This is a genomic window from Acinetobacter sp. NEB149, assembly GCF_012516415.1.
In the GTDB taxonomy this organism is placed as follows: domain Bacteria; phylum Pseudomonadota; class Gammaproteobacteria; order Pseudomonadales; family Moraxellaceae; genus Acinetobacter; species Acinetobacter lwoffii_V.
On record NZ_CP051209.1, the window covers coordinates 57672 to 173014 of the forward strand.

General features: G+C 40.3%; 93 protein-coding genes and 26 pseudogenes (1 of these 119 only partly in view). 51 read left to right on the forward strand and 68 right to left on the reverse strand.

Annotated elements, in window-relative coordinates:
* Positions 1-104: 104 nt before the first annotated feature.
* The 6 genes from HGD77_RS15780 to cadR (HGD77_RS15805) all read right to left on the reverse strand — a co-directional run bounded on the left by HGD77_RS15780 (position 105) and on the right by cadR (HGD77_RS15805) (position 7852).
* Positions 105-1004, reverse strand: a complete 900-nt coding sequence (locus HGD77_RS15780; RefSeq protein WP_138001015.1) for a cation diffusion facilitator family transporter — start codon at positions 1002-1004, stop codon at positions 105-107.
* A gap of 86 nt (positions 1005-1090) precedes the next feature.
* Positions 1091-4249 carry an efflux RND transporter permease subunit gene (locus HGD77_RS15785; protein WP_168731012.1) on the reverse strand — a complete coding sequence of 1053 codons (3159 nt, stop codon included), beginning with the start codon at positions 4247-4249 and terminating at the stop codon, positions 1091-1093.
* Positions 4239-5489 carry an efflux RND transporter periplasmic adaptor subunit gene (locus HGD77_RS15790; RefSeq protein WP_004733187.1) on the reverse strand — a complete coding sequence of 417 codons (1251 nt, stop codon included), beginning with the start codon at positions 5487-5489 and terminating at the stop codon, positions 4239-4241. Before HGD77_RS15790 ends, HGD77_RS15785 begins: the two co-directional genes overlap by 11 nt.
* A gap of 1 nt (position 5490) precedes the next feature.
* Positions 5491-6858 (reverse strand): TolC family protein, encoded by a 1368-nt coding sequence (locus HGD77_RS15795; protein WP_004281854.1) that lies wholly within the window; start codon positions 6856-6858, stop codon positions 5491-5493.
* A 49-nt stretch (positions 6859-6907) separates the two neighbouring features.
* Positions 6908-7318 (reverse strand): hypothetical protein, encoded by a 411-nt coding sequence (locus tag HGD77_RS15800; protein ID WP_004733191.1) that lies wholly within the window; start codon positions 7316-7318, stop codon positions 6908-6910.
* A 141-nt stretch (positions 7319-7459) separates the two neighbouring features.
* A complete protein-coding gene (gene cadR / locus HGD77_RS15805) occupies positions 7460-7852 on the reverse strand; it encodes a Cd(II)/Pb(II)-responsive transcriptional regulator (RefSeq protein WP_004281856.1) in 393 nt (130 codons plus the stop codon).
* Between the two features lie 90 nt (positions 7853-7942).
* Between cadR (HGD77_RS15805) and HGD77_RS15810 the strand changes: the two genes are divergently transcribed.
* The 3 genes and pseudogenes from HGD77_RS15810 to HGD77_RS15820 all read left to right on the forward strand — a co-directional run.
* Complete coding sequence (locus HGD77_RS15810) at positions 7943-9223, forward strand: cation transporter (RefSeq protein WP_005253114.1); 1281 nt, start codon at positions 7943-7945, stop codon at positions 9221-9223.
* 11 nt (positions 9224-9234) lie between these two features.
* On the forward strand, positions 9235-9495 hold the full coding sequence (locus HGD77_RS15815) for a FeoA family protein (protein ID WP_004281857.1): 261 nt from the start codon (positions 9235-9237) through the stop codon (positions 9493-9495).
* Positions 9485-9763: pseudogene (locus tag HGD77_RS15820) on the forward strand (FeoB small GTPase domain-containing protein); the annotation flags it as partial. The gene HGD77_RS15815 and the pseudogene HGD77_RS15820, both read left to right, overlap by 11 nt.
* A 16-nt stretch (positions 9764-9779) precedes the next feature.
* On the opposite strand, the gene HGD77_RS15825 reads toward HGD77_RS15820, so the two are convergent.
* Entirely contained in the window at positions 9780-10808 is a 1029-nt protein-coding gene (locus HGD77_RS15825) for a transposase (RefSeq protein ID WP_079255106.1), read from the reverse strand.
* A 55-nt stretch (positions 10809-10863) separates the two neighbouring features.
* Between HGD77_RS15825 and feoB the strand changes: the two are divergent.
* Positions 10864-12420 (forward strand): annotated as a pseudogene (gene feoB / locus HGD77_RS15830) (ferrous iron transporter B); the annotation flags it as partial.
* A gap of 119 nt (positions 12421-12539) precedes the next feature.
* Here the strand turns inward: feoB and HGD77_RS15835 are convergent.
* Complete coding sequence (locus tag HGD77_RS15835; RefSeq protein WP_004897257.1) at positions 12540-12965, reverse strand: hypothetical protein; 426 nt, start codon at positions 12963-12965, stop codon at positions 12540-12542.
* A 61-nt stretch (positions 12966-13026) separates the two neighbouring features.
* Positions 13027-13731, reverse strand: a complete 705-nt coding sequence (locus HGD77_RS15840; protein ID WP_005264342.1) for an IS6-like element IS1008 family transposase — start codon at positions 13729-13731, stop codon at positions 13027-13029.
* 216 nt (positions 13732-13947) lie between these two features.
* On the opposite strand from HGD77_RS15840, the gene HGD77_RS15845 reads away from it, so the two are divergent.
* On the forward strand, positions 13948-14277 hold the full coding sequence (locus tag HGD77_RS15845; protein ID WP_026055492.1) for a four-helix bundle copper-binding protein: 330 nt from the start codon (positions 13948-13950) through the stop codon (positions 14275-14277).
* Positions 14278-14411: 134 nt separating this feature from the next.
* Here the strand turns inward: HGD77_RS15845 and HGD77_RS15850 are convergent, their stop codons facing one another.
* On the reverse strand, positions 14412-15116 hold the full coding sequence (locus HGD77_RS15850; RefSeq protein ID WP_001067793.1) for an IS6-like element IS1007 family transposase: 705 nt from the start codon (positions 15114-15116) through the stop codon (positions 14412-14414).
* 243 nt (positions 15117-15359) lie between these two features.
* A complete protein-coding gene (arsH, locus tag HGD77_RS15855) occupies positions 15360-15854 on the reverse strand; it encodes an arsenical resistance protein ArsH (protein ID WP_010117055.1) in 495 nt (164 codons plus the stop codon).
* 9 nt (positions 15855-15863) lie between these two features.
* Here arsH and HGD77_RS15860 point away from each other — a divergent pair.
* A pseudogene (locus HGD77_RS15860) lies at positions 15864-16053 on the forward strand (DDE-type integrase/transposase/recombinase); the annotation flags it as partial.
* A gap of 16 nt (positions 16054-16069) precedes the next feature.
* On the opposite strand, the pseudogene HGD77_RS16885 reads toward HGD77_RS15860, so the two are convergent.
* The 4 genes and pseudogenes from HGD77_RS16885 to HGD77_RS15875 form a co-directional block, all read right to left on the reverse strand.
* Positions 16070-16267, reverse strand: a pseudogene (locus HGD77_RS16885) (hypothetical protein); the annotation flags it as partial.
* A gap of 23 nt (positions 16268-16290) precedes the next feature.
* Entirely contained in the window at positions 16291-17211 is a 921-nt protein-coding gene (locus tag HGD77_RS15865) for a copper resistance protein B (RefSeq protein WP_004281863.1), read from the reverse strand.
* Positions 17198-19111, reverse strand: coding sequence for a copper resistance system multicopper oxidase (locus HGD77_RS15870; RefSeq protein ID WP_005265661.1), 1914 nt, complete (start codon positions 19109-19111; stop codon positions 17198-17200). The genes HGD77_RS15865 and HGD77_RS15870 overlap by 14 nt, the downstream gene beginning before the upstream one ends.
* Positions 19112-19200: 89 nt before the next feature.
* On the reverse strand, positions 19201-19497 hold the full coding sequence (locus tag HGD77_RS15875) for a hypothetical protein (protein ID WP_004281865.1): 297 nt from the start codon (positions 19495-19497) through the stop codon (positions 19201-19203).
* A 148-nt stretch (positions 19498-19645) separates the two neighbouring features.
* Between HGD77_RS15875 and HGD77_RS15880 the strand changes: the two genes are divergently transcribed.
* The gene (locus HGD77_RS15880) at positions 19646-20326 is read left to right on the forward strand and encodes a heavy metal response regulator transcription factor (RefSeq protein ID WP_004281866.1); all 681 of its coding nucleotides are present in this window, start codon (positions 19646-19648) and stop codon (positions 20324-20326) included.
* Positions 20319-21719, forward strand: a complete 1401-nt coding sequence (locus tag HGD77_RS15885) for a heavy metal sensor histidine kinase (protein ID WP_004281867.1) — start codon at positions 20319-20321, stop codon at positions 21717-21719. The genes HGD77_RS15880 and HGD77_RS15885 overlap by 8 nt, the downstream gene beginning before the upstream one ends.
* A gap of 38 nt (positions 21720-21757) precedes the next feature.
* On the opposite strand, the gene HGD77_RS15890 is transcribed toward HGD77_RS15885, so the two are convergent.
* Genes HGD77_RS15890 through HGD77_RS15910 form a run of 5 tightly spaced genes read right to left on the reverse strand, consistent with a single transcriptional unit; the run spans position 21758 to position 26802 of the window.
* Positions 21758-23041 carry an MgtC/SapB family protein gene (locus HGD77_RS15890; protein ID WP_005264340.1) on the reverse strand — a complete coding sequence of 428 codons (1284 nt, stop codon included), beginning with the start codon at positions 23039-23041 and terminating at the stop codon, positions 21758-21760.
* The gene (locus HGD77_RS15895) at positions 23038-25413 is read right to left on the reverse strand and encodes a heavy metal translocating P-type ATPase (protein ID WP_005265660.1); all 2376 of its coding nucleotides are present in this window, start codon (positions 25411-25413) and stop codon (positions 23038-23040) included. The genes HGD77_RS15890 and HGD77_RS15895 overlap by 4 nt, the downstream gene beginning before the upstream one ends.
* A gap of 11 nt (positions 25414-25424) precedes the next feature.
* The gene (locus HGD77_RS15900; RefSeq protein WP_004281871.1) at positions 25425-26075 is read right to left on the reverse strand and encodes a methyltransferase family protein; all 651 of its coding nucleotides are present in this window, start codon (positions 26073-26075) and stop codon (positions 25425-25427) included.
* Positions 26076-26095: 20 nt separating this feature from the next.
* Positions 26096-26344 (reverse strand): DUF2933 domain-containing protein, encoded by a 249-nt coding sequence (locus HGD77_RS15905; RefSeq protein WP_004695740.1) that lies wholly within the window; start codon positions 26342-26344, stop codon positions 26096-26098.
* A gap of 26 nt (positions 26345-26370) precedes the next feature.
* Positions 26371-26802, reverse strand: a complete 432-nt coding sequence (locus HGD77_RS15910) for a hypothetical protein (RefSeq protein ID WP_004695737.1) — start codon at positions 26800-26802, stop codon at positions 26371-26373.
* Positions 26803-27103: 301 nt separating this feature from the next.
* On the opposite strand from HGD77_RS15910, the gene HGD77_RS15915 reads away from it, so the two are divergent.
* Complete coding sequence (locus HGD77_RS15915; protein WP_004645258.1) at positions 27104-27868, forward strand: IS5 family transposase; 765 nt, start codon at positions 27104-27106, stop codon at positions 27866-27868.
* Positions 27869-28107: 239 nt separating this feature from the next.
* On the opposite strand, the pseudogene HGD77_RS15920 reads toward HGD77_RS15915, so the two are convergent.
* Positions 28108-28377 (reverse strand): annotated as a pseudogene (locus tag HGD77_RS15920) (transposase); the annotation flags it as partial.
* Positions 28378-28476: 99 nt separating this feature from the next.
* On the opposite strand from HGD77_RS15920, the pseudogene HGD77_RS15925 reads away from it, so the two are divergent.
* The 3 genes and pseudogenes from HGD77_RS15925 to HGD77_RS15935 form a co-directional block, all read left to right on the forward strand.
* Positions 28477-28608 (forward strand): annotated as a pseudogene (locus HGD77_RS15925) (DUF4372 domain-containing protein); the annotation flags it as partial.
* A 112-nt stretch (positions 28609-28720) separates the two neighbouring features.
* Positions 28721-29689 (forward strand): IS30 family transposase, encoded by a 969-nt coding sequence (locus HGD77_RS15930; RefSeq protein WP_081398964.1) that lies wholly within the window; start codon positions 28721-28723, stop codon positions 29687-29689.
* Between the two features lie 15 nt (positions 29690-29704).
* Positions 29705-30718 (forward strand): annotated as a pseudogene (locus tag HGD77_RS15935) (IS4 family transposase); the annotation flags it as partial.
* Between the two features lie 313 nt (positions 30719-31031).
* Here the strand turns inward: HGD77_RS15935 and HGD77_RS15945 are convergent.
* Both HGD77_RS15945 and HGD77_RS15950 read right to left on the reverse strand, forming a co-directional pair.
* Entirely contained in the window at positions 31032-31487 is a 456-nt protein-coding gene (locus tag HGD77_RS15945) for a helix-turn-helix domain-containing protein (RefSeq protein ID WP_004647755.1), read from the reverse strand.
* Between the two features lie 225 nt (positions 31488-31712).
* Positions 31713-31955, reverse strand: a complete 243-nt coding sequence (locus HGD77_RS15950) for a DUF2789 family protein (protein ID WP_004281876.1) — start codon at positions 31953-31955, stop codon at positions 31713-31715.
* A gap of 351 nt (positions 31956-32306) precedes the next feature.
* Between HGD77_RS15950 and HGD77_RS15955 the strand changes: the two genes are divergently transcribed.
* From HGD77_RS15955 to HGD77_RS15970, 4 genes and pseudogenes are all read left to right on the forward strand, one after another.
* Complete coding sequence (locus HGD77_RS15955; RefSeq protein ID WP_004281877.1) at positions 32307-32687, forward strand: copper resistance protein CopC; 381 nt, start codon at positions 32307-32309, stop codon at positions 32685-32687.
* Between the two features lie 64 nt (positions 32688-32751).
* Positions 32752-33632, forward strand: a pseudogene (locus HGD77_RS15960) (copper resistance D family protein).
* A 469-nt stretch (positions 33633-34101) separates the two neighbouring features.
* Positions 34102-34296 carry a heavy-metal-associated domain-containing protein gene (locus HGD77_RS15965; protein ID WP_004281879.1) on the forward strand — a complete coding sequence of 65 codons (195 nt, stop codon included), beginning with the start codon at positions 34102-34104 and terminating at the stop codon, positions 34294-34296.
* Positions 34297-34474: 178 nt separating this feature from the next.
* Complete coding sequence (locus tag HGD77_RS15970) at positions 34475-36952, forward strand: heavy metal translocating P-type ATPase (RefSeq protein ID WP_004281880.1); 2478 nt, start codon at positions 34475-34477, stop codon at positions 36950-36952.
* A 70-nt stretch (positions 36953-37022) separates the two neighbouring features.
* On the opposite strand, the gene HGD77_RS15975 is transcribed toward HGD77_RS15970, so the two are convergent.
* From HGD77_RS15975 to HGD77_RS15995, 6 genes and pseudogenes are all read right to left on the reverse strand, one after another.
* Positions 37023-37955, reverse strand: coding sequence for an IS5 family transposase (locus HGD77_RS15975; protein ID WP_168731013.1), 933 nt, complete (start codon positions 37953-37955; stop codon positions 37023-37025).
* A 260-nt stretch (positions 37956-38215) separates the two neighbouring features.
* Positions 38216-38830, reverse strand: coding sequence for a thiol:disulfide interchange protein DsbA/DsbL (locus HGD77_RS15985; protein ID WP_004281881.1), 615 nt, complete (start codon positions 38828-38830; stop codon positions 38216-38218).
* Positions 38831-39007: 177 nt separating this feature from the next.
* Positions 39008-39147 (reverse strand): annotated as a pseudogene (locus HGD77_RS17200) (cation transporter); the annotation flags it as partial.
* Between the two features lie 87 nt (positions 39148-39234).
* Positions 39235-39351: pseudogene (locus tag HGD77_RS17285) on the reverse strand (hypothetical protein); the annotation flags it as partial.
* Positions 39352-40049: 698 nt separating this feature from the next.
* Positions 40050-40754, reverse strand: coding sequence for an IS6-like element IS1006 family transposase (locus HGD77_RS15990; protein ID WP_005028599.1), 705 nt, complete (start codon positions 40752-40754; stop codon positions 40050-40052).
* A gap of 63 nt (positions 40755-40817) precedes the next feature.
* Positions 40818-42098, reverse strand: coding sequence for a cation transporter (locus HGD77_RS15995; RefSeq protein ID WP_005093338.1), 1281 nt, complete (start codon positions 42096-42098; stop codon positions 40818-40820).
* Between the two features lie 89 nt (positions 42099-42187).
* Here HGD77_RS15995 and cadR (HGD77_RS16000) point away from each other — a divergent pair, with 89 nt between their 5' ends.
* Together cadR (HGD77_RS16000) and HGD77_RS16005 are read left to right on the forward strand one after the other, a co-directional pair.
* Positions 42188-42580 (forward strand): Cd(II)/Pb(II)-responsive transcriptional regulator, encoded by a 393-nt coding sequence (cadR, locus tag HGD77_RS16000; RefSeq protein ID WP_000550240.1) that lies wholly within the window; start codon positions 42188-42190, stop codon positions 42578-42580.
* 93 nt (positions 42581-42673) lie between these two features.
* Positions 42674-42835 (forward strand): annotated as a pseudogene (locus tag HGD77_RS16005) (IS6 family transposase); the annotation flags it as partial.
* A 68-nt stretch (positions 42836-42903) separates the two neighbouring features.
* Here the strand turns inward: HGD77_RS16005 and HGD77_RS16010 are convergent.
* The 3 genes and pseudogenes from HGD77_RS16010 to HGD77_RS16020 all read right to left on the reverse strand — a co-directional run bounded on the left by HGD77_RS16010 (position 42904) and on the right by HGD77_RS16020 (position 44509).
* Entirely contained in the window at positions 42904-43785 is an 882-nt protein-coding gene (locus HGD77_RS16010; RefSeq protein ID WP_004282326.1) for an IS982-like element ISAba9 family transposase, read from the reverse strand.
* Between the two features lie 54 nt (positions 43786-43839).
* Entirely contained in the window at positions 43840-44160 is a 321-nt protein-coding gene (locus HGD77_RS16015; protein ID WP_168731014.1) for a helix-turn-helix domain-containing protein, read from the reverse strand.
* Positions 44153-44509: pseudogene (locus HGD77_RS16020) on the reverse strand (type II toxin-antitoxin system RelE/ParE family toxin). Before HGD77_RS16020 ends, HGD77_RS16015 begins: the two are co-directional and overlap by 8 nt.
* 605 nt (positions 44510-45114) lie before the next feature.
* On the opposite strand from HGD77_RS16020, the gene HGD77_RS16025 reads away from it, so the two are divergent.
* Positions 45115-45543, forward strand: a complete 429-nt coding sequence (locus HGD77_RS16025) for an organic hydroperoxide resistance protein (RefSeq protein ID WP_004786455.1) — start codon at positions 45115-45117, stop codon at positions 45541-45543.
* Between the two features lie 6 nt (positions 45544-45549).
* Positions 45550-45981: a MarR family winged helix-turn-helix transcriptional regulator gene (locus HGD77_RS16030; protein ID WP_000042163.1), complete on the forward strand. Its 432-nt coding sequence runs from the start codon at positions 45550-45552 to the stop codon at positions 45979-45981.
* 131 nt (positions 45982-46112) lie between these two features.
* Here HGD77_RS16030 and HGD77_RS16035 read toward each other — a convergent pair whose 3' ends face one another.
* The 11 genes from HGD77_RS16035 to HGD77_RS16085 form a co-directional block, all read right to left on the reverse strand.
* Positions 46113-46877, reverse strand: a complete 765-nt coding sequence (locus HGD77_RS16035) for an IS5 family transposase (protein ID WP_004693281.1) — start codon at positions 46875-46877, stop codon at positions 46113-46115.
* Between the two features lie 80 nt (positions 46878-46957).
* Positions 46958-48658, reverse strand: coding sequence for an urease subunit alpha (gene ureC / locus HGD77_RS16040; protein WP_026056539.1), 1701 nt, complete (start codon positions 48656-48658; stop codon positions 46958-46960).
* A gap of 42 nt (positions 48659-48700) precedes the next feature.
* Positions 48701-49009: an urease subunit beta gene (locus HGD77_RS16045; RefSeq protein ID WP_005100595.1), complete on the reverse strand. Its 309-nt coding sequence runs from the start codon at positions 49007-49009 to the stop codon at positions 48701-48703.
* Between the two features lie 19 nt (positions 49010-49028).
* Positions 49029-49331, reverse strand: coding sequence for an urease subunit gamma (gene ureA, locus HGD77_RS16050; RefSeq protein WP_000422459.1), 303 nt, complete (start codon positions 49329-49331; stop codon positions 49029-49031).
* A 100-nt stretch (positions 49332-49431) separates the two neighbouring features.
* Complete coding sequence (locus tag HGD77_RS16055; RefSeq protein ID WP_005100596.1) at positions 49432-50310, reverse strand: urease accessory protein UreD; 879 nt, start codon at positions 50308-50310, stop codon at positions 49432-49434.
* A gap of 71 nt (positions 50311-50381) precedes the next feature.
* Positions 50382-50948, reverse strand: coding sequence for a HupE/UreJ family protein (locus HGD77_RS16060; protein WP_005100597.1), 567 nt, complete (start codon positions 50946-50948; stop codon positions 50382-50384).
* Between the two features lie 14 nt (positions 50949-50962).
* Positions 50963-51577 (reverse strand): urease accessory protein UreG, encoded by a 615-nt coding sequence (gene ureG / locus HGD77_RS16065; protein WP_005100598.1) that lies wholly within the window; start codon positions 51575-51577, stop codon positions 50963-50965.
* Positions 51578-51594: 17 nt separating this feature from the next.
* Positions 51595-52260 carry an urease accessory protein UreF gene (locus HGD77_RS16070; protein WP_005100599.1) on the reverse strand — a complete coding sequence of 222 codons (666 nt, stop codon included), beginning with the start codon at positions 52258-52260 and terminating at the stop codon, positions 51595-51597.
* On the reverse strand, positions 52247-52729 hold the full coding sequence (gene ureE, locus HGD77_RS16075) for an urease accessory protein UreE (RefSeq protein ID WP_005100601.1): 483 nt from the start codon (positions 52727-52729) through the stop codon (positions 52247-52249). The genes HGD77_RS16070 and ureE overlap by 14 nt, the downstream gene beginning before the upstream one ends.
* Positions 52730-53135: 406 nt before the next feature.
* Positions 53136-54743, reverse strand: a complete 1608-nt coding sequence (locus tag HGD77_RS16080) for a purine-cytosine permease family protein (RefSeq protein WP_005100602.1) — start codon at positions 54741-54743, stop codon at positions 53136-53138.
* Positions 54744-54858: 115 nt separating this feature from the next.
* Complete coding sequence (locus HGD77_RS16085) at positions 54859-55251, reverse strand: GNAT family N-acetyltransferase (RefSeq protein WP_005100604.1); 393 nt, start codon at positions 55249-55251, stop codon at positions 54859-54861.
* A gap of 206 nt (positions 55252-55457) precedes the next feature.
* Here HGD77_RS16085 and HGD77_RS16090 point away from each other — a divergent pair.
* A pseudogene (locus HGD77_RS16090) lies at positions 55458-56400 on the forward strand (IS5 family transposase).
* Positions 56401-56487: 87 nt separating this feature from the next.
* Positions 56488-57234 carry an IS5-like element ISAba31 family transposase gene (locus HGD77_RS16095; protein WP_168731015.1) on the forward strand — a complete coding sequence of 249 codons (747 nt, stop codon included), beginning with the start codon at positions 56488-56490 and terminating at the stop codon, positions 57232-57234.
* 320 nt (positions 57235-57554) lie between these two features.
* On the opposite strand, the gene HGD77_RS16100 is transcribed toward HGD77_RS16095, so the two are convergent.
* Positions 57555-58727: a replication initiation protein gene (locus tag HGD77_RS16100; RefSeq protein WP_004281973.1), complete on the reverse strand. Its 1173-nt coding sequence runs from the start codon at positions 58725-58727 to the stop codon at positions 57555-57557.
* A gap of 857 nt (positions 58728-59584) precedes the next feature.
* Here HGD77_RS16100 and HGD77_RS16105 point away from each other — a divergent pair.
* The gene (locus tag HGD77_RS16105; RefSeq protein ID WP_004281972.1) at positions 59585-60358 is read left to right on the forward strand and encodes a ParA family protein; all 774 of its coding nucleotides are present in this window, start codon (positions 59585-59587) and stop codon (positions 60356-60358) included.
* Positions 60359-60371: 13 nt separating this feature from the next.
* Positions 60372-61283: a ParB/RepB/Spo0J family partition protein gene (locus tag HGD77_RS16110; protein ID WP_004281971.1), complete on the forward strand. Its 912-nt coding sequence runs from the start codon at positions 60372-60374 to the stop codon at positions 61281-61283.
* 49 nt (positions 61284-61332) lie between these two features.
* Here HGD77_RS16110 and HGD77_RS16115 read toward each other — a convergent pair.
* A pseudogene (locus HGD77_RS16115) lies at positions 61333-62047 on the reverse strand (IS5 family transposase).
* A gap of 789 nt (positions 62048-62836) precedes the next feature.
* Here HGD77_RS16115 and HGD77_RS16120 point away from each other — a divergent pair.
* The 6 genes and pseudogenes from HGD77_RS16120 to HGD77_RS17205 form a co-directional block, all read left to right on the forward strand.
* Positions 62837-63700: an IS982 family transposase gene (locus HGD77_RS16120; RefSeq protein ID WP_004729973.1), complete on the forward strand. Its 864-nt coding sequence runs from the start codon at positions 62837-62839 to the stop codon at positions 63698-63700.
* Positions 63701-63925: 225 nt separating this feature from the next.
* Entirely contained in the window at positions 63926-64615 is a 690-nt protein-coding gene (locus HGD77_RS16125) for a GntR family transcriptional regulator (RefSeq protein ID WP_168731016.1), read from the forward strand.
* 508 nt (positions 64616-65123) lie between these two features.
* Positions 65124-65507: a transposase gene (locus HGD77_RS16135; RefSeq protein ID WP_005100287.1), complete on the forward strand. Its 384-nt coding sequence runs from the start codon at positions 65124-65126 to the stop codon at positions 65505-65507.
* Positions 65504-65839, forward strand: a complete 336-nt coding sequence (gene tnpB / locus HGD77_RS16140) for an IS66 family insertion sequence element accessory protein TnpB (RefSeq protein WP_004282310.1) — start codon at positions 65504-65506, stop codon at positions 65837-65839. Before HGD77_RS16135 ends, tnpB begins: the two co-directional genes overlap by 4 nt.
* Before the next feature lie 74 nt (positions 65840-65913).
* Positions 65914-67518 (forward strand): IS66 family transposase, encoded by a 1605-nt coding sequence (gene tnpC / locus HGD77_RS16145; protein ID WP_005100285.1) that lies wholly within the window; start codon positions 65914-65916, stop codon positions 67516-67518.
* Positions 67519-67548: 30 nt separating this feature from the next.
* Positions 67549-68128 (forward strand): annotated as a pseudogene (locus HGD77_RS17205) (DDE transposase); the annotation flags it as partial.
* 19 nt (positions 68129-68147) lie between these two features.
* On the opposite strand, the gene HGD77_RS16155 reads toward HGD77_RS17205, so the two are convergent.
* The gene (locus tag HGD77_RS16155) at positions 68148-68321 is read right to left on the reverse strand and encodes a hypothetical protein (RefSeq protein ID WP_004281965.1); all 174 of its coding nucleotides are present in this window, start codon (positions 68319-68321) and stop codon (positions 68148-68150) included.
* A gap of 1448 nt (positions 68322-69769) precedes the next feature.
* Between HGD77_RS16155 and HGD77_RS16160 the strand changes: the two genes are divergently transcribed.
* The 3 genes from HGD77_RS16160 to pnuC are packed head-to-tail and all read left to right on the forward strand — an operon-like array spanning position 69770 to position 73794.
* On the forward strand, positions 69770-70975 hold the full coding sequence (locus HGD77_RS16160; protein WP_004281964.1) for a phosphotransferase enzyme family protein: 1206 nt from the start codon (positions 69770-69772) through the stop codon (positions 70973-70975).
* A gap of 40 nt (positions 70976-71015) precedes the next feature.
* On the forward strand, positions 71016-73196 hold the full coding sequence (locus HGD77_RS16165; RefSeq protein WP_004281963.1) for a TonB-dependent siderophore receptor: 2181 nt from the start codon (positions 71016-71018) through the stop codon (positions 73194-73196).
* A 28-nt stretch (positions 73197-73224) separates the two neighbouring features.
* On the forward strand, positions 73225-73794 hold the full coding sequence (pnuC, locus tag HGD77_RS16170; protein WP_004281962.1) for a nicotinamide riboside transporter PnuC: 570 nt from the start codon (positions 73225-73227) through the stop codon (positions 73792-73794).
* A 177-nt stretch (positions 73795-73971) separates the two neighbouring features.
* Here pnuC and HGD77_RS16175 read toward each other — a convergent pair whose 3' ends face one another.
* Positions 73972-75483, reverse strand: a complete 1512-nt coding sequence (locus HGD77_RS16175; protein ID WP_004281961.1) for an aldehyde dehydrogenase family protein — start codon at positions 75481-75483, stop codon at positions 73972-73974.
* Positions 75484-75684: 201 nt separating this feature from the next.
* On the opposite strand from HGD77_RS16175, the gene HGD77_RS16180 reads away from it, so the two are divergent.
* Positions 75685-76866: a transcriptional regulator gene (locus HGD77_RS16180; protein WP_004281960.1), complete on the forward strand. Its 1182-nt coding sequence runs from the start codon at positions 75685-75687 to the stop codon at positions 76864-76866.
* Between the two features lie 514 nt (positions 76867-77380).
* Here HGD77_RS16180 and mdh read toward each other — a convergent pair.
* From mdh to HGD77_RS16235, 11 genes and pseudogenes are all read right to left on the reverse strand, one after another.
* Complete coding sequence (gene mdh / locus HGD77_RS16185) at positions 77381-78553, reverse strand: iron-dependent methanol dehydrogenase (protein WP_004281959.1); 1173 nt, start codon at positions 78551-78553, stop codon at positions 77381-77383.
* 255 nt (positions 78554-78808) lie between these two features.
* Positions 78809-79081, reverse strand: coding sequence for a hypothetical protein (locus HGD77_RS17210; protein ID WP_005100766.1), 273 nt, complete (start codon positions 79079-79081; stop codon positions 78809-78811).
* Entirely contained in the window at positions 79078-80637 is a 1560-nt protein-coding gene (locus tag HGD77_RS16195; RefSeq protein ID WP_005100761.1) for a PepSY-associated TM helix domain-containing protein, read from the reverse strand. The genes HGD77_RS17210 and HGD77_RS16195 overlap by 4 nt, the downstream gene beginning before the upstream one ends.
* A gap of 3 nt (positions 80638-80640) precedes the next feature.
* Complete coding sequence (locus HGD77_RS16200) at positions 80641-80922, reverse strand: hypothetical protein (protein ID WP_004281957.1); 282 nt, start codon at positions 80920-80922, stop codon at positions 80641-80643.
* A 42-nt stretch (positions 80923-80964) separates the two neighbouring features.
* Positions 80965-81576, reverse strand: coding sequence for a DUF4198 domain-containing protein (locus HGD77_RS16205; RefSeq protein WP_005093768.1), 612 nt, complete (start codon positions 81574-81576; stop codon positions 80965-80967).
* 71 nt (positions 81577-81647) lie between these two features.
* Entirely contained in the window at positions 81648-83804 is a 2157-nt protein-coding gene (locus HGD77_RS16210; protein WP_004281955.1) for a TonB-dependent siderophore receptor, read from the reverse strand.
* Positions 83805-84109: 305 nt separating this feature from the next.
* A pseudogene (locus tag HGD77_RS16215) lies at positions 84110-84520 on the reverse strand (IS481 family transposase); the annotation flags it as partial.
* A 103-nt stretch (positions 84521-84623) separates the two neighbouring features.
* Positions 84624-85724: an ABC transporter permease gene (locus tag HGD77_RS16220; protein WP_085064641.1), complete on the reverse strand. Its 1101-nt coding sequence runs from the start codon at positions 85722-85724 to the stop codon at positions 84624-84626.
* Entirely contained in the window at positions 85721-86851 is a 1131-nt protein-coding gene (locus tag HGD77_RS16225) for an ABC transporter permease (RefSeq protein WP_005100756.1), read from the reverse strand. The genes HGD77_RS16220 and HGD77_RS16225 overlap by 4 nt, the downstream gene beginning before the upstream one ends.
* Positions 86851-87981 (reverse strand): HlyD family secretion protein, encoded by a 1131-nt coding sequence (locus HGD77_RS16230; RefSeq protein WP_005100753.1) that lies wholly within the window; start codon positions 87979-87981, stop codon positions 86851-86853. Before HGD77_RS16230 ends, HGD77_RS16225 begins: the two co-directional genes overlap by 1 nt.
* Before the next feature lie 11 nt (positions 87982-87992).
* The gene (locus HGD77_RS16235; RefSeq protein ID WP_005100750.1) at positions 87993-89453 is read right to left on the reverse strand and encodes a TolC family protein; all 1461 of its coding nucleotides are present in this window, start codon (positions 89451-89453) and stop codon (positions 87993-87995) included.
* Positions 89454-89685: 232 nt separating this feature from the next.
* Between HGD77_RS16235 and HGD77_RS16240 the strand changes: the two genes are divergently transcribed.
* Positions 89686-90555: an IS982 family transposase gene (locus HGD77_RS16240; protein WP_005264376.1), complete on the forward strand. Its 870-nt coding sequence runs from the start codon at positions 89686-89688 to the stop codon at positions 90553-90555.
* A 107-nt stretch (positions 90556-90662) separates the two neighbouring features.
* Here HGD77_RS16240 and HGD77_RS16245 read toward each other — a convergent pair whose 3' ends face one another.
* Positions 90663-91526, reverse strand: a complete 864-nt coding sequence (locus HGD77_RS16245; RefSeq protein ID WP_004729973.1) for an IS982 family transposase — start codon at positions 91524-91526, stop codon at positions 90663-90665.
* Positions 91527-91688: 162 nt separating this feature from the next.
* On the opposite strand from HGD77_RS16245, the gene bioB reads away from it, so the two are divergent.
* The 6 genes from bioB to bioD all read left to right on the forward strand — a co-directional run bounded on the left by bioB (position 91689) and on the right by bioD (position 97403).
* The gene (bioB, locus tag HGD77_RS16250) at positions 91689-92678 is read left to right on the forward strand and encodes a biotin synthase BioB (protein ID WP_004733127.1); all 990 of its coding nucleotides are present in this window, start codon (positions 91689-91691) and stop codon (positions 92676-92678) included.
* 65 nt (positions 92679-92743) lie between these two features.
* Positions 92744-93454, forward strand: a complete 711-nt coding sequence (locus HGD77_RS16255) for an alpha/beta hydrolase (RefSeq protein ID WP_004282161.1) — start codon at positions 92744-92746, stop codon at positions 93452-93454.
* Between the two features lie 88 nt (positions 93455-93542).
* Positions 93543-94823 carry an adenosylmethionine--8-amino-7-oxononanoate transaminase gene (bioA, locus tag HGD77_RS16260; protein WP_004282160.1) on the forward strand — a complete coding sequence of 427 codons (1281 nt, stop codon included), beginning with the start codon at positions 93543-93545 and terminating at the stop codon, positions 94821-94823.
* Positions 94820-95989, forward strand: coding sequence for an 8-amino-7-oxononanoate synthase (locus HGD77_RS16265; RefSeq protein WP_004282158.1), 1170 nt, complete (start codon positions 94820-94822; stop codon positions 95987-95989). The genes bioA and HGD77_RS16265 overlap by 4 nt, the downstream gene beginning before the upstream one ends.
* The gene (bioC, locus tag HGD77_RS16270) at positions 95956-96741 is read left to right on the forward strand and encodes a malonyl-ACP O-methyltransferase BioC (RefSeq protein WP_004282156.1); all 786 of its coding nucleotides are present in this window, start codon (positions 95956-95958) and stop codon (positions 96739-96741) included. The genes HGD77_RS16265 and bioC overlap by 34 nt, the downstream gene beginning before the upstream one ends.
* Positions 96738-97403, forward strand: coding sequence for a dethiobiotin synthase (bioD, locus tag HGD77_RS16275; protein ID WP_005265646.1), 666 nt, complete (start codon positions 96738-96740; stop codon positions 97401-97403). The genes bioC and bioD overlap by 4 nt, the downstream gene beginning before the upstream one ends.
* Before the next feature lie 421 nt (positions 97404-97824).
* Here bioD and HGD77_RS16280 read toward each other — a convergent pair whose 3' ends face one another.
* A complete protein-coding gene (locus HGD77_RS16280) occupies positions 97825-98166 on the reverse strand; it encodes a histidine kinase dimerization/phospho-acceptor domain-containing protein (RefSeq protein WP_004282152.1) in 342 nt (113 codons plus the stop codon).
* A 189-nt stretch (positions 98167-98355) separates the two neighbouring features.
* On the reverse strand, positions 98356-98589 hold the full coding sequence (locus tag HGD77_RS16285) for a hypothetical protein (protein WP_225554309.1): 234 nt from the start codon (positions 98587-98589) through the stop codon (positions 98356-98358).
* Positions 98590-98877: 288 nt separating this feature from the next.
* Between HGD77_RS16285 and HGD77_RS17105 the strand changes: the two genes are divergently transcribed.
* The 4 genes from HGD77_RS17105 (at position 98878) to lldD (ending at position 102829) form a co-directional block, all read left to right on the forward strand.
* Positions 98878-99030, forward strand: a complete 153-nt coding sequence (locus HGD77_RS17105) for a hypothetical protein (RefSeq protein WP_370940781.1) — start codon at positions 98878-98880, stop codon at positions 99028-99030.
* Between the two features lie 224 nt (positions 99031-99254).
* The gene (gene lldP, locus HGD77_RS16290) at positions 99255-100919 is read left to right on the forward strand and encodes an L-lactate permease (RefSeq protein WP_004282148.1); all 1665 of its coding nucleotides are present in this window, start codon (positions 99255-99257) and stop codon (positions 100917-100919) included.
* A 17-nt stretch (positions 100920-100936) separates the two neighbouring features.
* The gene (lldR, locus tag HGD77_RS16295; protein WP_004282146.1) at positions 100937-101680 is read left to right on the forward strand and encodes a transcriptional regulator LldR; all 744 of its coding nucleotides are present in this window, start codon (positions 100937-100939) and stop codon (positions 101678-101680) included.
* Positions 101681-101683: 3 nt separating this feature from the next.
* A complete protein-coding gene (gene lldD, locus HGD77_RS16300) occupies positions 101684-102829 on the forward strand; it encodes an FMN-dependent L-lactate dehydrogenase LldD (protein ID WP_004282143.1) in 1146 nt (381 codons plus the stop codon).
* A gap of 353 nt (positions 102830-103182) precedes the next feature.
* Here lldD and HGD77_RS16305 read toward each other — a convergent pair.
* Positions 103183-103281: pseudogene (locus HGD77_RS16305) on the reverse strand (VF530 family DNA-binding protein); the annotation flags it as partial.
* A 120-nt stretch (positions 103282-103401) separates the two neighbouring features.
* On the opposite strand from HGD77_RS16305, the pseudogene fruB reads away from it, so the two are divergent.
* The 4 genes and pseudogenes from fruB to HGD77_RS16320 form a co-directional block, all read left to right on the forward strand.
* Positions 103402-104530, forward strand: a pseudogene (gene fruB / locus HGD77_RS17290) (fused PTS fructose transporter subunit IIA/HPr protein); the annotation flags it as partial.
* Positions 104531-104616: 86 nt separating this feature from the next.
* Positions 104617-106266 (forward strand): annotated as a pseudogene (gene ptsP / locus HGD77_RS17295) (phosphoenolpyruvate--protein phosphotransferase); the annotation flags it as partial.
* 6 nt (positions 106267-106272) lie between these two features.
* Positions 106273-107205 (forward strand): 1-phosphofructokinase, encoded by a 933-nt coding sequence (pfkB, locus tag HGD77_RS16315; RefSeq protein WP_004282140.1) that lies wholly within the window; start codon positions 106273-106275, stop codon positions 107203-107205.
* 4 nt (positions 107206-107209) lie between these two features.
* Positions 107210-108890: pseudogene (locus tag HGD77_RS16320) on the forward strand (fructose-specific PTS transporter subunit EIIC).
* A 29-nt stretch (positions 108891-108919) separates the two neighbouring features.
* On the opposite strand, the pseudogene HGD77_RS16325 reads toward HGD77_RS16320, so the two are convergent.
* Both HGD77_RS16325 and HGD77_RS17300 read right to left on the reverse strand, forming a co-directional pair.
* A pseudogene (locus HGD77_RS16325) lies at positions 108920-109156 on the reverse strand (hypothetical protein); the annotation flags it as partial.
* A gap of 4 nt (positions 109157-109160) precedes the next feature.
* Positions 109161-109247 (reverse strand): annotated as a pseudogene (locus HGD77_RS17300) (serine/threonine protein kinase); the annotation flags it as partial.
* 156 nt (positions 109248-109403) lie between these two features.
* Between HGD77_RS17300 and HGD77_RS16330 the strand changes: the two are divergent.
* On the forward strand, positions 109404-112751 hold the full coding sequence (locus tag HGD77_RS16330; protein WP_004282134.1) for a DEAD/DEAH box helicase: 3348 nt from the start codon (positions 109404-109406) through the stop codon (positions 112749-112751).
* 18 nt (positions 112752-112769) lie between these two features.
* Here HGD77_RS16330 and HGD77_RS16335 read toward each other — a convergent pair.
* The 4 genes and pseudogenes from HGD77_RS16335 to HGD77_RS16350 all read right to left on the reverse strand — a co-directional run.
* Positions 112770-114058, reverse strand: a pseudogene (locus HGD77_RS16335) (type II toxin-antitoxin system HipA family toxin).
* Positions 114055-114363 (reverse strand): helix-turn-helix transcriptional regulator, encoded by a 309-nt coding sequence (locus tag HGD77_RS16340; protein ID WP_004282130.1) that lies wholly within the window; start codon positions 114361-114363, stop codon positions 114055-114057. Before HGD77_RS16340 ends, HGD77_RS16335 begins: the two are co-directional and overlap by 4 nt.
* A 141-nt stretch (positions 114364-114504) precedes the next feature.
* Positions 114505-114819 (reverse strand): annotated as a pseudogene (locus HGD77_RS16345) (transposase); the annotation flags it as partial.
* A gap of 132 nt (positions 114820-114951) precedes the next feature.
* Positions 114952-115147, reverse strand: a pseudogene (locus HGD77_RS16350) (IS3 family transposase); the annotation flags it as partial.
* Positions 115148-115209: 62 nt separating this feature from the next.
* Between HGD77_RS16350 and HGD77_RS16355 the strand changes: the two are divergent.
* Positions 115210-115343, forward strand: a pseudogene (locus HGD77_RS16355) (transposase) (its annotated part continues 169 nt past the right edge of the window); the annotation flags it as partial.

Consider the following 115343-nt stretch of genomic DNA (forward strand, 5'->3'; position numbering starts at 1 on the left):
CAGGATGGTGTTTAAAGTGCGTGTGATAAATAGAAGTGTAATACAGGAAAATGGTAAGGTTTATCAGCCTAGTCATCTGTCCATTATGTAGAAAGAGCAGCACTTTAATGTTTATGCTGTTCCAATGTATTACATTCCTTACTTTCTATTTGTAACGTAATTTCAGTAATACTATGATTATGTTTTAGAACGTCTAAGGCCTTTTGATAGAGCTGATCTGGATCGCTATTAGGAGCAACCAAATGAGCAGTTAAATGAATATTTTTTGAGGATATAGCCCAGACTTTCAACTGATGAATCCCTTCAACGCCCTCTAGCTTCAATAAATCATTTCTTAACGACTCAATATCAATCTCATCAGGAACTCCTTCAAGCAGAATATTAATACTTTGTTTTAATAAAATCCAAGTTCGAGGTAAGACCCAGAAGCCAATTAACACAGCGATTACGGTATCAACCCACATCCACTGGGTAAAATAAATAACTATTCCTCCGATAATCACGCCTATCGATCCTAGAGCATCACTAAGAACTTCTAAATATGCACCTTTTATATTTAGACTTCCTTCAGCACTAGCAGAAAGGATTTTCATTGAAATCAAATTTACGACCAAACCAATGACCGCGACAATCATCATTTCAACACTTTGAATTTCAGCAGGGTTCGTAAAACGTTGATAAGCTTCATATACAATATATATTGCTACCACAAAAAGCATCACCGCATTAAACAGAGCCGCTAAAATTTCAAATCGCTGATAGCCAAAAGTTCTTTTATCATCTGCGGCTTTTTTACCAATTTTGATAGCGGCAAGAGCAATAGCTAAAGCGGCTACATCAGTAAACATATGAGCTGCATCAGATAACAAAGCCAAACTTTGGGTAATAAAAGCAGCGACAACTTCTACTATTAAAAAAGTAGTCGTTAAACCTAAGGCAACCATTAACTTCTTACTATTTTCTTCAGTAACAACCGCATGGCTATGATCATGATGTTCTGACATAAAATATTTTCCTTATTCTATTTATGATGAGCAGAGATATTGGATAACAGCCAATATCTCTGCTGTAAATCGACTAATCTATTGGATTAAGAAACTTTCTTTTCATTCATCCAGCGGTACAGTACGGGCAATAAAACCAATGTAAGCAGGGTAGAGGAGATAATTCCTCCAATAACCACTGTTGCTAAAGGTCTCTGTACTTCTGCCCCAGTTCCGGTTGCCAAAGCCATCGGGACAAACCCAAGGGACGCCACACAAGCGGTCATCAGCACAGGTCTAAGACGCAAAATTGCACCCTGCCACGTTGCATAATAAAGGTCATATTGTTGTCGCAACTCTTTGATAAAGGTGAGCATGACTAAGCCATTCAGTACAGCCACCCCCGATAGTGCAATGAAGCCAACCCCTGCTGACATGGATAATGGAATGTCACGCAACCACAACGCGATTAAGCCTCCACATAAGGCAAACGGTACACCACTAAAGACCAGTAAGCTTTCTTTGATATTATGGAATACAGCCATCAATAAAATAAAGATCGTCAACAATGCGAGCGGAACCACCAATTGCATACGCGCTTTTGCAGACATCAGATTTTGAAATTGACCGCCATAATCTATCCAATAACCGCTTGGTAATTCCTGTTTGGATAACGTGCTCTGAAGCTCTGTTACGAATGAGCCTAAATCACGTCCTTCTACATTTGCAGTAATAACCACTCGACGTTTACCATTTTCACGGCTGACCTGATTAATACCCAGGATATTTTCAACGCGTGCCACATCTTGCAGTTGGACTAAACCACCATTCGGCAATTGAATAGGAAGTACCGCTAACTGTTCAGGACTACGCTGGGATTCATCTAGACGGATGACAAAATCAAAACGCTTGTCTCCCTGTAAAATTGTTCCAACATTCTGGCCACCGACACTTGTAGCTACCAGATCCTGAATTGCTCTTACCGACAAGCCATATTGTGCAGCTCTGGACTTATCCACCTCTACATTCAACAAGGGTAAGCCACTGGTCTGTTCTACATTAACGGCTGTCGCGCCTGAAATTGAGTTAATTTTTTGAGAAATTTTATTCGCTTCGCGATTTAGAATCTCCATGTCATCACCAAATAATTTGACACCCACATCACTTCGCACCCCTGAAATTAACTCGTTAAAGCGCAGTTCAATGGGTTGCGAGAACTCACTGTTATTTCCCGGCAATGTCGCTAAGAAAGTAATCATTCTTTGGCGAAGCTCATCAATCGTTTGTTTTGGATCAGGCCATTCATCATGAGGTTTTAACAGTACCACGCCATCTGAAATGTTGGGTGGCATAACATCTGTGGCCACTTCTGCTGTACCGGTACGAGCAAAGATCGCTTTAATTTCAGGAAATTCTTTCAACAGTAACTTTTCAGTATTTTCCTGCATTCTCAGTGACTGTTCTAACCCTGTACTTGGGGAACGCATTTGCTGAACAGCAAAATCACCTTCACCCAGTTGAGGTGCAAACTCGCTACCTGTTTGAGTGGCTAGCACGCCCGTAAGCACTAAAATACAGGCAGCCACAATAGTCACAAATAAACGAAGCTCATAGGCTTTATCTAAAAGCAGTTCATATTTGGTTTTAAGCCAATGCATCCAGCGACTTTCGGTTTCCTTGACTTCTCCAGTGACAAATAGGGCAACTGCGGCTGGCACAAAAGTGACAGATAAAATCATGGCCCCAATTAAAGCCAGTACAACAGTCATTGCCATAGGATGGAAAAGTTTGGCTTCTACACCCGTCAGGGTAAAGATAGGTAGATAAACCACCAAAATAATTAACTGTCCAAAAATCAGAGGACGACGCGCCTGTTTTGCAGCCAAGAAGACTTCTTTAAATCTTTCAGAACGGCTAAGTAAACCACCTTTCAGCTTCTGAGCTTCTGCTAGCCGACGGATACAGTTTTCTACAATAACCACTGCACCATCAATAATAATACCGAAGTCCAGTGCCCCTAAACTCATCAGATTTGCACTAATCTTCTGCTCTGCCATTCCCGTCAAGGTAAACAGCATTGACAGTGGAATAACGCAAGCCGTGATCAGCGCAGCACGGAAATTACCTAGAAAGAGAAATAAAATAACAATGACGAGGATTGCACCCTCAATCAAATTTTTCTGAACGGTTTTGATCGCCCGATCAACCAAATGCGTACGGTCATACACAGTCTCAATCACCACACCTTTAGGTAGCGATTGCTGGATCGATTGCACCTTTTCATCAATGGCTTGAGCAACGGTACGGCTATTTTCTCCCATCATCATCATGGCAATACCCAATACAGTTTCTTCACCATTATAGGTTGCAGCCCCTGTTCTTAAGTCATGACCAATTGAGACATTGGCGACATCTGCCACCCGAATCGGATAGCCGTTTTTATTGGCAATACTGATGTTCTGGATATCTTCAATCGTGTTTAAAGTGCCGGGAACACGAACCGTTAGCTGTTGTCCATTTTTCTCAATATAGCCAGCACCACGGTTTTCATTATTCTCTGTTAAGGCAGTTTGTAAATCAGACAAAGGAATTTGCAATTGTTGCAATCGGTTCAGATCAGGGGCAACCACATAGGTTTTATTAAAGCCACCGATACTGTTGATCTCAGCAACGCCTTTTACGCGCTGTAATTGCGGTCTTACAATCCAATCCTGAATTTCACGTAAATCCATCGCCGAATAAGGGGTTCCATCCGGCTTTTTAGCATTTGGTTCGGCTTTAATCACCCATTGATAGATTTCACCTAAACCTGTCGAAATAGGCGACATGTTAGGTTGCACATCTTCAGGCATTTCTCCCATTGCTTCTTGCAAGCGCTGGTTGATAAGCTGTCTGGCCCAGTAAATATCCGTGCCATCTTCAAAAATGATGGTCACTTGCGATAAGCCGTAGCGTGAAATCGAACGGGTTTGTTCCATTTTCGGCATGCCTGACATGGCATTCTCGATTGGATATGTAATCCGCTGTTCCATTTCTAAAGCCGTAAAACCATTGGCTGAAGTGTTAATCTGCACCTGAGTATTGGTAATATCTGGTACAGCATCAATCGGTAACTTTTGATAACTATAAATACCAATAGCAATCCAAGCCGCAATAAACAGCATGACCCAGATTGCGTTATGGATAGAAAACTGGATCAGTCGATCAAACAGTCCTTCAGGTTTTACCGATTCGTGGTCTGGAATTTGAGGGCTTTTAGTGCTCATGTGAAGCCTCTCCTTTTTCCAGCTCGGATTTCAGTAAAAAACTGCCTTGAGCGGCATATTTTTGTCCCTGACTAAGCCCACTCACCACTTCAATCCATTGGCTCTCCCCAGATGATTGCCCTAATTTCACAGGTTGCGGACTGAATTCAACTTTTTGTCCATGCTGAGTGGCGACAAAAACCACATCTTTTCCATCGACATTCTGAACTGCGGACTTAAGTACCCGTAATGCGGTACTTTCACTCCGTTGTTGCAACTGTACGTTCACCATCAAGTTTGGACGTAATTCGGTTGCATTCGATTCAACTTTTGCTCGCACCTGAAGACGACCTGTTTGAATATCCGCTTCAGTATTTAAAGTCTGAATAACAGCTTGATAAACCTTTTCTGTTTGCAAGGATTTAAATTCGATCTTTTGATTCGGGGCTAAGCCCATAATTTCAGAATTTGGAACAATAAATTCAAGCCAGAGTTGATCTAACCGGTCTATCGTAAAGAGTTGATCGGCTAACTGAACATTTTCCCCGAGAACCAAATCCTTTTTACTGATCACGCCAGAAATTGGGGCTTTTAAAATATAGCGCCCGTTACTAGCATTCACTGCACCAAATGCGCTTAAACGTGATTGGGCCGCTTGAACCTGAATTTGTGCCCGTTTATAACTGTTATAAGCCCGTTGATAGTCCTGTTTTGCTGAGATACCCTGTGACCACAATTGACGCTCACGCTCAAAGTCTTGTTTCGCCAGTTCCAGATTGGTTTGTTCAATTTTAAGATTGGCCTGCTGATCAACTAGATCAGGAACAAGCAATGTAGCCAAAGGCTGCCCTTTCTGAACTTTTTGGCCGAGTTCTACATAAACATTTTCTACATGACCGCTAAAACTCGGTGAGACATGCGCTTGCTGATCCGTATTCACATTCAGTTTGGCAGGATAAGAACTTAATTTAACCACCGGACCTTGATCGACCGCTGATAACTGTATGCCCTGTTCCACCAGTTGCTTGGCCGTCAGGCTCACGCCTTCTGCATGCTCTTCGGTTTCACCGCCATGTTCTTCACTTCCATGTTCCTCTGCGCCTTCTTCCTCTGCATGTTCATCTGATGTTTCAGATTTATTCTTACCCGACAAGATCAAGAAAATACTGAGGAGTACGGTTGCGCCGATGACAAAACCAATCAGTAGAGGTTGAGAGATTTTTCCGCTCTGTTTTTTTAAGCTGTTTTTAAGATCGAACATGTTAATTTCCCCCACCAATGACAGGCATGGCCTGTATGTCTTGCCATAAGTTTTGATTGATTTGTGCAATAGCATCTTTCGACATGACTTCACTTGGGCTAATGCCTAAGCTCAAACTTTCTGCTTCAATGGCCTTTTGCCAGCCATCCCGTAACAACTGGACTTTACGCAGACGGATGTCTTGTAATTGAAGCGTGGCTTGCTGAACATCGGTTAAAGCAAACTTGCCTGCCAAGAAACCTTGTAGCGTCTTACTTTGAACTTGAGTCGCCAAAGGAATTTGAGTCTCGTCAACGACTTTGAATTGCAGCTCTAAACCCTGCAACTCGGTTAAAATTGTGCCTATTTGCAGCGCATTTTGCTTCAGATAAAACTCTTTCTGACGCTCTAATAAGTTCATTTTTTCTTGCGCGATTTTTATGCCATTTTGCTGACGATCGAAAATATTAAGCGGTACACTGACTCCGACTACTAATTGATTTTGTGTGGAGTTTTCCAAGGATTGGGTGCGGTTGACACCTAGGTTTAAAGTGGGGTTAGGACGTGCCTTTGCCCTTAGTTGATCAACCGTTGCTTGAGACTCTAATACCAGTAAAGCTCGATATTTCTCAACGTAGTTTTCCGCTAAATATTCTTGAACCTGTTCATGAGTCGATTTTGGCCAGAGCTTTTGTGAAGAGAGGTTTACCTGCAATGACTTATCAGACGTACCCCATAAATTTGATAATTGTTGGGTGGCCACTTGTACCTGTAAGTCTGCCTGTCTAAAAAGACGGATATTTTCAGCATGGCTTAAACGTGCGCGATTTACATCTACTTGGGCAATACTGCCTGCATTAAAGCGCTTTTCGATTGCTTGAAGGTTTTCTTGGCTCACCCGAAGTTGTTCATTGACAATGTTTTTTTCAAGTTCAGCAATGGCCAGTTGTGACCATACATATTTCACTGCAAGCTCAATTTGTGCTTGATAAATCTTCTGTTTCAGCGCTGTTTTATCTGTAGAGAGACTGGCTAATTTTTGGTTTGCTCTTCGCTCACCAAAAATATCCAAGGGTTGTGATATGCCAATGGTAAGCTCTTTTTCATTATTTGAACCAAATCCCGTTTGTTCAACTGACAGTTCAGGATTTTTAAACAGCTTACTTTGCTGAAGATTCGTGGCATTAATGCTGTTTTGCGTTTCCCAGAAATTTTGGGACGCTTGATATTGGTTAACCTGCTCAATAGCTTGCTGCAGCGTTAAATCTTGAGTACTGGCGACTACGGAAGTACTGAAGCTGATCATTGCAGATAGCAAGATACCGCTACCTAAGGCTGACCAGGATAAATTCAGGATGGAGGTATCCTGATGTAATTTGTTTTTTGACATGAAAATGCCCCACGCATAATGAAATTAGGAGTGGTGGGCTTTTATAAGACTACCCCACCAATAGTAGGGGCAAATCGGGAGGCGGGGTTAATTGATCCAGATAAGGGGGTTTATAAAAAGTTATTCCCAAATAAGTTGGGGTAATGCCGGTCTCAAAATTAGCTTTAAGCTTCAGATCATCGGGTGGGTCAATCTGAATCACGATTGTATTTGAGAAATGACTGCACTTTTCGTTAAAACAAACCTTCTGACAATAGTCATAGATTTCTTTATAGTTTTCTAGGGAATAAAGTGCTTGACGAGGACTATCACTCTTTTCGTCTAAATCGATTGGATTAGAGAGTATTGAATTGGGTATGTTTGGCATTTCATGCAGACAAGCAGCCTCTGCCACACTCCAAATATTCTGGAATGTGAATAAGAGTACCAATATCTGGATTAGAAATGTTTTTCTCTTCATACACAAATCTGTATTTAAAACACCAATCGGAAGCTAACCAAAGCTATCTAAGATCTGATCACAAAATTTAAGTCACCTTAATCTTTTTGCAGCCTTAAGTAAAGATATACAGAGTTTTTGAAAAAGCATAGGTCTAGATAATCAAGCTAGATTTTTTAGAACTCCACATTGGTCAATTGTACATAAACCATCACAAGTACCTCTTAAATCAGATAATTGTTCAATAAGCTTTTGTTGCTTGATTATATTTTCTCTGATAGCACTGACATGTAAGTCAATTAATTCATTCACATCTGAACAATTTTTCTTGGGATTATCTTTATAGGTGAGTAATTGACGAATTTCATTCAAACTCATATTTAAAGTTCGGCAATTCAAAATAAACTTAATTCGCTCAACATAGCCTATATCGTAAAGGCGGTAATTTCCTTCCGTTCTTTCGGGTTCCGGAATTAAACCTTCCTTTTCATAAAACCTAATTGTTAATACTGAACATGAGGTTTTTTTAGAGAGTTCACCAATTTTTAAATGCATTGAGTTGGTATTTCCAAAAAATCTTGACTCTATAGTAACTATAGGGATTCTAATATTCAAAGTTTATAAATTTTTTTAATGGGTATAATTATGAGTGGTTGTGGATGTAGTAAAGAAACACCATGCGAAGATAAGAAATCTCAACAAGAAAATCATCCATCAATTGCAGAAGCAAACAATTCAAAGAATTGTGATAATACGCTTAGCTGTTGTGGTGAAGAGGAAGAAAAAAAATCTTCATCTCCTTGCTGTAACACTTCAAACAGTTGTGAAGATACCGCTCAATCCTGTTGTGGTTCTGATCCCAAAGAAAATTTAAGCACTGAAGACGTTTTAAAAGATTCGCACTACATGAGTGAATACTTAGTTCCCAAAATGGATTGTTCTGCGGAAGAACAGATGGTTCGTATGGCGCTATCTTCAATTGATGGTGTTCAAAAACTCATCTTTGATTTACCTAACCGGTCTTTAAAGGTTCTACATAATCAAAAAGATGAAAATATAACTACCAAACTTGAAGCTTTGGGTTTTGGTGCAAAGCTTGTGAAGACTGAAACTTATATAAGCAATCAACAAGCTAAGCAAACAAGTACCTATACCATTCCTAAAATGGATTGCTCTGCTGAAGAGCAAATGGTCCGTATGGCTCTTGCAGATATTGAAGCAGTTAAAGGTCTTACTTTTGATCTTCCCAATCGAAAACTGAAAGTCTTCCATAATGAAGGGAGTCAGCAAATTACGGCCAAACTTGAAGGACTGGGTTTTGGGGCGAAACTTGATGAAACACAGCTTTCTTCAGGCGATATACCTAATGAACCTGATCCTGTGAGACAAGCTAAAGTACTTAAACTGTTATTAGGCATTAATGCTCTACTTTTCTTTATAGAATTCATCAGCGGAATTATTGCTGCGTCTACAGGATTGATTGCTGATTCTCTAGATATGTTTGCCGATGCAGCCGTTTATGGTATTGCGCTATATGCCGTCGGAAAAGCTGCGAAATATCAAGTGAAAGCAGCCCATTTCGCAGGTTGGATTCAGTTATTACTTGCTGTCATCGTGATTATTGATGTCATTAGACGATTCATGTTTGGAAGCGAGCCAGAATCAACGCTCATGATTGTTATTGGCCTGCTCGCACTTATAGCTAACGTGACATGCTTATATCTTATTTCTGGTCATCGAGAAGATGGCGCACATATGAAAGCCAGTTGGATTTTCTCGGCGAATGACGTTGTCGTAAATATGGGCGTTATATTTGCCGGTGTACTCGTGGCGTGGACGGGATCAGCTTACCCAGACTTAATCATTGGCATCCTGGTTTCTTTATTCGTGCTTAATGGTGCTCGAAAGATTTTGGCTTTGAAGTAAGAGTATCGAAAATGAATCTATTTCAAGTTAAACAAAATCAGATCGTCAAAATTAGAGATCTCAAAAAAGGTAATCAATACAGTCATACCACTGATCCCGTATTGGAACGGCTCCAACTATTAGGTTTTAGAGAGGGTGAAACTCTACAAGTACTCACTAAAGGTGTTTTTGGCGGAGATCCTGTTTTAGTTCAAATTGAAACTTCAAGATTCGCATTAAGAAAGAATGAAGCTGAAAGAATTTTTGTAGAGTTAGTATCCAATGAAGATTAAGAACATTGCATTAGTCGGTAATCCAAATTGCGGAAAAACCTCTTTATTTAATACGCTTACTGGTACGCGACAAAAAGTTGCCAACTATGCTGGGGTTACCGTAGAAAGAAAAGAAGGTTCTTTTAAATTACCTTCTGGTGATGCAATACGAGTATTGGACTTACCCGGAACTTACAGTTTAAAACCTAGTAGTTTAGATGAAGAAGTCACCAGGGCAGTTTGTTTGGGCGAGCTAAAAGGTGAAATTCTACCCGATATTTTTATATGCTAGGACTTACGCACTATTATTTATAGATTCTCTGTGGTAGCAGATGATTTTTATCGAGAATAAAGTCATCAATGAAGTTTTTGATAACTGGTCTAAATAATTTCTTCTGCCAACGATATACATTTTCAAAGATCCGCTCAAACTGGTTCTTTTGTATCTCAACGTAGGCCATCAAGGCTGAAAAAATATGATTCAAAATCAGTTTAGATCGTCTTACTTGAAACTTTTCAATATGACAAACCTGTTTAATCACCCGGTGATATTGCTCTATTTTCCAATGACTTGAATGCAATTCATGAAAACCCTCAAAGGACAATAAATCATCTTCATCTTGATGCACAATATAAAACCTCTGCTGTTCTTTTAACTGAGTCTTAAATAATTGTACAAAGCCAAAATCTTTGAGCCAGACCACTTGACCCTGATGGAAATCTGGCAATAAACGCAGTTGAAACCATTGTCCTTTTTCTGGGGAAACCTTACGGTTACAGTCGATACCAAACATAAATCGAATACCATATTTTCTTATGGTTTTTAGATTTCCAGTCGATGAATACCAACTATCACCTGTAATAAATTGAATCTTTGCCCCCCAACTGAGTACTTCACTTAACATATCCATAAAGTAATCATTCTTGGTTTTACTTTCAGATTTGTCATAAATTCGGAAATTAATTGGAATATTTTGACCATTTTGATCTGTCGCATACAAGGTAATGAGATTAATACCCTTGACGGATCGATGGTGTTTGCCTGACCAAAAATAGCTAACCAAGTCCATATGTTGACTATATGGTTTATCTAAAACAGTATCATCAATGCTGACTATAAGTTTATTATTATCAATATGTTGAATTGATTCTTGATATAGGTCGTGAGGTGTGTAGTCTTCACGCTCTAGAAAGCGATTTACACTATCATGCGAGATATTATAAGTCTCGGCAAGTTGTGTGCAGCTAATAGAGTTCGGTTCTGTCATGAGAAAGCCCATATAAATGGGTAATGTACAAGTTGCTGTAGAAGCATGTTTAATTCGTCTGATCACAGATACTTTATAAAGTATTTTAATACTTTTTTGAATCCGTCAATGCGTAAGTCCTATATGCGTTGTAGATGCCACAAATTTAAGCTTACATTTGAGCTTGGTTCTCGAAGTTCGTGCTCTAAATCGCCCTATGATTCTTGTATTAAATATGATGGATGAGGTCAAAAAGCGTGGTATTTCCATTGATAAGGATAAACTGTCTCAACTGTTAGGTATCCCTGTAGTTGAAGCTGTCGCAGTTAAAACAAAAGGAATTCAAGATTTAATTAATCAATTAGATCAAAAAAATCTTTTTATTACTCCTTATCATTCTGAATTAAGTCATTTTGAACAGGTCAAACAAATCACCAAACAAGTTATTTTAAATAATGACAGTGGTGATAAAAGAACCGCATTTCTAGATAAAATTTTTCTACATCCTGTATTGGGTTTAGTAATCTTAACTTTAACCATGTTTGTGATGTTCCAGGCGGTATTTATATGGGCAACGCCTTTTATTGAATTCATTGAAAATTTTGTCGCATGGCTCAGTGATTTTATTGGACCACTAATCCAACATCCTCTATTAAAAAGCTTGGTTGTGGATGGGGTAATTGCTGGTGCAGGTAGCGTGCTTGCATATATGCCTCAGATTTTGATTTTATTCTTCTTCATTTTAATGCTTGAAGAGTCAGGCTATTTACCCCGAGCAGCATTTCTTTTAGATAAATTAATGTCTAAAGCCGGGCTTAGCGGCCGTTCATTTATTCCTCTGCTATCCAGTTTTGCTTGTGCGATTCCCGGAATTATGGCAACCAGAAGTATCAGCTCTGAACGGGACCGATTAGCAACAATTATGATTGCACCCTTGATGACCTGTTCAGCAAGATTGCCAGTATATGCTTTATTGATCGCGGCATTTATTCCCAACCAATTAATCTACGGCTGGTTAAGTCTGCAAGGATTAGTCCTTTTTGGTCTTTATATGTCGGGAATAGTCTCAGCGTTATTAGTTTCAGTCTTTCTGAAGTTGGTTCGAAAAGATAAAACTGAAAGTATTTTTATTTTTGAACTTCCCACATACCGAATTCCAGATATTAGAAATATTGCATTAGGCTTATATGATAGGGCAACTATTTTCTTAAAACGAGTTGGTGGCATTATCGTTGCGCTGTCTATCTTGTTATGGGTGCTAGTCACGTTCCCTCAACCACCAGATAATGCAACCATGCCGGCCATTAACTATAGTTTAGCTGGTCAGTTAGGGCATTTAATTCATCCTATATTTGCGCCTATTGGTTTTACATGGGAAATATGTATTGCACTCATTCCTGCTATGGCAGCAAGGGAAGTTGTAATTGCAGCTCTTGGGGTGATTTATGCGATGTCAGGTGATGAAGATACTGTAACTCAAAGTCTGTTAAGTCAAATTTCAGGCCCGGATGGATGGGGGTTAGCCACAGGTTTATCATTATTGGTATGGTTTATTTTTGCTCCACATTGTCTTGCCACGTTAGCAACAATTAGACGAGAAACAGGTAGCTGGAAACAGCCTGTCGTTATGGCAACTTATTTGTTTGCATTAGCCTACATCTTTTCATTCATCACATATCAAGTTGCGAGTAAGTTTTAATTAGCAAATGAATAAAAGAGGGGGGAGCTAGCTCCCCCCCTTTATTAAATTACTCGATGTAAGCGTGGGCTTCTGAATACTTTTATCTAACTATAACAACTACTTAAATGTTTAAATCTCTAGGTTTTGAATAGTCGAGGTATCAGACGAATATAGATTGGTAAAAAGCATAGTTCAACGATAGTCTGAGTCAAGATTACAGCAGGAATTATGGGCATACTTCCCGGAATTGCAAAAGCTAATGGAAGAATAACAAATGAATTTCTATATGATGCTGAAAAGGACACAGCACTAGCAGAGCCAGATTCTAATCGAAAAATACGAGCAATTATCCAACCCACGAATGGAGCAATAATGGCAAAAGAAATATAAATTGGTAAAGCTTGAAGAGCTGCACTTTTTGCAAGCCCAATTTGAGGCATAACTGATGCTAGGACGATAAACAAAACTAGGGCTGTGGCAGGTACAGGAAATAAGTTTAGGCTTTCAGCCACTTTTTCTGCTTGTTCATTTCTATTCCCAATGAACTGAACTATAGCTGCCATTGCTAAGGGGGCACTGTTGCAAATAGAGATTTGAGTCGATGAAGTTCCTTTTTAAAAGTGCTTAGAGACCGAAAACCCTGTTGATTAGACACACTTCACCTTGAGGCTGACCATAATAAAATGACGATGCTTGTCCTTTACGTAGTGCACGCATGACTTCAATACCTTTGATTGTGGCATAAGCCGTCTTCATAGATTTGAATCCTAATGTGGCCCTGATGATCCGCTTTAACTTACCATGATCACATTCAATGACATTATTTTTATACTTAATCTGCCTGTGCTCAATATCTACTGGACATTTTCCTTCTCGCTTTAACCGTGATAAAGCATGGCCATAGGTCGCTGCTTTATCTGTATTGATGACCCGTGGAATTTTCCATTTTTTCACCGTATTGAAGATTTTTCCTAAAAAACAATAGGCTGATTTACTGTTCCGTCTAGCGGAAAGGTAAAAGTCAATCGTATGACCACGTTGATCAACTGCACGATACAGGTAAGTCCATCGCCCCTTCACTTTGATATAAGTCTCATCCATATGCCATGAATGTAAATCTGTAGGATTACGCCAATACCAGCGTAAGCGTTTTTCCATTTCTGGAGCATAACGCTGAACCCAACGATAAATTGTGGTGTGGTCAACATTCACACCCCGTTCAGCGAGCATTTCTTGAAGTTCACGATAGCTGATGCCATATTTACAATACCAACGAACAGCCCAAAGAATGATTTCACCTTGAAAGTGCCGACCATGGAAGGGATTCATCTGCTGTATCTCGAAATAAATAAGATATTTAGCTTATCATGTCAGCCTATTTGCAACAGTGCCTGAATACATGAGCAGCTAAATCACTCAAAGCCAGCATCTAAAACCATTTAACAAAATCTATGACTATTTTACTTTCCCTTACCTAATCGTCCTAGTGTATATCTTTTTTTTTGATTAGCTTATTCCTAAATCAAGTGACTTTAGGTAAGTATGATGAACGATATCCAATTTTCAGATTGCGCAAAGGCATGTATGAGCTGTTACCTTACCTGTGCCAGTTGTGCAAATGCCTGTCTAAAAGAAGAAAATCTGGAGATGATGCGAGAATGTATTCAGCGTTGTCTAGATTGTGCAGATATTTGTCAGCTCTGTGCTCGTATGCAGCAAAATGAATCTCCTTTTATGAAAGAAATTTGTGAGCTTTGTGCCAAGGCTTGTGAATACTGTGCAGATGAATGTAGCCAACATGAGCATCAACACTGCCAGCAATGTGCTGATGCTTGCCGTGAATGTGCCGTCGAATGTCGAAAAATGGTTGTCTGATAAATAAAAGAATTAGTTGAGTTTAGGATTTACTCAATGAATAGCCAACGTGTTAGTTGTTAGTGGGTCAAACCACTAACAACGGCACTGTTGCAAATAGGGATCTGAGTCGATGATTTTCCCTTCAAAAAAGCTTAGAGACCGAAAACTCTATTTACTAGCCAAACTTCTCCTAGAATATTACCGTTATAAAATAATGAAGCTTGTCCTTTGCGTAGAGCACGCATAACCTCAATTCCTTTAATTGTGGCATAAGCCGTTTTCATAGACTTGAATCCCAACGTAGCCTTGATGATCCGTTTGAGCTTGCCATGATCACATTCAATCACGTTATTCTTGTATTTAATCTGTCGATGGTCCAGGTCTTCAGGACACTTTCCTTCCTGTTTTAGTCGCGACAAAGCACGGCCATAGGTATGAGCCTTATCAGTGTTTATGACTCGTGGAATCTGCCATTTTTTGACATGATTCAAAATTTTACCAAGAAAACAATAAGCTGAATGGGTATTTCGTCTAGCAGAAAGATAGAAATCAAGAGTATGGCCACGTTGGTCAACTGCACGGTATAGATATGCCCATTTGCCATTCACTTTTACGTAAGTTTCATCCAGATGCCATAAATGTCGATCTGTAGGATTACGCCAATACCAACGTAAACGTTTTTCCATTTCTGGAGCATAACGCTGAACCCAGCGATAAATTGTGGTGTGATCAACATTCACTCCACGTTCAGCGAGCATTTCCTGAAGTTCACGATAGCTGATGCCATATTTACAATACCAACGAACAGCCCAAAGAATGATTTCACCTTGAAAGTGCCGACCGTGGAAGGGATTCATCTGCTGTATCTCGAAATAAATAAGATATTTAGCTTATCATGTCAGCCTATTTGCAACAGTGCCGTTTCTGGTTCAAAGCCTTCACCTTTTCCTTATTTATCTCTGACTTCTTTAATGTAAAAACCCAATCATGAAGACTGGGTTTTTACAATATTCATTGTACCTTTAACAGCACTTCATCGGTACAGCATAAAAGTGTTACTGACCTGGCAATGAGGCGCAGTATTTAATACCATCCAGCATTTATAAACTGCGCTGATTTACACGCTTGGACAACTCTTCAGCCGATTCCTTGCGTTCAGAATAACGATCAGTCAGGTATTTGCTTTGACCACGAGTCAGTAGAGTGAACTTAAATAACTCTTCCATGACATCCACAATCCGGTCATAGAAAGCTGAAGGCTTCATTCGTCCATCTTCTTCAAATTCCAAGAAAGCTTTCGGAATTGAAGACTGATTTGGAATGGTGATCATCCGCATCCACCGCCCCAAAATACGCATCTGGTTCAGGCTGTTAAATGACTGTGATCCACCACTGACTTGCATCAAGGCAAGGGTTTTACCTTGGGTAGCACGGATTGCTCCTCCTGCAAGTGGAATCCAGTCTATTTGTGATTTAAAAATGGAACTCATAGAACCATGACGTTCAGGTGAACACCAGACCATACCTTCAGACCATGCAAGAAGCTCATGCAGTTCTTTTACTTTTGGATGCTCAGTATCCGCATCTTCTGGCAAAGGAAGGCCCCACAAGTGATAGATACAGATAAAGCACACATATGGAGGTGCTTTGTCACGGTTAAAATGGGAAAGAAAATGTCCACCAGATCTTGAGCACAGGCAGGTTAAGTATAAAAATAACGTGATCGAATGTAATCATGGCAAGCTAAAGCGGATCATTAGGGCCACTTTAGGATTCAAATCGATGAAGACGGCTATGCCACATGCATCTATTCAGATGGCATTAAACACCGATGATGTACAGACGAAGTAGTAGCAGCCGATCCTACTAAAAGAATAGCAAACGATAAAAACAGCGATAAGCATGTTTTTAACCACTGCATAAAAATAGACCAAAAATTAAGCTTTTTTAGTTTTACAGATTCGAAAATAAATAGTAATAATTCATGAATAGTAGCCGAAGCTACCATTCATGAATCCAAATCATACTATTTTAAAAAACTAATTCGATGCCTGCACCATATTTCCATCCCTTTTCAGACTCTGTTGCCTCTTGCATAGAAGTGGCTTTCTGTCCTTTTTCATATTGGTAAGCAACATCAATGAAAGGTTTAATTCGCTTAGTAATCTCATATCGGGTTTTGATACCAGTTTTTAGTTCTGATAAACCTGATTTTGCAGCATAGTTAGAATCATCGCTAAATATTACATCTGCTTCGATATAAGGTTGAGTAATAAGTTTCTGAGTTAAAAGCAAATCACGTTCTAATTCAAAACTTGCTCCCCAAAAATTATTCTCACCGCCATAAAGATATGCTTGTGTTTCAAAGAAATAAGGAGCTAGACCTAATATACCAATAACCCCATCCACTCGATCGCTGCTGCTATTATTTTTATTTTCACTATATCTTACCCCAGCTTGTACATCCCAAAATGGGGCTACGTTACGGCTATAAAGTGCTGATACAGCATATTTTGGATCATTACTTTCTGACTTTTCCGAATTGGCTTCAATAAATAGACGATTTTCATCTGTTCCAATTAAAGTTTCAAACTTTGTTCCTAGGTTGCCCTTACCGTCTTCATCAACCATCCATTCATTTTCAAATTTTGTCGTTTGATAAATTTGTCCACCATGTTCTTTAAGATGATTGTCATGAGGTGAGTTAGAGTTCTCAAGCGCAATCTGGACACTCTTATCCCCCATATCCGCATTTTCCATTGAATAATATTCTGGATAACGCTCTTGAAGGGAATACTTTAATCCTCCAGATTCCTGTAAAAGAATTTTCATATTTTTTGTAATATTACTGTCTTGTACAGGAGTTTCATTTTTAGCGAACGTTAGATTTGATAATCCAAATAGCGCAATCATCAAAGTTGTTTTTGAAAACAAATTATTAGTGATGTGCATGTGGATTTACTCCCTTCTCATTTACTTGGGACTGAGGAACAGTCTTTGTAGAATTACCATCTTCCACTTGAGCTACAATGAGTTTATTCATCATTCCTGCACTCATATGGTAAAGCAGGTGACAATGAATAGCCCACTCACCTAACTCATCAGCTGTGAGTAGAGTGGTTATCGTTTTCCCAGGTGGAACAATTACCGTATGTTTGTTTGGCATATTGCTTGGATCCTGACCATTCTCAAGCTGCATAAACATGCCATGTAAGTGCATTGGGTGAGCCATCATACTGTCATTGACAAATTTTAAGCGAATACGTTCACCATACTTCACCACTAGTGGGTCGGCTTCATTAAATTTTTTACCATTTATTGTCCAAATATAACGCTCCATGTTTCCACCAAGACGGATCTCTATTTCACGTTCAGCTGCACGAGTGTCTTTTTGAGGATCTAACGATTGCAAATCACTATATTGCAATGCTTTATTACCTTCAGGTGTTGAAGCATTTGCCCATCCAAATACGGTATTATCATTCTTGTCTGAAGCCGCCTTAACAGTAGCGCTATTCATCGGCATATCATGATCCATACCTTTCATAGAAGACATATCATGATCCATACCTTTCATAGAAGACATATCGTGATTCATGCCTTTCATAGAAGACATATCATGATCCATACCTTTCATAGAAGACATATCGTGATTCATGCCTTTCATAGAAGACATATCATGATTCATATCTTTCATTGAAGACATATCATGATCCATACCTTTCATAGAAGACATATCGTGATTCATGCCTTTCATAGAAGACATATCATGATTCATTCCCATATCTTCCATAGTCAATAAAGAACGAGGACGAGGCTTAGGCATCTCAATTTGTTTTACAGGTGAGGTATTTTCATCATGTAAGGTTCCAACCGAAAATCCAGTACGATCAATAGATTCAGCTTCGATTTGATAATGGGCTTGTTTCGGTTCAACAATGACATCATAAGTTTCAGCAGTACCTATACGGAACTCATCTACAGGAACAGGTTTTACAGGTTGACCATCGGCACTTACCACTGTCATTTTTAAATTTGGAATTCGTACATCAAAAAATGACATTGCAGAAGCATTAATAAATCGAAGGCGAACTTTTTCTCCAGCTTTAAAATTACCGGTCCAGTTTTGCTGAGGTGTTTTGCCATTCATTAAAAATGTATAGCCTGTGACATCAGACATATCTGTTTTCAACATCCGCATCTGATTCCACATAGAGCGGTCTTGCCAAGTTGCCTTTAATCCATCACGTTTAACTTGTTTCATGACATCAAATACCGTTTCTCGACGGTTCTGATAGTAATCTGCTTCTTTTTTAAGATTCTTTGTGATTTGATCACTTGTTGAATTATGAAAATCAGAAAGCAAAACCACATAATCTCTATCAGTTTTTTCAGATGATGTTAAGGGGGTTTTATTTTTCGGATAAATAACTAAAGCACCATATAGGCCGTCTTGCTCTTGCCCTTTACTATGGGAGTGATACCAATAAGTACCATTTTGACGAACCTTGAATTTATATTCATACGTTTTATTAGGGGCGATGCCTTCGAACTGGTTGAACCCTGGTACACCATCCATGATTCCGGGTAATATCAATCCATGCCAATGAATTGAAGAGTCCTGATTTTTTAGCTTATTATGAACACGAATAACGGCATCATCTCCCTCTTCAAATTCAAGAAGAGGGGCAACGAATTTACCATTAACGGTAATTCTCTTTAGCGGTTTTCCTGTAATATTTACAGTCTGTTCCGCGATCGTTAAATCATATTCTTTAACTGCCGCCATTACCCAAGTTGATGAAAATAAACCAACTCCAATTAAGAGTATATGACTTAACTTATTTGACATTCTATCTCACCTTTAGAAAGGTCAAGATTGAAGTAATAAAGCAAATATTTAGTATAAACTTTAATACTTCTTTCTCGCTATTTATAAAATTATTTATTGCTACTAGGCATATTCATCTTTGAATGATCCATTTTAGAATGGTCCATATTCATCATAGAATGATCCATTTTTGACATGTCAGATGAGTTAGGAGACTGATGTTGACTATGATCTTGCTGAGTCTTGTCATCTTTTTCCATTTTACAAGGTTTTGTACAAGGTTCCTGTGCTTTTACCGTTTTAGTGGCACTTGAGGTTGATACATCTTTTGCCCAAGATTGAGTACCAGCAATTAAAGTTCCAGCACACATTAAAATTGTTAGACTACGACGCACTACAGTTTTCATAAGTTTCTCTAAAAGTTAATTTCTTGCTACTACAATAAAGTGAAGCACTGAACATCTAAGTGACTTGAAAATGACATTTTTGTAATCTATCTCGATCAGATGTTTTATAACGTTATTATAGTTTTAATGAATAACTTAGGATTCTGAGATGAGAATACTATTAGTTGAAGATGAACAAAAAACTGGTGATTATCTCAAGCAAGGTTTATCCGAAGCTGGCTATATTACGGACTGGGTTACAGATGGGTTAACGGGTAAACATCAAGCTCTTTCTGAAGAGTATGACTTAATTATTTTAGACGTGATGTTACCTGGACTAAATGGTTGGAATATTATCAATGATATTCGTAGCAGCGGTAAAACAATGCCCATTCTTTTTCTTACCGCCCGAGATCAAATCGAAGATCGAGTAAAAGGATTAGAGCTAGGCGCTGATGATTATTTAGTTAAGCCTTTTGCTTTTGCAGAGCTTCTAGCTCGAATAAAAACGCTCCTTAGACGAGGGCAACAAAGAGAAGATAGTAATATTATTAAGATTGCTGATTTAGAACTTGATTTGAGAAAACGTCGGGTAACGCGAGCGGGTCAACGCATTGATCTGACGGCAAAAGAATTCGCGCTTATGGAACTTTTTATGCGTAGACGAGGTGAAATTTTACCAAGAGCGCTGATTGCTTCTCAAATTTGGGATATGAATTTTGATAGTGATACGAATGTCGTTGAAGTCGCTATTAAACGATTAAGAAGTAAAGTTGACAGTAACTTTACTCCCAAATTAATTCAGAATATTCGAGGAATGGGGTATGTACTAGAGGTAGAGGATGAATAATAATTTATTCAGAGCGATCAGTTTCCGGATCGGTATCATTTTCTCATTATCTACTATTTTCATTCTAATTATTATGGGTTTGTTCATAAATAAATTAGTAATGCATCATTTTGAAACTCAAGACCGTACCCAATTAGAAGGTAAAATCCAGCTTATTCAGAATCTTCTCCAACAGCATCCTAAAAATTCTCCAGAACTTAATCTTTATTTAAGAGATGCGTTAGTTGGACACCATGATCTTATGGTCCAAATAGAACGACCGACAGGTAAAGTTTTATTTAGTTCAGCATCCTCAATCATTAATACTCAAAATTTAATCAAGTCAGCAAATAATTCATGGATTAAATGGCAAGTTCAAAATAAGACCTATCGTGGCATGATCTACACTACAGGTATAAATAGAAATTCTGAAATACAATCTGTACGAATTATTGTTGGGATCGATACATCAGAACATCTACATTTTCTAAAAGATTTTAAGCGTCAACTTTTGTATATTGGTTTGGCTGGTACAATTTGTTTAATGTTTTTAGGTTGGTTTGCAACCTGGAGAGGTTTAAGACCAGTGCAAAAAATGGCTAAGGTCGCAGAAGGAATTTCTGCTCAACATCTTTCAGAACGTTTAGAAGTTGAGCATACACCAACCGAACTAAAATCATTGGCAATCGCCTTCAATGCTATGCTGGACAGACTAGAGTCAGCTTTAGAAAAACTTTCCGATTTTTCATCTGATTTAGCACATGAAATTAGAACACCGATTAATAATTTAATGACCCAAACTCAAGTATGTCTCGCCCGTAACCGAGATATTGGTACTTATCAAGAAATACTATTTTCTAATTTAGAAGAATTTGAACGTTTGGCTCGAATGGTGTCCGATATGCTTTTCTTGGCAAAAGCAGAACATGGCTTAAATTTACAGAACTTACAGAATATTGACCTCATTAAAGAAGTTACCGCTTTATTTGATTTCTATGACGCTCTAGCTGCCGAAAAAAATATGACACTTCAACAAACAGGATCTGGCAATGTAAAAGGTGATCCTGCTATGTTACGTCGCGCACTCAGCAACCTATTGTCTAATGCAGTTAAATATGGAAACAAGAATTCTACAATACAGATAAAACTTCAACAGAATTTAGATAACACAATATTTTCAATTGAAAATGAAGGCCCTGAACTCTCTCCTGAACAACTATCCAGATTATTTGATCGTTTTTATCGAACAGATGCGTCTAGACAAAGAACAGAAGAAGGAACCGGCTTAGGGCTTGCCATAACAAAATCTATTCTTGATATGCTTGGGGCGACCATCCAGGCTGAATCCCTCAATGGTCGAATCATTTTTACCATTGTTTTTCAAAGTGAATCCATGCAAGGGGAATCATTTTAACTCATTTTTTGAACATCTTCCATTTACCCGAGTTGACCTTACATAAAGCTCAAACTGAGAGCCAGAGCTACGCCAGCACCTATCATGGCAATTGTGTAGCCAAATATGATAGCTCGGCCAAACTGTGCCCCCCCTGTCATCCATGCAATTGTCGCTTTGCTTAACATGTTGCTCAGTGTGGCCAGCCCTAGCGCGACAGCAGCCACATTTGTTGTTAAGCCTTCAGTACTATGCAGGCGGGCAAGTGAGACTAAAATAGCATCTACGTCTGCTAGCCCAGAAATAGTCGATAATACGAAGATGCCGCTGGTGCCCAACCATTGTTTTGCTGCCGGGACCAAGACTGCCATGACAGCCAGGAAAGCAGCGAAGCTGAATGCTGTCCCAAGATCAAAAGGAGCCATTGCTTCTATTGTTCGATCGTTGTTTTCAGCGCTGGTAATTTGGCGTTGTCTCCACAATGCCATACCCAGCAGAAGGATTCCCGCAATCATCATTGCACCACCAAAAGTGCTTAGCAATGCTGGCTCAATGACGCCTATCAGCACAACCATACGAAAAAACATGATGCCACAGGCAGCCAATGTTCCAGAAATAGCAGCACTGACCATGACGGGGTGCTGGCGTGTATAGCGTGCCAGTGCGACAGTTGCAGCTGTAGAAGATGCCAAACCACCCAATAGACCTGTCCAGAATATGCCTCTTTCTGAACCGGTAAGCCGCATGGCAAAATGACCTGCCAGAGAGAGTCCGGCAATCAGGATCACTGCCCACCATAACTGGTAAGGATTTAATGCAGCAAAAGGTCCCATACCCGTATTGGGTAAGTAAGGTAATATAACGACAGAAAGTACCAGTAACTGCAGGGATGCGGTTAATTCACGATGTTCGATCAAGCGTAACCAACCATGTAAGGTTGGCTTGAGATCCAAAAATACAGCCACGATGACAGCCGCGGTTAATGCTAAAGTAACATTACCATGGGATGCATATGCACCTAAAACTAATGTCAACAGCATCGCGATCGTCGTGGTAGCGCTTAAATTACCGGAAATTTTTGCGGTACGCGCGTAGGATACCGTAAGTAAAAGGGAAAGCCCTAATACGGCTGCGACTAGTGGCCAAGGCCCAAAGTTTGGCTGTAAATGACCGAGCACTCCTCCGAGTAATCCTGTCAATGTGAAGGTACGTAGGCCTGCTACTCGGCTGCCTTCTGGCAGTTCACGATCATTCCATCCTCGTTCTAAACCAATGAGCAGGCCGATGGCAAGTGCTGCAATCAGGCCTGATACATCTGGTGGAAGAAAAAGACTCTCTATCATAGCTTTTTATGTCGCAGGCGAAGGGCATTGGTGATCACTGAAGCGGAGCTAAAACTCATGGCCAAGGCCGCAATCATGGGTGACAACAACCAACCGGTAAATGGGTAGAGTACGCCAGCTGCTATTGGGATACCCAAGGCATTATAAAGGAAAGCAAACATGAGGTTCTGTTTCATGTTGCCAACAGTAGCTTCCGAAAGTGAACGGGCAGCCGCGATACCGCGTAAATCTCCCTTGACCAAGGTAACTTGAGCACTATTCATTGCGACATCAGTTCCGGTCCCCATAGCGATACCGACATCAGCTTTAGCCAAGGCTGGTGCATCATTGATGCCATCGCCGGCCATTGCCACGATGCGACCTTGCTTCTGCAATTTGCTGACAAGTTCGAGTTTATCTGCGGGTTTAACTTCACCATGTACCTCATCAATACCCAGACGTGATGCGACTGAACGGGCAGTGGTGAGACCATCTCCTGTTGCCATCACGATACGTAGTCCAGCTTCCTTCAGGGTGGCAAGTGCTTCAGGGGTACTTTTTTTGATGGGATCGGATACTGCAAGCAGGCCGGCCAATTCACCATTGATGGCTAGATGCATCACACTTGCACCTTCTGAACGCAGCTCTTCGGCTTGCGGAATCAGAGATTGTACCGAGATACCTAATTGCTCCATCAGTGCTGTGTTGCCCAAAGCTAACTGACGATCGCCCACTTGACCTCGAACACCAATCCCTGAGCCTGATTCAAAATTATCTGGTGTTTCAAGAGGCAGGCCACGTTCGTGTGCTGCGTTTACAATCGCTTCGGCTAGCGGGTGTTCACTGCCTTGATCAAGACTGGCGGCTAAACGTAATACTTCAGATTCATCGAAACCTGATGCGGCAACCACACGATCGAATACAGGGCGTCCTTCAGTTAACGTACCTGTTTTATCGATGATTAGTGTGTCAATTTTGCGTAGATTCTCAATGGCTGCTGCATCGCGGAACAACACACCATGAGTAGCACCTTGACCCGTTGCAACCATGATAGACATTGGAGTTGCCAAGCCTAGTGCACAAGGACAGGCAATAATGAGTACTGCCACAGCATTGATTAATGCATAAACCCAGCTCGACTCTTCTGGGCCGAACAGTCCCCATCCAAAGAAGGTAAGCAAGGCAATGGCTACTACAGCCATGACAAACCAACCTGCAACCTGATCAGCCATGCGTTGCATTGGTGCTCTCGATCGTTGAGCTTGCGCCACCATCTGTACGATCTGGGATAACATGGTACTTGAACCAATTTTCTCTGAACGCATGATTAGGGAACCATTGGTATTCAGGGTAGCACCAATGACTTTATCACCGATGCGTTTAGTGATAGGTAAAGGTTCACCTGTCAGCATCGATTCATCCACTGAACTACTTCCTTCAGTGATTACACCATCCACAGGCACTTTTTCACCTGGGCGAATTCTGAGTAAATCTCCTACATGGACATGCGTTAGAGGAACATCTTCTTCAGTTCCATCAGGCAGGATTCGGCGAGCTGTTTTAGGAGCGAGCCCAAGGAGTGACTTAATTGCAGCAGAAGTTTGCGAACGTGCTTTTAACTCCAATATTTGTCCCAGTAGGGTCAATGAAATGATGACCGCTGAAGCTTCAAAGTAAACAGCGACACGACCCATGGAAATAAATGAGTCTGGGAAGATTTGCGGTGCAATGGTTGCGACCACACTATAAATAAATGCAGCTCCAGTGCCCAAACCAATCAGCGTCCACATGTTCGGGCTGCGATTCACAACCGATTGCCAACCCCGGGAAAAAAATGGCCAACCTGCCCAAAGTACAATTGGGAGTGACAACACCAGTTCAATCCAGCTCTGAACAGCCATATTGAACAGGTTCATTTGATGACCAAACATCGCCAAAAAAGTCACGATGATGGTCAATGGCAGTGTCCACCAGAAGCGTCGGCGGAAATCACGTAACTCCGGATTCTCATCTTCCTCTAATTCAGGAATGAGTGGCTCCAGTGTCATTCCGCATTTAGGACAGTTTCCAGGATGATCTTGCCTGATTTCTGGATGCATTGGGCATGTATAGATGGTCGTACCTGTTGTGCTTGCCGCATTAACGTGTTGAACAGTCTGATGATGCTGTGTATGTGCATCGGCAGTCGTCGTTGCGGGTTTAGCGATATATTGCACCGGGCTGCTATGAAACTTTGATTGACATTTATCACTGCAAAAAAAGTAAGTTTTCCCCTTAAATTCCTCATGGTATTTCGATTCTTCAGTGACGGTCATACCACAGACTGGGTCTTTCAGTACGTCTGTTGTAGCCTGTGCCATATGGTCCTGGTTATGATTTTTTTGATCTGACATAAATAATTCTCTTATGGTAAAGTGGTTTTATGGCCGAATTTTGGAATAAATCTCGGAGTCTGTTGAGCATAGCTGTCATAGACAGCGCCAAACTGTTTACTCATTTCAGCCTCTTCCTTAATTGCCAAGCGGCTGTACATTAAGAGTAGGATTGGAAACATAATCAGTGTCAGTAAAGTTGGCCATTGCAATAAAAAACCCAGCAAGATCATCACAAAAGCCACGTATTGTGGGTGACGTATACGTGCATAAGGGCCTGTGATCGCTAAAGAATGCTGACGTTGCGCGTTGTACAGCACGTGCCATGACGTTGATAACAGGTAAAATCCATAGCCCAAGAAAACGTAACTGGCGATATGCAAAATGCCAAAATGTGGATCACCTTTTTCACCTAATAGCGTTGACCACAAGTGACCTGCATTATGAGAAAGTAAGTCAAGTTGAGGGAAGCGAGTTTGAAGCCAACCAGATAACAGGTAAATGGTTAAAGGAAAACCATACATTTCGACAAATAGAGCAATGATAAAAGCCGAAAAGGCCCCAAATGTACGCCAATCGCGCGCAGTGGAAGGTCTAAAAAAACTGAAAGCGAACATGATAAAAACTGCTGAGTTAATGATAACCAGCGTCCATAAACCATAAGCCGATTCCGCATGATTCATGATGGATCTCCTGATAAGAGCTATTTTTTGTTATCAGATATATCGGATTTTTTTTGCTGCGAGTGGTTATGCCCATGACCACCATGCATAAAAATATGCATCAGTGGACACGCTAAAAGGAATAAATAAGGCAAAGCACCGATAACGTGGGCTAAATGTTCCGTTAATAGAAAATAAGCTGCGATACCACCCAGCACGATTAGACCAATGGCATAACGTGTAGACCAAAAGTTAGGTACTGAATTATTTTCTTGGTGTTGGTGATTCATGGTGCTTTCCCCTAATTCATGGGTAACTATTTAGTTGCTGACGGAGGCATACAGTCCATCATCATCTGCATCATGGATTGCATCATGTCCATACGTTTTTCCATCATCTGCTGACGGTCAGCCATATTTGCATTCATGCTTTGGCTGCCCATCTGTTTCATCATACTCATACCTCCTTGCATGAGTTTCATGTGCTCAGCCATAAGTTTCTGACGTTCTTGTGGGGTTTTTGCAGCCATCATCTTCTCATGCATGGCTTGCATCGCCTTCATGTGTTGATCCATTGCAGCCATTTTATCTGTAGCAGTGGTGCTGGTAACTGTTTGCTTAATTGTTACTGCAGATGGTGCTGTTTTTTCAGGGTGGTGATCTTTGTGTTCATCGGATTGCTGTGCAAATGTATTCAATGACGCGGCTGCGATACATAAGCCCAAAAAAATGTTTTTGAATTTCATCATAATTTTTTCCTTTAAATAATTTGGAAGTAAAAGCTATGTTTTAGTACTGAACAGAGTCTAGGAATTTGACTACTAAACTGATGAAATTTTTGGTTATTCTCTGTCTCTCTTAAAAATTTTAGCACTATTAATTAATTATTTTTAAAAATGACAAAAATGTAATTTTGAGATCTTCTCGAAATATATAGTCTATGCTGAGATGACAAAAATTTTATTTAATATTAGGGTCTGTTGACATTTACTGTTCAAAAAAATAGCGAGAAAGTAAAATTTAATCGCCAAACCAAATTTACTTCTCGCTATGCCTCGTACAATGCTGAATGATCAACACTGGTCTAAGTTACTTTCTATTTTCCGAAATTTTGATATCTATTTCAAATCTAATTTGAGAAATTTTGTCGAAGCAATACTTTATAGAATAAGAACAGGCTGCCCATGGCGTGATTTGCCTAAAGAATTTGGTTCGTATAACTCAATCTTTAAAAAATATAATCGTTGGTGTAAAAATGATAAGTTAATGAAAATATTTAAATTAATTTCTTCAAGTGCTGATATGGAATGGGTTTTTATTGATGGTAGTCATGTTCGGGCACACCAACATTCTGCTGGAATAAAAGATCAGGATATTTCTAAAAGCATTGGTGGAAATAGTTCTAAAATACACTTAGCTGTTGATGCGGATGGCAATCCAATCGAAATTATTATCTCCGATGGAACGATACATGATGTCAAGATTGCTCCCAAAATGATTGAAAAACTTGATTTGAGTGAAACGGAAGTATGTTGTGCAGACAAAGGATATGACTCTGAATCATTAAGAGAACAAATATCTGCGAAAAAAACTAAAGCGAATATTCCAAGAAAATCAAATACTCAGTCAAATAATGATCATATGGATTGGTATTTATATAAAATCAGACACTTAGTTGAGAATGCATTTTGTAGGTTAAAGCAGTTCAGAGGAATAGCAACACGATATGATAAGCTAAAGTGTAGCTATGAGGGGGCAGTTGCATTAGCTTGTATATTTATTTGGCTACCTTTATCGGGTAAATTCTATACTTGAAATGTCAACAGACCCTAATCTTTTAAAACTATTAAAGTTGTTATGATTTTATGTGCTTAAAAAAATAAAAATGAAATGATTAGATGACTCCAAGGCTAGTTAGAGACACATTCTTAATGTAATTTACACTGTTATTCCTTTAAAGAAAAAATACAGTTGATCAAAATAGTTTTTTATAGAAAAAAGGGTGGATAATTTAATTATTAAACTTATTGGTATATTTATTAGATAAGTTGTCATTAAAAAGTAAACATGTATTCTTTTCCGAATTGGTTTGATACTTTCTCCACCCATTGCTCTATTTTGTCAGCTGTCATGACTTGAAAATCTCGCCAATAATATTTCATCTGCTTCCATACCATCTCGATTCGATTTAACTCAGGGCTATAAGCTGGAATAAAATACAGATTCGTCGAAAAGTTAGTTTTAAGTAGCTCTCTGTAATCAGCCATCTTTTTACTTCTATGAATCGAGGCATTATCAACAATAAGAACCAATGGAAGGTTATACATCACTGCTGTCCCATAGTTTGATTTAAATAAAAAACCTGAGTCCAAATCGTTAAAATATGAGTGCAAGCAAACACTTTAACGACCAGGATTCAGGTTTTGTCACATCAGAATACCGTATTTCATCAGCTTATTAAACCCGTCGTGCGACAGGATTTTGAGCAACTTGCTAAAGTACACCATGTTGGACAGAAATTTAGAGCGGCTTCAAGATGGGATCAGTTTATTGCCAGGCAGAGTAAAACTTGAAGTGCGACATAAACCACCTAATTAATTTAAAGGGTTTATGGAGTATATAAAATTGTCATACCATCATCTTAACTTTGAAGATCGTACTGCATTAATGCTTGAGTCAAGAAAAGAAGGCTTTTCAGCCAGAAAATTTGCTGAACTCATTAAAAGACATCCTAGTACGATCTATCGTGAGCTTAAAAGAAATAGCATCAATGACGTTTATCAAGCTCAATATGCTTCTGATAACACCTTCGCTAGACGTAGACGTGGTCACAGAAAACTCAAAATCGATTCAATCCTCTGGAAATTTATTGTTGAAGCGATCCGTTGTTTATGGTCTCCTCAGCAAATAGCAAAGCGTTTAAAGACATTTCCTGATTTGGATCAAACAATGAATGTAAGCCATACAACGATTTATTCAACGATACGAGCATTACCAAAGGGTGAGTTGAAAAAAGACTTATTATCCTGTCTGCGTCATGAAAATAAAAAGCGAAAAGCTAACGGTGAACCTAAAAAAGATTCTATATTACAGGATATTAAAACTATTCATGAGCGCCCAGCCGAAGTTCAAGAAAGAAAAATACCGGGTCATTGGGAAGCTGATTTAATTAAAGGTAAAGACAATAAAAGTTCGATAGCAACACTTATTGAACGAAATACACGGCTCTGTATCTTGGCAACATTACCTGATGCAAAGGCAGAATCAGTGCGCAAGGCTTTAACTGAAGCTCTGAAATATTTACCTGCAGAACTGCGTAAAACGTTGACCTATGACCGTGGACGCGAGATGGCAGAACATAAAATACTTGAAGAAGATTTAGGCATAGATGTATATTTCTGTGACCCACATTCACCCTGGCAAAAAGGCACATGCGAAAATATGAATGGTTTAATTAGGCAATATTTACCTAAAGGGATTGATTTAAATCAGGCAGATCAGCATTATTTAAATCAAGTTGCCATGTCACTGAATACTCGTCCTAGAAAAGCGTTAGATTGGCTTACACCATTAGAGAAATTTGCTCAGCTTGTTGATTATCATAAGACTTTTCAAACTGTCGCACCTCATGTTTGAATTCGCCCCATCTTGATGTCTCAACTTTCCTGCAGGCAAAGTCTGAGAGATATTCAATCCAATCTGGAGTGCCAACAGGACAAACTGAGTCATTTCGGAGCAAAGTCTATTCCCCGAAGTACACTGGCACGAATCAATGAGCAGCAGCCTGCTGCCTTGTATCAACAGCTCTTTTACAAGTTGCTTAAATACTATGAACACTCAAAAGTAGCCCATAAATTTCGCTTTAAGAATCCATTATATTCCCTGGATGCCAGTCATATTGACCTGTCGCTTTCCTTATGTGAATGGGCCAAAGTTCACGACTCAAAAGCCAGCATGAAACTCAGCATAGGATTGAATCACAGCAATGATATTCCTGAGTTTATTGCAGTTGAAAATGGTAAAGAAAATGACATGTTACAAGGCCGAAAATTCCAGTTTCCCGCTGGCAGCATTGTGGTCTTTGATAAAGGCTATGTCGATTATCAATGGTATGCGAATCTAAGCGCTCAAAACGTTAGCTTTGTGACACGTTTTAGACCTAAATCGGTGTATCAGGTGATCCAGCAACATCCCGTGCTTGAATCCAAAGGCATTCTAAAAGATGAAACCATTCAGCTAAATAGCGCACATGCCCTAAAAAGAAAAGCCCCCGTATTAAGAAGAATTGAATATAGAGATCAGCAAAGTGGCAAGCACTTTAGCTTTCTCAGCAATAACTTTCATCTAGCTGCCTCTACCATTGCAGCGATTTACAAAGACCGCTGGAAAGTTGAATTGTTCTTTAAAGCGATTAAACAGAACCTGAAATTAAAAGCCTTTTTAGGCCGAAGCAAGAACGCCATTCAGACGCAAATCTGGATTGCGATGATCGCCTATTTACTGGTAAGTTTCGCTCAACATTTAGGGAAAACAGGTTGGACAGTTCAACGTTTACTCAGAATAATTCAAGTGAATTTGTTTGAAAGAAGAACTTTAAAAGCTTTATTTTCACCCGATAAAATACCCATAAAACAAGAGGAAGCTCAAATGAGCTTCCTCTTGTGAAAAATTGTGGGACAGCAATGGGTTATACATCTGTTTTACTTGTTGAGCTATTCCAGTTAAATAGGCATAAAACCAAGTGCTTTTCACTGACTCTTGTAAACAACTAGTCACCAGTTTCCCCGTTGAAAGCAAACACCCCATGACATTAACTCGTTTTAATCTTATTGCATCAACCGCATGAACATCACCTATCTTTGTCCACGCATAGCGGTTATCAGGTGTAGATGAAAATCCTGTTTCATCAACATAACCTAATATAATTTCACCACGTGCCGCTTGCTCTCGTAATTCTTCAATCTGCTGTGTTGCTTGTTCAAATGCAATCGGATCTCTTTTTTTTCAAGCTATGACGGGTACGCTTGAAGACCATACCTGAATCACGTAAAAACTTACGAATGGTTTCAACAGACACGGACACTTCGTATTCTTCATGTAGTTTGACTCGGATTTGTTCTGCATTGAGTGGACTTGTATTGACCCAATCTAGGATTTTCGCCTGATAGTCTGAGATCAATGTATTGGGTCGACCTGAGCGATGACCTTCTTTAATCGATTCAAACTCATACAATTCCCAACGTCGGCGTTGTAGCCTTATGGTTTCTGGGATACGTTCTTGTAGAGTGGCAACTTCCGCAACACTTTTACCTTCGGAAAGCCAGAGAATAGTTTGGGCACGTTGCCTTTCACGCCAATGTTTTGCATGCTTGACCAGAAAAATGAGTCGTTCTCGCTGTTCTAAACTAAGTGGTACAGAAACAATTCTAGGCATGTGTGAACATCTGTTAACTAAAAAAACCTTTTCGCATCATTAGTTATTTTTGTCAACTTAGAAGGTAAAGAAGATTATTTTTAATATTAGGGTTTATAATCCAAATTTCAGAGTAAGGAATCTACTACTTATATAATAGAGATTCCATCTCCAAAACAGTACTACTGTATGAATGAGTTGTATTCAATGCAGGGAAGAATGTAGATCCTTAATACTAACGGAAAATTATTTTACTGAATTTTCATGTAAAGACTCATTTAATTGATCAATCACTGTCGTCCATTCACCATCAGAGTGTAGTTTTTCTTCTAAAAAATGACGTTGAGCATCAGTCCAAAAAATTGCTTGTGTTAAAAAAACATCTCCAGCTAGCTGATGGCTCTCTATGAATTTTGCAATTGCTTCTTCAGTAGAAGCTAAACCAAGCTGTTCAAATAATTTGGTCATTCTTGGACGTGTTTGAGTCATGTGCTTAGCCCACAAATTTATATTAGATCAAATTAAACATAACATGTTTATATTTAAACTAAAATATAAAAAATTAAATAGCTACTATTTTCTTAGTCAAAATGATTACTACATTTCATAAATCAACCACCTACATAATTTGTTTGTTAAATGATCATTATTTTTCAATAAGATTATTTTAATAGTTAAAGATTTTAAATTTTAAAAATGACAAAAATGTAATTTTGAAGTCATCGCTCTGTTTCTGTCTCTCACTAATAATTGAAATATAAGAGGAGATGATGTGGTCTCATTAAATATAGATTTTATAAAGTCATCTCTAATGAACTAACGAATCAAGAGGAAACGTAAATGAAATTATTTCAAAATAAAATGACTGCTCTACGTAATGTTGTAGTAGCTGCAACGATGATTGTGGCTACTACAACTACGTTCGCTCATGTGAGTTTAGTGAGTGCGATTCCTGCGGAAAATGCATCTATCCTTAGTCAACCAAAGAACTTGACCCTTAACTTTGGTGCAGAGGTTATGTTGATGAATATTAAGTTACTGGATGCTCAGCGAAGAGATGTTCCTTTAAAATATGAAGTTACTCATGACTTAAAGAAATCCTTTGATGTCGCTCTTCCGAAACTGAAAAAAGGTAAATATACCGTTGTCTGGACAACAATGGGGAAAGATGGTCACAACATGAATGGTGAATATAGTTTCACTATCAAATCAACTAAATAAGAATTGATTACCTTTCAACATGTCAGTGAGGTGCTGGCATGTTGTTCTAGAATGGACAAAAATAATGATTTCTGAATATTGGATGTGGGCCACTTGGTTAACTAAGGTTATTTTATATTTAAGTGTAGCTTTTGTCGTTGGTGGAGCCTTTTGCTATTTTTTACTTAGACAATATCTTGAACTAAAAGAATCGATTCTTAAATATATTACAATTGGCGCTGGATTAGGCCTAATTTCCAGTACCTTGGGATTTTTATTCTGATTGGTAGTTTTGCCAATACTGGTATTACAGGTATGGTGGACCCCACGTATATTAATATATTGGTTAATACTCCGACGGGGTATATATACGTTCTTCGTTCTATTAGTTTTGCTCTTTTACTTCTTCTCATGGTGGTTAAACTTAACAGGAACAAAGGTCAGTTTTCTATAATTGAAAGTTCAATATTTTGTATTTTACTTATCCCGATTATTTTTAGTTTTTCCCAGCTCGGACATGTCGCTAATTTAACCTTACTTGCTCAAATTTTATTATCAATCCATATTCTAGTTATGTCGTTATGGATGGGGTCTTTATATCCGTTATGGAAAACCAGCCGGGAAATAAGTGGTTTACCTTTAAAAGATCGCATGCATGTATTTGGACGTATTGCTGCTTTCATTGTTGGGATATTAATCGCCTGTGGCGCTAGTGTAGCTCTTCTTTTAATTAAAGATTTTAATACCTTAATCAATACTGCATATGGCTATGGTTTCATGGTTAAAATGTTTTTTGTTATAAGTATTCTACTTTTAGCTGCCTTCAACAAATGGTATTTCACCCCGCGTCTTCAACATCCTAAATTCGCTAAACACCTTAGTCATGCCATTTTATTTGAGATGTTATTAGGTCTATCAATTCTATTAACAACAGGCTATATAACCACTGTCGTGGGTATTGAATAAGAGAATTTCAAAATAAGGGAATTGAGGAAATTTAACATTACTGCATTTATCTTTTGTAGCTGAGCAATAAAGTTTCTACTGGACTGTCAACTTACGACAATCAGAACAGTAAAATCGCATCATGAGGCATTATACATAAAGGTAGTCACCGGTTTTTAGCTTATCTTCAACCCATAACGGTCTCATCTATTCAGTTCACTACCATTGATTGAAATAACTAATCTTATAAATTTCAGAGTGATCGTAGATGACAGAAATGTCATTTTAAAGTCACGTTAATGTTGGTTAAGTACTTTTAGTGTAGTCATTAGAACACTCTTCTTTGGAATACTCTGAAGAAAACTGTAAGGTTGTAAACAGACCAAGTTACAGCGAGTCACTGATTCAGAAAAAGGCTGGTTGTATGGTGAAAGTTTAGAGTTACTGTTCTAATGTTTTAAACAAATGTTTTGTTAAAAAGGAGCAACATATGAAATTTCACATCGCTAATATGACTTGTGGTGGTTGTGCACGCGGCATTACTACCGCAATTAAAGAGCTCGACTCGAATGCCTCACTCGATATTGATTTACAAAACCGTATTGTTGAAATCAACACAACGGTGAGTCAGGATCAAGTCATTGCCACTCTCAGTGAGCGTGGATTTACAGCTGATCCTGCTTAATCTCTGTTAGAGTAACAGTGGGAATTCCTTACCACTTTTACTCTCTCTTATTTTCCTCATCGTACAGATAAAACCTGTACTTGCTTGAAATAAAAGTAATCCCTGAATTCCCCCTAATCTTGGTTCGAGCTGATCTTCGCATATAGAACTCAGCATATCTAAATGATAGAGATCGTATATGAGTACCGAAATGACTGATACGCCACACTACAGTGAAACATTAGAGATTGAGGGGATGACATGTGCTTCTTGTGTAGGCCGTGTGGAAAAAGCTTTAAAATCTGTTGAGGGTGTTGAATCGGCTCATGTAAATCTGGCTACCGAAAAAGCAGTCATTTATGCGCATCAACCACTTGATCGCGCTACTTTAATTAAAGCCGTAGAAAAAGCAGGCTACGAAGTGGAAGCGCTGCAACCAATAGAGCTTACGATTGAGGGTATGTCATGTGCTTCTTGTGTAGGTCGAGTAGAAAAGGCCTTAAAATCTGTTGAGGGTGTGGAATCAGCTCATGTAAATCTGGCTACTGAAAAAGCGACTATTCAGGCAAGCTCATCTGTCACTCGTGACTCGTTAATTCAGGCTGTCACCAAAGCAGGGTTTGAAGCAAAGTCAGTTCATCAAACTACGGAAAGCTTTCAAGATAAAAAAAATATTGAATTAGAAAAACTTAAAAAAGATTTAATTTTGTCAGTCTTATTGACTCTACCCGTTTTTATTTTAGAAATGGGATCACACCTGATTCCCGCCTTTCATACGTTTATGATGGATAACATTGGCCAACAAAATAGCTGGTTAATGCAATTTTTCTTGACCACAGTAGCATTAATTTTTCCAGGCCGACGCTTCTTTAAAAAGGGCATCCCAAGTTTATTCCGCTTAGCACCAGACATGAATTCCTTGGTGGCTGTAGGAACATTGGCTGCTTATCTTTATTCAGTGGTTGCTACTTTCTTTCCAAGTGTCCTGCCACAAGGCACGGTCAATGTTTATTATGAAGCTGCAGCGGTTATTATCACTTTAATTCTATTAGGTAGATTTTTTGAAGCCAAGGCAAAAGGCCGAACGTCTTTAGCAATTCAACATCTAGTTGGAATGCAGCCTAAAGTTGCCAGAATACAGCTCAATAATCAGGTGATAGAAGTTCCGATTGCCGAAGTTCAAACAGGAACGATTGTAGAGATTAGACCAGGCGAGCGTATCCCTGTCGATGGTGAAGTTATTCACGGCCAAAGTTTTATTGATGAATCCATGATTACTGGCGAGCCTATGCCCGTTGAAAAAACGATAGGCTCTACTGTGGTAGGAGGAACAATTAACCAAAGTGGCAGCTTAAATATCAAAGCCACCTCTGTTGGTAGTTCATCAGTGCTTTCTCAAATCATCCGAATGGTTGAACAGGCACAGGGTTCCAAGCTGCCTATTCAGGCATTGGTTGATAAAATTACCATGTGGTTTGTACCTGTAGTAATGGGTCTCTCTCTTTTAACTTTTATTACTTGGTTTATCTTCGGCCCTGAGCCAGCCCTAACGTTTAGCTTAGTTAATGCAGTTGCGGTACTCATTATTGCATGTCCTTGTGCAATGGGACTTGCAACGCCTACATCAATCATGGTGGGAACTGGGCGTGGTGCTGAAATGGGTGTTTTATTCCGTAAAGGGGAAGCTTTGCAGCTGCTCAAAGAAACTAAAGTGGTTGCTGTTGATAAAACAGGGACCCTGACTGAAGGGAAACCAATTTTAACCGATCTGCATGTCTTAGAAGGGTTTGAATACAATGCCGTACTTTCACTTATGGCAGCCGTTGAATCAAAGTCTGAGCATCCTATTGCTCGAGCAATTGTACAAGCCGCTATAGATAAGGAATTAATTCTGTCTCCTGTTGCTGATTTCAAGTCAGTCACGGGCTATGGAATAGAAGCAACGGTGTCTGAACATTTGGTTCATATTGGTGCAGATCGATATATGGAAAAACTAGGTTTGAATCCTAATGTTTTTTCTCAATTTTCGGATCGTTTGGGAGAAGAAGGAAAAACCCCTCTCTATGTTGCGATTGACCAGAAACTTGCTGCCATTATTGCTGTAGCAGATCCAATTAAAGAATCAACATTTGCTGCAATTGAAGCGTTACATCAGTTAGGTTTAAAGGTTGCCATGATTACAGGTGATAACCGTCATACAGCTCAAGCGATTGCAAAAAAACTAGGTATTGATGAGGTTATTGCAGAAGTCTTACCAGAAGGTAAAATAGAGGCCGTTAAAAAATTAAAAAATCAATATGGTAAACTCGCATATGTTGGAGATGGCATTAATGATGCCCCTGCACTTGCAGAAGCAGATATTGGTTTAGCAATAGGTACAGGTACAGACGTAGCTATTGAAGCTGCTGATGTGGTTTTGATGTCTGGCAACCTGAAAGGAGTGCCAAATGCTATCGCTTTAAGCAAAGCGACTATAACCAATATTCGTGAAAATTTATTTTGGGCATTTGTTTACAATGCAGCTCTGATTCCTATTGCAGCAGGTGTACTTTATCCGCAATTTGGACTGCTACTTTCTCCTGTATTTGCTGCTGGTGCAATGGCTCTCTCGTCAATATTTGTACTAGGAAATGCTTTACGATTAAAACGTTTTAAAGCCCCCCTTGCAATTATTTAACCATTTTTTATATACATTGGCTTTGTTGCACAAAGATTTGAAATGCAAAGCGCCCCTAATTGAGCCAAATTTAAGGCGTAACTTGGGTAAGTGGTCGACCTAATTCCGTAAATCTGTTGAGGACTGCCACACGTGCATGGATCTCATTGACTTGGCTATCAAAACTCCTTGCACTGAGTTTATCTCCTAATAATTTGATGCAATGCATCTTAGTTTCAACCAAACTTCGCCGATGATAGCCTGACCATTTTTTCCATAGTGTCCTGCCTAAACGTTTAATTGCTCGAAGTAATTCATTTCGCTCTAGCGAGCTACTCTTTGTATCTTTCCATGGTTTCGCATTTTTTCTAGGTGGAATCACCGCATGTGCTTGCCGATCTGCAATGACCTGACGGCATTGCTTGGTGTCATAAGCTCCATCGGTATAAACAGAGTCAATCTGCTCATCTTGTGGAATCTGATTAAGTAAATCACCAAGCACCTGTGAATCACTGACATTATTGGTTGTGAGCTGAATAGCGCGTATTTGTAGGGTTTTGGCATCTATACCAATATGTAGTTTACGCCATTGGCGACGATATTCAGCTCCATGTTTCTTGCGTTTCCATTCGCCCTCACCTAGAAACCTCATGCCTGTAGAGTCTACGAGTAGATGCAGCCCATCGCTACTTTTTTGGTAGCTGATTGCAATATCAATATGCTGTTGTCGTCTACAAATTGTAGTGTAGTCTGGCGCTATCCAATTTAATCCGCAAAGTTTAATCAGACTTTGCACAAAGCCAGTGACCATACGTAAAGACAGACGGAATAAGGATTTAATCATTAAGCAGCATTGGATGGCTGCGTCGGAGTAGGTTTGATTTCGCCCTTGTTTGCCTTTTGATGGCGCATACCATTGCGTAGCAGGATCAAACCAAATGGCAATATTTCCGCGACTCATGAGTGCTCGGTTATATGCGGGCCAATTGGTTGTGCGGTAGATTTTGTGTGTAGGCTTCTTCATTTGAAAATTATATCGCTGAAAAAGCCTTTACAGATAGGTTTGTGCAACAAAGCCATCCACGATTCATATTCAATCCCATGACTTTAAAGCGCAAAGCGTGTTGCAGATGCAGCTCTTATTCCGAGGAATTTTACACTGGTATCGCCCGCCGATAGAAACACCAGATCCGGCAGTCAGGACGTAAATAACCATTCCTCCAGTTTAAATAAAAAAACCTGCAGATTCGATGCAGGTTTTTTTTAGAGATAATCAATCGCGTCTTATTTGGCTTTACGCTCTTTTTCAATCAGGTAATTTACCACCTGAATTACTTTGGCATCATTGCCCTGCACAATATATTTACCATTCACGGTCACCGCTGGTACACCGCTTAACTGATATTGAGCAGTCAAATTTTTTGCCTGAGCAATTTTTGACGAAATCGGGAATGATTTATAAGTCGTGTTAAATTTCTCTTCAGAAATACCATAACGGGTATAGAACTTGGCCAATTGTGCCTGTTCTAAAATTGGACGCTGCTTGTCATGAATATCATGGAATAACTGTAAATGTGCTTTTTGACGCACACCCAGGGCTTCTGAAACATAATAAGCACGTGCAGCCTGTTCCCAAAGCGGGTTCATTGCAGCAGGTGTACGTACAAAACGGATATCTTTGGGTAATTTTTTCAACCAGTCCTGCATATGCGGTTCCAACGTGAAACAGTGACCACAGCCATACCAGAAGAATTCACGTACCTCAATTTTGCCCGGTTTTTCGACTTTGACTGGTTTTGCGACCACCTGATAGTCCTGACCTGCCACAAAATTGGCCATAGCATTGCCTGAAAAGGCCAAAACAGATGCGGCAACAGCTCCTAAAAGGAATTTTTTCATTGGGATTATCGTCCTCTAAATCATTATGCTTAGTGTATGGGTTCACTATAAATCAATTATGCCGGTTCCGTTTTCATGCTGCGAACTTTTGTGCTATCAGAACCGCTACATTAAAGTATGCGACTGATTTTAAGTCAGTTAATATGGCCATTCGACCGCTATGTGTTTTTAGATAATCACAAAAGTTAAACTTTGAGTAATAAAAACGGTTATAATTTCTACGATTAAAACGTAGTGGTCAAACCTACAGTAAATATTAGCTTCTTACTATTCTCTTCAGTAACAGCCGCGTGGCTCTGAGAATGATCTTCTGACATACAATAGTTTCCTTATTCTATTTACGATTAGCTGAGAGACTTGAGTAAGCCTCAATATTTCTGCTAAAAATTGCTTACTATAATTGGTCAAGAAGCTTTCTTTTCATTTATCCACCGGGACAATATTGGTAATAAAACCAACATAAGAAGGGTTGATGAGATAATTCCTCCAATAACCACATTTGCTAGTGGGCACTTTACTTCTTTCTCCAATTCCAATGCCTCCCTAACTAATTAGAGAGTTTTAAGCATTATTACATGAATCTTTCCAGTACTATTGTTGCAAATATACTAAGTTGCATATTTATTCCTGCCTATGTATAGGAGCATATGTAACCCTAAAGTTTAAAATAGTCTTTTCGGATTATTTAAAAATTTGAAAATGGTAAAGAATAAATTAAAAACAATAAATATATTTATCATTCGATTTAAAAAAATTAATTAATCTTAGTTACACCATACTAAAAATAACTAATTTTTAGTTTTCCTAGTTATATGTGCTTCATTATAATTTTGAATTAATTCTCTTCACACCCTTTGCTTTTTTCATTGTTAATTATTTCTAAATTTTTCTCTAAGAAACGAAGTCCCCCATCAGCAAAACTACTGGTTGAAAAAACTATAGTAAAAATAACTAAAACAATCTTCATATATATATTATTGAATCTAATCATATCTTGGACCAAAAAATAATTTCTTCATATACTAATTCCTAGATATATACACCTAAATGACAACCAAATTACAAATTTGTAATTTTGTTAAGGTTTGTCCTAAAAAAAATAAATTAATACTATTTTAACAAAGATAAGTCGTTGCTGAAAAATTTGAATTGTAAGGGATTTAATTAGGCACTGTTGCAAATAGAGATTTGAGTCGATGATGTTCCCTTTAAAAAGTACTTAGAGACCGAAAACCCTGTTGATTAGACACACTTCACCCTGAGGCTGACCATAATAAAATGACGATGCTTGTCCTTTACGTAGTGCACGCATGACTTCAATACCTTTAATTGTGGCATAAGCCGTCTTCATAGATTTGAATCCTAATGTGGCCCTGATGATCCGCTTTAGCTTGCCATGATCACATTCAATCACGTTATTTTTATACTTAATCTGCCTGTGCTCAAGGTCTGGTGGACATTTACCTTCCCGTTTTAACCGTGATAAAGCACGTACATATGTGGGTGCTTTATCCGTGTTGATCACTTGTGGAATTTGCCACTTCTTCACATTATTTAAAATTTTTCCAAGAAAACAATATGCTGATTTGGTATTACGTCTAGAAGAAAGATAAAAATCAATGGTATCGCCACGTTGATCGACTGCACGATACAGATAAGACCATCGTCCATTCACTTTTACATAGGTTTCATCAATATGCCACGAGCTCAGATCTGTAGGATTACGCCAATACCAGCGTAAACGTTTTTCTATTTCAGGAGCATAACGTTGAACCCAACGGTAAATAGTCGTGTGATCAACATTCACACCCCGTTCGGCCAGCATTTCCTGCAGTTCACGATAGCTAATGCCATATTTACAATACCAGCGCACAGCCCAAAGAATGATTTCGCCCTGAAAATGCCGACCATGGAAAGGATTCATATGCTGCACCTTTAGCTAAAACAGTCTTCAACTTACCATTCGTGGTTATTTGCAACAGTGCCCTTACTTCAAAGCCAAAATTTTTCGGGCACCATTAAGTACGAATAAAGAAACCAGTATGCCAATGATTAAGTCTGGATAAGCTGATCCCGTCCACGCCACGAGTACACCGGCAAATATAACGCCCATATTTACGACAACGTCATTCGCCGAGAAAATCCAACTGGCTTTCATATGTGCGCCATCTTCTCGATGACCAGAAATAAGATATAAGCATGTCACGTTAGCTATAAGTGCGAGCAGGCCAATAACAATCATGAGCGTTGATTCTGGCTCGCTTCCAAACATGAATCGTCTAATGACATCAACAATCACGATAACAGCAAGTAATAACTGAATCCAACCTGCGAAATGGGCTGCTTTTATTTGATATTTCGCAGCTTTTCCGACGGCATATAGCGCAATACCATAAACGGCTGCATCGGCAAACATATCTAGAGAATCAGCAATCAATCCTGTAGACGCAGCAATAATACCGCTGATGAATTCTATAAAGAAAAGTAGAGCATTAATACCTAATAACAGTTTAAGTACTTTAGCTTGTCTCACAGGATCAGGTTCATTAGGTATATCGCCTGAAGAAAGCTGTATTTCATCAAGTTTCGCCCCAAAACCCAGTCCTTCGAGTTTAGCCGTAATTTGCTGAATCCCTTCATTATGGAAGACTTTCAGTTTTCGATTGGGAAGATCAAAAGTAAGACCTTTAACTGCTTCAATATCTGCAAGAGCCATACGGACCATTTGCTCTTCAGCAGAGCAATCCATTTTAGGAATGGTGTAGGTACTTGTTTGCTTAGCCTGTTGATTGCTTATATAAGTTTCAGTCTTCACAAGCTTTGCACCAAAACCCAAAGCTTCAAGTTTGGTGGTTATATTTTCATCTTTTTGATTATGTAGAACCTTTAAAGAACGGTTAGGTAAATCAAAGATGAGTTTTTGAACACCATCAATTGAAGATAGCGCCATACGAACCATCTGTTCTTCCGCAGAACAATCCATTTTGGGAACTAAGTATTCACTCATGTAGTGCGAATCTTTTAAAACGTCTTCAGTGCTTAAATTTTCTTTGGGATCAGAACCACAACAGGATTGAGCGGTATCTTCACAACTGTTTGAAGTGTTACAGCAAGGAGATGAAGATTTTTTTTCTTCCTCTTCACCACAACAGCTAAGCGTATTATCACAATTCTTTGAATTGTTTGCTTCTGCAATTGATGGATGATTTTCTTGTTGAGATTTCTTATCTTCGCATGGTGTTTCTTTACTACATCCACAACCACTCATAATTATACCCATTAAAAAAATTATAAACTTTGAATATTAGAATCCCTATAGTTACTATAGAGTCAAGAATCTTTGGAAATACTAACTCAATGCATTTAAAAATTGGTGAACTCTCTAAAAAAACCTCATGTTCAGTATTAACAATTAGGTTTTATGAAAAGGAAGGTTTAATTCCGGAACCGGAAAGAACGGAAGGAAATTACCGCCTTTACGATGTAGGCTATGTTGAGCGAATTAAATTTATTTTGAATTGCCGAACTTTAAATATGAGTTTGAATGAAATTCGTCAATTACTTACCTATAAAGACAAACCTGAGAAAAATTGTTCAGATGTGAATGAATTAATTGACTTACATGTCAGTGCTATCAGAGAAAATATAATCAAGCAACAAAAGCTTATTGAACAACTATCTGATTTAAGAGGTACTTGTGATGGTTTATGTACAATTGACCAATGTGGAGTTTTAAAAAATCTAGCTTGATTATCTAGACCTATGCTTTTTTCAAAAAATCGGCACTGTTGCAAATAACCACGAATGGTAAGCTGAAGACTGTTTTAGCTAAAGGTGCAGCATATGAATCCTTTCCATGGTCGGCATTTTCAGGGCGAAATCATTCTTTGGGCTGTGCGCTGGTATTGTAAATATGGCATTAGCTATCGTGAACTGCAGGAAATGCTGGCCGAACGGGGTGTGAATGTTGATCACACGACTATTTACCGTTGGGTTCAACGTTATACGAATCTAAAAATGGGAGCCTATAGCTCCCATTTTTATTGTTAAACGTTGAATCCTATACGCCAATCTCAACTTAAAATAAGATTTTCGAATTGAATTGGTGAATGACCAAGCTTTTTATTTAGCACCACACAAATTGTATGCGACAGAATTTTACGAGTTATGCGGTGGGTTAAATGCCATAGATCTTTTGCCCTCACTTTCTGAATGTGAAAGCGATCTGTTAATTGACCAATCACTGTTTCAATCTTTCTTCTGGCTTTCATCAGTATTTGCAGTGTCTCTTTAGGTCTGAAATCTATCATGTTTTTTCTAAAGGGTGTTTGTAAATCAATACCCTGATATTCATAATATCGTTTCAATTCTGGTCTTAAATAGCCCTTATCTGCTCCCAGTAAACCGTAAATATCATTCGTAATTTCAGGTGCAACATCTCGCTCATCACAATGAGCAGGTGCAAAGGTATAACCCGAAATCATGCCTGAAAGATTAATGACGATATGAGCTTTGAAACCATAATATTTTTCTTGTTTTGCAGCACAATAACTAAAACCTGCGTATTCTTTAAAGTTTTTATGCTTTCTAGCTCTGGTATAACTACAGACAGGGAGTGGGAAGCCATCAATAAAGTGAATGTTATCTGAACCATAACGCTGAATGAGCTGTGCCATAATGGATTGACTGACATGCCACAGGTTTGCACAATGTTTACAGAAATTGGGATAAGATCCTAATTTTGGAAACCATTCTAACCAATTGTTTTTGAAATACATCCAAATATTTTTGTCTGTATCTAAACCAAGAAATTCACCTACTATTTGCATAGTGATGATTTCTGCATCAGTAACAGCAGGCGGAAAACCACGAGTTCTCAGGGGCTGAGTAACAACAATGGGATAAAGTTCTTCTATGATTACATAGACAAAAATGATAAATTCTTCAATGGACATAACTTTGCTTTAATTTCTTGGTGGAAACTAAAATAGGGTTATGTCCTTTTTATTTCAATCACTTAAAAAGTTGAGATTGGGGTATCCTATATGTTTTCCTGTTGGAAGCTCTACATCAATACGGAGCTTCCCACCCATTGCCTCAACATACTTTTTCATGGTTGAAATCTTAAGATCATTGCCACGATTTTCTATTGCTGAAAGCGATGGCTGTTTTATTCCCAAAGTTTCAGCAAGCTCTTTTTGAGAAATTTCGAGTTCTTCACGAATAAGATGAAGCTGATTTTCTAGCAGTAATTCATCAGCCATTTTTTGAATACGGGCTTGGCTCTCTGGAGAGCGGCTAGCTAACAATTCTTGCAGAGTCTTAGCCATTAGATTTATCTCCTAGGGTAGTGAGATGAAGTTGGTATTGTTCATCTGCAATATCCAGCATGTCTTTATAAAAACGCTTTTTACCGCCTTTATCAGCAATACATAGAACAATAGCCTGTCGTAAGGGATCAAATGCGAAGAAAGCTCTTAAGGGTCTACCGCGATGTTGAACACGCAGTTCTTTCATATTGGTAAATTTAGACTCATACACAGTATCTACTAAAGGACGGCCTAAACTCGGTCCCTACTGCTGTAGAACAACCAGGGCAGCTAGGACCTTCTCTTGTGTAGGTTCATCTTGCTGTTCAAGCCACTGATTAAATAGATCTGTCGTAATGACTGTCCACATACCACAACCAAAATATAGATTATAGTCTATATTTTAGGGGCATTATGTTTGTTTTGCAAATGAGAAAGGATAGGCAATAAAAAAGCCCGACATCCTGTCGGGCTTTTCCATATTTGGCGCTTAGATCTGACTCCTGTCTGATCTCACGTTCCTTGTTGTTCATCTTATTCTTTTTATCTGGAGCATCCTGCTCTCTATGTCTTCATGATAGGAAATTTCCAGTATTGCGGATAGCAGCAAAGGGCCGAGATTGGTATGAGCCAGGGCTTACAAAATAGCCTAAATTTTATCCACAAAAAATGTGGATAATTTTGGACATTGAGGCATTGATAAAATTTGAAAAACCTCAAAACTGACTATTTTTTAGTCAAATTTATTGGCAAGAAGTATCAAAACCGCTCATAAAAAAGCCGACTTGTTTCAAAATCGGATTTTTGGGCATTCTTGGATTTTTCTATTTTTATTAAGTGTTTGATATTTATATTAATATACAAGTGTATTTCGTATAACGCCCATTATGTTAAATGGAATATAAAAAACAGTTGACATAAATACATTGTGTGCAATTATATTGCACACAATGTATTTATTTAAAGGTAATCAAAATGAGTAATCTTTATTCTACCCAGGTTAAAGCAATCGGTGGACGTTCAGGAAATATTCGTAGTGAAGATGGTATCTTAGAACTAAAATTGGCTTTGCCAAAAGAATTAGGTGGTAAAGGTGATGCAACGAATCCTGAACAATTATTTGCAGCTGGCTATGCTGCATGCTTTGGAAATGCAGTGATCCATGTAACTCGTAGCAATAAAGAATATAAAATCCGTGATAACGATGTAGAGGTCCTGAGTACTGTTGGAATGGTTGCTAATGGCAATGGTGGATTTGCCTTGACAGTACACTTAGATGTCACGCTTTCAGGTATTTCACAAGCTGATGCAGAGAAAATCGTGGAACAAACGCATCAAGTATGTCCTTATTCCAATGCTATTCGAGGTAATATACAGGTGTCTACCACTGTCTATACCAAATAAAAAGCTATGTCCAAGAATCAGCTTTGCTTAGATGAGCAACTATGTTTTCCTATTTATGCTGCATCTAATTTAATCGTAAAAGCTTATCGCCCTTTTCTTACACCTCTCGGACTCACTTATCCTCAATATTTAGTGATGTTGGTTTTGTGGGAAAAAGAATGTGTAAGTGTGGGTGATCTTGGACAAATTTTACATCTTGATAGTGGAACATTAACCCCACTATTAAAAAGAATGGAGACATCTGGTCTAATTAATCGATCACGTGATCCTAATGATGAAAGACGAGTTCTTATTTCATTAAAAGATAAAGGGCGAGACTTATCTGCTGAAGCAGAAAAGATTCCTAAAGAGCTTACCAAGAACATTGAGTTTGATAACTTAAATCAATTACGAGATGAATTAAAAGTATTAGTTAATCTATTATCAGAAAGAATTTGAGACCTCTTAATATCTGATAATGGAAGCCTGTTTACTTTCAAGAATCAATTAGTTTTTCTAAAATAAACATAATACACCTTATACGAAGTCAAAAAAATATATCTATATGATAATTAGGGTCTGTTGACATTTCAAGTATAGAATTTACCCGATAAAGGTAGCCAAATAAATATACAAGCTAATGCAACTGCCCCCTCATAGCTACACTTTAGCTTATCATATCGTGTTGCTATTCCTCTGAACTGCTTTAACCTACAAAATGCATTCTCAACTAAGTGTCTGATTTTATATAAATACCAATCCATATGATCATTATTTGACTGAGTATTTGATTTTCTTGGAATATTCGCTTTAGTTTTTTTCACAGATATTTGTTCTCTTAATGATTCAGAGTCATATCCTTTGTCTGCACAACATACTTCCGTTTCACTCAAATCAAGTTTTTCAATCATTTTGGGAGCAATCTTGACATCATGTATCGTTCCATCGGAGATAATAATTTCGATTGGATTACCATCCGCATCAACAGCTAAGTGTATTTTAGAACTATTTCCACCAATGCTTTTAGAAATATCCTGATCTTTTATTCCAGCAGAATGTTGGTGTGCCCGAACATGACTAGCATCAATAAAAACCCATTCCATATCAGCATTTGAAGAAATTAATTTAAATATTTTCATTAACTTATCATTTTTACACCAACGATTATATTTTTTAAAGATTGAGTTATACGAACCAAATTCTTTAGGCAAATCACGCCATGGGCAGCCTGTTCTTATTCTATAAAGTATTGCTTCGACAAAATTTCTCAAATTAGATTTGGAATAGATATCAAAATTTCGGAAAATAGAAAGTAACTTAGACCAGTGTTGATCATTCAGCATTGTACGAGGCATAGCGAGAAGTAAATTTGGTTTGGCGATTAAATTTTACTTTCTCGCTATTTTTTTGAACAGAAAATGTCAACAGGCCCTAATTAAAACAAGAAATAACGCTGTGCCATTGGCAATAATTCTGCTGGTTCACAGGTCAAATGTATGCCATCTGCCCGTACTTCGTAGATTTCCGAATCAACTTCCATCACTGGTGTATAGGTGTTGTGCTTCATATCGGCTTTTGAAATATTACGTGTGTTTTTACATGCAGAAATGATTTTCTTCAGACCTAATTTTTCCGCTACACCATTATTAATTCCTGCCTGAGACAAGAAGGTAATACAGGTGTTATGCACACCGCGGGCATTTGCGCCAAACATGGGACGGTAGTGCACAGGCTGCGGCGTTGGAATGGACGCATTAATATCCCCCATTGGTGCTGCTGCAATCATACCGCCTTTAATAATCATGGCAGGTTTAACACCAAAAAATGCAGGTTTCCACAGCACCAAGTCTGCCAGCTTACCTTCTTCGACCGAGCCGACTTCATGACTCAAACCGTGGGTAATGGCTGGATTAATTGTATATTTCGCAATATAACGTTTAACCCGCTGATTATCGGTATGTGGCGTATCACCTTCTAGCGGTCCACGCTGCACTTTCATTTTATGTGCGGTTTGCCATGTACGAATAATCACTTCGCCCACACGCCCCATTGCCTGTGAATCAGACGACATCATGGAAATTGCGCCCAAATCTTGCAAAATATCTTCCGCGGCAATGGTTTCACGACGAATTCGACTTTCGGCAAATGCAACATCTTCTGAAATCGCAGGATCTAAATGATGACATACCATCAGCATGTCCAAATGCTCATCAATGGTATTAACCGTATATGGGCGCGTCGGATTGGTTGAAGATGGCAACACGTTGGCCTGACCAATAGCTTTTAAAATATCAGGCGCATGACCACCACCTGCACCTTCAGTATGATAGGTGTGAATGGTACGCTGTTTAAATGCCGCCAACGTTTCTTCTAAAAAGCCGCTCTCGTTTAAAGTATCAGTATGAATTGCGACTTGCACATCATATTCATCCGCGACAGTCAAACAGTTATCAATGGCAGCAGGGGTTGAACCCCAATCTTCATGCAGTTTTAAACCCACCACACCTGCTTCAATCTGCTCGCGGACAGGATCGGGCAAACTCAAATTTCCTTTGCCCAATAGCCCAATATTCATAGGTAAATCATCGATGGCTTGCAACATGGTCGCAATATGCCATGGTCCCGGTGTCACTGTGGTTGCGGATGTCCCTGCTGCTGGACCTGTTCCGCCACCAATCATAGTGGTTGTACCTGACATGAGTGCAGTTTCTACCTGTTGCGGGCAAATCCAGTGAATATGCGTGTCAATGCCGCCTGCAGTTAGAATTTGACCTTCCCCCGCAATCACTTCCGTGGCCGCTCCCAACGGAATGGTGATATTGGGTTGTATGTCAGGATTTCCCGCCTTACCAATTTTCCAGATACGACCATTCTTTAAACCGACATCGGCTTTCACAATGCCCCACCAATCGACAATAAGTGCATTGGTAATGACGGTATCGGCAACATCATCTGCCAACAATTGGGATTGCCCCATGCCGTCTCGAATGACTTTACCACCACCGAATTTAACTTCTTCACCATAAGTGGTCAGGTCTTGTTCGACTTCAATAAACAGTTCCGTATCCGCCAAACGAACACGATCCCCTACGGTTGGTCCGAACATTTCCGCATATGCACGACGTGACATTTTCATCATAGATTACTCTAAATTCTTAAAAGATTTTGATGGCCCGACTTAGTCAAGTTTCCCCATCACTCGACCCGCAAAACCATACACTTCACGCTTTCCTGCTAGTGCCACCAATTCGACATCTCGGCTCTGACCCGGCTCAAACCGTACTGCGGTGCCCGCAGCAATATTCAAACGGTAGCCTTTGGCACGCTCGCGCTCAAATTGCAAAGCATCATTGGCTTCATAAAAGTGAAAATGCGAACCAATTTGAATTGGTCGATCCCCAGCGTTCGCAACCGTTATTTTTAGGGTTTCACGTCCAACATTTAACTCAATATCGCGATCTGACGTAATTACTTCACCTGGAATCATCTTTATTCCTTATAGTTCTTTACATAATCGGTTGATGTACAGTCACCAGTTTTGAACCATCTGGAAAGGTTGCTTCAACTTGGACTTCAACAATCATTTCTGCGATGCCATCCATCACATCATTGCGGCTCAGTAAAGTCGTGCCGTAGTGCATCAGCTCGCTTACGCTCATGCCATCGCGTGCACCTTCAAGCAAGGCAGCAGAAATATACGCAATCGCTTCAGGATAATTCAGCTTTAAACCACGTGCTTTACGGCGCTCTGCAACCAAACCCGCGGTAAAAATTAAAAGTTTGTCTTTTTCTGTTGGATTTAATTCCATATCTTTTACCTATTTAAACGTGGAGATGCTTCGCTCATGAGCTATACATGACCAAAAATCGTTGTGTCATTTGGTCTTGAAATTACAGGCTAAAATGAATTTAAGTTCTCCAAATACGTGGGAATTCTTCATCCAGATCGTACCAATAGCGTCTTAATTTCGCTCTGATGGCAGCAAAAGCATCGTGACATTGCCGAACATCATTCCCCAAATAGCGCGCACAAATCACATCATCCAAAACCGTTAAGGTGACAGGTACATCCATACGCATCATCAGTTCACGGATTAAATCCAAATACTGTTCTAAATCTAGACTGGCACGATATTGCATGGGGGGCACGGCCCAGAAACTCCCCATCACAGATTGACCATGCATGCCTAGGCATGAACTTAACCAGCGGTCATTGCCCTTAAAACTTAAAGTATCTGCCACCAACAAAGTTTGATTACGGAACAATTTGAACTGGTTGCTATAGGCACCATCACTAAATTGCTCTTCACGTGCTTGGCGACCAATGACCAACATGTCCCAACCAATAAAACTGGCTGCATGATCCAAATGAATGATGGTTTCTGAATGCGCATTCGCACCATTAAACAGCATGGTTTCTTGCGGCAGCCATTCAAAAATAGCATCAGCATTCAAACAAATATTGATATGCTGATAGGCCTTTTTACCATTGGTTTTGTACCATTTACCTGCGCCCGGGGTGGTCACTAAGGCATGAGCCTGCGCATCGACAGACATATCAAAAGTCAGGTGATCCCCACCCGCAATGCCCGCAGGTGGATGCACAATAATGGCATGGCAAACCCCTGTTTTTTCAGGCCAAAGCATTTTTTGTACCCGAACAGGACCATAATGTTTGCGGTGATGTAACACCGTGCATTCAGGCTCTTTTTGAGCCTGAAAACCGAGTTCCAACTTGGCAAACCATAATTGAGCATCATGCGTTCGACTGACGGTTAAATCCTGCATGCTTCCTCTGCGTGATCAATACCAATAATTTGCTGTGCTGAAATTTGTTCATCAAAACGACCTAAAAATCATTAAGCCAAACCAATCAATGCAACAACTGCGGCAATTCCACCGACAATTTTCTTACCATGTGGCACATATTTTTGTACCAATGCACCTAAACCCAAGCCACCTGCGTAGATACAAGACATAGCAACAACCATGCCGAAGACTAAACCGATCACATGACCTGAATGACTCAATTCGGCACCATGCGCCATACCATGAAAACTTGCTAAAACCATAGTCGCAACTGCAAACAGTCGATTGGCTTTGGTCCATAGGGCAATGGCAAGAACAGATAAGGAGAAAACAATGCCGTATTCAGCAATATTTGCGGAAACGATATGCAACTGCCCAAGGCTAAAACCCGCAATCATGGCCACAACTAAACCCAACAATCCGCCTACTTTCCAACGATTAGCCGCTGACCACAGCAGCACACCAAAAGCGATTGCCATTGTGAGGTGATCAATTCCAGTAAATGGATGAATAAAGCCCGTCAAGAAACTATTCTGTTGTTCATGTCCGGGATGTGCCATTGCCCACATTGGAAAAGCTGCGGCGAAAGTGGCTAAAGTTCTTTTTAAATAAGTCATGGTGTTTCCCCGAATTAAGCTTTGAATAGACCTTGTTTTTCAATGAACGAAATAATAATTTCCAAACCTTCTTTGGTTTTCATATTGCTAAACAAGAACGGCTTATCGCCACGCATACGTTTAGCATCTTGGTCCATCACACTTAGGTTTGCGCCGACCATTGGTGCCAAGTCGGTTTTATTGATAATCAACAAATCGGATTTGGTAATGCCTGGACCACCTTTACGTGGAATCTTTTCTCCCCCCGCCACATCAATCACATACAGGGTTAAATCTGAAAGCTCAGGACTAAATGTCGCTGCCAAATTATCTCCACCACTTTCAATAATAATCAGCTCAAGCCCATCAAACTTTTCACATAAATCATCAATTGCCGCGAGGTTAATAGACGCATCTTCACGAATGGCAGTATGCGGACAACCACCTGTTTCCACCCCAACAATACGCTCTGGAGACATGGCTTCATTGCGGGTTAAAAAGTTTGAATCTTCTTTGGTATAAATGTCATTGGTGACGACAGCCATATTATATTTTTCACGCAAGGCCTGACATAAATTCAAGGTCAGCGCTGTTTTACCCGACCCGACTGGTCCACCAATTCCTACACGTAATGGGCTACGTTGTGACATGTTTTTTCCTCTTAAAATTATGATCTGAATAGTCTTGAATATTGGGTCTCGTGGTGCATACTGAGCATGGCATATTGCGGTAAAGCACTACTGATTTCTGTGTCTGGCAATGCCAGCGCACGCGTAATTGCTGCGGGAATAAGCGCATGTAAATGCCACAAAATACGCTGACCACTCATCTGTCCAAGCGGTACGGTTTTAACTGCCGCCAAGACCTGATTTTCTAAAAGGGTAAAGGTATAAGCCGTGAGTACTTCTGTTTGATTTAGCCCCAAGGTGCCACACAGGTTTCCATACACTGGAACAAAGCCCAGCTGTTTTTTCACTTTAACGGGTTGCTTTAATACGTCTCTAATCCATGCATTTAAAGAAAATGCCAACTGTTTCGATTCTGCCAGTAGCTCTTTACTCTCACGGCTGGCGCGGTAAAAGTTTGCCCAGTAAGTAAAATTTACTTCGTCATCACTGTATTGCATTAAACGTTTCAGCACTGGCAACTCAAAACGAACCAAGAGCATTTCCAGCACTTCTTCAAAATAAGCAATGCTGGAGGCTTCATCATGAATCAGCCCTCGATCAATGGCACTTTCCACACCTTGCGAATAGCAATATGCCCCTATCGGTAACGCAGTTGATGACAAGGTCAACAAGCTGAGTAGTTGTGACGGATTAGTGATGGACATGATGTAAAGTCTTGATTGGGCTTAAGCGATGATCATGTTGATGTTGTGCATAAGCACCGCTTTCTGGTTCAAAAGGATGATCTACCTCTGCAACGTTTAATCCCAAACCCACTACCATTTCAGCCAGTACATGATCTGGTTCGAAATATAATGCTGTTGGCGTCAACATTAAGGGAACGTGACGATTGCCGAGATGATATGCAGCTTTTAATAAATCAAATTCTTGCTGTGCCGAAACTTTCATCAGTTTTTCTGGTTTCGCTTCAACTTTAAGAATATTTCCGCTTTCCGTCGAAATATATGATCCACTGCGTAAAATGCCTGTGCGTGGCAAATCTGCACCAATATCTACCCCATTTTTTAAAGTTGCACGAAAACGGCTCTTTTGGCGCGTATCGAAAGTCAGCTCAATGACATCAAAGTCACAATTTTCTGTAACTGCTTCTAATCGTTGAGTATAAATTTCCATTTTTTCTCCATGCTTGACTTTGTTTTAGGACTGCTTTTGATTCAAATTGATTCAAAATATAAATCGCTTTCACAAAATGCACCACCCCAACGTTCAAAGCAATTATTGCGCCAATTTTTCTACATACACCACATTTAAGCGTATATATTGCTCAGAAACTCCAAATGAAAACTTCAAGAAAATATGATTTCTCATTTAAATGATGTCAGGACATTTAAGAAAAAAATAGCAGCTGTCGGGTTATTTGAGATGGATGTTGTATCCACTCTTTGGATTAGAATAGATTTTCCCGCACTTTTTCTAGAGTTTTCCCCAATAAATATTAAAAAACCCTGATGCAAAATCATCAGGGTTATTGATTTGATCGAAATTCAGCTTATTAAAAAGCAGATATCTGAAAAATCATTTATTTTTCCAAAGTCTTACATAGAGAACAAATAACACCTTTGTGCTTATGTGAATACATAATATCAGGTCTTTCATAATCTTCATCACATGACACACAATGATAAACTGTTGCTATAGGTAGCCCAGTAGCATCATAACGTGGTTCTTTTACCCCATCATCTGTAGCTTTAATATAATATTTTCCTTTCGTAATTAAACCCATGATTGGGGTCAAAACAAAGCCCAAAATCAGAGCAATTAAAGGTGAATATGGCATTAGAAATTCACCCAACATGCCAAAAAAGGTTGCAATGGAGACTCCTGCAGCGACAAGAAATGACACCATACCTACTGGGTTTATATTATAAAGCATATCACGGCGATATTCTGGTTCTTTTGGAGAGAGCTTCAGTAAGTATTTATTCACTGTGATATCAGTCGCTACAACCACAACCCATGCAATGGCAAAATTAGAATAAAAACCTAAAATCTTACCAAGCACTGCGAACATATTACCTTCCATCAACGCAAGAGCAATTGCAAGGTTAACCAATACAAATACAATACGACCTGGATAATGCTTGCTGATACGTGTATAAGCACTGGTCCATGCCAATGAACCCGAATATGCATTTGTTACATTAATCTTGATTTGTGAAATAACAACCAAAATTACCGCTAAAGTAAGTGCAAACCAACCTGGAAGCATATCATGGAAAGCTGCGTTAAACTGTTGTACAGGTTCCGTGCTATCCACCCCAGGAATTTTAGTCAGCAAATAAAAACCAAGGAAAGCACCAATAATTTGTTTGATTGCGCCTAGAATTACCCAACCTGGACCCGCTGAAATAACAGCTATCCACCACGATTTGCTATTTTCTTTAGTTTTTGCAGGCATAAAACGTAGGTAATCAATTTGTTCACCAATTTGCATAATTAAAGATAAACAAATTCCAGCACCCAACATAATTGCAGCCACATCTATTGCTGCAAAACCACCATTTCCAGCATAAGCAGCGAATTGACTTACAAGCTCAGGTTCTTGATAAATCAAATAAGCAACAGGGCCAATCATTAAGATCAACCAGATAGGTGTGGTCCAAACTTGTAAAGTACTTAAGGCTTTCATCCCATAAATGACCAATGGAATAACCATAATAGTAGAAATGAGATAGCCCATCCATAAAGGAATTCCGAGCCCAAGCAATAAGCCTTGAGCCATGATAGAACCTTCGAGAGCGAAGAAAATAAAAGTAAAACTTGCAAAAATAATACTCGTCAGTACCGATCCAAAATATCCAAAACCAGCACCACGCGTAATCAGATCTAAATCGATATTATAGCGAGCTGCATAATAAGCTAATGGAAGACCTGTTAAAAAGATAATAAGTGCAGCAAATAAAATAGAAAAAATGGCATTCGTTGTCCCATATGTCATACCAATGCTAGCACCAATCGAAAAGTCTGCCAGATATGCAATACCTCCTAATGCCGTAATTGCGACGACTTTAGGACTCCAACGACGGAAACTATATGGAGCATAACGTAAAGTATAGTCTTCAAGTGTTTCGTTTGCAGCAGAAGATGGCTTTTCAATAAAAGTATCTTGCATAGGTTGATTTTGCATACCAAAAAATATCTCTGAGTTTCATACTTCTCACAAAAAAGCAAAATTAATGCCAACTTTTAATTTTTCTATCAAATTTTTAGGATTTAGCCCAACATGCTACAATCATATTGTTTTATAAGCATAATCTTTTCAACATATATATCGTGTCGTACATACCTAGCTGATCACGACTGACTGTACTAAAACTTTGCAACCGCCAAAACTTTTCTGCCGCAGGTAAAAATGGATCCGTATGCAAATATAAATGCTGAATATTTTGTTGCTGTGCATATGCAAATAACAACTGGCAAAGCTCTGTCGCGATTCCCTGTCTACGATACTCAGGCAATACAAAAATCAATTGCTTGGTTTCCTGTTTATACTCTTCCACAGGAACTAACCAAATTCTCTTTAACGCTTGTAGCTCTTCCGATGTTTCATGATCCATTTCACAAAGGCCTTTAACTGCTTCTTTTTCTAAAATCATGCGCAAATCAAACAGCTCATTATAAAACTTAAAATCCAAGGGTTTGACTTCCCACCCCCTACGGAAATGTACATTAACGTAGTCTTCTTATTCTAAGCGATACAAGGCCTGACGAATGGGGGTACGGTTAATTTCCTATTTTTCTGAAATATCTGATTCAGTAAAACGTTGTGCAGGTTTAAGCTGAAAACGGCTTTGTTGCACAAACCTACCGATAAGGTCTTATTCCGCAGTATAATTCCTAGATGAATAAACCTACACCCAAAATCTTTCGTACAACTAATTGGTCCACATATAAGCGCGCCTTAATTAATCGAGGCAATATTTCCATTTGGTTTGATCCTTTGACTCAATGGTATGCTCATCCATAAGCAAAACATGGACGAAATCAAACTTACTCCGATACGGCTATTCAATGCTGCTTAATGATCAAATCTTTATTTAAATTGTCTTTGCGTATGGTCACAGGCTTTGTCCAAAGTCTGATTAAGCATTGTGGCTGAGCAGCCCCGAATATCAGTGATATTCGTACTTCACACTGTGCAGAAGACAAAGGCATATCGATGTTGCAATTGGCTATCAAAAAAGTAGTGGAGGTCTCCGTCTACTCGTAGACTCTACTGGCCTAAAGTTTTTAGGTGAAGGTGAATGGAAGCGTAAGAAACATGGACCTGAATATCGCCGCAAATGGCGTAAGCTTCATAATAGTATCGATGCTAAAACCCTTCAAATACGTGCTGTACAACTCACCGCAAATAATGTCAGTGATTCACAGGTACTGGAAGACTTACTTGCTCAAATCCCTTTAGATGAACAAATCGATTCTGTCTATACAGAGATGGTGCTTATGACACAAAACGATGCCGTCAGGTCATTGCAGATCGGCAAGCGTATGCAGTGATTCCACCTAGAAAAAATGCAAAGCCCTGGAAAGATATAAAAGCTCATTCACGAGAGCGAAATGAACTCCTTCGAACGGTTAAATGTTTGGGCAGGACAATCTGGAAAAAATGGTCAGGCTATCATCGGCAAAGTCTGCTTGAAACCAAGATGCATTGCATTAAATTATTAGGCGATAAACTCTGCTCAATGAATGCTGATAGTCAAGTGAATGAGATTCATGCACGCGTAGCTGTCTTAAATAAATTCACAGAATTAGGTCGCCCTCATACCCAAGTTGTCACTTAAATATGATTAGGGTGTGTTGACACTTTTAGCTTAAAAAAATAGCGAAGTAGTAAAATCAAATCGCCAAACCCAATTTTACTATTCGCTATGCCTCGTACCATGCTGACAGATCAACACTGGCAAAAGTTGAAAGTTATTCTGCGTAATTTATCCATTCACCACAACTCAAATTTACGCAATTTTATTGAAGCTATTCTCTATAGAATTAGAACAGGCTGTCCGTGGCGAGATATTCCTTCTTGTTTTGGTCATTCAAACTCTATTTTCAAACGTTTTAATCGTTGGTCAAGCAGCGGTAAGTTACTTAGATTATTCAAATTACTAGCCTCATGCCCCGATATGGAGTGGATTTTTATTGATGGCTCTCATGTACGTGCTCATCAACATTCTGCCGACATAGCGAATCAATCTATTTCTAAAAGTGCAGGAGGAAACTCCTCAAAAATACATTTGATTGTTGATGCACATGGCAATCCTATTGATTTCATGATTACCGATGGAACCACACATGATGTTAAAGTTGCGCCTGATTTAATATCAACATTAGATTTAAAAGAGACAAAAGTGGTATGTGCAGATAAAGGCTATGATTCAGAACCACTGCGTGAACAGATCAGGAAAACAGGGACTAAAGCGAATATACCAAAGAAAACAAATAGCCAATCAAACAATGACCATATGGACTGGTATTTATATAAAATCAGGCATTTAGTTGAAAATATGTTTTGTAGATTAAAGCAATTTAGAGGAATAGCTACTCGATATGACAAGCTCAAAAGAAATTATCAAAGTTCTGTTGCTTTAGCCTGTATATTTTTATGGCTACCTTTATAGGGTTAATTATGAACAGTAAATGTCAACAGACCCTAGTTATTTGTAGTCATAAATTTAGTCCCCACTTGTTTTTAAGTGGGGACTAAATTAAGGCTTATAGGATGAATTCATAAGGTGTGTTCAGCGAACACTTACGTTTTGAATAGATTTAAGGAATTAGGCAGACCTCATACCCAAGTTGTCACTTGAATTTGGATAACTTAGGGAAGATCTATATCTAAAGCCTTTATCCAACAGAGTCGTTTTTATCCTAGGGTCCTTACCACTTGTATTCTTTACAAACATATATCTAAAAAAGTGTAGCAAGTTGCTACACTTTTTTAGATAAGCTCTTTACCAAAAATATCATTCAGTCTTTCACGAATACTTTGAACGAATTCCGGATTATTTTTAAGTTTATGCTTCATATTTCGTTTAAAGTCATTCAGGCCCATACCAATTTCAGCAAAATCCATTTGGAATAAAGTGTCATTAATGACAATATTTGCTTGAGAGTCAGTGAGACATCCTACTTTTTTGAACCACTTCTTGAATTGCTGATAATTTTCATCATTATTAAAAATATACCAAGAACGTATATTCGTATCGAATTTCGCCCCCAATTCTTTTACGAATGCATTGTCTTCAAATGGAACATCAAGATAGATTTTTTCAATTACTGCAATTTCATCCGGTGCTTTATCAGCAACCCGATGATGCAGTTTAAAATTCACACCCACAATTGGACGGCCTTTCTTAACGGTTTCATATTCCAATTGTAGATCTGTATTTTCGTTAATTTCTGCCACTATTTTGTCTAATACATAGCGTCTAAAATCTACCCAGCGATCATATTTGGTTTCATTAATATCAATCAGTGCTTTCAAGTTTTCCAAAAGTAATGGCACTTCATAACTCTTTTGGTTGGCGTACTTGAATTCGTTTTTAATGAAATACGTATAAAGACTCATACTGGCAACAGAATCCAGGGCAAAAAGATGTTTTAGCTGGTAGGTAGTAAAATTCCCCCCAGCCAGTTGAGTGAAATACGGTAACACCTCACTGGTAAAACGAATCTGAATCGCATTTTTAGAGTCATCTTCCCATCTTAACTCACGGATAATGGGAACGACAGAATGTACTTTTTTAGTCTTTCTCTTACCATCATCAGCAGGCTCCTCAATAATAAAATGAGCCACCCGAGATGAAAGTTCTTTATAGATCCGGTCTATTGCAACATTAATTGAATTGCGTTTATTCAATCCTAGTAAATCTGCCAGATCATCCTTATACAAATAAATATAGGTTTGTTCAGTGATTTCACCATTTACCCTATTTTTCTCACTATAATTCGCAACTGCCATTGCATATAGAAGCGCCTTGTATTCATTGGCTGATAACTCGATTGGGCGAATTAAACGGTTACTGGTACTGACAACGCCATTATGGCGAATGTTGCCTATACAGTAAGGAATATAATTCGATTCTTCTTGCAATGGTTCAGATTCTGTCATAACCGTGATATTTATAATTTGACTTAGTTTTTATATACAAAAGTGGAAAAACTTTCAAGACTTTCACCACAAGATTCTAAAAGTGGAAGGCTTGTCATCAAAAAAAAGCGTTTTAGCCGGTTTTTTGCCTTTAAAGTGGAATTAAATATAATATTTCCACCCTATAGTGACAGACCTTCCACCTTTAGCCCCGAAATTACAGTTCAGAATGCCTATTTTTAGTTTTTTTCATCCGCATTCAGGTTGGTTAAGTCAGATAGAAACCCTGATGTGACGAGGCTTCCACCTTTCCGTTAGATTTGAAAGGTATAACTGCACATATAATCATCAGGAAATATCCAATAAAAATAGATTATCCACAGGTCAAGAATATACAGTGACAACCTTTCCACCTTTAAAGCTTGGTTACAAGACTTTATTAACAGCTTAAATCATTGTTTTTTAAATTACTTTTAAATAAAAATAGCAGTTTAAAAAATAGCAGTGACAAACCTTCCACCCTAGTGACAGACCTTCCACTTTACAGTGACAGACCTTCCACTTTACGGTGACAAACCTTCCACCTTACAGTGACAGACCTTCCACTTTACGGTGACAAACCTTCCACTTTACGGTGACAAACCTTCCACCTTTAAAATTCCAAGCATTTGTTTTATATGATAAAAATATGCTCCTAATTATTAATTAGCTAAATAACTAATTATTCTAATTATTAATTAAGCTAGCTTAGTTAAAGATTTATTTTTTAAGCTGTTTTACATCTGAACAAATAGGATTTATAAATTTAAAAACTATAGTAAGATGAGTGAAAGTTATTTATATTACTAGACATTCAAATACGGAAGCATCTGACACGCATGTCTGCAAAAATTATTACTGTTGCTAACCATAAAGGCGGATGTGGTAAAACAACGACTGTTGTGCACCTAGCCTCAGAACTTGCCAATCTGGGCAACAAAGTTTTAGTCATTGATTTAGATCCTCAAGCAAACGCAAGTTTACACATTGGGATCCAACATCCAAGCGAAATTGTTGTGACTACAGCAGAATTACTGGTGGGCGATATTTCGTTGTTGGCAGATGCATTACAAGAAGAAACGAACTTTGAAAAAGTATCATTAATTTATGGTTCCTTGAATTTAGGAAAAACAGAAGACCAACTAAAAGAAGAAGCTCCCCGTCCTTCTGAAGAGTTAAATATCAAGCTAGAACTGTTAAAAGATCTTTATGACTTCATATTGATTGATTGTCCACCTAGTCTTAAATTATTAACCAGCAATGCGCTGGCATCTTCAACCCATGTCATTATCCCTATCGAATCCGGATCACAATATGGACTGTATGGGGTAACAGATCTTTTAAACCATCTTGAAAAGATCAAACGTATTAATCCAAATTTAGAGCTTTTAGGCGCTTTACTGATTAAGCATGATGAACGTCAGAATGTTTGTAAATTGATTCGGGATGAAGCCTTGAAACAGGTGGGCAAAATTTTAGAAACTACCATTCCTCAAAGTACTAAAGTCAATCAAGCAGCGATTCTGCAACAATCACTTTTGAAAGTAGAAAAAAATTCAAAAGTACGTAAGGCTTTTGAAAGCCTTGCCAATGAAATTGTAGCGAAAGTTTAAACCTGAGAGCATTATGGCAAGCACCAAAGAGCTTTTAGCTCAGAAACTGAAACAGAATACAGAAAAACACCAGCAAGCACAGAAAGACAATATTAAAGAGCTGAAAGAGTTTAGACGTAATGTCCCTATTGAGGATATCAGCCGCAGTCCAAACCAGCCACGTAAAGTCTTTGAAGAGTCACTGTTAAAAGAACTGGCGGATTCCATTGATGAAATCGGCCTTTTGCAGCCCATTACAGTGCGTAAACTGGATAATCTGAAATATGAACTAATTGCAGGCGAGCGACGCTTACGGGCGCATCAGTTACTCGGCAAGTCTGTGATTGAAGCCATTATCATTGATGCAAATAATGTAGAAGCGTCTTTGTTAACCCTAGCAGAGAATTTAAAGCGTCAGGATCTGACAGATTATGAGATTTTTATTGGCCTGAACTCACTTGATGAGAAATTAAAGAAAAACAAGCAACGTTTAGCCAATTCACTGGGTTTAAATCGCGAAGATATGTACAAGTATTTAGCGTACGAAAAACTGCCTCAAGCAATTTTAAATGACCTTGATGTGGAACCAGGCCTGCTAGGTCGTACTGCTGCAACTGCATTCAAAAAATTTCTGTCGGATCATATAGAGCAACTTTCTGAGGCCGAAAAGGCTTTGCTAGGGGCTTGGGAAAAAGTAAAAGACAAAAAACTAGAGCAAAGTAAAGTTACTGCCTATGCTGAAAAAATATTGAGTCAGGATCCAGGAAAACTGACCACAACATCTGTGGTTAGAAAAATTGAATATGCAGGTAAGATTGCGGGGAATATCAAACTCAATCAAAAACAGCTTAAGGTTTCTCTGAATATCTCGGAAATTGACGAAGCTAGTCTCTTACAACTAGAAGATTTTTTAAAACAGCTTATTCAGAAAAGTGAAAAAGTGTAGCAAGTTGCTACACTTTTTTTGACAATCTCAAACTAGGGCGTGTTATCAATTAAGCCAGAAAGATCGCTGATAAGAAGTTTTGAGCCAATTTATCATAGCGTGTGGCAATAGCACGATATTGTTTGAGCTTGGCAAAAAAATTCTCGATCAGATGTCTTGCCTTGTAGATATGTCAATCATAATCACGCTGATCAATAGAATTACTTTTCGCTGGCATCACAACTTGACCCTTCGCCTCTAAAATTGGATCAATGACCCGATCCCTAGAGTTGTAGGCTTTATCCATAAACCAGGTCTGGCTCAACGATAAGTCCAGCAACACATCTGAACCGTTTAAGTCATGGACCTGCCCATTCGTGAGATAAAATCCTGTCGGGTTGCCTAAAGCATCAGTACGGGCATGAATTTTGGTGCTTAAGCCCCCTTTACTGCGCCTAGTCGCCTGATTTCCCCCCAGCGCTGTGTTGGTAAGCACATACAATGGGGTGGAGTCTAACATGACATATTCATTGTCAAGGTCATGTGACAGCACTTCAAAGACTCTCTGCCACACACCTGTTTTAGCCCAACGACTAAAACGAGTATGCACTACTCTAAAATCACCAAAGCGTTCGATTAAGTCTCGCCACGGGATACCTGAACGATACCGCTTCAACAAATAGTCGGTTATCTTTGGCCGTTACTCCAACAGTACCCATTCGTCCATGTAACAGATCTTTAATCTGTTCCCACTGATCATCTTTTAATGCATAGCGTTTAGTCATGAAAAAATTATGAGGACCGGTAAGATTTTCTCAAGCTAATTGATGACACCTTAATTCAAAATAAAAAACGGTTTTAAATATTATTTCTATAAATTTCAATGTTACACTGACTTATAACAGGTTTTAATTGATTCCGCTTAGATGATATATGGGACCTAAAAAATTAACTAATTAACTTATGTCCATGACAAAATTATAAATAAATGGACATATATCAATGATGTATGGTTGTTTTTTTATAATAAATAGCCTAAGTGCTCGTTAGTGAATAGATGTTTTTTTGGTGCGGTATAATTACCTGAAAATCCAGACATCAGTTATAAAATGAGATAAATTTTGAAGGACGCCAGCTTTAAACCGCAGCTTTCATTTTTTGTCTACATACAGCAGTCCAAGACGTTACCCAGTGTCACGTTACGGAACCGCACTCAGTGCGCTTGCCGGATTCAACAGTCTGGAGATCTTAGTATATTGCCCTATAAAGCTCATTTTATTAAAGATAATCTTTAATAGTCAAAGGCATTCAAATGTATAGATAGGGACTGTGTCAGGAAATGTGCTAGTAGAGGTGGGCAATAATGTCTAGAATCAAGGTACGTGATTTTCTCAGTCGACTATTACGAATAGCCGCCGATTTTGTAGATGCCTTTTAATTAGATTAGACTGTCACCACTCTCCTAGACAAATTTAGTCTAACCTGAGTTCGACATAAAAAATAAATAAAAAAAAGCCTTAGCATCTGTAATATCTTGGTTACGAAGACAAAACATTTCAGAGCAAGGCTTTTTCATGGACTATATTACCGAATTATTTTGTATCTTGGATGATTTCTGCAAAAAGTTTAATGAATCTTTAGAGAAAGCTCTAATTTCTGATCAAAAAACAACAATGAAAAAGTCAGCTTTAAGCTTGTCTGAAGTCATGACCATTGTCATTTTATTTCATAAATCCGGGTTTAGATTTTTCAAATATTTTTATTGTCATATGATCATCCCATTTTGGAAATCAGCTTTTCCCAAGCTTCTTAGTTACAATCGTTTTATTGAAATTATGCCGCGTTGTTTGCAAGCTTTGAGTAGTTTCTTCCATCAAGTTAAAGGAGAAGATACCGGAATTTGTATTATTGATTCGACTAAATTGGTCGTTTGCCATAATCTTAGAATTAAAAGACATCGTGTATTTAAAGGCTTAGCTGGTCGTGGTAAAAGTAGCACAGGTTGGTTTTATGGATTTAAAGTCCATATTGTTATCAACAACTTGGGTGAAATTATTAATCTCAAGATTACATCGGGAAGTGTTCATGATGTTGCTGTACTTGAATCTTTAACCCAAGAGTTAAAAGGTATTTTACTGGGCGATAAAGGCTATCTGAGTAAAGCAAAAACTGAAGCTTTAGCAGCAAGGGGGCTCAGACTATTAACCCCGTCACGCAAGAATATGAAAAATAAACCCATCCAAACTGAAGAAGAAAAACAATTGCTTTGCAGAAGAGGATTGATCGAAACAGTGAATGATCAGTTAAAAAACTTACATCAAATTGACCATTCACGTCATCGTTCGGTGAATAACTTTATGGTGAATATTATGGCTGCTATAGTGGCTTATTGCTTAAATCCAAATAAGCCAACTTTCCAAAACTTGCTAAAAAGCTAAAATATTTCATCGAACTCAGGTTAGTCTATTCTTTTTGCATAAATGAGAATATTATGAGTGGACAACGATATTCTCTCAGAATCACGTATCAATCATGCTGCTAAACATTCTCATTAAAACAAGGGAATGCATCTTTTTACTGATCTGTACCTTGTTTTCAATTTTCCTCTGTTCTTTAATTTAGTACTATCTTTATCACTTATGAGCACTCACTGGATTCACTGAATGAAGTATATGGAAATCAGAGATTTGATTGAGGCTGAATTGAAAAATTACAGTTCTAATCAAATAATTCCATCCGAACGGTACTTGGCATTAAAGTTTGACTGTTCAAGGGAAACAGTGCGTAAGGCCTATGAACAGCTTCGTGCCGAAGATAAAATTTTCAAACGGCAAAATCTCGGCTGGTTCGTGAGTAATAAAAAAATTCAATATTATCCAAACTCAATTGAAAATTTTCGTTCTTATATGAAGGCACAGGGTTTTAATGCCAGAACTGAACTGATCTCGACCAGACAGCTGCAGCGATTGGATCACAGTAATCTTTTTAGCGAAGAAAATCGTAAATTGGGCTTTATTGAAATTATCCGTTTACGTTATGCTGATGATGTACCAGTACTTCTAGAATATAATTATTTACCTGTTGCGCTGTTTCCAGATGTGCTGAATTATAATGTGATTACTTCGGTCCAAGATGTCATTAAAAATCACTTTCATTATAATTACACGAGTAGTCAGTTAAAAATTAAAAATACCAGTGTGTCTCATTTTGAGAGCCAGCACTTAGGTATTCCTTTAAGTCAAACCGCCACTTATATTGAACGTATTTCAAAATCAGATGATCTAGTGATTGAATATGACATCGAAATCTGGTCACAGGACAAAATTGAAATGACCTTAGATATTCAAGCATAAGCTTATATTTATATCCTGCCCATTCAAATCCTAAGAAGTTAAATGGTTTTAGGATTTTTTTTATTTTCTTAGATTAGACCTCCTTCATAAATCATTCTTACTCAGTTGCAAATTATAAATTCCAGCAACTAGATTGAATCTCAAAAGGGGGGCTTTTAGCTCTACTGCGATAACGTTCTGAAAGTATTTTGAAAGTTTTTAGACTGCCAAATACATACTTAATTTCTATTCTTCTTTATTGATTTCCTGATTATAGATTTTTAGTTCAGGATCCAGTTTACAGCGGCTTTTGGCCTCTAATGGCAACAGGGTATTGGGATACAAAGTATAAATCCTTTGATAACCTCTATCTGTAAGAACAAAGGTTCCTGAAGGGATCTGGTTTAAATTGTGTTTGAACAATTCTAAATCAAGCGTAATTCGTAAGCGTCCGCTGAACACACCTTATGAATTCGTCCTATAAGCCTTAATTTAGTCCTCACTTAAAAACAAGTGGGAACTTAAATTTATGACTACAAATAACCAGACATCCATCGCATCTCTTACGATAATACGAAGAACATATAGTGCTGAATTTAAACAGCAGATCGTTCAGGCGTGTAAAGCATCGGAGGTTTCAATTGCTTCGGTCGCTTTGCAACATGGATTGAATACACATCTTGTATCCAAATGGATTCGCTTAATTGATGCTAAGCCAGGGAATGATCGCTCACTACTACCGAATAAACCTGCATTTATTGCCTTATCTTGCTCTGCACCATTAGATCCTATTTCTACTGGCATGTTAACGGTTCAAATTACTTTACCCCACTCAAAAGCAGAAATTGGCTTGAAATGGCAAGTATCAGAAATATCTGCTTTAGCAAAATTACTCAAGGCACTTACAACATGATCCGTATCGATGAAATCTGGTTGTCTACTCAGCCCATGGACATGCGTGCAGGTATGGATACGGCCATGGCTCAGGTGGTGAGAGCCTTTGGCTACATCAAACCGCATTGTGCTTACCTGTTCTGTAATAAACGTGGCCATCGCATGAAAGTGCTGGTACATGATGGACTGGGGATCTGGCTGTGTGCTCGGCGGTTGGAACAGGGAAAATTCCACTGGGCTAAAGTTCACCAGGGTGAAAGCGTAGCCCTCAGCCCGGAACAGTTACAGGCACTGATCCAGGGTTTGCCCTGGCAGCGCATTGGACAACAGCAGGTAGTGACGATGCTCTAAACCAGGTTGGTGCATTCTGCTATTCTCCAAACGTTCTATTTCCTCTGCGTCATGACCTCAGGCATACTGCGGTCATGAATACGCTGCCTGACTTAAGCCAACTGACCCATGAACAACTGCTGGAATTTACCAGACAGTTGGCAATGCAGCATCAACAACTCGCAGAAGATAACCAACAATTAGATACCAAAGTTCAGCATCTTGAAGCATGCAACCAACATCTTTCCATTCTCAATCAAAAATACGAGCATGAACTGGCGCTGTTTAAAAAGCACAAATTCGGCAGTAAAAACGAACATCTCACCGCAAAACAAATCCATCTATGGGACGAAGCGGTCGAAGAAGATATCGCAGCCGTTGATCTAGAATTAGAACGATTAAATGCAGATAAAACCGATGCAGCGACACAGAAAGCCACAGTCAACAAACCTAAACGTCGACTGCTGCCCGATCATCTACACACCATCCGTATCGAGCATGAACCAACATCAACCCAATGTGCTTGTGGCTGCCAGTTACGTCGTATCGGCGAAGATATCAGTGAAAAATTGAATTTCAGACCGGCACAGTTCTATAAGGAACAGCATGTGCGTGGCAAATGGGTCTGTGATCAGTGTGACACCCTGACTCAGCAAGCGATGCCCGCCTATGTGATTGATAAAGGTATTGCCAGTCCTGAACTGCTTAGCCATGTGTTGGTCTCGAAATACGCAGATCATTTACCGCTGTACCGTCAACGTCTGATCTATCAGCGGGCGGGAATCGAGCTTTCTAGATCAACTTTATCTGACTGGATAGGTCGCTGCGGTGTAGAGCTGGAGCCTCTGGCCAATGCTTTAAAAGAGGTGGTGCTGCAACAGCGGGTGATCCATGCCGATGAAACACCAGTCACCATCATGCGGATGGGTGATGATGAGAAAAAACCGAAGAAAGGTTATGTCTGGGCCTATGCAACAACCCAATATAATCCAATTCAAGCCGTGATCTATGACTTTCAGGATAGTCGTTCAGGCCAGCATGCTGAAGCGTTCCTGAAAGACTGGCAGGGCCATCTGGTCTGTGATGATTACAGTGGTTATAAAGCACGCTTTAAATCAGGCCAGGTCATTGAGGTGGGCTGCATGGCGCATGCGCGTCGTAAATTCCATGAACTGCATGTGACCGGGAAAAGTCAGGTCGCTGAACAGGCCTTAGTGCTGATTCAGAAACTGTATGCCATAGAAGCAGAACTCAGGAAAAAGACCGATGGTACAGCAGAACAGCGCCGCGAATACCGACAACAGCATAGTCAACCAGTGATGCAACAACTGTATGAATGGCTCAACCAGCATCAACTGACGGTGCCATCGAGTTCTCCAACCGCCAAGGCCATCAATTACACTCTGAAGCGTTGGCCAGCTTTAAGCCGCTATCTGGATGATGGCAATCTACCGATTTGCAATAATTGGGTGGAAAACCAGGTGCGGCCTTGGGCGTTGGGACGTAAGAACTGGTTATTTGCAGGTTCGCTGCGTAGTGGTCAGCGAGCGGCAAACATCATGACTTTAATCCAGTCAGCAAAGCTGAATGGGTTGGATCCATATGCCTATTTAAGTGATGTGCTGAAAAGATTGCCGACCCATAAAGTGACCCAAATAGAAGAATTACTGCCACACCGCTGGAAACCTGAACCGAATTAAAAATAGACATGGGGTTCAGCGGACGCTTACCGTAATTCTCAGCATGACTTTCATATCAGGATGCCAATATCAGCAAATGCCAAGAAACTTAATCCAACATTAGGGGGTATTGGGAAGTGCGTTTGATTGAAGTTGAGCAGAAAGGGAAAATTAGACGTTATATCACTTTATTAATGAACCCAAAGACACAGCCACTGATAGGCTTGGCGAAGCTTTATGCTCAGCGCTGGGAAATAGAAATGTGTTACCCAGAAATCAAAAGTGATTTACAGGAGGGCAAGCATTTGAGGAACAAGCAACCTGATTTAGTTTGTCAATAATTATGGGGGGCTTTATTGCCTACAATATTCTAAGAAGACAAATGAAACATATGGCTCAACGTGCAAAAGTCAGTCCTTTGAGAATCAGCTTTCATATTGCATCTATTGGCATTCTGAATATATTAAGATTCGACTCTTTAGACTCCGCAGGTAATTTACCTAAACATTTAGAAAGTTTACTGGAAAAATCTAAGAGATATGTTTTGCCTGAGAGGGGAGTGAGGAGTTGCCCACGAGTTGTGAAAGGAACACCACAGAAATACTCAAGAAAATGCCAGTCAATTTCTTAACTGACCGGCATCACTTTAATTAAGGGCTTTCAGATGATTCAGATTTTTTGTCTTTCTCATTTCCATAATCTAAAGCAACCTGTTGCGCTTCGGCGGCGGCAGTTGCTTCTATTGGGATGGATTCATCTGCAATAGCTACTGTTCCAGTAAATCCAAATAAGCTCAGGATTAGAATCTTTGAATACTTTTCCATCTGAATTTCCTCTGCGTTTCTAAAACTTAATTTCAGTGTAGAGGGTAAGTTTAAATTCCGATGTATGAGCTATGTCTGCATATGTAAGATATTCAGGATCCAAGTTATAGAACCTCGGGTTTATGTAAGAATACTTATCGGATGAGTTTTTTTGTAGCGTTGACTGGCCAAATACAGACCGATTTTCTTGAAAATCTTTTATAGGGAAGATAATTTAATGGCAAATTATAAAAAGAGCATAGCAATGGTCAACTGCGGTAATCCCCCTATAATAAAATCCAAGAAGACATAAACAATATGAAACCAGGTACGATGAAATAGATCAGCAATAATATTGAGTTAAATGACATGCAGGGTTTCCATACTTTCTTATTAAGTTTAGAAGAAGAAGGTGGTGTTGATATGATCGCAGTAGGTCATGAGTCTTATACAGGACATCGCCTAGTACATAAGGTTAAGTTTGAAAAGAATTAGCACCTCCTCTGAGAGATTTTTCTTTACCAGCCCTGTTTTTGTAACATCTAGTAATTTTTTTGTAACCTTATTGTTATTTATTGTTCACTTTGTTTATTATATAAAAGATGAAAGGTGGAGAATTTAAGATGCTCACTAAGGTCGAAGCCATTGTGATTTTACTAATGGTAATTGCATTAATACTCATTATTTATGAAATGGGACAAGGACTTAATTGGACTTTATAAACGCTTTCTCAGTTTAAAAAAAGTCCTCAATTGATGGCATTAATTTATTTATCAGAAGTTTCAGAATTTTGATCTTATACTTGGCTGACTAAAGATGAATAATATCTATATTGGTGATATTGTTTACCTAGTTTACGGTAGTCATCCAATGATGGTTGAAAAATTGCAGGATAATTTAGCTACTTGTATATGGTTCAGTGATAAAAAACATTTTTTCCGTGAGAATTTTCCCTTAAATATCTTAATAAAAAAAACGTAATTCAACAAAATATACCTGGGCGAATTCAAAGCTCATAGTGTACAGGTCATTTCGACCATGGCATGTGTTACTGATCTAAACAATGAATCACTGGTAGAATTTGCTGCTGAGGAACATGGATTTAAAGAGCTACTTAGTGAAGTCATGAAAATGAATTACGGTGCATTTCAAAACTATGTTATAGCTTGAACTGAGGATCAGAAAGCTTGTTTGAATTGATGTATTTCATCCGCAGATTATGCGCGAATGCTAAGAAATCTGGAGTTCGAATATTAACCAAAAAGAAGATCATTTTTTGATTTATGCGAGAGATCTATTTTATTTTTATATTTATAAGGCTAAACTTGCCTCCAATTTAATACTGGTATGTACCACTTAATTTTAGGGCGTGTCTTCAATATTAAATGTATTTAAAAATACTGTTTGCATGTTCGCCTAAACAATGATTTTCCATTATTACATAATGATCTGGCTCAGGAATATTGATAATGACCACAATGACTGATGATTTAGGTCATGGTATGGGCAATGCCTGGGAACATAAAGACTGGGCACATATTTCTGATCCAGAATTACAAAGCCTGCAGCAGCACTATTCCTGTTTACAAGGTCATTTTGAGATTTTGTGGTGTAGTCCCCGGCCATTTTCATCTGCGGCTCTGGTCAAGGTGGAGCAAGATTTTGTGAGCAGGGATGAAGCAGTCGCGCATCAGTATTTGATTAAGCGCAGCCATTGTTCCTTTCGTCGTGCCCGCGATATTTTACAGGAGCATGCCGTTCTTCAGCATTTAGCTAGCAAAGAAATTCCTGTTGCAGCATTGATTAGCTCAAATCAAGGTCTGACCGCTTTAGAGCTAGGTGACTGGACCTATGAAGTCTATGCAAAAGCAGCCGGCTTAGATCTGTATGCAGATCAGCAATCCTGGAAACCTTTTTTCTATGCTGAACATGCTGCGAAAGCGGGGCAATTACTGGCAAGCTTACATATGGCCATGCAGGATTTTCCTGAGCGGCAAGGCCGATCAGCATCTTATTTATTGTCCAATCAGCAGCTTTTAAACAGTGAAAATATCGTTACAGCCATTCAACGGCGCATTGTAAACAGTCCAGAATTAAGCCGTTACTGTGCCGACAAAAATTTAGATCCTTACTTTTTAGATCAAATCTTACAGGTTCACCAGCGTATTCAGCCTGTATTGCAACAGGCAAGCAGAATTTGGACCCATAACGATTTACACGCTTCTAATCTATTTTGGTCAGCACCGGATGCCAAAGCGGAGATTACTGCCGTAATTGATTTTGGTTTATCTGACCGAAATTCGGCACTTTATGATCTGGCTGTGACGATTGAACGTAATTTCATTGATTGGTTGGAATTAAAGCAGAACCCACATATTCCGATTGATGAAGCCGGTTTAACCGCTTTTCTCCATGCTTATTTTTCCGAGATACATCCACAAGAAGATTTTAGTATTTTGCCAGAACTGCTGAAAATCGTGCATCTGGATTTCGCTTTTTCAGAGCTGGAGTATTTTGTGGGCATTACCCACAACCTCAACCATGCAGATGCTGCTTATTACGACTGGATTATCGGTCATGTGGACTGGTTCTTTGGCGAACAAGGTCAACAATTTACCCAGACCTTAACCCGGCTCATTCAAGATGAATTGCAATCTTCTCAATGCTCTCTCTAAACCCAGCATCATCACCCACTTCACAGACATAAGGTTTCGTATGAACACTCGTCAACTCAAACAGAATGTATTAACTCGATCTTTAAATATGATCATTCTGTCGCAGCTGTGTTTAGCCCCGCTGACTTATGCTGAAGATGATGTTCGACAGCTTGACACGATTGTCATCAAAGCCGATCAAAGCATCCCTTACTCAAGTACCAAAGTGAATGTTGAGGGTTTTGCTACGGACAGTCTTCAAAAAATCCCTGCATCTGTCTCTGTCATCACAGCAGATCTCATCGCGGAACAGCATGCACGTGTACTGAGTGATGTTATAAAAAATGATGCAGCCATCGGTGATGGCTATGCCGCAATTGGCTATTATCCAAACTTTGTCTCTCGTGGCTTTGCACTCGATTTGGCATCTAGCTACCTCATTAATGGCAATGTGATTCGTGGTGAACAAAACGTCGCACTTGAAAATAAAGAACGTGTGGAAATTTTAAAAGGCATGTCCGCGATTCAAAGTGGGATGTCGACCCCGGGTGGGGTTGTGAATTATGTCACCAAGCGACCGAAAGATATTCAGGCACTGACATTCTCGGCCGATCAACACGGCCAGTTTTCAGTGGCAACTGATCTCGGTGGTTTTTTGGGTGATGAGCAACAATTCGGATATCGCATCAATCTGGTGAATGAACAGATGGAGTCTTATGTCGATCATGTCGATGGTGAACGCTATCTAGCGGCATTGGCCTTAGATTGGAAAACATCTGAGCAATCCAAATTAGAATTTGATCTTGAAGCACAGCGTTCCGAACAAAAATCAGTGCCAGGTTATCAATTACTGGATGGTAAAGTCCCAGAAAATGTGAAATGGGACCGATTGCTGGGTTATCAGACTTGGGGCAAACCGGTCACGATCGATAGTCTGAATAGCAGTTTAAAATATAGCTATGCATTGAATGATGACTGGAACTTGGGACTCGTCGCAGCCCACAGTAAATCCAAGGTTGATGATTATTCGACATTTGCTTACGGTTATTATCGAGAGGGATGTCTAGAAGCATATTCCTGTAACACGTTTGGTGAACAGGGAGAATATGATATTTACGATTATCAAAATCCTGATGATACCTATCAGACTAACCAATTTAAAATCAAGTTAGATGGTCTATTACATACTGATCGGGCGTTACATTACCTTAACTTTGATTTGACTTACACAGATAAATCTAGAAATCGTTACAACGGTATAAACCAGTACATAAATTCAGAAGACTATGTTGGTAATATTTACCAAGATACCTACGACAGGATCCCAGAAGAAGGAAATCTAGGTCCTTATTTTAAAGCTTTAGACAGTAAACAAACTGCATTGACGTTTCTTGATCGTATTGAATGGAATGAACATTGGACCACTTTGATTGGCGGAAAATGGATCGAGCTGGATGAACAAGCATATGATGCAGATCGGGTAAAAGTCCGCGATACTGATTTAGGCAAATTTTTACCGCAATTTGCGATCAGCTATAGCCCCTTGGAATCGACTACCGTCTATGCCTCGTATGCTAAAGGCCTGTCAGATGGAAAAACAGCGCCTTGGTTTGCAGAGAATGCGGCTGAAACTCTAGCACCGATCTATTCAGAGCAATATGAAATTGGTTTCAAACAACAGATCCATGATTTCCTGTTGACTGCAGCCGTTTTTGATTTACGTCAGGATAATCAATATAGCAAGCCGATTTCAGGACTTCGCTATTTTATTGCGGAAGGCGAACAGCATAGTCAGGGCCTGGAATTAGGACTGAATGGTGCATTAACCGACCATCTGGCCTTAACTTCATCTTTAGCCTTGACCAAAGCCCGTTTAGAAAATGTGGAAGCGGTTCAATATGGTAATCATCAGGCGCAAAACGTGCCAAAAGCTCGTTTCGCAACACATCTTCGCTATAACGTACCGAGCATTGCAGGTTTCACTGTTCTGGCAGGTGGTCAATACAGTTCCAGCAAATATGCCAACAAAGAGGGTGCTGCGAAAGTTGCAGGTTATAGTGTGGTTGATTTAGGCGCTGCTTATCAATTTAAGCTAAATACGACCGATGCATTGCTGCGCTTGAATATTAATAATCTGTTCAACAAGAAATACTGGCGTGATGCAGGTGAATTTTTGGGTGATGATTATTTATTCTTGGGTTCGCCGCGTACAGCAACCTTGTCATTCAATCTGAACTTCTAAATTGGCTGCTTAATCAGGTTATATTGCTATGGAAAATATAGAAATTGCAGCGTTCATTTTAAACGTTTTAGGTGTCTGGCTGACCTCCAAACAATATAAAGTCTGCTGGTTGGTGAATATTGTCGCTGTATTTTTATATATGATTATTTTTTATCGTGTCAATTTATTTGCAGACGCAGCATTACAAGCCGTATTTATCTTGATGCAACTGTATGGCTGGTATAGCTGGTCGAAGAAAAATCATGACCAGGCTATCACCGTGCAGATTGGCTATTTGAATAAAAAAATCTGGGTATATAGCCTGATTGTGGGTATTGTCGCCGGTCTGGTGATTGGCGCCTTATTTGCTCATTTCACCACAGCATCACTCCCTTGGTTGGATTCCATGTTGGCTTCTTTTAGCTTGGTGGCAAGTTATTGGGCGGCAAAAAAATATATTGAAAGCTGGGGATTATGGTGTGTGTTAGATGTGATTTATGTCGGCATGTATAGCTATAAGTCATTGTATTTAACCGCCGTGCTTTATTTTATTTTTATTCTTCTGGCACTCAATGGCTGGAGAATGTGGCGAAATCTTTATAGAGTGAAATTATCTTAAAATGACACTATTGCAAATAGAAATTTGAGGTGATGCTCTTTCCTTTAAAAAAAGTATTTATAGACTAAAAACTTTATTTGAATTGGCCGCAGCTTGAAGATGTTGCTGATATTTTGTGAAAGCTAGCTACCATACATTCAAAGCGAACCGAAGTTCGCTTTGAATGTATTTCACTTCTTAAAAGAACCCGGCTGGTTTGGTCGAATAGCTGACTAGCAAGTTTTTAGTCTGCTGATAATGATCCAGCATCATTCTGTGATTCTCACGCCCAATCCCTGATTTTTTATAACCACCGAAAGCCGCATGCGCAGGGTAGATGTGATAACAGTTAGTCCAGACCCGACCTGCCTGAATAGCACGGCCTGCACGGTAAGAGGTATGCGCTGAGCGTGACCAGACACCGGCACCGAGTCCATAAATCGTATCATTGGCGATCTTGATCGCATCATCGAAGTCTTTGAAGGTGGTCACAGCCAGTACAGGCCCGAAGATTTCTTCCTGGAAGGTCTTCATGTCATTGGTGCCTTTAAAGATAGTCGGCTCAATATAGAAACCTTGCCCCACTTCCTGACGTGCTTCACCACCAGTCAGGATCTGTGCGCCTTCTTCACGACCAGTGGCAATACAGCCCAGAATCTTGTCCTGCTGTTCCTGTGAGGCTTGCGCGCCAATCATGGTGTCAGTATCCAGCGGATGCCCGGTTTTAATCCGTTTCACCCGTTCAACGGCACGCGCCAGAAATTCGTCAGCAATACTTTCCTGGATCAGCGCACGCGATGGACAGGTGCAGATTTCACCCTGGTTCAGGGCAAACATGGCAAAACCTTCCAGCGCTTTGTCCAGATAATCGTCTTCCTGATCCATGATGTCAGCAAAGAACAGATTTGGTGATTTACCCCCCAGTTCCAGCGTCACCGGAATAATATTTTCGGTGGCATATTGCATGATCATCTGACCGACGGCGGTGGAACCGGTAAAGGCAATCTTGGCAATGCGTGGGTTGGTGGCTAGCGGGCGACCGACTTCAACCCCATAACCATTGACGATATTCAGGACACCCGGTGGCAAAATATCCTGAATCAGTTCAGCCAGCACCAGAATGCTGACCGGAGTCTGTTCTGCAGGTTTCAACACAATGCAGTTGCCCGCAGCCAGGGCAGGTGCCAGTTTCCAGACAGCCATCAGAATCGGAAAGTTCCACGGGATAATCTGACCCACGACGCCCAACGGCTCATGAAAATGATAAGCAATCGTATCTTCATCAATTTCGGAAATGCCGCCTTCCTGCGCACGAATACAGCCGGCAAAATAACGGAAATGGTCAATAGCCAGCGGAATATCGGCAGCCAGCGTTTCACGGATCGGTTTGCCGTTATCCCAGGTTTCTGCCACTGCCAGCAGTTCCAGATTTTGTTCCAGACGATCGGCAATTTTCAACAGAATATTGGAGCGGGTGGTCGGCGATGCTCTGTTCCATTGTTCTTTGGCTTTGTGCGCTGCATCCAGGGCCAATTCAATGTCTTCTACAGAAGAACGCGGAACCTTGGTAAAGACTTTGCCATCTACCGGAGAGATGTTGTCAAAGTATTCACCTTTGACCGGAGCGACCCATTCGCCGCCAATAAAATTCTCGTATTGTGCTTTAAAATGAACTTTTGAATCAGGTTGATTAGGATCGACGTAACGCATATTTATTTCCTTTGCTTATTTTCGTATGGCAAAACCGCTTCTACAGCTTTGGTATAAGGTACTTCTGCACCTTATTTGATTAATATAACTGGTATAAGGTTGGAAAAAGGTTGGAGCTAGCATGTTCACGATATTTTCATCCATTTTAAAAAAATAACGATTACAGCGGATGTAAATCATGAATTGTTGTGAGAATAAGGAATGATGACAAAACAAGATTTGATGGAAAAAAGGCACAATACTGATCAGCTTCGGCAAAACAGCAGTTTGTCTCCCTTACATGCAGAACAGCTGGGACAGAGTATTGCCAGCTCCTGGCAACGTTCATCCTCGGCTGAAATCCCGAAGAATCGTTTAGCAGCACCGCTGACGGATTTAAAAAAGACCACTTCTTCCTCAACTTTAGCCCAAGCCCTGCAACATTGTGCTCAGGATTTAAAACATATTGCCGAGCAATCTTCTATGGTGCTGGCGGTCGGAGATATCGGCAGCACCATCATTTGGGCAGCTTCTAGCCCACAAATGCAAAGTGCCGCAGAAAGTGTACATTTTATTGAAGGTGGGCAATGGCGCGAAGAGCTAGTCGGAACCAATGCATTGGCATTATCCTTAAAAACTCAACAATCCAGCTGTGTCTTTTCCAGTGAACATTACATGTCCTCCATTCATGATTGGGTTTGTTACGCTGCCCCGATTATTGATCCCTATTCAAAACAGGTCTTAGGTGTCATTGATCTGTCGACTACCTGGCCAAAGCATAACAGTTTAGCACTACTAGCTGCGGAGCGCTGTGCTACGATCATCCAGTCGGCTCTACTAGAATGCCAGAAGCAGCGCCTGTTTATTCGAGCTTTTTCAGTACCTCAAGTGCTGTTTAATGGCAAGATGCTGGTTCTGACTCCTCGACAGATTGAAATTCTGACCCTTCTAGCCTTATGTCCGCAGGGTCTGAGTCTAGATACATTGCATCAAGCCTTATATGGCGAGCGCAAGGTCAGTATGGGGACTTTAAAAGCAGAAATGTCACAGTTACGCGATGTATTAGGTGGTATGCTGGGTTCCAGACCCTATCGTTTATTGGCGCATGTAGAGGCTGATTTTTTAATGACAGAGCAATCTTTAGATGCTGGGTATATCGATTCAGCCTTGAAGTTATGTACCGGCGTATTTCTGGCTAGAACAGAAAGTCCATTTCTATGCGCTTGGAGAGATTGTCTGGAATCACGCCTGAGCGATGCCATTTTCAAGGCTAATGAAACCGATGTCTTGCTGAAACATGTGGCACATTTTCCTGAAGCGATTGATGCTGTAGAACGCCTGATTGAACTGATGCCCAAAAACCATCCCGTTCATCAGACTCTGTTAAAATATAAAAATCTTTAAAGCTGATGTAACTATCGGTACAAAGCTAAACAGTTAAAATAGGAAAATTCTGGAATATTAAGTATTATCCTTGCTTACTGTGGGTTTGCTTATTAATTTAGACTGAACCTGATCCTAAAATTTTTATCAGTGGCTACCCAGTTTGCCTAGCTGCTTGATGGGATGCTCTTCATTAAAATCAGCTACGCTTACCTTCATGTCATTTGAAGGACGCGCAGTTTATTCCTCAGAGATTAAATATGATATTAAGATCATACGACGGGAAATTTTTTCTGGCTGGAACGGGCTAAAAAAATCGTGGCATTTTTCTACCATGGGATTAATGTCGATATTCATAATGAAGGGGACTTCATAAAAAAGAAACACCCCCCGCTTTTATCCTCTTATGAAGGCAAAAGGATCAGCCAGGAACAGGAAAATGCATGTCTGCTCTTGGCACACTTCCTCAGGAAGTGAAACAGGGGCTGTTAAAAATGTAAGTCAGATGCTTGGAGAGAAGACTTAAATTGAGGCACTACATCGCCGCTTTAAAAATATCTACCACTTGGGCATGGCTGGCTTTACGTGGATTGGTCAGCATGCAGGCATCTTTTTGTGCATTTTCCGCCATGATGGCCAAGTCAGCTTCTTTTACATTCAATTCCGTCAGCCCAGATGGAATACCAATTGAAGCCGAAAGCTGACGAATGGCGCCAATCGCTTCATAAGCTGCTTCAGTTACGGTTAAGCCTTCTGTATTCACCCCCATCAATTGGGCAATTTTGGCATAACGTTCAGGACAAGCAATCAGGTTAAATTCACAAACATGGGGGAGCAAAATTGCATTACAAACACCATGCGGCAAGTTGTAGAAGCCTCCGAGCTGATGTGCCATCGCATGCACATATCCTAAAGAGGCGTTATTAAAGGCCATTCCGGCAAGATATTGAGCATAGCTCATGGCATCCCGTGCTTCTAGATTATCCCCATTCGCCACTGCGGGACTGAGCCATTCACTGATCATGGTGATCGCCTTTTCTGCGCAGGCATCAGTGATGGGATTAGCAGCCGTAGATACATAGGCCTCAACCGCATGTGTCAGAGCATCCATCCCTGTTGCCGCAGTCAGGCCGGCAGGTTTGGCCAACATCAGTTTAGGGTCATCAATTGCAATGAGTGGTGTGCAACGCCAATCTACAATCGCCATTTTCACATGGGTATCGGTATTGGTAATGATACAGAAACGTGTCATCTCCGAAGCCGTCCCTGCCGTGGTATTGATTGCAATCAGTGGTGTCATCGGAACGGTACTTTTATCAATCCCTTCATAATCACGGATATGTCCGCCACCTGCAGTGACCAGACCGATGCCTTTGGCACAGTCATGTGATGAGCCCCCACCTAACGATACAATAAAATCACAGGCATTTTCATTATAAGCTTCAACTCCATGATGCACGTTAATATCAGTTGGATTGGGTTCCGCACCTGGGAAAATATAACTGTCAACACCTGCCTCTTTCAAATAATCTGCAATATCATCTGCAACACCAAATTTAAACAGGCCAGCATCAGTTACAATCAGTGCTTTCTTGGCGCCTAAATTTTGTGCTTTGATCCCGATTTCTTTAGCACAGCCCGGACCAAAAAGTGAAACACAGGGAATATAAAAACCGTTAGTTTGATCTGAAATATTTTTAAAAGCCATGGTGTTATTCCTTCTACCATTCATTGATTATTTTATCGGTGACCCTCACCGTAATATAAGTATTGAATTAAGTTAAAAAGAATCCTACCTACCAAATACCTACCAATTTAAATTTTTGATTCTAGCCAAAATAATGCATTTGAGGTATTTAAAAGCAGATTGGCAAGGTTTAGCAGATACTGGGTAGATTGGTTTAATAAAGGGCGTGTGAATAGCACACTAGGCTGTTTGCTACTTTCTGATTTTAAATAAATACTAAAATGCTTTATTCATTTTTAAGATAAAGATAAACAGTACAGGGCTTAGAAATACCCATAGAGACACAAAGCTAATACTGGAGCTAAACTGGGTACGTAATAAAAACATCGCGACGAATAAGAAAATACCTGCAGCGAATTTAGTGTACGTAGGAAAATCCGCTAAAAAAGCGTAATGAGATTTTCGGGTTTTTAGGATCTGCTTTTCACTTACCACATAAAAACCAAAACAGCTCAGCCAAAGCAGACCGATCACTGCAATCCATATCATATTGATGATTCCTGTTGAGTGATTTTTAATTTAGCCTGAATTTTATTGACCGCTTTTTGCTGAATGGGCGTAATTTTTTGGTGTAAAAATAGAGCAAAAAGGGCCAAGGTCCATAACATTAGCTCAATACGCAAAAAAGGCCAATAAGTCGCAAAAGAATCAACATATTGCTGGGAAACTAAATAATAAATATCAATCAGGGGAATTATAAAGGCAGCACAAATCAGAAGTTTAAGCTGCATTCTCCATATATCTTGCTGTGGGGTTACACATGCCAGGATAAAACTGCCAAGCCAGATAGAGAAAAAACTATAAATTTCATAATTTGGTGCACCTACAGGAATACTGATAAAACGATTCGCATAGAGATATCCCAGCATGGCAAGCGGCAAGCCAATAATTATGGTGATATTCAAGCGGTTCACTAAATAGTGTCCGAGATGAAACCGCACTGATTTTTTCTGCATCTGGCGTTTCAGGCTCCACAGCAGCAATCCGGATGCAATCATTGCGCAGCCTAATATGCCGGAGAAAAATAACCCTAAACGTAAAACAGGTTCGGCAAAACGTGCCATATGTAAACCATACATGCTGGCATTTAGTGTGGCAATTGCACTTTCATTTCGTGTATTTTCAAGCAATTTTCCGGTAGCAGCATTTAAAATAAGCTGTGCCTGATTTCGTGTAATGGAATGATCTTTGAGCTGAGTTAAGGTTATGTGTGCCAGCTGGGTATTGGGCTGCTTGACCGTGATATTGTCAAATTCCGCATATCCCCAGTGTTGCTGTGCCGTGGTGATAAAATGTTGAATTGGCAGCATCTGGGTTTTCACAGGAACTGAGTGGGTGGCTGATGTATTGATTGTGCGAATTTCTTCAAAATATTGAAAGGGATTGTCTGGATAAAGTTTTTTCATACCGGAAGGCAGCACGATATAAAAGAAAATCGCCAACCCGGTAAATGTCATGGTCAAAAAGAACGGCAGGGCAATCACTGAACTGACATTATGAAAATCCAGATAAGAGCGCTGTCCTTTAAAGGCTCTTAGGGTAAAAAAGTCTGTCAGGATTTTTTTATGGGTAATGATTCCTGAAATCAGAGTCAATAACATGATAAAGGCAGCAATCGTCACAATCAGCCGACCAATGGTGTAGGGCATACCATAGAGCTGAAAATGAAAATTATAGAAAAAATCTCCCCCTTGTGTGGCTGAAAGCTGTAATTCTTTTCCTGTCGAAGCATTCAGGGTTTTGACTTCATAGCCACCATCCGCTTTTTGCCAGTAGACTTTATTCACCGGTGAGTCTTGATTGGCGACTCCGATATACCAGTTTTGGGCGTCCGGTGCATGCTGCTGTAAATAGCTGTAAGCAGATTTTAAGGCAGTTTCCTGATTGACTTGCATTGTGGCAAATTCAGGCTGCATCCATAGACTGATTTCATGTCGGTAATAGGTGACCGCGCCTGTTAAAAAGATCGCAAAGAGTAACCAGCCAAAGCTTAAACCCAGCCATGAATGTAAACATGCCATGGATTGACGGACAGATTTATGCATGGTTTAACCTATGAAGCGGGAGAAGAGAAATAAAATAAGTAAAGGAATCAGGCTATAGATAGAAAGCTTTTTTAAACTTTGGATACAGAAGATTCCAATCACAAAACAAACATAAAAAATCAGGGCAGTAAATGCAGCCAAATAGACAGACTCAGCTTTAGGCAGAAAAGCCTGTAGAAAGTAAGCCAGATCGAGTGCGATTAAATAACTGCACAAGTAGCCAATGCCAAAGGTCATGCCTAAGCGATAGAGAATGGCAAGTGGCTGCACTACAACAGACATCATATTTGGCCTTGAATAAATCTATACTGATGAAAATCTAAAAACTTAATAAACAAAACTTAAAGTCGTTACCAGATACTGTTTTTTATAGGCCTGCTGATTCAATTTTCCTGCCTTGTCTGCTTCTTTGCCAACTTCAATGACATATTGACCTTTCCATGGCGTGGCGATCGTAATCTGGCCTTGGCCGTTGGTGGTGTATTTTTTTAGCCAGAATTGCGGGGAAAAGACTGTGACTTCAACATCCGCAGCAGCTTTACCCTGATACAGTACCGTAAATGTATTGCTGTTGATCTGGGTCGGGACAATATCTAGTTCTGACTCTGCTTTCAAGTTTTGTCTGCCGGATTTGGCATGATAGCTCAACAATGATTCTCCATAGATCAATTCATGACTGAGCTGGACATCTGTCTGGCCTTGGGTCGCATAAAGCAAATGATCTTGTTGCATTTGAGGACTAAAGCTTTTTCTAGACTGAACGGCCTTTGCTTGATTAAAAGACTTCAAGGCACCTTGCTGCGTTTCTTTAAGCTGTTCACTATATTCACCAAAGAACGCATGAGTCTGCTTATCTGTATCACGTTCCAGCCAAAGCATATGCGCCTGAGCTGAAAGTGTCATAGACAGTCCGAGGGTCAGAGCGATCATTTTTTTCATTTGTTTTACCTGTTTTTGTGTATGTAGTGATGATTTAGCCCTGAACATGTCGTCAAGGCTAAGTTTGAAAATCAGTATTTAAATTTCACAGCAACGCTGTAATTTGCTGGTGCACCATAAAAACCTTGCTGATTCGGGAAATTGAACAGATATTTTTCATTGGTCAGGTTATTACCATTGGCTTGCAAGGTCATATGCTCATTCAGCTCATAGCTGGCCATTAAGTTCACGAGCGCATAAGCATCCTGCTCAATGATTCCAGCTTTCTGGGTAATCACTCCATTGGCGGTTGCTTCAGGCACATCTAGATAGGTCTGATCTTGCCACTGCACACCAAGGCCCAGTTTCAGTTTTGGAAGTTGCGGCACCTGATAGGTAGTTAAAAGATTAAAAGACTGGGTTGGATTGAAGGTACGCGCATCACCGCCATTGATCAGATCTTTCAGGCTAAACTGGGTATAACCAAAGCTTAAGTTAAAATGGTCGGTCAGTTGTCCCGCCAAGCCAAACTCGTAGCCTTGGGAACGCAGGTCACTGACCTGAGTTGTGCGTAAAGTCGGAATACCATCAGAATCACGAAGCGGATAATTACTTTGCTCCGTTCTGAACACAGCCATGGTGGCGGTAAGCTTGTCATCTAGCCAAGAACCTTTGACTCCGACTTCATAGCTTTCACCTTCGATCGGTTTGTTAATGCTGCCATCATCTGCTCTGGTGGTTTGCGGACGGAAAATCGAGGTATAACTCAGATAGCCTGTATATTCAGGGCTAAAGTTATAGGTCAGACCGGCATAGGGTAAAACTTTATCTTCATCATAAATGGTGTCGGTCCCATAACTGCTACCACTGCTTTCAGCCTGAACATAGTTCGCACCTAAAAGCAGTTTCAGATCATCATTCAGATGCAGTCGGGTCGCAGCATAAAGGCTCTGGTTCTTCTGCCGGATATGCATTTCACCACTGGTTTTCGACATATCCCAGCTTGGTTCTTCGGGTGTAAAACTGGCTAAATCTGTGGTCAGCGGATTGACAAAGCTGCCAGCATAACCCAATTCATCCAGACGATTTTTGGCCCAGACATAGCCCAATGAGGCTTCATGGCGTTGTCCCCAAAGCGGATAGGTGCCGCTAAAACTCAGGCTGGCTTGTTGTTCTTTATTGTCATCAATATACATGCCTGGGTAGAGGAAGATGCCTGAAGTGCCATTTGCGCCAGGTTTGCCGGACAGAAACAAGAGCTTTGAATCGCGTTGTGTACGTTTTTCATCATAGGTCAGTTTGGCTGTCCAGTCGCCACCCAGTTTTTGTTCAAGCTCGGCAAAGTAACTTTTAATATTGCTATCCCAGTGCGCCCAGCTTGGACTGTAATTATAATTCCGTGAGTAACTGAGCTGCTCGCCTTCAGTATTGATCAGTGGATTAGAACCCCAATTGACACCATTCGGCTTGTGATTGGTTTCAGTATAGCCAGCAGTCAATAGAGTTGTGTCAGTAATATCTGCCTCCACAACAGCACCTATGCCGTTCTTTTCTAGTTCATAACGATCCAGATAACTGTCACCAGTCTGTTGATAACCAAATACACGGCCTCTGACTTTTCCATCCTGGGTGAGAGGAGAAGATACATCTGCTTCATAGCGCTGGGTATTCCATGAGCCGTAACTGGCATTCAAGGCTGCCTGAAGTTCCTGAGTAGGGCGTTTGCGAATCATGTTAATAGTTGCGCCGGGATCGCCAATTCCATTATTTAAGGCATTCGCGCCTTTGACCACTTCGATACGGTCAAACAAAAAACTGTCTGGATTATCATTATTATAATTATAGCCTTCGAGTGGAATACCAACGCCATCGACTAAAACATTTGAAATCTCGAAACCTCGGGCAAGGTAGGAGGTCCGTTCCGTTTCCTGATTGCTGACGATAATGCCAGGGGTATTGCGCAGTACGTCCCGGGTATTATCCAAGGCAAAGTCATCCAGTTGCTGGCGGGTAAGGACATTGACTGTTTGCGGCGTTTCCTTAAGTGGAATATTCAGTTTTGAGGCGGTTGACGAGTTTTGGATGATATAGGCTTTACTCTGTTCAGAGCTGAGCTCACTCTGTTCTGATTCCGCTGTAACGGTAATCGTCGGTAATTGCTGAGTATCATCGGCAAAACTTTGTTGTGTAACTAAAATCGAAAAACTGAGTAAAGATAGTTTAAATGATGAAGGAACGGTAGAAGACATTTTGGCTAATGTAAATGATAATAATTATCACTAATGTTATTATTTAATATATCTTAAAGCAATCTCAACATAACAGGAAATATGAATGAAAAATGGGTTAATGATAGGTAAATTTCCAAATAAAACTTTAATGTAAGGATAGGGAGCAATAAATATCACTATTAAAAAGATGTTATTACCTTACCTTTGTGCTCCTGAACGGCTTTGCTGCACTAATACCTAACACTTTGATTTTATTATATTTATTTTTTATTAAAGTTTTATAAGACCCTTAAAAATCAGTATCTTGAAAAATATTTATGCAATAAAGCCACGAAGAGATAAAGCTTATCCTGTGCTGTTTGCATCTCAGCGATGTCGATATGAAAGTAACAATTGAAGCGCTTCCTGACAGGGCGATCACCTTGTACCTTAGGCAGTCATGAAATACCATGCCGCTGCAAGCAGCGGTGTAACGACGAGCGTGTCAGATAAGGAATACTCGGCTGCAATGCATAAAGGCAATCGTCTAGCGGCAACAAAGTGCGTTTTTGAAAAGCAACAATTGCCGCCTCATCTTCAGGCGATAACACGCTTGAGCGAGGATTCTTTGGCCCGGTTGTAAGATCATCTACTGAAGTACGTTTCTTCCATTTTGCGACGGTTTTTTGATTGATGCGGTAACGCTTGGCTAGCGTTCTTAAGCTCTCTTGACTATTTTGTATTGCTCGACGCACTGTCTATGTCGTTGTGACGCTGCTGTGTAGAACTTGTCCCATAGTGCTTCCTTTCATTTCTCTAAGAATGTTGCACCATTAAAATCTGGGACTAAACATCTAGCTAGAAAGTTCCACAGTTTGAAATTAAACGTCGATAAGCCAAAAAAAAGCACAAGCTACCGATCATTCCAAGATAGAGCAGTTTAGGCAAGATCAGTGTTGTAGGCACACCCATCTGATTGAGTTGAATAAACGTCTGCACAATTTGGGTAGAGGGCAGGATTTCGCCAACGACTTGCATCCAGGTGGGCATGGCAGCATGCGGCCAGGCCGCACCAGATAAAAAGAACAGTGGAATAGAAGTGAATACAATGACATGCCCCGCACGTTCCGGCAGATCCAGAAAACTGGCGAATAGGCAGGTCATGCCAATTATCGTGTAGATAAAAACCGGAACAGCCAGTAGCATCCCGAGCAGGTTGCCACCACGTGGATAATCAAATAGCCAGAAGCTAAAACCGAATAAATAGAAACATCCCAGACAGCCAATAGTAAAGACCGCTAAACACATCCCAATCAATGCATTTGCGTTTAATTCTACTTTTCTTTCCCGATATACCAAAATCAGCATACTCAAACCCAAAAGAATGGTTTGGTGGATAATTAAAGGTGCAACCGCAGGAAAGACATAACTGCCATAGCCGGACAGTGGATTAAATAAAGGAATTTGATGTACAGAAAGGGCCGGTGAAAAATCCGAGACCTGACCAAAGCGTTCAGTATAATCTGCCAAAGTTTGCTCAACTGATGTAGCTAAGCCCAGACCAATTTGTTTGGTTACTAAAAAGTTGGCTGTGCTTAAATACAGTCCAATGCCACCTGTTTCACCATGCCTTAAGCTTTGCGATAAATTGTCCGGTAGTAACAAAATACCATCGGCTTTTTGTGACTCCACCCATTGTTTGGCTTCGGCAAAATTGCCGGTAATCGCCTCAATTTCCACATTGGGGCTTTGTGCCACCTGACCAATAATGCGGGTACTTAAGCTACTTTGTTCTTCATCGACAATAATAATCGGTAAGGCTTCAGCCTGCTGTGCCTGATAAGCGGTTGGATAAAAAAAGCTGTAAAACAAGACGGATAGAATCAGCGTGGTAAAGATCGTACCGTGACTGACAATATCTTTGAAGCTTTGTAGATAGTAAAACCAAAGGGATTTCATTGGACTGCTCCTTTGGCTATTTTTTTAAGAAACAGATAAGCCAGCAGAGCATAAACCAAAGCATAGACCAGCAGCATTAATCCAGCTTGCAGTGAAATATGCAATGGACTACCAATCACCCATTGTTCAGTTTGTAATTTGGCATAGGGCGTAAACGGAATAATATTGGCCCAAAACTGGGTGAACAGGGGCGCATTATTTAAAGGTAGGGTCACACCGGCAAAGCTCAAAGATGAACCCCCATAGACCGCAATGAGGCCGAAAGATTTACTTAAATCTTTGGTCGCCAGAACCACTGCACTGCTTAAAAATGCATAGGCGCTATATAGCAGAAATTGTGCCGATAGAATCAGGGCGAGCGAGCCGGCAACAAACCAGCCGCGAATTTCAATCAGCCAGAACATCCAGACCCAGGTCCACACACTAAAAATAGCCACATAGACCAGGTTCTTAGACAGCAATGCCATCCAGATGGATGAGTTGCTGAGCCAGCTTGTTAAGGTCTGTCGCTTCAGTTCCTGACCGACGGAAAATGCCACACAACAACACAGCAGTAAATGCAGAATTGCCGGAATGACATAGGGTTCCAGATAGAATTCATAATTCAGTTGTGGATTATACAGCGGCGATATTTTGATATGCGGCGACGGTGCTTCGAGAGAAGGCAGCCGGTTGCCCAGATATTGCTGTCCGCCAAATTCAGCGAGTGCTTGTAGGGTACTGACCAGCATGGCAGAGGAGATGGTATTCCCGATACTGAAATAACTCTGGTTAAAGGCAATACTGATGTCAGCATCCCGGGCACGAACCAGACGTTGCTCGGCACCGCTTGGAATATGGATATAACCCCAAATTTTATTTTGATTTAGCAGGCGCTCAATTTCAGCTGTTTGTTCCGACACCGTAGCAATTTTAAGAGTATGATTCAGCGCCACATGCTGATAAATGCTTTGACTCAGCGCACTCTGATCTTGATCAATAATCGCAATCGGTAAATGATCCGGTTTCCCTTGAGCAAACATGCTGCTGAATAAAATAATCACCAGTGCAGGTGCGAGCGTGACCAGACACAGATCCCATTTTTCTCGGAGCAGATAGCGCAGTTCGCGCCATATACCCGTCCACATTATCGGGTCTCTTTCAGTTTAAATAACACGCTCATCCCGACTTTGAGTTCAGGAATCACTGGTGTGGGCACAAGATGCAGCTTAAAACTGCGCACATCATAACCGCCGGTTTGACGTGTGGTCTTAATGGTGGCAAATTCACCTTCAGCACTGATCTGTCTAATTTGAAAAGTGGCGGTTTTATCTAGGGCGGGAATATAACCTTCAATACTGCTCATTTTCTGAAATGGGGCATATTGGTCTTCACGAATATTCAGGCTCACCCACATCTTGTCTTCAATCAGGCTGACCACAGGGACTGCGGTGGCTACCAGCTCCGAGACTTTGCCATAGGTTTTAGACACCGTTCCGTTTACAGGTGCTACTAATTGGGTTTCTGCCTCTAATGCATTGGCTTCATCCAGCGCAGCCTGGGCAATATCTACTTGTGCATCGGCAGAACTCTTTTGCTGCGAGGTGCTGCCACGTTTGGCACGTGCGTATTGCTGATACGCTGCTTCTGTCATTTGTGCCGCTGATTGACTGGCTGCATACAATTCATCACGGCGCTGGCGTGAAATCACACCTTCCTTAAATAAATTTGCACCACGCTCATAAGAAACTTTGGCTAAATTTTGCTGTGCTTTCAGCGATTGCCAGTTGGCATACAGGCTCGCGATATTTTCTTCTTGCGAGCCACGTTCAGCAGTCGATTGTAAGGCCAGCGCAGATTGTAAAGCCGCTGCGGCTTGCTGTTTTTTGGCCTGAATTTCCGGGCTGTTTAAGCGCACCAGCACATCGCCTTTTTTGACCCGCTGACCTTCTTCTACATAAATTTCTTCAATACGGCTTGGCACTTTGGTCGCCACCTGAACTGTTTCAGCTTCTACACGACCCTGCAATTCAAGCGGAGCCGGTTGGTAGCTTTTCCACAATCCAAAAGCGATGACTGCCAGCAGAACTGGAATCAGGGCGAGCAATAAATATTTTTTCTTTTTAGCGATTTCAGGAGCTTGTTGTTGCTCGGTCGAAGTCGTCGCGTTGTTTTCTATTTCAGTTTTAGTTTCTACCTGTTGCACAGGAGATTTTTCTGTATCGCTGGATGAAGCCGCTTCATTCACAGGATCATTGGATTTTTGATCTTCGTTCATGTTCGGCTCCATTAGCGAATATAGTGAGTGTTGGTATGTTGGATGTAGTTCGGAAATTCTGCAATCGAGCCATGGCTTTGTAATAGTGTGGCCAGTGACATCACATATTTGTAAGCATTCAAGGCAGTTTCGGCTCGTAGTCCGCTCAGCATATTTTGTGCATCGATGACCTGTGTGGCGGTGCCCATATCTTCTTTAAAGGACAATTCTTGGATGCGTAAATTTTCCTGTGCGGCTTTCAAGTTTTGTGCCAGAAGCGCATCACTTTGCTGTGCACTGAGTGCTTCGCTATAAGATTTATAAATCAGATTTTCAATTTCCTGCTGGGTGCGTGCAGTGAGAAGTTCTGTGGCAGAGCGTTTGAGTTCGGCAGCCTGAATATTTTTGTTTTTATCGATCCCGGAAAACAGGTTATAGCGTGCGGCAATCCCGACAATCCAGTTTTCATTTTGATCCAGACTATATTCACCAAAAGCAAAAACATTCGGTTTTTTTGCCGCTTGCTGGGCTTTGACATTGGCTTGGGCCAATTGGGTATCCAGCTGCATTTTTTGAATCAACGCAGAGTTCTGACTAAAAGTTTTTAGCAGATGATTTAAGGCCTGTGGCTCGGTTTTATTGACAAATAAAGGCGTCGAAAGTTCGGTGATGCTACTTTCCTGAAGCAGATTATTCAGCTGGAACAGCGCAGCATTCAAATTGGCTTGTGTGTTTTGCTGGCTGCGTTCGGCATTATTACGTGCCACTTCAAATTGCATGCGCTGGCCTTTACTGATAAAACCTTGCTGTTCCATCTTTAAGGCGTTGCGATAATGCTGCTGCATGGCATTCAAGTTAAACAGTGCTGCTGCATGCAGTTGCTTTTGGAGCTGGACATTGAAATAACTTTGAATCAGTTCAAAACGCTGCGTATCTTGCTGCTGTTTGTTGCTGAGCTGACTACGACCTACTTGAATATTGGCGATTTCTTTGGCGCTGCTTGTCAGTCCACCGGTATAAAGCGGCATCATAACTGAAACCGTTGGGCGAATCACCTGATCATCCAGCACGACATGCGAACTATCAGGAATTAAGCCCACCCCATTTTGAATAGGTTGTCTTAAACTATTTTTTAGTGGGTCAGCCAGACCCCCTAAGTTCAGTTCATCAATTCTATTATTGACACCATCCGTTAAGGATTGCTCTAAATTATTTTTTAATGCACCCAAAGGCAGATCGAGTTCATTATGAAAGGCATACGCACGAACATTCAGGTCGACTCGTGGCAGACCTATACCTTTCACTGCTTCAGCTTCAAGTTTTGAAGCCTGCTCCAGACTTTGATAGGCTTGGCTGCTATAAGAGTTTTGCAACAACTGACGTTCAGCGTCATGAAAGCTGATGCTCTGCGCATAAGTAAAGCTGCCATACATCATCGATGCAAGCAGATTTAAACCCCAGACAAGCTGTCTTTTATTTTTCTTTAAGTTCATAAAGTCGCTAAACTGATTTAAAGCCGGTGATGTTATCCGGCTAGTATAAATCAAAGGTATGCAGATAGAACTAGTGTAAAGTTATAGTATTGTTTCTTGTACATTTGTCTATAAAAAAGGAAGCTTATGCATCCTTAATTAACCCGAATCGCGGATAAGAAATTGACTTGAAAAATAAGAGGACTAGAGCCATCAGTTGAGTTACCACACCAAACTCACAACTCTCGTCCTGATGTTCAATAGTACCGAATTATTCTGCGTAATTGATGATTTTTTTCTTAAATTTGAATCAACTTATTGGGAGTTTCTCAAACAAAACCGTGGTTCCTTAAGAATCAGAACTGCTCAACTTACAATTTCAGAAATCTGCTTTATTGCCATTTGGTACAAATGCTCTCATTTCAATAATTTCAAAGCCTTTTTCAGCTGGTTAAAAGAAGATAAAAGCCATTTATTTAAGTACTTGCCTTGCTATCAAAGGATGATTCATCTGATCAATATGCATGAATTAGCTCTACACGCTTTACATGTGGCACTGATGAAAGGCCAAGGTACACAATATTTATGGATTGATTCAACAACTCTGCCAGTTTGTAAAAATCAACGTATTCAGCATCATAAATCATTAGTCCAAATTGCATCACGTGGTAGAAGCTCAATGGGCTGGTTTTATGGCTGTAAATTACATATCGTGATGAACCAATTTGGTGAAATTAGTTGTTCTGCTTTATCGAATGGACATGTTGCTGACATAAAAATGGTTGAGCAATTGGTTGCTGGTGTAGAAGCAAAACTTTACGGGGATCGAGGTTACATCAGCCAAGAATTAAAAATTAGATTGAAACATCAAGGTATTGATTTAATTATTTATCATCGAAAGAATATGCAGGCTATTCAACTTTGTGCATCAGATGAATATCACCTAAGACAACGCAATAAAATAGAAACATTATTCAGCTTATTGAAGGGGCAATACAATTTAGTGACGAGTAAAGCACGTAGTCTTCATGGATTTCTGAGTGGAATTTACGCCTCACTATGTGCATATCAATTAACCCATCGAAATAAGCCAACAATTCAAATTAAGGAATCATCGGCTTAAGCAGGATTCGAGTTAAATAAGCTTTCAAAATAGCTTGATACACTAAAGCTATTTTAAGCAGGCAATGAATATGAAAGAAAACGCTAACCTGAGTTCGATGAAATATTTTAGCTTTTTAGCAAGTTTTGGAAAGTTGGCTTATTTGGATTTAAGCAATAAGCCACTATAGCAGCCATAATATTCACCATAAAGTTATTCACCGAACGATGACGTGAATGGTCAATTTGATGTAAGTTTTTTAACTGATCATTCACTGTTTCGATCAATCCTCTTCTGCAAAGCAATTGTTTTTCTTCTTCAGTTTGGATGGGTTTATTTTTCATATTCTTGCGTGACGGGGTTAATAGTCTGAGCCCCCTTGCTGCTAAAGCTTCAGTTTTTGCTTTACTCAGATAGCCTTTATCGCCCAGTAAAATACCTTTTAACTCTTGGGTTAAAGATTCAAGTACAGCAACATCATGAACACTTCCCGATGTAATCTTGAGATTAATAATTTCACCCAAGTTGTTGATAACAATATGGACTTTAAATCCATAAAACCAACCTGTGCTACTTTTACCACGACCAGCTAAGCCTTTAAATACACGATGTCTTTTAATTCTAAGATTATGGCAAACGACCAATTTAGTCGAATCAATAATACAAATTCCGGTATCTTCTCCTTTAACTTGATGGAAGAAACTACTCAAAGCTTGCAAACAACGCGGCATAATTTCAATAAAACGATTGTAACTAAGAAGCTTGGGAAAAGCTGATTTCCAAAATGGGATGATCATATGACAATAAAAATATTTGAAAAATCTAAACCCGGATTTATGAAATAAAATGACAATGGTCATGACTTCAGACAAGCTTAAAGCTGACTTTTTCATTGTTGTTTTTTGATCAGAAATTAGAGCTTTCTCTAAAGATTCATTAAACTTTTTGCAGAAATCATCCAAGATACAAAATAATTCGGTAATATAGTCCATGAAAAAGCCTTGCTCTGAAATGTTTTGTCTTCGTAACCAAGATATTACAGATGCTAAGGCTTTTTTTTATTTATTTTTTATGTCGAACTCAGGTAACGCTAAAGAAAAATAAAAAAAACAGCGTATGATTTACTCAATGGAATTTTAGATGATGCAGACAAGATGATCCGTAATGATTGGTCACGTGCCGAAATACAAGAAATTTATGACTTGCCTTTAATGGATTTACTGTTTCAGGCACAGCAAATTCATCGCCAAAACTTTGAACCGAATACTGTTCAGGTCAGTACTCTGCTTTCAATTAAAACGGGCCGTTGTCCGGAAGATTGTAAATACTGTTCGCAATCTGCACATTATGATACTGATCTGGAAATTGAAAAACGCGTAGAAGTACAAAAGGCGATTGCTGAAGCCAAACAGGCCAAAGCTTCCGGTTCGACCCGTTTTTGCATGGGCGCAGCATGGCGTAACCCGCATGAACGCGATATGCCGTATGTGCTGGAATTGGTGCAGGAAGTCAAGAAACTGGGCATGGAAACCTGTATGACCCTAGGGATGCTGAATGCCTCACAGGCGGAACGTCTGAAAGATGCAGGGCTAGATTATTACAACCACAACCTTGATACCTCACGTGAATATTATGCCAATGTCATCAGTACACGTAGCTTTGATGACCGCTTAAATACGCTTGATCATGTGCGTAATGCCGGAATTAATGTCTGTAGTGGCGGTATTGTCGGCTTGGGCGAAGGCGTACAAGACCGAGTCGGTTTGTTATTTGAACTAGCGACTATGCCGATTCACCCGGGTTCGGTGCCCATAAATATGCTGGTTCCTATTGAAGGCACACCACTGGCCGATGTTGAAAAACTGGATGTGATTGACTGGATTCGTACTATTGCGGTAGCACGGATTATTATGCCGAAGAGTTATATCCGCTTGTCGGCAGGTCGTGAATCTCTCTCTGACTCTGATCAGGCACTGGCATTTATGGCTGGAGCTAACTCATTATTTTCAGGTGATAAATTGCTTACTGCCCCGAACAGTGGTGAAGGTAAAGACAAAGTCTTGTTTGCTAAATTAGGCTTAAAAGCTGAAGCTGCCAAGAAAACAGCTAAAGAATTGGCTGTAGATGCGATGCAACCTGCTTAATTAATCGTGTAACAAACAGGGATCATTTCAACTTGAATTGGTCCCTTTTTATTGGAGCAGACAAAATGAAGATACTGATGATTACGGGTTGGGGGCTAGGAACAGCGGTCTTAACCCCGTTTGTAGAACAGTTACGGCAGCAGCATCAAGTTGAAGTATGGGATATTTTTGATCCTAACGTGGAAAGTATTTTGGCCGAAAAAGTCAGGCAGGCGAGTTCTATTGATGTCTTGATGGGATGGTCTTTGGGTGGACAGTTGGCACTTTTGCTGGCTAATGAAATCCAGCAACAACTGAAAATTGCCAAGCCAGTGATTTGCTGTATGTCAAATCCCTGTTTCGTGGCCAACGAAGCATGGCCACAGGCAATGCCAGTTGAACAATATACACAATTTAAATCCTCCATACTGGCTGATCCAAAACGCGGGATGCAGCGCTTCTGTACCTTGGTCACTTTAGCTGGCGCAGCAGCGCGTGAACGTGCAAAATTATTGCACCAACAGTTAAATAGTATTGATTTAAACTATCAGGTTAAGCATCTTTATCTATTGCAGCAATTAAATCTAGTGGATATCTTAAAAAATCATTCAGTCAAGATGCTATTTATATTTTCCGAGAATGATATGTTGGTTCCTTACAAAGTTAGTCAAGAATCTGTGTTTTTAACAACCCAAAATCTGAATTTGGTAAAAATACAGGGCACGCACGATGCCATCCTTTTTGATACCAAGTTACTCGTTGAGCCAATTTTAAAATTTTTAGCCGATCTGGCTTAAGCAAAAAGAGATTGGTAGCTCTTGACGTTTCATTTTCAGATTTAACGCGCTAAGATCAGTTTTAGTTTTAATAATTGGGGTAAATTCTGTGCAGGACGCTTTTGATCAACAGCATATTTGGCATCCTTATACCTCCATGACACAACCCTTGCCATGTTACAAAGTTAAAGCTGCACATGGTGCAGTCATTGAACTTGAAGATGGTACCGAGCTGATTGATGGCATGTCGTCCTGGTGGTGCACAATTCACGGTTATAATCATTCTGAACTCAATCAGGCCGTAACAAAACAATTAGAGTCGATGTCACATATCATGTTTGGTGGTTTGACTCATCAGCCTGCGATTGATGTGTCTAAACTGCTACTCGAGATCACGGCGCCTGAACTGGATAAAATTTTCTTTGCCGATTCCGGCTCGGTCGCGGTTGAGGTGGCGTTGAAAATGGCTGTGCAATATTGGAATGCACGTCAGCAACCACAAAAAACTAACTTTGTTACCACACGCTCTGGCTATCATGGCGACACCTGGAATGCCATGTCGGTTTGTGATCCTGTAACTGGTATGCATCAAATTTTTGGTTCGAGTTTGCCGAACCGTTTATTTGTTCCGGCACCTCAAAGCCGTTTTGATGGGGCATGGCAACCCGAAGATATACAGCCACTTGAGCGCATACTGGCACTGCAGCATCAGCAGATTGCTGCCATGATCATCGAGCCGATTGTGCAAGGTGCAGGGGGGATGCATTTCTATCATCCAGAATATTTAAAGCAAGCTAAGTTGTTGTGTGAAAAGTACGATGTACTGCTGATTTTAGATGAAATTGCCACCGGTTTTGGCCGCACTGGAAAACTATTTGCTTATGAACACGCTCAGGTCACACCAGACATTATGTGTATCGGTAAGGCATTGACTGGTGGTTATATGACCCTGTCAGCGACCTTAACCACTCGCCATGTAGCAGAGACGATTTCAAGTGGTGAAGCGGGTGTGTTTATGCATGGCCCAACTTTTATGGCTAATCCGTTGGCCTGCGCGGTCGCATTGAAAAGTACCCAGCTGTTACTGGCTCAAGACTGGCAGACGCGTATTCAACAGATTGAAAGTACACTAGGACAATATTTACTGGATTTAAAATCCTTGGCACAAGTCAAAGATGTGCGTGTCCTCGGCGCAATTGGCGTGGTTGAGCTACATCAAACTATTGATTTGGCGCGTTTTCAGGCTGAATGTGTATGCCGTGGCGTCTGGATTCGTCCTTTTGGCCGTCTGGTCTATGTCATGCCGCCATATGTAATTTCAACACAGCAACTTGAAACTTTATTAAAGCATATGCGGGAGATGATTCAGCAGATAGAGGCAGTAGCATGAACCATCTTGAGCATTTCCAGCAGCAGCTAGATGACTTGAAACAGCAAGGGCAATATCGCCAGTTTAAGTCCAATATTTCTAGCCAGCCACGATTGCAACTCAATGGTCAAGAGATGCTGAATTTGGCATCCAACGACTATTTAGGTCTGGCATCCAACTTAACGCTACGTGAGGAATTTTTTGACCTCACGCCCATGTCTGAGCGACATATGAGTTCAAGCTCTTCACGTTTACTGACGGGAAACTTTCCCAATTTTGAACAACTTGAAGCACAGATGTCACAGGCTTTTGGACGTTCAGTACTGCTGTTTAATAGTGGTTATCACATGAATATCGGGATTCTTCCTGCGCTCAGTAATGCTAAAACCATGATCATTGCTGACAAACTGGTACATGCCAGTATTATCGACGGGATTCGTTTATCTAAAGCTGGCTATGTGCGTTACCGCCATAATGACCTGCAGCATTTGACTCAGTTTTTAGAAAAATATCAGTCAGATGAATCTATCCAGCGCATCATTGTGGTAACTGAATCAATTTTCAGTATGGATGGGGATGAAACAAATTTAGCTGCTTTGGTGGCATTAAAACAGCAGTTTGCAAAAGTCATGCTCTATGTCGATGAGGCACATGCAATTGGTGTGCGCGGTGAACGTGGATTGGGCTGCGCAGAACAGTATCAAGTATTGGACCAGATTGATTTCCTGGTCGGTACCTTTGGCAAGGCTTTGGCTTCAGTTGGTGGTTATCTGGTCTGTGCGCCAGTGATTCGTGACTATCTGATTAATAGCATGCGACCTTTAATTTTTAGTACCGCCCAGCCGCCACTATGTATGGCCTGGACTAGATTTATTTTTCAGAAGGTACAGCAGCTTCAGGCGGGACGAGTACATTTGGCAGCATTGGCTGTACGCTGTCAGCAGGGCATTCAAGACTTGGGATATCACTGTCCGTCAACCTCGCAAATTGTGCCGGTACTGATTGGTGAGGCAAAACGCACCATTCAGGCGGCTGAAATTATGCAACAGCAGGGATTTTATGTGCTACCAGTACGTCCGCCAACGGTTCCTGCCAACACCTCCAGACTCAGAATCTGCCTGAATCAGAACATTTCTGCGGATGAGCTGGACGCATGTCTGCAGGTGCTGAGGAATTTGCCGCGATGAACAGCAAACAGATTGCCCAGCGTTTTGCTCAGGCAAATCTCAGTTATGAGCAGCATGCGCTGGTACAAAGTGCCGTAGCGGCAGAGTTGATGCAGTTCATGCAGCAGCATGTAGCACAACCACATTTGCAACGGGTATTGGAAATTGGCTGCGGTTCAGGGTTTTTTACCCGGCTTTTTATGCAGTATTACAGCTTTGATCATTTATTTTTAAATGATCTATATGCCGAAGTGAAGCAGCATTTCCCGGAAGATGATCGGCTTTTGTGGGGGATTGGTAATATTGAAACCTTGCCACTGCCGCAGTCTCTGGACATGGTGCTGTCGTGTTCTGCATTGCAATGGATCTCGGATTTAAAAGCATTGTTGCTCAACATTGCGCAGGCCTTAAATCCCTCTGGGCATCTGTGTTTTGCCAGTTATACGGACAATAATTTAAAGGAAATTAAGGCACTGACCGGACAAGGCTTGGATTATCTGCCTTTAGCGGAGGTCTGTGAACTGCTTGAATCCTTAGGCTTTGACATTCTGCTGCAGACAGAAGAACAGATGACCTTGCATTTTGAGCATCCGAAACAGGTGTTACAGCATATCAAAGCCACTGGTGTACAGGCGACGGCACAGGGGTTTCGGTGGACAAAATCGTCCTTACAGGATTTTTATACCGGCTATCAACAATTCCAAGACCCTGAAAGCAAACAGTATGCACTGACCTATCATCCGGTTTATGTCATTGCACGGAAGACAGCATGAGCGCACAGATTTATTTTGTCAGCGGCATTGATACCGCAATTGGTAAAACCTTTACTACTGGTTTTCTGGCCAAAAATTGGAATGAGCAGGGCATTCGTACCATAACCCAAAAGCTGATCCAGACCGGAAATGTCGATATATCAGAAGATATCGAACAGCATCGTGCAATTATGGGTTGTGGACTGTTACCGGAAGACCAGCAAAAACTGACCATGCCGGAAATTTTTACGTATCCGGCTTCACCGCATCTTGCTGCGCGACTGGATGGGCGAGCCATTAACTTTGAACAGATTCATCAGGCTACCGAACAGCTGGCTGCGGCCTACGACTGTATTTTGCTGGAAGGTGCCGGTGGTCTGATGGTGCCCTTAACCGAAGAGTTCCTGATTATTGATTATATTCAGACACATAATTATCCGGTGATTCTCGTCACTTCAGGGCGTTTAGGCAGTATTAATCATACCTTACTGAGTCTTGAGTTGTTAAAACTCCGCGGGGTTCAATTATATGCCATTGCTTTTAATCATGCAGATAACTCCAAAGATCCCTTGATCGCTGAAGATACCATTGCTTATTTAAAACAGTATTTGCAGCGTGATTTTGCTGATACGACATGGGTTGATATTCCAGCTTTAAATTTAGCCCTGTCTTCTCATAAGTAAGTGATCCGCTTGCAGCGAGGCTGATGTGAATGCTTAAATATTGAGGTTGCGCCACTGTAAATTGAATCTGATAGCCATATTTGTTTAACACCATTTTCATCAAATATAAGTCTAGCCCATGCCCATTTTGCTAGGGAGATTTATGCCAGAAACGCTGTCCCAATTATGCATATCTTCAACCTTTGATTATCATTATGAATGATCAGCACACATGCAGCATAGCAATTGAAATGGTGTTTGCCTGTGCATGCAATAGAGCATTGTTAAGTAGGTTTTTAAAGACGGTATCTAGTTCAAAATCGGGTAGGGCAACTCGGGTCAGGCTCGGTCAGTCAATTGTTAAACTGGGTTCAATTTCCGGATAAAGCGACTGTAAATCGGCAATCACCTGAGTCAGGAGCCGTGGAATTTCAATACTGTACTAGATATCACTCAGTACTTGATCGGTAGATGAAAGTGCTAGAAGCTGTTCCAGTAGCTGGGTACATCGGCGGATACCAAGGTGTACCTGCTGCAAGCTCTGTTGCAATTTGGGCGAGCTTGCCTGTTGTTCTGCCATCAGTTGTGCAAGCTGAATATGAGTTTTGATCGCGGTTAAAGGACTACGCAATTCATGGGCGGCGTATGAACTAAATACTTTTTCATTTTCCGGATTTTGATGCAGTTTATGTATTAAGTGCTTAGAGTTTTGAGCAAAGGACTGTACCTTGGAAGGCATTACTTTGGCATCTAAGGTTTTTAAATAGTGAGTAGCATCATTCACTGATAAATTTGGCTGACTTAAAAGGTTGAAACTTCATCTAAGGCTTTAAGCTCTCGACGAATAATCAAAACGATTAAGTCTATACATAGCAATAAAGACAAAATTATTGGTATTAATACCGATTATAAAATCTTTTTGAGCAATTATCCACGTAGGAACATCCGCTCTGCTACCACCACTTGAATATCCTCACGACGTAACACATAACTGAGCCTCACCTTGTTGCTTTGTACTAAAGCCAACTACTTGGTGGCTTAAATCTTTCGGTGCACCTCGGGTTTTTGCTACCACATGCTGAACGACACTGACGTCAGAGCCAAATAAAGACACTTTATAGGCAATCAACTGCTCTTGATTGGTGGAATGAAGTTGTTGGGCTAGTACATTTTCATCCAAGTTTTGCATCGGCAGTTGTTGAGTCAATCGAGCGACCATTGGATGGCTGAATCAAACCAAATTGATGTATTTCCTTGACTGAGCAAGGCTTTATTGTAGGTAGATCAACTGGTTGTACGATAGATCTTGGGTGCAGACCTCTTCATTTAGAAATTATATTCCCCAAGAAGCTTTCAGTGGTAGGTTTGTGCAACAAAGCCTCTTGCAAATAAAGGCTATCAAGGGATTTATACATTGTATCCAAATAGTTTATGGCCATTAAAAGCAAAAAAGCACTAAAAACCAGATCTCGAGCTAAAACTTTATAACCAAGAAATCAATAAAAGAAGAATTGGGATTGAACAGGTATTTGGAACTTTGAAAACCTTCAAAATCCTTGCCGAGCGATATCGCAACCCTGGCAAAAGACTAGGATTAAGATTTAATTTAATTGTGGGAATCTATAATTTTGAGCTGAGTAAAAAGTGAATTATGAAAGAAATCTAATATATAAAATTTTAAGAGATTATAAAAATTGGTCATACCAAAAAATAAATTAAATCTTTTATATTGTGTTTTTGGGCTAATATTACTAATATCGCCAATACAAAATGCACATTTTATCTCTTAAACACTAAATTGGTCATACCAATTTAGTGTTTAAGTACAATAAACTGTTCAATCTAGTAGTTAAGCATTTCAAGGAGTAGACAATGCTTCAACAGTGGCAACAAATTTATGATCCTATAGGCAATATCTGGATTTCGAGTGCTATTGCGCTAGTTCCAATTATTTTCTTTTTTTTAGCGTTAGCTATTTTTCGCATGAAGGGTAGTGTAGCCGCTACAATTACCGTTTTTTTAGCCTTTCTGGTCTCATTATTTTTATACAAAATGCCAATTGGAATGGCATTAGCATCAATGGTCTATGGATTCTTCTACGGCCTGTGGCCAATTGCATGGATTATTATCGGTGCAGTTTTTATATATAAGATTTCAGTAAAAACAGGACAGTTTGATGTTATTCGTTCGTCTATTCTGTCAATTACAGAAGATCAACGTCTGCAAATGCTATTAGTTGGGTTTGCTTTTGGTACGTTTTTAGAAGGTGCGGCAGGTTTTGGTGCGCCCGTCGCAATTACTGCGGCACTGTTGGTGGGACTCGGCTTTAAGCCTTTATATGCGGCTGGGCTATGCCTGATAGTTAATACTGCACCTGTTGCTTTTGGTGCAATGGGAATTCCGATCATTGTCGCTGGGCAGGTTTCAGGTGTTGACACCATGGAAATCAGTCAAATGGTTGGTCGTCAGTTACCCTTTATGGTGCCAATTGTATTGATCTGGATCATGGCAATCATGGATGGTTGGCGTGGGGTTAAAGAAACTTGGCCTGCTATTTTAGTTGCCAGCTTATCTTTTTCTTTAGCGCAATATCTAACATCAAATTTTGTTGGGCCTGAGTTACCCGATATCACTGCTGCAATTGCATCATTAATCAGTTTAACTATCTTACTTAAGTATTGGAAACCAAAACATATTTTTCTTTTTGAGGACAAAAATATACAGGTAGATGAAACTATTATCAAGCAAGCTCGTAAACAATATAGTGTGGCACAGATAGCCAAAGCCTGGTCTCCATTTCTGATACTTACAGCAATGGTGACGATCTGGAGCATCAAACCTTTTAAAGATTTATTTGTTAAGGACGGCCCATTAAGTGATTTAGTAGTTTCAATTAAAGTGCCGTATTTGCATCAATTGATTCAAAAGCTACCACCTGTCGTGCCTGAAATTAAAGATTATGATGCGATTTATAAGTTTGATTGGTTATCAGCAACGGGTACGGCGATTATATTGGCGGCATTGATCACGATTATTTATTTAAACATGAAACCTAAAGAGGCAGTTTCGACATTCTTTGAAACCGTGAATGAACTAAAAACCCCAATTTATTCGATTGGTATGGTACTGGCTTTTGCGTTCATTGCAAACTATTCAGGTCTGTCAGCAACGCTTGCTTTAGCACTGGCACATACGGGTCAGGCTTTCACCTTCTTCTCACCATTCTTGGGTTGGGTTGGAGTGTTTCTTACAGGTTCAGATACTTCAGCTAACGCATTGTTTTCAGCGTTACAAGCAACTACAGCACAGCAAATCGGTGTGCCTGAAGTCTTGTTAGTTGCTGCCAATACCAGTGGTGGAGTAACAGGTAAGATGATTTCCCCTCAATCAATCGCGATTGCTTGTGCAGCAGTGGGTTTAGTTGGTAAAGAATCTGATTTATTTAGATTTACAGTAAAACACAGCATTATCTTTACGGTGATGATTGGTATTATTGTGACCTTACAAGCTTATGTTTTCCCGTGGATGATTCCGTAAACGGGTCAAGGAAAAAAATGAAAGTCTCCGACAAAGTGGTACAGCGTTTACGTCTGTTGATTGAAAAAAATAATGTGCAAGTCGGAGAGCGATTGCCTGCTGAACGCCAACTCTGTGAACAGTTAGGTGTGTCTCGTAGCTCTTTACGTGAGGCGATTCAACAACTGATTACCGCAGGGATTATTCAGAGCAAAGCGGGTGCAGGCACCTATTTAAAGCAGTTGCCTGCACATTGGTCACAGTATCAAATCGTTGAGCCATTATCCGGTTTGATGGATCAGGATCCTGAATATCGTTTTGATGTACAAGAAGCTCGTATGGTGCTTGAAGGTGGTACAGCATGGTATGCCGCACAACGTGCCACACCCAGTGATTTGATCAATATTCGTCAATGTTTTGAGCAGATTAGCCATTTTCAGGCTTTAGGTGATGATGCCCACGCAGCAATAGCGGATGCGAATTTTCATCTGGCGATTGCAGAAGCATCCCACAATCTAGTGCTGATCCAAATGATGCGTAGTTTGTTTGATTTATTGCAAGACAACGTGATGTTAGGGCGACGTAAAGTTTACACCACACCACAACATTTTGAACAATTGCATGACCAGCATTTTGAGGTGATGGACGCAATTGAACGTCAAGACTCAGAGACTGCACGTAAGGCAGCTTGTGGGCATATTGAATTTGTTGTTCAACGCGTACGTATGATCGATGAAGAAGAAGCTCGTCGTCAACGTTCGAGTCGATTAAATAGGACATAAGTTATGATTATTTCTTCTGCAAATGACTATCGTGAAGCTGCGAAACGTCGTTTACCGCCATTTTTATTTGAATACATCGATGGTGGTGCCTATGCGGAATATACTTTAAAGCGTAATGTAGACGATTTATCAAAAATCGCTTTACGTCAACGTGTGTTAAATGACATGTCTGAGCTGAGCTTAGAAACGCAATTGTTTGGTGAAAATTTGGCGTTGCCAGTGGCATTGTCACCTGTAGGTCTAACGGGTATGTATGCGCGTCGTGGTGAAGTTCAAGCCGCGGTTGCCGCAGATAAAAAGGGCATTCCATTTACCTTATCAACAGTTTCAGTTTGTCCAATTGAAGAAGTGGCACCTGCGATTCAACGTCCGATGTGGTTTCAACTGTATGTACTACGTGACCGTGGTTTTATGAAAAATGCCTTGGAACGTGCTAAAGCCGCAGGCTGTTCTACCTTAGTATTCACAGTCGATATGCCTGTTCCAGGTGCGCGTTATCGTGATGCACATTCAGGAATGAGTGGTAAAAATGCTGCAATACGTCGTTATATGCAATCGTGTATGCACCCACACTGGGCTTGGAATGTCGGTTTATTGGGTCGTCCGCATGATTTGGGTAACATTTCGAAATATTTAGGTAAGCCGACAGGTCTGGAAGATTATATCGGTTGGCTGGGAAATAACTTTGACCCTTCAATTTCTTGGAAAGATCTTGAGTGGATTCGTGATTATTGGGAGGGTCCCATGGTTATTAAGGGGATTTTAGATCCTGAGGATGCCAAGGATGCGGTACGTTTCGGAGCAGATGGAATTGTGGTCTCCAATCACGGTGGTCGTCAGCTTGATGGTGTTTTGTCTTCTGCTCGTGCGCTTCCTTCAATTGCAAGTGCGGTCAAAGGTGACATCAAAATTTTAGCAGATTCAGGGATTCGTAACGGTCTTGATGTGGTACGTATGTTGGCTATGGGTGCAGATATTTGCATGCTTGGTCGTGCATTTGTATACGCACTTGGTGCTGCCGGCGGTTCTGGGGTAAGTAATTTACTAGATTTGATTGAGAAAGAAATGCGTGTGGCAATGACATTGACTGGTGCAAGAACCATTGCAGATATTACATCGGATTGCCTGGTCAAGCTAGAGAAAGAGTAAGCGATTTAATTACTCACATTACTAAGGCTTTGCCAACTTTCCTTTGAAAAAAGAGATTTTTATCTGAATAATTTGGGTAAACAAAGCTTCCTTTTGAAAAAAACCAACCTTGGCAAGAGTCACCGACATAAAATACACTAAATAACATAATTGGTACGTTAATAAACTCTATATATAACAGTTATATAGAGTTTTTATTTTGTGTGACGTAATTTAAGGTGGGGTCGGATACTTTGATTTTTGGTCACTAATTTATTGTGATAATCAACAATAATAACCAACATACATATGCTTAATCTAAGGGTATTTTACTGACTGGTATAATTTTATGATGAGAGGGGTGTTGCCTGAGGTTACGGTTTCTGTTTGGCCTTTTGGCGTAAGACGTACAAATATAAGCTTTCTACTTTTTCACGTGCCCATGGTGTGGTACGCAAGAATCGTAATGATGATCATGAAGATAAAATCAAAAAATACAGATTTTTGTGTAAATCCTGAGTAGAATTCGACTTTTATTTTTTCTCCAGTAAAAAGGCATAGCTTTTCACTATGCTATTTTGCAAGGACGCTTTATGCTCGCGCTAGATATACAACATATTCGAATGAAACAACACGCCACTGATAAAGCACAAGCTTTGCAATGTCTAGTCGATATCTTGGTCAAAGACCAGTTGGTTACACCTGATTATATTCATGGGTTGACCGGGCGCGAACAACAAAGTGCAACGTATTTAGGGCAAGGAATTGCCATTCCGCATGGGACGCCTCAGTCTCGCCAATATATTTTAAAAACTGGTATTCGTCTGGCGCACTTTCCTGAAGGAGTTGTTTGGGACGGTGAAAATAAAATTTATTTAGCAGTAGTGATTGCTGCGAAATCAGATGAGCATTTGCAAGTCTTACAAATTTTGACGCGGGCTTTAATTAATGATGTCGCTGATCAAGTGAAACAGGCTCAATCCGCAGAGCAAATTATTGCATTATTACAAGCCCAACCTGCATCTTTGGCATTGCATGAAAATTTAATCGCCACTCAAGTTCCCGCACTTGATGTAGAAGATTTAATTTGGCACGCAACACAGTTGCTGAAACAGCAAAAAATGGTGGAGTGTGGTTTTCTGTCGGGTTTAAATCTAAACAGCATGATTCATTTAGGGGAGGGGGTCTGGTCGATCACTTCTAACCAGCATGTTTTGAGCCCAGCTGTAAGTTTGGTAAAAGCGGAACAGGTTTTAAGCCATCAGCAGGAAATGCTCAAGACTTTGGTGTGTATTGCCAGTAATGAGCAACTGGATATGCAACGGTTTCAACGGTTAATGGATATTTTGTTTGATACTGAACAAGTTCATACCCTCAACCAAGAGCAAGATAGTCACCAGTTGGCGCAGTTAATTGGTGCTGAACTGATTCCTGATTGGCCATCTCGTCGTATTGTCTTAGCTAATGCTCATGGTCTACATGCGCGTCCCGCGACACACTTGGTCAATATGACTAAGAAATTTGCAGGGGATGTTCTCGTTGCTGTAGATGAGGGGGCTTACGTTTCGGCAAAAAGTTTAACCAAATTATTAGCCATGGGATGTCGTCGTGGTCAAACTCTGACTTTTATTGCACAACCCGATACCGATGCTGTAGCAGGCTTAGAACAGATTATTGATGCAGTTAAACAGGGCTTAGGAGAAGAGGTTGAAGCTGTTGATTTTGTATCTCATCAGCACAGCAATAGTGACCCAGTCGTAAATACTTTGGAATTAATGCCTTTTGAATCACATGGCGATACGGGTAGCTGCGGTATTGCGGCATCAACTGGCCTTGCTTTTGGTCCTGCTCATGTGGTGAAGCCACGCGAATTTAGTTATGAACGTCGCGGACAGAGTTTTAAAGCTGAGAATGAAAAGCTTGAAATTGCGCTTCATCAGGTGAAAAATAGCTTACGTCAATTCATTGCACATACTGAATCTACTGCCATTAAGCAGATATTCATGGCACATTTGGAAATGCTGGATGATCCAGACCTCCTCCAAAGTGTACAACGCGGTTTAAAACAGGGGTTGTCTGCTGCTGCAGCTTGGCATGATCATATTGAAGTGGCTGCTACCGCACAGGCTGCACTTAGCGATCGTTTACTTGCAGAGCGTGCGGCTGATTTAAGGGATATTGGTGAGCGAGTTTTGGCTGTTTTGTGCGGTGTGGCCGATGTCACAGAACCCGAGCAACCTTATATCTTAATTATGCATGATGTTGGCCCGAGTGATGTAGCGCGTCTGAATAAAGATCGTGTTGCAGGCATTTTGACCGCGGTTGGTGGAGCGAGTGCCCATAGTGCTATTGTGGCACGTGCTCTGGCTATTCCAGCAGTCGTAGGTGCAGGTGTAGCTGTTTTAAATATTGAGAACCATGCCACCGTGCTAATTAATGGGGATACTGGGGAGTATGTGGTCTCACCCGAGCAAAATCAGATTGATCATGCCATTGCAGAGCGCCAACGCCAGCGTGAGTTGCGAGAACAAGCGGAACAGCATTGTTTAGAACCTGCCATCACACGGGATCAACATCAAGTTGAAATCGCAGCCAATATTGGCAAAGTGGGCGCTACGATACAGGCTGTGGCCGATGGGGCAGAAGCAATTGGTTTGCTACGCACAGAATTGGTCTTTATGTCACACAGCAGTGCGCCTGATGAGGCTACACAGGAAGCCGATTATCGGGTGGTGTTAGATGCTTTGGCAGGTCGTCCATTGGTGGTACGTACACTTGATGTGGGCGGGGACAAACCTTTGCCGTATTTGCCTATTGAAAAGGAAGAAAATCCATTCTTGGGCTTACGTGGTATTCGTCTGACTTTACGTAAGCCAGAGTTGTTACGTCAGCAATTGGTTGCTTTACTTAAAGCAGCGGATAATCGCCCATTAAGAATTATGTTTCCGATGATTGGGCGGGTTGAAGAATGGCGAGCAGCAAAAGCAATTTTGGATGAGGTTCGCATACAGCATCCATGTGAAAACTTACAAGTCGGTATTATGATTGAGGTTCCTGCGGCAGCATTGTTGGCTCCAATTCTTGCTCAAGAAGTTGATTTTTTTAGTATTGGAACCAATGACTTGACTCAATATACTCTGGCGATTGACCGTGGTCATCCACTGTTGTCTGCTGAAGCTGATGGCTTACATCCGAGTATTTTGCTATTGATTGATCAAACTGTTCGGGCAGCACATCAGCATGGTAAATGGGTGGGCATTTGTGGTGAATTGGCTGCTGATCCAAAAGCTGTGCCTGTATTGATAGGCTTGGGCGTGGATGAGTTGAGTATGTCGAGTACCAGTATTCCATTGGTGAAGGCGCAAATTCGTGGTTTGAACTATATAAATTGCAAACAGGTCGCACAGCAAGCCTTAAGTTGTGACAGTGCGTCTGCCGTACGTGCATTGGTGGAGTAATTACGAATGGCTAAGATATTAAGCATTACTCTGAATCCTGCAATTGACCTCACCGTGCAATTGGATCAACTAAAAGTTGGCGAGGTCAATCGTCAGTTAACGGCCCAAAGCCATGCAGCAGGTAAAGGCTTAAACGTGGCACAGGTCCTTAAGGATTTGGGACATGAACTGATTGTGAGTGGCTTTTTGGGGCAAGAAAACCGTCAAATTTTTGACCATCATATCCAGCAAGAGCAATTTGATAACCAATTTATTTATGTTGCAGGTGAAACACGACAAAACATTAAAGTTGCAGAAGCTTCTGGTCAGATGACTGACATCAATGGCAAGGGCTTTTTTGTAGATACCTCAGCAAAACAACAACTATGTGAACGTTTATCTCAACTGATTTTAGAGGTTGATGTGATTGTGATTGCTGGCAGTTTGCCACAAGGGTTTTCTGCAGAAGAGCTTTCGACACTGATTTTATGGTTACAGTCTGCGGGTAAAAAAGTCGCAGTAGATACCAGTGGTGTTGCGTTGAAAGCAGCAATTGCTGCCCATCCTTGGTTGATTAAGCCTAATACAGATGAGTTGACGGAAACTTACCATTTGCCAGCAGAAACGTTTGCAGAACAGCAGCATCTTTTTGCCAGTTTAAATAGTCAGATCGAACATATTGTGGTCTCGATGGGTGAAAACGGGGTGAACTGGCTTCACCGCACGCACCCCCTGCATGCTACTGCACCGAAGGTCACCGTCCAAAGTACTGTGGGTGCGGGAGATTCTTTGCTGGCAGGTATGATTCATGGGTTGTTGAGTTCAACTTCCCCAGAAGAAACATTGAAAACAGCAACCGCAATTGCGAGCAATGCTGTGACCCAAATTGGGTTTGCCCTTCCAGACTTTGCTGTTATTGAAGATTTGAAATCGCAAATCTCAGTCCAATCATTGAGTTAATACGATGCCAGAGATAAAACATATTTTATTTGTGCCACATAGTCCCGAGCAGCCGATTAATGCAGTGATTTTGTCCAAAAAACTGTCCAAAGCAGCGACAGCACTTGGTATTTCCAATAATGTGGCGACATCAGTCGAGCATCTCGATTTATCAAATGTTATTGATACGGTTGTTTTTGTAGGACAGAAGTCGGCAGAAGCGGATCAACTGCGTGACAAGGTTGTGAAAGTCATTGGTTTGAATAACGCACAACACGATGCGATCATGCTTTTGCAACAAGTTCTTGAGCATTCAGATGCTTTAGATGAAACTATTGCAGCCAATGTAGGGGTTACACGGTTTGTCGCCATTACAGCATGTCCAACTGGTGTTGCGCATACGTTTATGGCGGCCGAAGCCTTACAACAAGGTGCAGTAAAGTACGGTTATCAGATTGATGTTGAAACCCAAGGATCGGTTGGGGCTAAAATGTTTTATCGGCAGAAAGTATTGCCAAAGCAGATGTCGTGATCTTAGCAACGGATATTGAGGTCAATACAGATCGCTTTGTAGGCAAACGTGTATATCGCTGCAGTACAGGATTTGCTCTTAAGCAAACGGATAAGACTTTTGCAAATGCAATTGCTGAAGCCAAAGTGCTTGAAACGGGTAAGCAAACAGCCACTAAGACAGAAAATGAAAACAAAGAAAAAACTGGAATTTATAAACACCTTTTAACAGGGGTGTCTTTCATGCTGCCGATGGTGGTGGCGGGCGGTTTGATCATTGCCATCTCGTTTATGTTTGGCCTCAACCCTGTTGAAGGAAGCTTTGCCGCATCCTTAAAGCAAATAGGTGCTGCAGCATTTACTCTTATGGTACCTATGCTGGCAGGTTACATTGCTTATTCTATTGCGGATCGTCCGGGTTTAACTCCAGGTTTGATTGGCGGTTTACTTGCAACACAATTAGAGGCAGGCTTTCTCGGTGGATTAGTTGCAGGTTTTATTGCAGGTTATATTGCGTTATTTTTATCGAAACAGCTTAAACTCCCAAGTAGCCTAGAAGCATTAAAACCAATTTTGATTATTCCACTATTAGCGAGTTTAGCTGTTGGTTTAATCATGATTTATGTGGTTGGACAGCCTGTTGCACAATTGTTTGAATTACTCACACACTTCCTTGCCAATATGGGGACGACCAATGCCATGATCATGGGGATTATCCTTGGGAGTATGATGTGTATTGATGTTGGGGGCCAATAAATAAAGCGGCTTATGCCTTTACGGTGGGCTTACTTACGTCACAAACATACGGACCGATGGCGATTACCATGGCTGCGGGTATGGTACCGCCATTGGGTATGGCAATTGCAACTTTTCTGGCAAAGCATAAATTTGCCAAACCTGAGCAAGATGCAGGGAAGGCTGCTGTAGTTCTGGGCCTATGTTTCATTTCGGAAGGGGCTATTCCGTTTGCTGCCAAAGACCCGATTCGAGTGCTTCCATGCGCGATCGCAGGTGGTGCTGTAACTGGGGCTTTGGTTGCATTATTTAAATGTGAACTAGTCACTCCTCATGGCGGTGTAATGGTACTGATCATTCCGAATGCGATGAATTATCCATTAAAATATTTATTGGCGATTGCGATTGGAAGTGTGGTGACTGGTGTAGCTTATGCCGTGATAAAACAACGGTTAGAGTAAGCCCTTCATAGAAGCTTTGTGAAGGCTATTTAGTGCAATAAATGAATATTATACTCAATCCTATTTTGGATCAGTTGGAGAGTCTCTGCTTGAATTTGTCCAGGTAATAGGTCATGAGCGATATTGCTGAATCGGATTGCAACCTTACAAATCGAGCCAATAATTTCATCGACTTCTTGGACACAAAGTTCCGCTTCCTGAGTACCAAGTTTCACAAGAGCTTGTCGAGGAATATTCAGTGCCTCACCCATGATATCCATTTGATGTGCAGGAAAGTTCTAAACCTTTACTGATCGCTTCTGCACTGTATTCAAAGGCGATTAATGGCCGACCTGTGATTGCGGTTGAGGAGACCAATGTACCCCAAAGCCAATATTCACCCCATCCATTGTAGTAAACATTAAGTTTTTGAGCATGGATTTATTTCCTTTTGATACGTTGGCGAGCACTACTGTTCTGAAATGACAGCTTTGTCCGTTATAATTGTATAAACATTTTTGGTTTCTGGTAATTATGTCCTCATTGATCAATTTTCTATCTCGCTTTAGTACTGCAACTCTTCAGCGCAGTCTGAGCTATGCTAAACACATTGATAGAGAAACAATTGAGTTCTTTGAAGAAAATGATGATGTCACGATGTATGCTCAAATTGAAGGGACAGATTATTACGATACCGCGATTACCTATAATCTTAAAAAAGACCGTTTAATCGATGACGACTGCACTTGTCCGGTTGGATATAACTGTAAACATGCTGCTGCTTTAGCGCGATTATTCTTTCAAGAATATCGTCAGGAATTTCAACAGCGTTATGCTGAATCTCAATCCTCGCAGGGAATCGCAAAACGCCAACGGGGGGATGATCAGGCGCAGCGCTGGTTGAATGATTTTAAACGGTATTTACAACAGACTGAACCAGAGCAATCTGTCAAAACAAACAATTATTTAATTTACCTGCTAGATCAGTCTGTCAGCTTAAAGAAATTGACAGTTGATGTTCAGAAGGCCAGACGCAATAAAAACGGCTCAATTGCGGGGGAAAGTTATTATACCCAATATGAAAATATCACCAGAAAGCATCTGACTTTACCTGAACAAAAACGACAATTATTTAACCAGATTTATTATTATGCCAAAATAAACAGTGACGAACGCTTTTATCAAAGCAATCTTGATATCTCCAGAATTTTATTGGAACATTTCAAATCTTTTATTCAAAGTGGCGATGTGTACTGGCAAAAAAAGAGCCATACTGCACTTCAATGGTCAGAACAAGGCTATCACATCGAACTGATCTGGCAACAAGGTGTAAACAAACAGACAGAGCATTTAAACATTGAATTGGTCAATGGTGATATTCGACTCGATTTGAAATCAAATCCACATATTCAGATTCTCGCGAGCCATCCCCCATGTTATGTGGATATTCAACAGAACACGGTGGGCCAGTTATATGGTGAATATACGGCAAATCTTCTGTACCATTTTTTACAGATGCCTGATCTTCCATCTATGCTCTTGCCAGAGTTTGAGAAACTGACTCATCAATATTCAGACGTGAAAAATCTGCCTCAGCCCGAGTCTATTCAGCATATTGATGTCCTTGAGGGAAGTCCCCAGCCAATTTTACGCTTCGGTGTTTTAGATAAATTTGATTGGAAATGGGAAGAGTCTGTTTGTGCCGAAATTGAATTCTCCTATGTAGGCGGACGAATAAAAGCAGGTACATCAGGTGACAGTTTTATTGGTGAGCAGCATGGCAAAATGGTGCGACAGCTTCGGGACTTAGTTCAGGAACAACAGTCAATCCAGCGTTTACAGCTATTGGTCGAATCACTGAAGTGGGTGAAAGATCTTAATTATTACCAGCAATTAAAACTGGATAAACAACGTCTTGATTCTATAGTTTTTGCGTTCTATGGAGACTGGATCAAACAGCTGATGCCCATCAATCAAATTGAATTGATTGGATGGCAGATAGAGCATCTGGAACACAGCCCATTTAAGCTGCAATATGTTGAAAATTTAAATATTTCCATCACTGAATCTGAAAGCCAACAAGACTGGTTCAATATCGGGGCGACCGTTCAGGACAGTGCAGGCAATAGCTATGATTTACTCGATGCACTTGTGGCTTTGGTGAAAGAACAGCCTGATTTACTTGATCCACGGATTTTTGGTCATCTGAATGACAGTCAAATTTTCACCCTGAAAACTGCAGCGGATCAACCAGATTTGGCTTTATCCGCAAAGGACATTAAGCCGGTATTGTTGCATCTGCAGAGCATTTTACAGCAAGAAGAGCGTAGCATAGATCGCTATGATGCGAGTCAACTATTAGAATTACAGCATCATCTGGGGATGGTGTGGCAGGTCAGTAATCGCCTGCAGCAATTTGCGCAGAAATTCAAACAAGGCTATCAGCAACAACTGCCGACACCACAAGGTTTTCAGGGGGAATTACGTCCATACCAGCAGCAGGGCCTAGGCTGGTTACAGTTTTTAAGGGAAACCCAGCATGGCGGGATTCTGGCGGATGATATGGGTTTGGGTAAAACAGCACAAACTTTAGCCCACTTACTCATGGAAAAGCAGGCTGGTCATTTGCAGGACAGACCCGCCTTAATTGTTGCACCCACATCGCTGATGCATAACTGGTTCAAAGAAGCGGAAAAATTTACCCCTGAGCTCAAGGTACTGCTGCTACAAGGCCCCGACCGCCATCAGTATTTTGAGCAGATTTCACACTATGACATTGTGTTAACCACCTACCCGCTCTTGGCGAGAGATGAAGAGCAACTGAAGCAATATGAATATCATCAACTCATTCTGGATGAAGCGCAGAATATTAAAAATCCGCGTGCCAAAGCTGCACAGGTAGTACGGCAATTAACAGCGCGACATCGTCTATGTCTAACTGGTACACCTATGGAAAATCATTTGGGTGAGCTGTGGGCACTATTTTATTTTCTAATGCCAGGATTTTTATATTCACAAGAAATCTTTAATAAAAAGTACCGCTATCCTATTGAAAAACGCGGCGATCAGCAGTTAAGGCAAAAGTTGGTAAACCGCATTAAACCCTTTATTTTACGTCGCTTGAAAACTGACGTTGCCAAGGAATTGCCTGAAAAAACCACGATTGAAGTCAATATTGACATGAATGAGCAGCAATCCAAGCTATATGAGGCTGTTCGCGCCACGATGCAGGCAAATATTCAGAAAATTGTGGCAGAAAAAGGCTTTAAGCGTAGTCAAATCCAAATTTTAGATGCCTTGCTGAAGCTGCGTCAGGTCTGTTGTCATCCTAGCTTGCTGAAACTGGATTCAGTTAAAACCGGGCAGGCGTATTCTGCCAAACTTGAACAGTTGATGGATATGGTTGTTCCAATGGTGGAAGAGGGACGAAAAATTCTTATTTTCTCTCAGTTTACCTCAATGTTGGAACTGATTGAACAACAGCTCTATCACGCAGAAATTGGCTATGTGAAGCTGACTGGAAAGACCAAAAAGCGAGATGAAGTCATTACAGCATTTCAGTCTGGACAAGTGCCGGTATTTTTAATCAGTCTGAAAGCAGGAGGGGTCGGTCTGAATCTAACTGCCGCAGATACGGTCATTCACTATGATCCATGGTGGAACCCTGCTGCTGAAGATCAAGCTTCAGATCGTGCATGGCGGATTGGACAGGACAAGCCGGTATTTGTGTATAAGCTGATTACCAATAAAAGCATAGAAGAAAAAATTATTGCCTTGCAGCAGAATAAAGCAGAACTGGCACAGTCTATTCTAAGCACAGATCATGAGGGAGAAGCGAAACTGACGGAAAATGATGTGATGAAATTGTTTGAGAAATTTTAGCTTGGTTACAGGTTTCCTCTAATCATCTGTAAGTATCTGAAAGTCTGGATGCAATTTTTTCCAATGTTCTCTTAATTTTTCTTTATGAACAGAAATCATAGGTAAGTCTAGTAATAGCGCTGGCCATACTGACCGTGCTTTGTCCATAATGGCGTGAAGTTGTTTTTCAATAACACGCCATGGAACACCGACTTTTTCAGCCCATTGTTCAAAGTGTTTCATCTCAGCTAAATACCAATCTTTATTTTTGGCAAGATTCAATGCGAAATGAAGCTCATTTTCAATATATACACTAGTCATCAATATATCGTATGCGGGAGATAATCTTGGTGTTCTTTTGTCCTGATAAATCATACTCCAGTTTTTTAAGTGTGCATCTCCATTGGCGAGCAAAATGTTGACAAGTAAGCGGCTGGCAAATTGCTGAATATCAAGAATTTTGTTATCTGAAAATTGATAAATGATCTTTCCTATCTGCTCATAATTTGTGGTGCTGTATTTCTGCTGTGGATATGCACCGAAGATCTGAGCAAAGTCTTCGATGTGAATAAGCTCTGTAGTATCAGCAGTACTCTGTCTATCAAATCTTTTGATTGCAAAAGCATATTGCTCTTGGGGTAAATTTAATGGTGGAAGGTTTTGTAAGAGTGCCATATCCACCAAGCGAATCTCAGGGACATCTATTCCGACCATTTTGGCAAGGCTCATCATAGAATATTCATTTAGCGGAACAAAAGCATGTCTGGAAGAAGGAGTTTTGATAATCCAGTCCCCGAGTAGAGACGATTCCGTTGCCTGGACTAGTGTAAAACGCCCATCTTTGGCTTTCATGGAAAACTTCATTTGGACGCCGGCCAAGGAAAACTTATTATCTGTTCGAATCTCTTGCTTTAAGATCTGATCTGGATTAGAGATCTGCAGTTTGAATTTTATTTCATCTGGAATTTCTTCTGGATCTAATGGAGTCGCAATGAGTGCTCCAGGTAAATCATGACCTAAAGCTGCCAATAACTGAAATTCATTGTCTATATGTACTTTGAGGCTTTGTGCAATCAGTTCGCGTAATGCACCTTCTGGTAGCAAGTTTGATAGCAAGGGATGTAAACGCTGATGTGTAACATAGGTCTTTTCTAAAATTTTATCCACTTGAGGATACAAGGGGAAGTCAGCAGGCTCAAGGTCGGGCGTTGCTGATCAGAGCGGAAAGAATCTGTAAAAACCAGAATATTTTTTCCGCTCTGAAATCCTGCCAAGTATCCAACGATACCGTGATGTAATGTTAATTTCAGGACGGCAACAGTATTCATGGTTCCTCTCCTCCGAGAAGACCCTTCCATGGGTTAGTCATTAAGTCATCCTGATCTTCAATAGTGACTTTAATTTCATCATTCAATAATTGTCTGATCAAATGAACCTTATCATCAGGGATGAGCATCAGTTGAGCATTTAATCCTGCCGCTATAATTTCTAAGGTCTCTAATCGAGGGTTGCCCTGACTTTCCAGTTTTTGGTACTGCTGTCTTGAAATGCCTGTACGGGATTGCATATCAACTTGCTTTAAGCCCAATTGGGTTCGTCTTTTTTTGATTTGCTGAAGTAAAGACTTATTCATTGTAGATGCATTTATTGCTTTTAGGTTCTGTAAGAAACATATTAGTTTCTTTTTTTTGAAAAGCAATTTATGACTTTATCATTTCGATCGGCTTTGTTGCACAAAGATTTGAAATGCAAAGCGCCCCTAATTGAGCCAAATTTAAGGCGTAACTTGGGTAAGTGGTCGACCTAATTCCGTAAATCTGTTAAGGACTGCTACACGTGCATGGATCTCATTCACTTGGCTATCAAAACTCCTTGCACTGATTTTATCTCCTAATAATTTGATGCAATGCATCTTAGTTTCAACCAAACTTCGCCGATGATAGCCTGACCATTTTTTCCATAGTGTCCTGCCTAAACGCTTAACTGTTCGAAGTAATTCATTTCGCTCTAGCGAGCTACTCTTTGTATCTTTCCATGGTTTCGCATTTTTTCTAGGTGGAATCACCGCATGCCCTTGCCGATCTGCAATGAACCGTACCGGGTTTGTCGGAGACTTTTATTTAAGTTAGGCCACCTGACCTAACGGGTTAATCTTATAATCGTACATTGCTTCAAGCTCAAAAGACGACACATAACTCAGCGCATCAAGCACCATATCTGTATTCTTACCACGCCATACACCTTGTATTTCAAGATTTTGCATCAATCGAGAACTGTATAGCGCGCAATAACATAACTTCTCGTTGCAGTTGTTGCCAGACTTTACGAACGCCATACCGGCCCGAACTTTCTTTCCAAATTCGTTTGATTTGCTTAGCATGATGAAAATCATGTAGATCTCGTTTTGCTCGATGTTCCCTTGCGAAGCGATGCGCTTCTCATCGCAGGAAAGTTGGTCTCCGACAAACCCGGTACGGTTCAGTATCCAAAAATTGGAGAATCCTGGCGGGCAAATTGGGAAAATATCCGAACGATCTTTAGCTATCCTGCTGAAATACGTCATGCGATTTATACAACAAATGCAATTGAATCATTGAATAGCGTGATCCGCCA

What these genes read in the sequence shown, in the direction of transcription:
- HGD77_RS15795 (WP_004281854.1), bottom strand. Translation starts at nt 6,858, where the DNA reads ATGTCAAAAAACAAATTACATCAGGATACCTCCATCCTGAATTTATCC.
- HGD77_RS15990 (WP_005028599.1), bottom strand. Translation starts at nt 40,754, where the DNA reads ATGAATCCTTTCCATGGTCGGCATTTTCAGGGCGAAATCATTCTTTGG.
- lldP (WP_004282148.1), top strand. Translation starts at nt 99,255, where the DNA reads ATGCTTCAACAGTGGCAACAAATTTATGATCCTATAGGCAATATCTGG.
- HGD77_RS15945 (WP_004647755.1), bottom strand. Translation starts at nt 31,487, where the DNA reads ATGCCTAGAATTGTTTCTGTACCACTTAGTTTAGAACAGCGAGAACGA.
- HGD77_RS15840 (WP_005264342.1), bottom strand. Translation starts at nt 13,731, where the DNA reads ATGAATCCCTTCCATGGTCGGCACTTTCAAGGTGAAATCATTCTTTGG.
- HGD77_RS16220 (WP_085064641.1), bottom strand. Translation starts at nt 85,724, where the DNA reads ATGAAATCCCTTTGGTTTTACTATCTACAAAGCTTCAAAGATATTGTC.
- HGD77_RS15910 (WP_004695737.1), bottom strand. Translation starts at nt 26,802, where the DNA reads ATGATGAAATTCAAAAACATTTTTTTGGGCTTATGTATCGCAGCCGCG.
- HGD77_RS15885 (WP_004281867.1), top strand. Translation starts at nt 20,319, where the DNA reads ATGAATAATAATTTATTCAGAGCGATCAGTTTCCGGATCGGTATCATT.
- bioB (WP_004733127.1), top strand. Translation starts at nt 91,689, where the DNA reads ATGATCCGTAATGATTGGTCACGTGCCGAAATACAAGAAATTTATGAC.
- ureA (WP_000422459.1), bottom strand. Translation starts at nt 49,331, where the DNA reads ATGGAATTAAATCCAACAGAAAAAGACAAACTTTTAATTTTTACCGCG.
- HGD77_RS16110 (WP_004281971.1), top strand. Translation starts at nt 60,372, where the DNA reads ATGGCAAGCACCAAAGAGCTTTTAGCTCAGAAACTGAAACAGAATACA.
- HGD77_RS15985 (WP_004281881.1), bottom strand. Translation starts at nt 38,830, where the DNA reads ATGAAAAAATTCCTTTTAGGAGCTGTTGCCGCATCTGTTTTGGCCTTT.
- HGD77_RS16255 (WP_004282161.1), top strand. Translation starts at nt 92,744, where the DNA reads ATGAAGATACTGATGATTACGGGTTGGGGGCTAGGAACAGCGGTCTTA.
- HGD77_RS15970 (WP_004281880.1), top strand. Translation starts at nt 34,475, where the DNA reads ATGAGTACCGAAATGACTGATACGCCACACTACAGTGAAACATTAGAG.
- HGD77_RS16135 (WP_005100287.1), top strand. Translation starts at nt 65,124, where the DNA reads ATGACTACAAATAACCAGACATCCATCGCATCTCTTACGATAATACGA.
- HGD77_RS15800 (WP_004733191.1), bottom strand. Translation starts at nt 7,318, where the DNA reads ATGAAGAGAAAAACATTTCTAATCCAGATATTGGTACTCTTATTCACA.
- cadR (WP_004281856.1), bottom strand. Translation starts at nt 7,852, where the DNA reads ATGCATTTAAAAATTGGTGAACTCTCTAAAAAAACCTCATGTTCAGTA.
- HGD77_RS15915 (WP_004645258.1), top strand. Translation starts at nt 27,104, where the DNA reads ATGCCTCGTACAATGCTGAATGATCAACACTGGTCTAAGTTACTTTCT.
- HGD77_RS15875 (WP_004281865.1), bottom strand. Translation starts at nt 19,497, where the DNA reads ATGAAAACTGTAGTGCGTCGTAGTCTAACAATTTTAATGTGTGCTGGA.
- HGD77_RS16120 (WP_004729973.1), top strand. Translation starts at nt 62,837, where the DNA reads ATGGACTATATTACCGAATTATTTTGTATCTTGGATGATTTCTGCAAA.
- HGD77_RS16070 (WP_005100599.1), bottom strand. Translation starts at nt 52,260, where the DNA reads ATGTCCATCACTAATCCGTCACAACTACTCAGCTTGTTGACCTTGTCA.
- HGD77_RS15780 (WP_138001015.1), bottom strand. Translation starts at nt 1,004, where the DNA reads ATGTCAGAACATCATGATCATAGCCATGCGGTTGTTACTGAAGAAAAT.
- HGD77_RS16055 (WP_005100596.1), bottom strand. Translation starts at nt 50,310, where the DNA reads ATGCAGGATTTAACCGTCAGTCGAACGCATGATGCTCAATTATGGTTT.
- HGD77_RS15880 (WP_004281866.1), top strand. Translation starts at nt 19,646, where the DNA reads ATGAGAATACTATTAGTTGAAGATGAACAAAAAACTGGTGATTATCTC.
- HGD77_RS16160 (WP_004281964.1), top strand. Translation starts at nt 69,770, where the DNA reads ATGACCACAATGACTGATGATTTAGGTCATGGTATGGGCAATGCCTGG.
- HGD77_RS16340 (WP_004282130.1), bottom strand. Translation starts at nt 114,363, where the DNA reads ATGAATAAGTCTTTACTTCAGCAAATCAAAAAAAGACGAACCCAATTG.
- tnpB (WP_004282310.1), top strand. Translation starts at nt 65,504, where the DNA reads ATGATCCGTATCGATGAAATCTGGTTGTCTACTCAGCCCATGGACATG.
- HGD77_RS16105 (WP_004281972.1), top strand. Translation starts at nt 59,585, where the DNA reads ATGTCTGCAAAAATTATTACTGTTGCTAACCATAAAGGCGGATGTGGT.
- HGD77_RS15810 (WP_005253114.1), top strand. Translation starts at nt 7,943, where the DNA reads ATGAGTGGTTGTGGATGTAGTAAAGAAACACCATGCGAAGATAAGAAA.
- HGD77_RS16235 (WP_005100750.1), bottom strand. Translation starts at nt 89,453, where the DNA reads ATGAACTTAAAGAAAAATAAAAGACAGCTTGTCTGGGGTTTAAATCTG.
- ureE (WP_005100601.1), bottom strand. Translation starts at nt 52,729, where the DNA reads ATGGAAATTTATACTCAACGATTAGAAGCAGTTACAGAAAATTGTGAC.
- HGD77_RS15975 (WP_168731013.1), bottom strand. Translation starts at nt 37,955, where the DNA reads ATGAAGAAGCCTACACACAAAATCTACCGCACAACCAATTGGCCCGCA.
- HGD77_RS16180 (WP_004281960.1), top strand. Translation starts at nt 75,685, where the DNA reads ATGATGACAAAACAAGATTTGATGGAAAAAAGGCACAATACTGATCAG.
- HGD77_RS16205 (WP_005093768.1), bottom strand. Translation starts at nt 81,576, where the DNA reads ATGAAAAAAATGATCGCTCTGACCCTCGGACTGTCTATGACACTTTCA.
- HGD77_RS16175 (WP_004281961.1), bottom strand. Translation starts at nt 75,483, where the DNA reads ATGCGTTACGTCGATCCTAATCAACCTGATTCAAAAGTTCATTTTAAA.
- HGD77_RS16200 (WP_004281957.1), bottom strand. Translation starts at nt 80,922, where the DNA reads ATGATGTCTGTTGTAGTGCAGCCACTTGCCATTCTCTATCGCTTAGGC.
- HGD77_RS15995 (WP_005093338.1), bottom strand. Translation starts at nt 42,098, where the DNA reads ATGAGTGGTTGTGGATGTAGTAAAGAAACACCATGCGAAGATAAGAAA.
- ureG (WP_005100598.1), bottom strand. Translation starts at nt 51,577, where the DNA reads ATGTCACAACGTAGCCCATTACGTGTAGGAATTGGTGGACCAGTCGGG.
- HGD77_RS16015 (WP_168731014.1), bottom strand. Translation starts at nt 44,160, where the DNA reads ATGGCTAAGACTCTGCAAGAATTGTTAGCTAGCCGCTCTCCAGAGAGC.
- lldD (WP_004282143.1), top strand. Translation starts at nt 101,684, where the DNA reads ATGATTATTTCTTCTGCAAATGACTATCGTGAAGCTGCGAAACGTCGT.
- pfkB (WP_004282140.1), top strand. Translation starts at nt 106,273, where the DNA reads ATGGCTAAGATATTAAGCATTACTCTGAATCCTGCAATTGACCTCACC.
- HGD77_RS15905 (WP_004695740.1), bottom strand. Translation starts at nt 26,344, where the DNA reads ATGAATCACCAACACCAAGAAAATAATTCAGTACCTAACTTTTGGTCT.
- HGD77_RS16230 (WP_005100753.1), bottom strand. Translation starts at nt 87,981, where the DNA reads ATGAACGAAGATCAAAAATCCAATGATCCTGTGAATGAAGCGGCTTCA.
- bioC (WP_004282156.1), top strand. Translation starts at nt 95,956, where the DNA reads ATGTCTGCAGGTGCTGAGGAATTTGCCGCGATGAACAGCAAACAGATT.
- HGD77_RS15890 (WP_005264340.1), bottom strand. Translation starts at nt 23,041, where the DNA reads ATGATAGAGAGTCTTTTTCTTCCACCAGATGTATCAGGCCTGATTGCA.
- HGD77_RS15930 (WP_081398964.1), top strand. Translation starts at nt 28,721, where the DNA reads ATGCTTGAGTCAAGAAAAGAAGGCTTTTCAGCCAGAAAATTTGCTGAA.
- HGD77_RS15850 (WP_001067793.1), bottom strand. Translation starts at nt 15,116, where the DNA reads ATGAATCCCTTCCACGGTCGGCACTTTCAAGGTGAAATCATTCTTTGG.
- HGD77_RS17210 (WP_005100766.1), bottom strand. Translation starts at nt 79,081, where the DNA reads ATGATATGGATTGCAGTGATCGGTCTGCTTTGGCTGAGCTGTTTTGGT.
- HGD77_RS15870 (WP_005265661.1), bottom strand. Translation starts at nt 19,111, where the DNA reads ATGTCAAATAAGTTAAGTCATATACTCTTAATTGGAGTTGGTTTATTT.
- HGD77_RS16195 (WP_005100761.1), bottom strand. Translation starts at nt 80,637, where the DNA reads ATGCATAAATCTGTCCGTCAATCCATGGCATGTTTACATTCATGGCTG.
- pnuC (WP_004281962.1), top strand. Translation starts at nt 73,225, where the DNA reads ATGGAAAATATAGAAATTGCAGCGTTCATTTTAAACGTTTTAGGTGTC.
- HGD77_RS15965 (WP_004281879.1), top strand. Translation starts at nt 34,102, where the DNA reads ATGAAATTTCACATCGCTAATATGACTTGTGGTGGTTGTGCACGCGGC.
- tnpC (WP_005100285.1), top strand. Translation starts at nt 65,914, where the DNA reads ATGAATACGCTGCCTGACTTAAGCCAACTGACCCATGAACAACTGCTG.
- HGD77_RS16245 (WP_004729973.1), bottom strand. Translation starts at nt 91,526, where the DNA reads ATGGACTATATTACCGAATTATTTTGTATCTTGGATGATTTCTGCAAA.
- lldR (WP_004282146.1), top strand. Translation starts at nt 100,937, where the DNA reads ATGAAAGTCTCCGACAAAGTGGTACAGCGTTTACGTCTGTTGATTGAA.
- HGD77_RS15955 (WP_004281877.1), top strand. Translation starts at nt 32,307, where the DNA reads ATGAAATTATTTCAAAATAAAATGACTGCTCTACGTAATGTTGTAGTA.
- HGD77_RS16210 (WP_004281955.1), bottom strand. Translation starts at nt 83,804, where the DNA reads ATGTCTTCTACCGTTCCTTCATCATTTAAACTATCTTTACTCAGTTTT.
- HGD77_RS16010 (WP_004282326.1), bottom strand. Translation starts at nt 43,785, where the DNA reads ATGTCCATTGAAGAATTTATCATTTTTGTCTATGTAATCATAGAAGAA.
- HGD77_RS15895 (WP_005265660.1), bottom strand. Translation starts at nt 25,413, where the DNA reads ATGTCAGATCAAAAAAATCATAACCAGGACCATATGGCACAGGCTACA.
- HGD77_RS15785 (WP_168731012.1), bottom strand. Translation starts at nt 4,249, where the DNA reads ATGAGCACTAAAAGCCCTCAAATTCCAGACCACGAATCGGTAAAACCT.
- HGD77_RS16095 (WP_168731015.1), top strand. Translation starts at nt 56,488, where the DNA reads ATGCCTCGTACCATGCTGACAGATCAACACTGGCAAAAGTTGAAAGTT.
- HGD77_RS16100 (WP_004281973.1), bottom strand. Translation starts at nt 58,727, where the DNA reads ATGACAGAATCTGAACCATTGCAAGAAGAATCGAATTATATTCCTTAC.
- HGD77_RS16045 (WP_005100595.1), bottom strand. Translation starts at nt 49,009, where the DNA reads ATGATTCCAGGTGAAGTAATTACGTCAGATCGCGATATTGAGTTAAAT.
- HGD77_RS16265 (WP_004282158.1), top strand. Translation starts at nt 94,820, where the DNA reads ATGAACCATCTTGAGCATTTCCAGCAGCAGCTAGATGACTTGAAACAG.
- bioD (WP_005265646.1), top strand. Translation starts at nt 96,738, where the DNA reads ATGAGCGCACAGATTTATTTTGTCAGCGGCATTGATACCGCAATTGGT.
- HGD77_RS16125 (WP_168731016.1), top strand. Translation starts at nt 63,926, where the DNA reads ATGAAGTATATGGAAATCAGAGATTTGATTGAGGCTGAATTGAAAAAT.
- HGD77_RS16060 (WP_005100597.1), bottom strand. Translation starts at nt 50,948, where the DNA reads ATGACTTATTTAAAAAGAACTTTAGCCACTTTCGCCGCAGCTTTTCCA.
- HGD77_RS15835 (WP_004897257.1), bottom strand. Translation starts at nt 12,965, where the DNA reads ATGGCAGCTATAGTTCAGTTCATTGGGAATAGAAATGAACAAGCAGAA.
- HGD77_RS16030 (WP_000042163.1), top strand. Translation starts at nt 45,550, where the DNA reads ATGTCCAAGAATCAGCTTTGCTTAGATGAGCAACTATGTTTTCCTATT.
- HGD77_RS16240 (WP_005264376.1), top strand. Translation starts at nt 89,686, where the DNA reads ATGTTCAATAGTACCGAATTATTCTGCGTAATTGATGATTTTTTTCTT.
- HGD77_RS15845 (WP_026055492.1), top strand. Translation starts at nt 13,948, where the DNA reads ATGAACGATATCCAATTTTCAGATTGCGCAAAGGCATGTATGAGCTGT.
- HGD77_RS15900 (WP_004281871.1), bottom strand. Translation starts at nt 26,075, where the DNA reads ATGAATCATGCGGAATCGGCTTATGGTTTATGGACGCTGGTTATCATT.
- HGD77_RS16165 (WP_004281963.1), top strand. Translation starts at nt 71,016, where the DNA reads ATGAACACTCGTCAACTCAAACAGAATGTATTAACTCGATCTTTAAAT.
- HGD77_RS16080 (WP_005100602.1), bottom strand. Translation starts at nt 54,743, where the DNA reads ATGCAAAATCAACCTATGCAAGATACTTTTATTGAAAAGCCATCTTCT.
- HGD77_RS15815 (WP_004281857.1), top strand. Translation starts at nt 9,235, where the DNA reads ATGAATCTATTTCAAGTTAAACAAAATCAGATCGTCAAAATTAGAGAT.
- HGD77_RS15950 (WP_004281876.1), bottom strand. Translation starts at nt 31,955, where the DNA reads ATGACTCAAACACGTCCAAGAATGACCAAATTATTTGAACAGCTTGGT.
- HGD77_RS15790 (WP_004733187.1), bottom strand. Translation starts at nt 5,489, where the DNA reads ATGTTCGATCTTAAAAACAGCTTAAAAAAACAGAGCGGAAAAATCTCT.
- mdh (WP_004281959.1), bottom strand. Translation starts at nt 78,553, where the DNA reads ATGGCTTTTAAAAATATTTCAGATCAAACTAACGGTTTTTATATTCCC.
- HGD77_RS16025 (WP_004786455.1), top strand. Translation starts at nt 45,115, where the DNA reads ATGAGTAATCTTTATTCTACCCAGGTTAAAGCAATCGGTGGACGTTCA.
- HGD77_RS16155 (WP_004281965.1), bottom strand. Translation starts at nt 68,321, where the DNA reads ATGGAAAAGTATTCAAAGATTCTAATCCTGAGCTTATTTGGATTTACT.
- HGD77_RS15865 (WP_004281863.1), bottom strand. Translation starts at nt 17,211, where the DNA reads ATGCACATCACTAATAATTTGTTTTCAAAAACAACTTTGATGATTGCG.
- HGD77_RS16035 (WP_004693281.1), bottom strand. Translation starts at nt 46,877, where the DNA reads ATGCCTCGTACAATGCTGAATGATCAACACTGGTCTAAGTTACTTTCT.
- ureC (WP_026056539.1), bottom strand. Translation starts at nt 48,658, where the DNA reads ATGAAAATGTCACGTCGTGCATATGCGGAAATGTTCGGACCAACCGTA.
- HGD77_RS16225 (WP_005100756.1), bottom strand. Translation starts at nt 86,851, where the DNA reads ATGTGGACGGGTATATGGCGCGAACTGCGCTATCTGCTCCGAGAAAAA.
- HGD77_RS16330 (WP_004282134.1), top strand. Translation starts at nt 109,404, where the DNA reads ATGTCCTCATTGATCAATTTTCTATCTCGCTTTAGTACTGCAACTCTT.
- cadR (WP_000550240.1), top strand. Translation starts at nt 42,188, where the DNA reads ATGCATTTAAAAATTGGTGAACTCTCTAAAAAAACCTCATGTTCAGTA.